This window comes from Rhizobium rosettiformans W3, assembly GCF_004912135.1.
GTDB classification, from domain to species: domain Bacteria; phylum Pseudomonadota; class Alphaproteobacteria; order Rhizobiales; family Rhizobiaceae; genus Allorhizobium; species Allorhizobium rosettiformans.
In genome coordinates, this window is record NZ_STGU01000006.1 from 168,871 (window position 1) to 279,108 (window position 110,238).

A 110,238-nucleotide genomic window follows, 5' to 3' on the forward strand; every position below is an offset into this window, starting at 1 on the left:
GATCTTCTGGGCGGCCTCGTAGCAGCGGCCCTCGATGAACTTCTCTTCCAGCTGATGCGGATAGAAACGGGCGTAATCGATCGAGGAATGGTCGATTTCCGTGCGGCCGTCGGTCATCCAGTCGGCAATCAGCTTGCCGTAGCCGGGGCCGTCCTTGACCCAGATGGCGACGCAATACCAGAGGCCGCGGACCTTCTGGCTTTCGCCGCAGGACGGGCCGCCGGCAGCGGACACCTGCAGCAGGCCGTTGAATGAATGGCTTTCGTTATAACCGAGTTCCCCGAGGATCGGGGTGAGCTCCATGGCGCGCTCGAGCGGCTCGAGGATCTGCTCCATGTCGAGATCGCGCTGCGAGGGCGAAAGGCGCGCCTCGTGCTTTTCGAGCAGGTCGCGCGGATGGCACATGCGCGGATTGTGCTGCTCGTAATAGCCCCATTCGATCTGGCCGCCCTCAGTGGTCTTCGGGTCGCCGGTGTCGCGCATATAGGCGGAATTGCCCTGGTCGCGCAGCAGCGGATAGCCGATTTCCTTGCCGGTGCCTTCGAACTCGTTATAAGGACCGAAGAAGGTCAGCGGATGGTCGACGGGCATGACCGGCAGGTCTTCGCCGACCATTTCGGCGATCAGGCGGCCCCACAGACCGGCGCAGACGATGACGTGATCGGCCATGATCGTGCCGCGATGGGTGACGACGCCCTTGATGCGGCCGCCCTCGACGATGAGGGACTTGGCCGGCGTATTGCCGAACATCCTGAGCTTGCCGGACTTTTCAGCGGCATCGACGAGCTTGCCGGCAACGGTCTGGGAGCGCGGGATAACAAGGCCGGCGTCGGGATCGAACATTCCGCCCATGACCTGGTCTTCCTCGATCAGCGGGAAGAGCTGCTTGATTTCGGCGGGCGAGACGTAATGGGCGCGGGTGCCGAAGGCGCGGGCAGAGGAGAGCTTGCGCTTGATCTCTTCCATCCAGGTGTCGTCGCCGGTGCGGGCGACTTCCAACCCGCCGATACGGGCGTAGTGGCCCATCTTCTCGTAGAAATCGATCGAATACTGGGTGGTCCAGACCGAGAGATAGTCGTGGGACGTGGTGTAGCAGAAGTCAGACGCATGCGCCGTGGAGCCGATGTCGGTCGGGATGCCCGACTTGTCGATGCCGACGATGTCGTCCCAGCCGCGCTCGATCAAATGATGGGCGATGGAGGCGCCGACGATGCCGCCGAGCCCGATGATGACGACTTTTGCCTTGGACGGAAACTCTGCCATGGTCTTCTCGATACCCCGATGTCTGGGAGTGGATGATGTGGCGCCGATCTTAAAAGCCCGGCGTGGGCATTTGCAGCCTGTCTGCGACATTCTGCAAGAGACCCACGACCACTGTCCACGCCCCGATCCGCCCGATCGCGCCGGGAGCCTGGGTGGAAGTGTCGCATCGAGAACGAGAAAGGGCGCCGGCAATGGCCGACGCCCTGATCTGTCAACGGTTGCGCGTCTCAGTCAGACGCGGATGACGCCGTTATCCTCGCCGTCCCAATACTGGATGGTGTCGGCATGGACCTTGATCAGCACGATGCCGGGCGTGTCGATGCCCTCGGGGAACCAGCGATCGAGATCCTTGGTCCAGTGGGCCTCGAAAACGGATTTGTCGGCAATCAGGCTGGCCCGACCTTCAACGGCGACGAAGATGCCCGGCTTGCCGAGTAGGCTGGGCGGTGCGGTGAAGGTGAGCGACACGGTCGGGTCGGCGGTCAGCTCGCGGACCTTGCGGGTGTCGGTATATGAGAAGAAGTAGCTGTCGCCGTCGTAGTCGACCTCGCCATTGTTGCTCATCGGGCGGCTGGCAATGGCGCCGAATTCCGATTTGGTGATCATCATGCAGAAATCGATCTTCTGCATTTTCTTGGCGAATTCGGGAAGCGTGAGTGTCATGGGAGGTCTCCGGCTGGGGTGTCCGAGACAAGCGCCGGGGCTCGGATTTGTTCCGGGCGATGGAGAGGCTCGGCGTGGCATTGGCGCGACGGGGCGGATGAAGCGGTGGATCGCCATTTTGCCGCCTATCTTCAGCCTCAGTTGGATCAATCTTTGCCGATAGGCGTTGTTCCATGCTGCCTGAGAAGCCGAAAACGGCCATCCCGCACCTGGCAGCCGAACATGGAAGGAGAATCGCCATGAAAAAACTGCTCACTCTGAGCCTCGCCGCCCTGCCCGTTCTGACCTCGGCCGGCATCACCGCCGCCGCCGACATGACCGCCGCAGCGCCTGCTCCCGCCGTGATCGAAAGTGACCGCGTTGGCGGTGTCCGCATCGGTTATCTGGATTGCCAGATCGGCGGTGGCTTCGGCTACGTCCTCGGCTCTGCCAAGACGGCCGACTGCGCCTTTACCTCCGTCATCGACGGTGAGCCGCTCGACACCTATTCCGGCTCGATCAAGAAGTTCGGCGTCGACCTCGGCTTCACGACCCGTAGCCGCGTGATCTGGGCCGTATTTGCCCCGACCGCCGGTTACCACAAGGGCTCGCTCGGCGGCCTTTATGGTGGCGCAACCGCAGAAGCGACCGTCGGCGCCGGCGTTGGTGCCAATGTCCTCTTCGGCGGCACCTCCGGTTCGATCCATCTGCAGCCGGTCAGCGTGTCCGGCCAGATCGGCCTGAACATCGCGGCAACCGGCACGTCGATGACGCTGCAGCCGTCGATCTGATCGGAAAGACTTGATCGAATAAGAAAAGGCGCCTCGCAAGGGGCGCCTTTTTCTGTTGCACCATCAGGCGCTTTCCAGCACCCGCTGGCGGATCTGTTCGGCCACGGCGGGATCGACCGGTGTATAGATTATCAGGTTCAGATCGACGCGGCCATCGACGGCGAAGGAGGAAAACTCCAAATCGATGGTGCCGAAGACCGGATGCACCAGCCGCTTTTGCCCCTCGCCCGGCACGCTGATCTCGTTGTCGTTCCAGATCCGGCGGAAATCCGCGCTTGTTTCGCTGAGCTCCTCCACCAGGGCACCGATCTGCGACACCGCCCCGGCACGCGCGGCATCGGCCCGGAAGGCGGCGATGGAAAAGCGGGCGATCGTCTCCCAGTCATGCTGCTTGGCGCGCACCTCCGGATTGCAGAAGACGAAGCGCAGCATGTTGCGCTCGCCGGGCGGCAGCTTGCCATAGTCGGAGAGGACGAGCGTGGCAGCCCGGTTCCAGGCAACCACCTCCCAGGTGGCGGTCTTGATGACGGCAGGACAGGTCTCCAGCCGGTCGATGAAGCGCTGTAACCGCGGGCTGACACCATCGACCGAGGTGTAGCGCGCCTCGGGCGGACGGCCGAGCCCCAGCATGAACATGTGCTCCCGCTCGGCCTCGGTCAGCAGCATGGCACGCGCGATGCGGTTCAGCACGTCGGCGGAGGGCGCACCGCCGCGGCCCTGTTCGAGCCAGGTATACCAGGTCGGGCTGATATTGGCGCGCTGCGCCACCTCCTCGCGCCGAAGCCCGGGCGTGCGCCGCCGGCCGGCAAGGCCGAAGGTGGCGGGGTCAAGGCGCGTGCGGCGATCTCTGAGGAAGGTGGCGAGTGTGGTGGTGGCCATGAGCGGGTCGCGATCCGGGAAGCAATTATACCATGATAAAGTCACTTCTTTAACAGGATAACAGATCTGGCATTGCTTGTCGCGACACAACTGCAAAGGACAAGCACATGCGTATCTTCGTCACCGGCGCGACCGGCTTCATCGGCTCGGCCGTCATCCCCGAACTCCAGGCCGCCGGCCATCAGGTTATCGGCCTCACCCGTTCTGCCGAGGGTGCCGACAAACTCAGAGCCCAAGGGGTCGAAGTGCATCACGGCACGCTCGAGGACCCCGAGACCCTGACGCGCGGCGCGGAAAAGGCCGATGCTGTCATCCACCTCGCCTTCGACCATGACTTCTCGGATTTCCCCGACAATTGCCGGAAGGATGCGGTAGCGATCGCGGCGCTCGGCGCAGCGCTGAAGGGATCCGACCGCCCGCTTCTGATCACCTCGGCCGTGGGAATGGGCACCCCTGCCCCCGGCGAGATGGCCCGGGAAGATGTGCTGAACCTCGAGCAGCGCAATCCGCGCACGGCCTCCGAGCGCGCCGGACAGGATCTGCTGCATGAGGGCGTCAACGTCACGGCGATCCGCCTGTCGCAGATCCATGACACGCGGCGCCAGGGCCTCGTCAGCTACCTCATCGACATCGCCCGCGCCAAGGGAGAGGCCGTCTATGTCGGCGACGGAGAGGCTCGCTGGTCGGCCTGCCATATCGACGATGCCGCCCGCCTCTATCGCCTGGCGGCGGAGAAGGCGACGCCCGGCGCGCGCTATAATGCGGTGGATGAAGAAGGCATCCGCATCCGCGACATCACCCAAGCCATCGGCGAGAGCCTCAAGCTGCCGGTGAGATCCATCGCGGCCGCTGCGGCCGGCGAAGAACTCGGGGCGATGGCGCATTTCGCTGTTCTCGACATGAAGGCATCATCGGCATGGACACGCGCAGAGCTGGGCTGGACCGCATCGGGGCCTTCGCTGCTCGACGACCTCGCGGCCATGCGCCACAGCTGACCCCTCATGCGGCGCTTACGTGCCGCAAAAGGTCCGCGTGACCCGCTGATCCGGCGTCGGCGGGACACGCAGATCTGCCGTCTCGGGATCCTCGACATAAGGCGTGGCAAGCGCGTCTACGAGGCGATGGAAAAAGGAGTAGTCGCCGTAGATTGCTGCGGCGATGGCCTCTTCGATCCTGTGGTTGCGGGCGATCAGTGCCGGATTGACCGCTTCCATCGCAGCCTGCCGCTCGGCGGGTGTCCGATCGTCGCCGATACGGGCACGCCAGCGAGTGAGCCAGTCGGACAGACCGGGCGGCGGCACCTGGAAGAGATCGATCAGTGTCTCGACCGCAGCACCGCCGGCAACCTTGGAGAGGGTGCGGAAGGTGAGGGTAAAATCCGCCTCGCCCTGATGCATGAGCTCCAGAAAATCGCTCACCAACTGCCGGTCGTCGGCGCCCTCCCCGCTGACGCCGAGCTTGGCCTTGAAGAGATCGAGCCAGGCCTCCTGGAAGACATCGCCGAAGGCCTTCAGCACGCCGTTGGCCGCTTCGATCGCCTTTTCTTCCGCCTCGTCGAGCAGCGGCAGCAGGCATTCCGCAAGCCGCGCGATATTCCACTGACCGATGCCGGGCTGGTTGGCATAGGCATAGCGGCCGCGCTGGTCGATCGATGAGAAGACCTTGCGCGGATCATATTCATCGAGGAAGGCGCAGGGGCCGAAATCAATGGTTTCGCCTGAGATCGCCATGTTGTCGGTGTTCATCACGCCATGGATGAAGCCGATCGAGAGCCAGCGGGCAATCAGCCGCGCCTGCCGTTCGGCAACCGCTGTGAGCATGGCGAGATAAGGGTTCGTCGCGTTGCGGGCCTCCGGGTAGTGCCGGTCGATGACATGATCGGCAAGTGTCTTCACCGCCTCTTCGTCGCCCTGGGCGGCAAAGAATTGAAATGTGCCGACACGGATATGGCTCGACGCGACACGGGTGAAGACGGCACCCGGCAGCATGGTCTCGCGCACCACCTGTTCACCGGTCTCGACGGCCGCGAGCGCCCGCGTCGCCGGCACGCCGAGCGCGGCGAAGGCTTCAGAGACGATATATTCGCGCAGAACCGGCCCAAGGGCCGCCATGCCATCGCCATTGCGGGAGAAGGCTGTCGGGCCGGAGCCTTTGAGCTGGATGTCCCGGCGCCGCCCCTCCCGATCGATGACCTCCCCGAGCAGAAGCGCACGGCCATCGCCGAGCTGCGGATTGAAATGTCCGAACTGGTGGCCGGCATAGGCCTGCGCCAAGGGTTCGGCACCGACCGGGATCACCTGTCCACCGAAGACCTGGGCGAGCCGCGCCTCATCCGCATCGGCCACATCAAGGCCGAGCTCATCGGCCAGGTCCTTGTTGAAGCGGATCAGCTTCGGCGCGGAGGCGGCAGCGGGTCTCGCCGGCCGGTGGAAGGTCTGCGGCAGGCGGGCATAGCTATTGTCGAAGGAAAACAAGATGGCACTCCTGGTCCGCGGCGGGGCGGACATGTCTTGGGCTTTTCTCTGATATGGGACCCACCCGGTCACGAGACAAGCCGAACCTGGGTTCAGACCGGCGGTTCCGCCGCTGCCTTTTCCTGTCGCTCCGCGGCGCTTGCGACCTTAGGCAGGTCGGGCGCATCGAGACCGCTGAACGGATCTCCCCAGCCGCGCAATGCCTCCAGCTGACGATACCACGCGGCAACAGCGGGGTAGTCGCCAAGCGGCAGGCCGGCCACGTCGTTATAGGGCAGAAAGCTCGCCATGCGGAAATCGGCATAGGAGAGGCCGCTCTCGAGCAGGAAGGGCCGGCCCGACAGCTCCTTCTCCAGGATGGCAGCCGACTGCCGGAAGGCCCCAAGCCCCTCTATGACCTTCGCCTGATCGACAGGTCCGATGCCGTACCGTTGCTTGGTGCCGAATTCGAAATGCACCATGTCGCAGGCGCTGACGAAATTCGCCTTGCCCCAGCTCAGCCAGCGGATCATGTCCGGCTCGTCCTCGTCGTCTGTCCGCCAGAAATTCTCACCGGAGAGCCGCGAAAGGCGGCAGGCGATGGCATCCGCCTCCCAAAGGCTGCGCCGCCCCTGCTCTTCCAGGATCGGGATGGAGAGGCTCGGATTGAGGTGCCGGTAGCGCTCCGTCTCGCTTGGCGAAAAAGGCGCGGCGAAGACGAAGTCGACCGGTGATCCCAGGTGGCGCGCCACGGCCACGGCAAGCCGGGGATTGGGATTGCGACTGTAATGCAGCTTCATGACGACCCTCCCACGTCCGCCTGCCGGAAACAGGGCGACGACGCTGGCAGAGCCTAGCAGATGTGCGCCCCTTCAATCCACGCTCCCCGCATCCAAGGAAAGCGCAGAGTAACTGTCACGCATCTTCGGATCGAAGCAAACGATTGTCACCGCGGCTCCCTCTCTTCTCCATGGCGATGGTCCGCGCGGCGGGCGCGGATCGCCGCGGCGATGAAGTTGCGCGACAGGCCATGATAGAGCGGTTCTGGCGACAGGAGGCGGGAGGTGACGTATCCGATCATTGAAACCGCCATGATCGGCAGGATGGCATGGTCGTTGCCGGTCATTTCGATGATGATGACGAAGGCCGTCATCGGGGCCTGCACGACACCGGCGAAATAGCCGGCCATGCCGAGTACGGCGCCGAGCGCGACGCTGGTGCCCATGACCTGCCCGATGGTGCTGCCGAAGCCTGCTCCGATCGACAGCGACGGCGCGAAGATGCCACCGGGAATGCCCGAAATCATCGACAGGAAGCTGGCGAGGAATTTCTCGATGAAGAAGATCATGGAGGTGGGCTCGCCGGCCAGCGCCCCGCGCGCCTGCTCATAGCTGGTGCCGAAGGTCGTGCCGCCGGAGATGACGCCGATGAAGGCCACGCCGAGCCCGCAGGCGCCGGCAAACAGCACCATGCGCTTGACCGGCGCCGGCTGTGCCCAGCGGCGGATCCGTATGCCGAGATGCAGCGCCAAACCGCTGAACACCGCCCCCAACGCGCCGCCCCCGATGCCGCAGACCGGCACGAGCGCCCAGTCGCGCACCGAGACGGGAATGGCGGATGTGGAGCCGAAATAATGATAGCTGCCGGCAAGGCCGAGCGCGGCCAGCCCCGACAGGATGACGGCCGTCAGCACGATGCCGTTGGCGCGGCTTTCATAGGCGCGGCTCATTTCCTCGATGGCAAAGACGATGCCGGCAAGCGGCGTGTTGAAGGCAGCCGCAATGCCCGCAGCCGAGCCCGCAAGGATCAGCCCCCGCGCCTGCGCCATGCCGCCGAAGCGCGCAGCCGCCAGCATGAAGGAGGCGCCGACCTGCACCGTCGGCCCCTCGCGCCCGATGGAGGCGCCAGTAAACAGGCCAAGCGTGGTGAGCGCGATCTTGCCGAAGGCGACCTTGAGCGACAAAAGCCGCGACCGGTCCTCGTTGTCGTTCAGGTGACGGGCGGCAATCGCCTGGGGTATGCCGCTGCCTTGGGAGTTCGGAAAATAGGTGATGGCGAGCCAGGCGCAGGCAATGAAGCCGAGCGGCGTGACCAGGAGAGGCAGCAGGAATGTCCACTCGCCGGCCATGGTCGCGTGATGAAAGGTCTCCTGCGCGAAATCGGCCATCCAGGCAAAGCCGACGCTGGTGACGCCAATGGCGAGCGCCCCGGTCCAGAACACCAGCCGCGGGCGCCAGAGCCCGAGCGAACCCCGAAAGACCCGCGACCGCCGGACGAGCTTCGACTTGCTGTAGGATTTTTGCATTCTCTCCACCGGTGCCAATCCGATTGCGGCGGGTTATCGACCCCGAGACTTCGAGAATCAAGTCGCAAGCCGTGCTTTTGCCCGAGACCGGCCCTGCGGCCCGGTGATCACGAGCACAGTTTTGGACGGAGGAATTGCGCTGAAGACACGCGTGGCCTGCTTGCGAGAGCGCCGCACGGCAGTCTAGGATCAATCACCAAATTTCCGAGGAAAGCCATGCGAATTCAAAGCGCCCTCACCGCCGTCCTGATCCTTGGCGGCAGCCTTCTTGCCGGCTGCACGACGACCGAAGACGCCAATCGGGCGCTGCAGTCCCGCTGGATCGGACAGCCGGTGGAACGCTTTTTTGCCGCCTATGGACCACCGATCAGCGAATATCCGCTGTCGACGGGCAAGATCTACACCTGGCGCGGCGGCGACAAGACCCGCTACATTCCGCCGACCTATTCGAGCCCCGAGCCGGCGCGCACGATCGTTCGCACGCAAACCAGGACCGATGGCGCCGGCAAGACGGTGGTGACCCAGACCCGCGTGGTGACCCGCGATCCCTTCTGGGAACCCGAGATGATCAGCCCGCCGCAATACCAGCAGCTCTTCTGCGAGCTGCAGATCAACACCGACACAGCCGGTGTCATCGCAACAATCAGGGCGAGCAACGACACCGACGGCGACGGCTTCAGCCTGTCACGCTGCGCGGAAGTGCTGGGTGTGGAGAAATAGGGCTACGGTCATAGCGTCAATAAGGAATGATGGACGCTTGAGGCGTTGAGGGCCGGCGGGAAATGGTCTCCCCCGCCGCGTAAATGCCGGCGCAAATCTGTGCCCTGAGAGCCTCAATTGACGGAAGCGACCTCGGCGACCGGTGCGCGGTCATCCTGGGAAGCCTGCGGCAGAAGGGCGTCACAGGAGCCCTTGTGGCCGGTCAATTCCTTGACGAGATCATAGGTCGCATCCGCCAGCGTCCAGCGCACGGCAGCCTGCAGACCTTCCTGCGACTTGCTGCCGATCTTGATGTCGAACAGCTCGTCGGAGAAGAAGCGGAACACCGACGCGAAGACCTCGCGCCCGACCGCCTGCTTCGAATAGGACTTGGCCATGAGAATGCGCGTGGACTTCGTGTCGGTGACGCGGATGTCGACGGCCGCCGTGACGGCGAACCGACGGGCACCGCCGCCGCCGCCACCCACGGTTGCTTCGAGACCACCGGAATAGGTGTTGAAATCGAGCTGGGTGATCACACCATCGATGACATAATCGGAGCCGCGCAAGGCACCCTTGACGAGCGGGCGGAATGGCAGACTTTCATCGCCGACGACGACATTGCCGCCGTCGCCCAGGATCTGCTCACGGGCACGGGCAATTTCCCATTCCGGAACGGCTGTATTCGACCGATTGACCTGCTTCACACCGGCCTTTTGCAGAAGCGAAACCATCATGCCGGCGCTGTCACGCGGCAGATAATTGCCTGTTTCCTCAGAGGAATAGCGGCCGGTCTGGTCCGTGATGACATGAACTGCAAACATCCGCGGATAGCGCTGAACTTCAGGTTGCTTGCTCAGGCATTCCAGCGCGGCATCAACCGGCGTGCGCGTTGCGATGGGAACCGGTCCCAGGAACGGCTCCTTCGGAGCCTTCTCGGCGGTCTGCGATTGGCAGGCGGCGAGCAACAACACGGGAGCGAGCAGCAGGCTGCGGAATTTTCCAGATGTCATGCCTCAGACCTCAATTGTTCAAGATCGAGTTGTTGCTGTCTGTCTGGGTGATCGTCTGCGCACCCGAATTGGTCTGGGTGACCGTGACCGTGTTGCCGGAGCCATTAATGTTGATCGTCGTTGCGTTACCGGTCTGCTGCGTGCCCAGTCCAGAGCCGGATCCGACGCCGGTGGCCGGGAATTCGCCCTGCAGTTCCAGCCGGGTCCGCTCGAGATTGAGCAGCACCTGACGCTCGTTGGCGGACCGGAACTGATAGGGGCGATCTTCACCGAGACCATTTGCAAAAGCGACTGAAGGGAACACCCCGGCCATCATGACGATGCAGATGAAGTTTCGAGCAACGATCATAATACCCCCTCAAAATCCATGAGCTTTTGGCGCATTTTCCACCCTTAGATGACCATGGGATAGCACTAAAGCCCACCTGGCACAGCGGAAATCTACTGTAAAAACAAACGAAGCGAGAAGACGCGCAGAGCTCGTTGCCGAAAGACAACACCTATACACAACAACGGCGATACAAATCGCGAGACTGGACAATAGAGAAGGGATGACGCAAGAATCCGGGAACGACAAGTGAATGTATAGGCTCATTACATGCGCGGATTTCTATCTTTGACACTTGCCATAAGCCTGGGCGCATCGGCGGCATACGCAGAGACGAACACGGTCGAAGACTTCGTGCGGGCCATGGTCGAACTGAAGCGGGCCGGCGCAACCTGCGAGACATTTGTCCAGGGCTCGCCGCTGACGGTCATGTCCGGAATCGACGCTTATTTCCTGGCGCTGAAACAGCCTGTTCCCAACAGCATCGACCAACGGGCGAAGGACAGCATCGGCAAACTGATCAAGCAGCATGCCGCCTATATCTGCTCGACGAAACTCGTGAAGGCGCAGAACAATTACATCCGGGCGGCGGCCACTTATATGGAAAGCAAGCCGGCAGAATGGCCGGACGCGCCGTGGATCGACTTCCCGCAATGGTGTCAGGATCCGGCCTGCGCGGAATACTGAAACTGAAATCTGTATGAGACTGGAAACGCGAGCTCGCCCGCTGTGCGGGCATGTGCTCACCGATCGATGACGACAGCGTTGCCGGTCTGCGAGACAGTGCCGGCATTGGCACCCTGGACCGTCTGTCCGTAATCGGTGGCCTGAAGCACGTCGACGATCTTGGTCGACCCGTCATCGGCTGGCGCCTTCAACACGATCATGTTGACGAAGTTGTTCGAGTTCTGCGTGATGTTCGGCGAGGTGATCTCGGTCAGGCCTTCGAGCGTCACCACCTGCACCTTGTTGTTGACGATCTGCTCCCCATTGCTGGAGGTCTGCTTCAGATAGCCGATGTTCTCAGCCTCGATATAGTTGGCGATGTTCGTGCCGTTCTGGCTGATCGAACCCCAGCGCGCACCGTCCTTCAAGGTCACCACATTGTTGATGATCTGATCGCCGGAGAAGTCACGGACGACCTCGTCGACGTCGCGGGCGACAATGATATTGCCGAGATTGGTGCCCTCCTGCACGATCGCCCCCTCGCCACCGGCCCCGGTCACCACGACACGGTTGTCGATCAACTGCTTGGCCTGCTTAGTGAAGTTCTGCGAGCTCAGGGCCACCGACTGCTCGGAATAGACGAGGTTCATCGTATTGGCGCCGGTCTGACGCAGCGTGCCCGGCAGATCGGGCAGGACAAGATTGTTCTTGGCATGTTGCACGGAGCCGTCGGCGAAATACTGCTCGACATTGCCGATGTCGCCGCCGATGACCGCGTTACCGGTATTCGCGGCGTCCTGCTCGATGCTCTCGAGCGCCGAGACGGCATTCAGCACGATATCGTTGATGGAGAACTGCTTGCCGTCGAAATCCTGCCGCACGCTGTCCAGAGAGCGGTCGTCGACATCGACGACATTGCCGGCATTGGCCGCGTTCTGCCGCGCGGACTTGGCGACGGACACATTCTTCCAGCCGAGCGACTGAACGGCGTCCTGTCGACCATTGAGAATCTGTACGATCTGGGCCGAGTCGAGGACCTCATGCGACGGCGTCAGGTCAAGCGACTCCGCGGTCGAAAAACCGGGGGAGACGACCAGAACCGCGCATGTGACGGCCAAGGAGACTCGATAACTCCGGGGCATAAGACATCTAACCGTGGCTCGTCATGAGCCAGGCCTCCCAACATTCAGCAAAAGAGAGAAGAGGCCAGGCTGATGAAACAGCCTGGCCAAGCTCCAGTTAGTTCAGGTCGCCGACGGAGTTGGCAACGTTGGTTGCGCTCTGGACCACCTTGTCAACCATGCCGTTGGCATCGATCAGGTTGGATGCGTTCTGCGAGACATACGCCACCTGGTCGAGTTCCAGATCTCCACCGATGGTGCCGATCGAGACCAGGTTGGCAGCGTTGACGGCCGTCTGGTTGAGGTCCCAGACCTCGGAGTAACCGCTGACGGAATCCGCTACGTTCTCTGCTTTCTGGTCGACGTCGGAGTACTGGGACAGGGTCTTGCTGATGACTGCAGCGGAGACGCTGTTGATGACGTTTGTCGCGTCCTGCGTTGCCGGGATCAAAACGCCTGCCAGTGTCGTGGCATTGCCGTCGATCTTGTATTTGAACTTGATCGTGTTGAGCGCATCCTGGTCGCCGTATGCGACCTGGTAGACCTCACCCAGACCGACTTTTTCGGACGAGATGAGGTTTGCGGCATTCACAGCCTCCTGGGAACATCCTCAACAATGTTGCCGACCTCGATCTTGTTCTCGGCATACTGGTCGACACGAACTTCCTGTTCAACATCGTCGAGCATCTTGTTGATGTTGCTGGCAACATCCTCAACGTCGATTTCGCCGAGCGAAATGGAGTTTGCCACGTTGGTCGCGCTCTGCTTGACCGTGTGCAGATCAGCCGTGTCAAACCATCCGGTGTAGATCTTGTTCAGCGCGGTCTGATCACCCTTCGACTTCTGCGAGATGTCATCGATCACGCCGCCGTCGACTTCAAGCGTCACCAGATTGGCGGCGTTCACTGCCGTCTGACCGATGTTCTTGCCGAAATCGAGCTCCTCGATCTTGTTCATCGAGAACTGGTCGCCGTAAGAGCGCTGCTTGATCTTTTCCAGCTGCTCAGCTTCACCCAGTGCGGCACCATCCGTGACTTCGCCGATGGAAATCGAGTTTGCGACGTTGGTCGCATCCTGCGTGACGTCTTCGACGGTCAGACTATAGTATTTGTAGGATTGAATTTTGTTTTCTGCCGTCTGACCGACCTTCGAGGTCTGATAGACGGCTGTCAGATCGCCGGCATTGACCTTGGATACGAGGTTGGCCGCATTGACGGCCTCCTGGCCGGTGATGGTGACCTTCTTGGCATCATCGATCTTGTTCAAGGCCTCCTGGACGCCCATGGCGAACTGACCGATGTCCGCGTCGATGCTTGTCGCATACGCCGAAGCGGACGTCATCAGCGCCAATACTGATGCTGCGATAACGCTTTTCATGTTCTCTCTCCTCTGTATTACCCATCGCCCCGATTTCAATCCGTACTCAACCACCTCAGACAGAGATTAGGCCGTACAAGACAACAGAGCTTCCCTATTCGCCAGACTATTCTGGAGAATTCTTGCATAACCAAGTATGTCAGATCAGACGTAGGCCCTCCCCACGCCGAAGCACAGCCAGCATCAACTGACTGCGCGAATCTCTTACGGTTGCAATCGCCAGAACACGAAACAATACATCTATTTATTTATATAGACGCATCGCAATACTAACGAGATGCACACACTTCGACCTGATGAATACAAACACCCCGCACTTGCTTCGTCAATACTGAATTAACAGAAAATTAGTGATGATTAATGACAGGATTTTTACGATAGATTTCCGTTGCGAATCAGCGATTTGGGCATCGGTCGTTGCACCGGCGACTGAATGTTCCGCTAAAACTCCCCAAATTTGGCCTGGCGAGCTTCGCTGGAATCGACTTTTCGGCGCTCTCCAGCGGTTCGCGCCGCAACCGGTCGTGAAGTATTCCGCGGCTTTACTGTCGGTCCTGCGCAAGCCCCTGACGCAGACGCCAACATCTCATCCCCGGCATTCGACATAGGTTCGGGCATCCTTTGTCGTGGACATCCGCGAATGGGTTACGCTAGGCTGAGCAATGGTTTAAGGGGACGATCGGCGGGACCGAATTCCGGCCGCCATGAGTCGACCAAATAGAGGGACGAAAAAGACATGTTGAAGCGCCTTTCATTCACTGCTGCCTTGATGACGCTGGCCGCAAGCCCGGCCTTTGCCCATCTCGATCCGGAAACCCATGGCTCCCTGATGGCCGGCATCTCCCACCCGCTTTTCGGCGCCGACCACATCCTGGCCATGGTCGCCGTGGGTATCTGGGCAAGCCAGATCGGTGGCCGCGCCCTGTGGGCCGTTCCGGCTGCCTTTGTCACGATGATGGCCGTGGGCTTTGGCCTCGCCGTCGCAGGTGTCGAGCTGCCCTTCGTCGAGCCGGCAATCCTTGCTTCCGTCATCGGTCTCGGCCTGCTGGTGGCGGCTGCCGTCCGTCTTCCGGTTGCCGCGTCTGCTGCTGTCGTTGGTCTCTTCGCCCTGTTCCACGGCCACGCCCATGGCGGTGAGCTCGGTGCGGCCGGCGCCCTCCAGTTCGGCCTCGGCTTCCTGATCGCAACAGCAGCCCTGCATGGCGCAGGCGTTGCCCTCGGCCTCGGCGTCACCCGCCTTGGTCCGGCCGTCGCCCGCATTCTCGGCCTTGCCACCGTCGTCGGTGGCGCCGCGATCGCCTTCGGCTGATCGCAAACACCGGACGGCGCAACCGCCATAATCATGAGCCGCCGCGAGGCCCGGTTATAACCGGAACCCTCGCGGCGGCTTTGTCGTTTCAGGTCGTCAGCAGAACAGCGTTCGGGAAGGTGGCGTGGGGTGAATTGAGTAATTTTTTCTCAACTGCCCAAATTTTTCGCGTTTTTCTCTCACTCCAACTCTCTCGTGATCTGCGATGAAGACGCTCCCAAGACGAGGCCCGCCCCTGGGCCGACCGCATGAAAGGAATACCCATGAGCTGGCTCAAGACACTGGCTGCCGCTGCAGCCCTCCAGACGCTCGTTCTCGCCCCCGCAATCGCCGGTGAAAACCTCGACCAGATCAAGTCCGCCGGCGTCATCAAAATCGGCACCGAAGGCACCTATGCCCCCTTCACCTATCATGATGCCGACAACAAGCTCGTCGGCTTCGATGTCGAGATCGGTCAGGCCGTGGCCGAGAAGCTCGGCGTCAAGGCAGAGTTCGTCGAAGGCAAATGGGACGGCCTGATCGCCGGCCTCGATGCCAACCGCTACGATGCCGTGATCAACCAGGTCGGCATCACCGAGGCGCGCAAGCAAAAGTATGACTTCTCCGATCCTTACATCGTGTCCAAGGCGGTTCTGGTGGTCAAGGACGGCAATGAGGACATCAAGAGCTTCGAGGATCTGAAGGGCAAGAAGTCGGCCCAGTCGCTCTCCAGCAACTTCGGCAAGATCGCCGAGGAAGCAGGCGCAGAACTCGTCGGTACCGACGGCTTCGACCAGTCGATCCAGCTCGTCCTCACCGGCCGCGCCGATGCGACGATCAACGACAGCCTTTCCTTCCTCGACTTCAAGAAGCAGAAGCCCGATGCCCCGGTGAAGATCGCCGCTGAAAAGGCCGAGGCCGACGCCTCGGGCATTATCGTGCGCAAGGGCGATCCGGAGCTGGTCGCGGCCATCAACCAGGCGCTTGCCGACATCAAGGCTGACGGCACCTACCAGACGATCGCCGACAAGTATTTCGGCCAGGACGTTTCGAAGTAACAGACAAAAACACCCCTCCCCAACCCCTCCCCACGAGGGGGAGGGGCTTTCCGCGAATGCCTCGCCTAGTGATAGTGTGAGGCTCTGCCGCGTGCAGTCTCCCCCCTTGTGGGGGAGATGGCCGGCAGGCCAGAGGGGGTCTTTGTCACCCACCTGCAAGTGAGAGAACATCCCAATGCCGCACTGGCTCGACCTGATGCTGACTTCGCTGCCGACGCTCCTCTGGGCCGGCGTGAAGTTCACCATTCCGCTGACTCTTCTCTCCTTCGCCTTCGGGCTTGCGCTTGGCCTGATCACGGCGGTGACGCGGCTGTTCGGGCCAACCCCGCTGGTTCTGATTGCCCGCTTCTATGTCTGGGTGATCCGCGGCACGCCGCTTCTCGTGCAGCTCTTTGTCATCTTCTACGGCCTGCCGAGCATCGGCATCCTGCTTGACGCCTTCCCGGCCGCCCTGATCGGCTTCACGCTGAACATCGGCGCCTACTCCTCCGAGATCGTGCGTGCGGCCATTGCCTCGGTGCCCAAGGGCCAGTGGGAGGCCGCCTATTCGACCGGCATGACCTGGGGCCAGGCCATGCGCCGGACGATCCTGCCGCAGGCGGCTCGGGTGGCAGTCCCGCCTTTGTCGAACACCTTCATCTCGCTGGTGAAGGACACGTCGCTCGCGGCAGCCATCACGGTGCCGGAGCTCTTCCAGTCGGCCCAGCGCATCGTCGCCACAACCTATGAGCCGCTGATCCTTTATATCGAAGCCGCCCTGATCTATCTCGCTCTGAGTTCGGTGCTTTCCAATCTGCAGGCCCGGCTCGAGCTGCGTTTCAGCCGCTATGGCGGCATGCTGGAGGCCAACCGATGATTACGCTGTCCAACATCGTCAAGCGCTTCGGCGAGGCGACGATCCTCAACGACATCTCGCTGAGCTTCCCGGAAGGCAGCGTCACCGCACTCGTCGGCCCCTCGGGCGGCGGCAAGAGCACGCTTCTGCGCTCGATCAACCTGCTGGAACTGCCGAACTCGGGCGCAGTCCAGATCGGCGACACCAGGGTGGAGTTCTCCCCCGGCCGCAAGGTGCCCTTCTCTGAGGTCCAGAAGATCCGCTGCCAGACCGGCATGGTCTTCCAGAACTTTCAGCTCTTTCCCCATCGCACGGCGATCGAGAATGTCATGGAAGGCCTGATCACCGTGCAGAAGTGGTCGCGCGATAAGGCCAGAGCCCGTGCCGCAGAACTGCTCGACAAGGTCGGCATGGCACACAAGGAAGATGCCTGGCCGGCAAACCTCTCCGGCGGTCAGCAGCAGCGCGTGGCAATTGCACGCGCGCTCGCGCCCTCGCCCAAGGTTCTGCTCTGCGACGAGCCGACATCGGCGCTCGATCCGGAGCTTGCGGGCGAAGTGGTCGATGTGCTCGGCCAGCTTGCCTCGGAAGGCACGACCATGGTGATGGCCACGCATGACCTGCGTCTCGCCTCGAAGATCGCCAATCAGGTGGTCTTTCTGGAAGCCGGCCAGGTGGTGGAGACCGGCAGCGCCGACGAGATCTTCCGCACGCCGCAGCGCGATCGCACCCGGCGTTTCGTCTCCTCGATCAGTGCCGCACAGACGGTTTAGTGGCGCCAGCGGCGAGCAGCGCGGCTCACGGAACCTGCAGCAGTTCCTAAAGGTCGGGATCGGTCACGAAGGGCATGATGTCGACGCCGTCTCCGGGAAAGACGGTGATATGCGGGTGATCCTGGAACAGCCGGGCGGCAGCCTCTGCCGTCGGCGCTTCCACGATGAGATAGCCGCAGATCGGATTGGACGCGGCGGCGATACCGTCACGCGTCACCCGCGTGGTCTTGCCCACCATGCCGCCGCGATTGAGGATATGCGCGGCATTGCGCTCCTCCCATTCGACCCATTTCGGAATACCTTCGGCATCGATGGCATCCTGCTCGGCCTTGGACAGGTTGCGAAAGCGCGCGAAATCCTCGGCTTTCATCGTGTAGACGGCGAGAAACTTCGGCATGCAGCACCCCTGGTTGTTGTTGATCATCTGGGAAACTAGGGCAGCGGAGGAGCGAAGTCACCCGCGGCCGGGTCATTACCCGCGGCCGCGATAGGTTGCCACCCCCTGATCCGGCAGCCAGACGCCCTTTGGCGGCTCGCCGGTCTGCCAGAAGACGTCGATCGGGATGCCGCCCCGCGGATACCAATAGGCACCGATCCTGAGCCATTTGGGATCGAGCAGCTCGACGATCCGCTTGGCGATATAGACCGAGCAATCCTCGTGGAAGGCGCCGTGATTGCGGAAGGAAAAGAGGAAGAGCTTCAAGGACTTCGATTCCACCAGCCAGTCGCCCGGAATGTAGTCGATGACGATATGGGCGAAATCCGGCTGGCCGGTCATCGGGCAGAGCGAGGTGAATTCGGGCGCGGTGAAACGCACGACATAGTCCGTGCCGGCATTGCCGTTCGGCACACGCTCCATCACGGCGGTTTCCGGGCTGGTGGGGGCTTCCACGCTCTGGCCGAGCTGGGTGAGCCCGGAGGTATCGGTCTTGCTCATGATCTGTTCCTTAGAGTTCAACGGCCAAGCTCGACGCCGGCGCCATGCGCCATCTCGTTTTCGGGCTCGACATGGATGGTGACGCGGGTGCCGGGCACTGCCTTGTGCACGGCCATTTCCAGCCGGTCGCAGATGACATGGGCGTCCCTGACGGTCATCTTGGAGGGAACCACCAGATCGAAAGCTACGAAGGTGGCGGCCCCGGCGCGCCGCGAGCGCAGATAATGCACGCCGAGCGAGCCTTCGGAGTTTTCCTTGATCGCTTCGCGGATGGCCTCCGCCTCGTCCGGCGAGACCGCGACATCCATCAGGCCGGCGACCGACTGGGCGATCACCTTCCAGCCCTGCCAGATGATGTTGAGCGCCACGAGGATGGCGAGGATCGGATCGAGGATCGCATAGCCGGTGGCGAGCACCAGAACGAGGCCGATGATCACGCCGACGGAGGTCACCACGTCGGACATGATGTGCTGGCCATCGGCCGAGAGCGCCGGCGAGCGATGGCTGCGCCCGACGCGGATCAGGAGCGTTGCCCAGGCGGCATTGATCACCGCGGCGGCGCCATTGATCGCCAGCCCGAGGAAAGGCGCATCCGGCAGCGTCGGGGCCTGCAGCGCCGGGATCGCCTCGCGGATGATCAGGAGCGCCGCGACCACGATCAGCACACCTTCGAGAACGGCGGAAAGATACTCCGCCTTGTGGTGGCCGTAAGGATGGTCGTCATCGGCCGGCTTCTGTGCATAGCGAATCACGAAATAGGCAAGGAAGGCGGCGATCACGTTGACGGTCGATTCCAGGCCGTCGGAGAGCAGCGCGACGGAGCCGGTGACCCACCAGGCAAGCAGTTTCAGCCCCATGACCCCGAAGGCAAGCGGTATGCCCCAGAACGCGATGCGCCGGACGAGCGTATTGTCTTCAGCCACCATGGCCTCTTCCCTGCAGATGCGAGTGAATTGCAGACGCAATTCCAAAAACGACAAAACCGCCCGGCAAGAGCGGGCGGTTCGGTTGGATGGGAGGGTAATGCCGAAGGGTTGAGGAAAGGTCAAGGCTGGAGGTGGGGGATGCACAGCGGGCTGCGTTGCCTTTTATAACGCGACGCGTTATACCTAGCCATGATCCAGAGTTTCGCAGATGCCGAAACCGAGCGCATCTGGTCCGGCCAGCGAAGCCGAAAGCTTCCGCCGGATATACAGGCTGTGGCACTCAGGAAGCTTCGCTTGATGAACAGTGCTCGCCAGCTGACTGACCTGCGCGTACCGCCTGGAAATCGGCTGGAAGCTTTGAAGGGTAATGGGCTCGGGCAGCACAGTATCCGGATCAACGACCAGTGGCGCATCTGCTTTACCTGGAATGATGGAGGACCAAGCGATGTCGGGATCGTCGACTACCATGACTGACCTCATACCCAATCCCCATCCGGGCGACATCCTGCTCGAAGATTTTCTGAAGCCGATGGGACTGAGCCAGAATGCTCTGGCTCGGGCGCTCCATGTCCCGCCCCGCAGGATCAATGAGATCGTGCTCGGCAAGCGGTCGCTGACCGCCGATACCGACCTGCGTCTCTCACGCTACTTCGGCGTGTCGGAGGGCTTTTTTCTCGGCCTGCAGGCTGATTACGATCTGATGCAGCGGCGGCGGGAGATCGAGGACGAGTTGAAGCGGATTGAGCCTAGGGCGGCGTGAATGCCACACTAAATAATGCGGCACGAGAACCTCAAAATATCAGATAGTGGAACACTGTGCCGTTCTGACGGATACCGGCATATTTCCCGGATTCGCGATCGCGCAGAGTCCCAGTCTCATCCACATAGGTATTTGCTTCCAGAAACTCGTCTAGCCCCCGCGTATCGAACCGATCAATGCTGCCACGCTCGGACCCATCCTGATTGTACATGACCGTGCGCGTCAGTGTGGAAGTAACACCTCGTCTTGAAAGGTCAACCGTTTGCAGAGTGCCTTGGTTGATTGCCTCCAGATAGGCTCTAGCTCGAACCCCCTCAATCCCCGGTTCCCGGGCCTTTTCCATGGTGGCTTCAAGGTCTCGGCGCGCATAATCGGATTCAGAGATCGTGCGGCCTTCACCAACCTTCGTATATGAGTAGGTGCCATCCGCATTGTCGGTCCTGACTGCACCGTCCATGGTAAACATGCCAATCGAGGAACTCATGCTGCTGGCGATTTCGATAATCTTGCCAATGGCGTCGCCAGCCTTGAAGACATCGTCGGTATAGCCAGTCGCAGTCGTCGCTCCAGGATTTGCAGATGCCGGGACTTCCGCCACCCCGCCCTGAGATCTGAACAGCACGGCAATCGAGCTGGCACTGAGCGAAGACACGGGAGTAAACATAAGGTGCACCCATAAATCGCGAAACCGCCGGCATGGCGCTTCATTGTATTCCGGCCTCATGCCTACAAAACAGTAGGATTAAGAAACTAATAATTCGTTATTTTGAAATCCATAGTAGATATTCGCGATTTGCCGCAACCAAGAGCAGGTTCGGTATTCAAATCGCAAATCAGGTAAGCGCGGCCATGTTCAGCCGCGCCCCCTATCCATTTCCTCAAGCCGCCTTCACCTTCGCGCGTTTCGCCAGATGCGCCACCACGTTCTCGATCATCCGCATGCCAGCGTCGCCGCCGAGCGTCATGATCGATTCCGGGTGGAACTGGACGGCAGCGACCGGTTCCTTGGCGTGTTCGATGCCCATGATCGTGCCGTCTTCGCTTTCGGCCGTGATCATGAACTCGCGCGGCAGCGACGAGGGATCGGCGAAGATCGAGTGGTAGCGGCCGACGGTGACTTCGCGGCCCAGCCCCGAGAAGACAAGGCCCGGTTCGAGCACGCGGATGCGCGACGGCTTGCCATGCATGGGAACGGCGAGCTGGCGCAGTTCCCCGCCATAGGCTTCGGCCAGCGCCTGCAGGCCGAGGCAGACGCCGAAGATCGGCAGTTCGCGCGCGCGCGCCTTCTTGATCGTCGCCTTGCAGTCGAAATCCGTCGGCGAGCCCGGACCGGGCGACAGGACGACGAGGTCGGGATTGAGGCGATCGAAGATCTCTTCCGGCACCGGCGTGCGAACCGTGTTCACGGTGGCACCCGTCTGGCGGAAATAGTTGGCGAGCGTGTGGACGAAACTGTCCTCATGGTCGACGAGCAGGATGTTGACCCCCTCGCCCACGCGCGCCACACCGCGCTTGGAAGACGCATCATTGCCGCTCTTGGCATCACGGATCGCTGCAATCATGGCGGAGGCCTTCAGTTCGGTTTCGGCTTCTTCTTCCTGCGGGTCGCTGTCATTCAGAAGCGTCGCACCGGCGCGCACTTCCGCAATGCCGTCCTTGATACGGACTGTGCGAAGCGTCAAACCGGTGTTCATGTCGCCGTTGAAGCCGACCATGCCGATGGCGCCGCCATACCAGGCGCGCGGGCTCTTCTCATGCGCCTCGATGAAACGCATGGCCCAGAGTTTCGGTGCGCCTGTCACGGTGACCGCCCATGCATGGCTGAGGAAGCCGTCGAAGGCGTCCATGCCGTCACGCAGGCGACCTTCGATGTGGTCGACGGTGTGGATGAGGCGCGAATACATCTCGATCTGACGGCGGCCGATGACCTTGACGGAGCCCGGCTCGCAGACGCGGCTCTTGTCGTTGCGGTCGACGTCGGAGCACATGGTGAGCTCGCTCTCGTCCTTTTTGGAGTTGAGGAGCTTCAGAATCTGGGCCGAATCCTCGATCGGATCGGCACCGCGGCGGATCGTGCCGGAGATCGGGCAGGTCTCGATGCGCCGGCCATTGACCCGCACGAACATCTCCGGCGATGCGCCGACGAGATATTCCTGGTTGCCGAGATTGATGAAGAAGGAATAGGGCGAGGGATTGATTTCCTTCAGCCGCTTGGAGATCTGCGACGGCTTCGAATCGCAGCGCTCCATGAACTTCTGCCCCGGCACGACTTCGAAAAGATCACCCTTGCGGAAGCTCTCCTTGGCCTTGGTGACGAGTTCGGCATATTCGCCCGGGCGATGATCGCCGCGCGGCGGGATGGTGTCCGTATGCTGGAAGGGTTCGGGCGCAATCTCTTCCGCCTGACCGATCGTGGTCAGGTCACCCTTGGTGAAGTCGTAACGGTCGATCCAGGCCTTGGCGGAATAGTGGTCGACGACGAGGATCTCGTCCGGCAGGAAGAGCACCATGTCACGCTGATCGTCGGGGCGGACAAGCTTCAGATCGATCGCGTCGAACTGGAAGGCGAGATCATAGCCGAAGGCGCCGAAAAGGCCGATGGCGCTGTCTTCCTCGGAGTAGAAGAGCTCGGTGACGGCACGCAGCACGGTAAACACCGTCGGCATCTTGGAGCGTTCTTCCTCGGTGAAGACGCGCGACGGCGGCTTGACGTCGAGATCGAGCCGGGTGGCCGTGCGGGCGCCGAGCGCCAGATCCTCGACGGTCGCAAGCTTGTTCGCGATCATCGACAGCAGCGCTTCTCCGCGGCCGTTATAGGCCTCGATCCAGACCTTGCGGCCGAAGGAGGATATGCCAAGCGGCGGATCGACGATGGCCGTGTCCCAGCGGGTATAGCGGCCCGGATATTCGTAGTTCGACGAGAAGACCGCGCCGCGCCGTTCGTCGAGCTTGTCGACATAGGTGGAGATGGCATCGCCATAAGGCGTCGGCCGGCGCTTGCGCGTGACGGTCACACCGCCGCGCGTCTGATAGGCTTCCGAGCCGTCTTCCTGCAAAATCGTCGACATATCTGTCCTTCTCCACTCTTCAGGGCCCGTCTCCTGCAGGCCTTGAATACGAAAAAGCCGCCTCAGGAGTGTTTCCGGGCGGCTTTGGGGTCAATCGTCTAAAGACATGACTGGTCAAGGCCGCGTCAGCGTGCCCACCACCAAGCAATGTTCTTCGAAACGATCTTCATGGCGACAGGAATACCGTGGAGCCCGCGCCTTAGCAAGGGCGTTTTGCAGTGCTCGTATCATGAACTTTTCGGCGGCTCGCGCCTTATCGACCCGGTGGCTGGGGAGACGGAGACGAGATGACGAAGACCAAACTGCCGGCCCGGTTCGGCTTGCTGCCCGCCTTGCTGTTCGCCTTGCCGATCGCAACGGGGCTGACGCTTCCCGCCCGCGGCCCGCAACCGGCCCCTCGCCCCGAAGCGGCGGCCCCTGCTCCAGACACCGGCGCGGACGCGGCAAGCGACGAGGCCAAACCCGCTGACAAGGCGACGGTGCCGACACCGGATCCCAAGCCGGCACCGCCTGTGGCAGACGAGACGAAGGCCGACGGCAAAACACAGGCTTCGGAGAAAACCAGGAACGAAGAGCCACAAGCCGGCAATCCATCCGAGGCAGCGGACGAGACGCCGAACACGGAGAAGACGGAAGGCACAGGCACATCCGGGGCGGAGCCGGAGGAAAAGGCAGAACCTGCAGACCCGCCGCCAGCAGCCGAAGACCCGAAGGCGCTGGCCGCCTGCCTGGCCGATCTCCGGGCGATTGGTGCCCGTTTCGAACCCGCCTCCCCCATCTACGACGACGGCGGCTGCGGTATCGCAGCCCCGGTCACGCTCACGAAGATCCTGCCCGATGTGGCGCTCGAGCCGGAGGCTACACTTCGCTGCGAAACGGCGCTGCAGCTTGCAAGAATGACCCGCGACATGCTGAAGCCCGCGGCCCAAGCCGCCTTCCCTGACAAGCCAAAGCTTACCGCCATCCGCCAGGCATCCGGCTATGTCTGCCGCAACCGCAACAGCGCCGAAAATGGCAAGGTATCGGAGCATGCCTATGGCAATGCGATCGACATCGCCGCCTTGCGTTTCGGAGAGAGGCAAGAGCCGGTGATGATCGCGAAGCAGGATGACGGCACGGCCGAGGCCGCCTTCCAGCGCGCCTTCAACGCCATCGCCTGCCTCTACTTCACCACGGTGCTATCCCCCGGCAGCGACCCGACACACCAGGATCACATGCATCTCGACGTGATCGAGCGGAAGAGCGGGTACCGGTATTGCCGGTAAAGCGGAACGCGAAAGGCGGCGCATCTCTGCGCCGCCTGCCGCAATCGTGTTGCTCCACTCAGAACTTCTGGGTGAGCGAGATTTTGAAGGTCCGGCCGGGTTCGGAGTAATACTCGATCGGCTGATTGGTGTTGCTATTCGCCGGCACGGTGGTGGGATTGAAGTCCTTCATTTCCACCGCGTCGTAATAGGTCTTGTTGAACACATTGTAGACGCCGGCCTGAATGCGCAGGCCCTTGAACTGCTCTGGCTCCCACCATGCTGCCAGGTCGACGATGCCATAACCGGGCGCATCGAAAGTGGTGTCAAGGCCATCGTCCCGCATTCCGGATGCGCCGATCAGGCTCAGGTCTGCGCCCCAATTGACCTGCTCGTATCCGATACCGACCACGCCCTTGAACGGCAGGACGGAGCGGAGATATTCACCGGTCTCCTTGTCCTCGCCATAGGCATAGGCGCCGCCCCCATGGACGAAGAAGCCGTTGGCGAAGTCCTTGCGCAGGCTGAACTCGAAACCGGAAATATGGACGCGGTCAAGATTCTCGTATTGCGTTAGGAAACCGTAGACCGGATCGGTGGTGCTTGTCTGATCGATGAAGTTCTTGTACCGGCTGTGATAGGCGGCAACGCGGCCGCTGATGTCGTCGAATTCAAAGTTGGCCCCAACTTCAAACGAATTCGAGGTTTCGGCCTCCAGGTCAGGATTGCCACGCACGGCATAGCCAGTGTTGACGAAATCGAGGTAGAGTTCGTTGACGCTCGGGGCACGATAGGCCATCGACCACTGGGCGAAGAGCTGGATCTCTGGCGTGAGCTGGTATTCCGCAAGCAGCTTCGGGCTGAAGCGATTGCCGTCACTCGCCTCAGGCAGTCCCCCGACCGTATAGGCATTGCTCTCCATGAAGCCGTCAGTGAGGACAGGTTCGTATTCATACCAGTCGAAGCGGACGCCCGGCGTGACTGACAGAGCGCTGTTCTCCATCGTGATCTTGTCCTCAATATAGATGCCAAAGCGCTTTCCATCGACATCCGGCATGTCGGACTGGTTGGACTTGAGGTTTCCGCAAAGGGCGGCATTCGTGACGGTACCCAGCGTACACGCATCAATGCCAGTAACGTACTGGCTGGTATCGGAGATCGACCCGTCGATCCCGACTGTCACCTCATGATTGAGCGGTCCTGTGGAGAACTCGCTCACTACATTGCCCGTTACGCCATACGAGCCTTCGGACAGCTCGTTGTCGCGCAACCAAGGGCCGGCGAATGTGCCGACGCGGCGACCCGTCGCCCCCGCATTCTTGACGGTTTTCTGCCAGTAGAGCGACAGACGTGCCGACTGGATGACCTCGTTTTCGGCTGGATTGAGGAAGGAGTAGTCGACCGAGACACGATCGCGTGCCGTGTCGTCAAATCCGTCATACTCCCCAACGGCCCAGATGCGGCTAGAGCCGGAAGTCGCTCCCTGCAGTGTCTTGAGATCGGTATCAGTGTTGCGGCGGAAGCGCTCCGCCGTCAGCCCGACCGTATGCCCCCCCTCAAGCTGCTGGCGCAGTTTGAAGAGGAGGTTGTACTGGTCGTATTCGGACGGATTGGCCTCTGTACGGGTCGGCCCAATGGCGTCAACATCACCCTGCGTAGCCGTCTCCTGGCCCTTTTTGTAGGTGCCCTGCAATAGTACGGAGGTGTTCTCGACCTTCTTGGCCACGGCAGCTGAGCCGCTCACGCTCTTGTCTTCACTGTCATAGCTAGTCTTGGCAATGCCACCCCAATCCTTGCCTTCGCCGATCAGGTCTTCCGGCTCCAGGGTGCGTAAGGCGATACCGCCGGCCAGTGCGCCGGACCCCAGCCGGGACGAATCCGCGCCGCGAAGGACATCCAGGGTCGAGATGGCACTGAAATCGACGCTATCGCTGCCACCGTTGGCATTGGTGGTGCTAGACGGCCCTCCGCGCCGGGCGAAATTGTCCAGATAGGGAAGCGGGATCCCGTCGATCGTCGTCACCACACGCGGCCCACCGAGACCACGAATGGTCACGCCACCGAGCGACTTGCTGAAATCGACGCCGGGCTCAAGAACACGCCCAAGATCCTGGAAACTGTCGACATCCCTCTCCCGCAAATCCTCCGCCGTCGTCTCGGTCGCCAGTGGCGTATCGGCCACGGATCCCGCCGACACGCGTTTGCCCTTCACCACGATCGTCTGCAATTGCGTTTCGCCTTCGGCCGTTGTGGTCGCCGTGCTGGCGTCCTGGGCCTGGGCGGGGAGGATGGCGGAGACGGCCACCAGTGCGGTGCATGCGAGCAAAAGGGGGCGGAGAGGCCGGGAGCCCATGCGGATGTCCTTTCGAAAGGCCAGCAGATAACGGTCCCGCACCCCGTGTCTGCGGGGGCAGGCTGGCCGAATGTGATTGCGTCAAAACCTTGGCGGCGTCTGAATTTTCGCCGCAATCACGCCCTATAAAACATGATTATCGGAGTCAACATATAAAACATGATTCTTTTTATCATGATTTGTGATCGCCATCACCGTGACGAAAATATCACGCGATGGCGATAGGTATTGGGACTTAGAACAGCCCTTCGATGGCACCGGAGCGGTCGAGGCGGATCTTCTCCGAGGACGGCACGCGCGGCAGTCCCGGCATGGTCATGATCTCGCCGGTGATCGCGACGACAAAGCCGGCGCCCGCAGACAGGCGCACCTCCCGGACATGCACGGTGTGGCCCTCCGGCGCGCCTCTCAGCGTGGGGTCGGTGGAGAAGGAATACTGCGTCTTCGCCATGCAGACCGGGAGATGGCCATAGCCCTGGCGTTCCCACTCGAGGAGCTGGTCCCGCACCGCCTTTTCTGCCGTAACCTCCCCTGCCCGGTAGATCTCGGCAGCGACGCGCTCGATCTTGGAAAAGAGCGGCATGGCATCAGGATAAAGCGGACGGAATTCAGAGGGGGTATCGGCAAGCCTGACCACCGCCTCGGCGAGTTCGGTGATCCCAGCCGAGCCATCGGCCCAGTGGCGGCAGAGCACGGCTTCTGCCCCCAGTCCTCTGGCCACCGCCTTGACGGCTGAAACTTCAGCCTCGGTGTCCGTGGTGAAATGGTTGATGGCAACGACCGCCGGCACGCCGAACTTGGCGAGGTTTTCGAGATGCCGGGCAAGATTGACGGCACCCCGCTCGACGGCGGCCACATCCTCGCGGGAGAGATCCTCCTTGGCCACCCCGCCATTCATCTTGAGCGCCCGGACCGTTGCGACGATCACGACGGCGGAGGGGGCAAGCCCCGCCTTGCGGCACTTGATGTCGAAGAATTTCTCCGCACCCAGATCGGCCCCGAAACCCGCTTCCGTCACCACGTAATCACCAAGCTTCAGCGCCGTCTTCGTCGCCACGACAGAATTGCAGCCATGGGCAATGTTGGCGAAGGGGCCGCCATGAACGAGCGCGGGATTGTTTTCGAGCGTCTGCACGAGGTTCGGCTGCATCGCTTCCTTGAGCAGCACGGCCATGGCACCGTCGGCATTGAGGTCGCGGGCATAGACGGGGCTCTTGTCGCGGCGATAGCCGATGATGATCGCGCCGAGGCGCTTTTCGAGGTCTTCGAGATCGGTGGCGAGGCAGAGGATCGCCATGACCTCGGAGGCCACCGTGATGTCAAAGCCGGCCTCGCGCGGAAAGCCGTTGGAGGCGCCGCCGAGCGAGGTCACGATCTGGCGCAGGGCCCGGTCGTTCATATCCATCACCCGCCGCCAGGTGATGCGGCGCGTGTCGATACCGAGTTCGTTGCCCCAGTAGATGTGATTGTCGATCAGCGCCGAAAGCAGGTTATGGGCCGAGGTGATCGCGTGGAAATCGCCGGTGAAATGGAGGTTGATGTCCTCCATCGGCACGACCTGCGCATGACCACCGCCGGCCGCACCGCCCTTCACCCCGAAACAGGGCCCGAGCGAAGGCTCGCGGATGCAGATCACGGCCTTCTTGCCGATCCGGTTCAAGCCGTCACCGAGCCCGACGGTCGTCGTCGTCTTGCCCTCGCCTGCCGGTGTCGGATTGATCGCGGTTACCAGGATCAGCTTGCCATCGGAGCGGTCGGCAAGCCCCTTGATGAAGGAGGCCGAGATCTTCGCCTTGTCGTGGCCATAGGGGATCAGGCTTTCGGAGGGAATGCCGAGCTTGCAGCCGATCTCCTGGATGGGCCGCTTGGACGCCGCGCGGGCGATATCGATGTCGGATGCCACGGTCATGTTTCCCCCTTGTTTTCCATTGACCGGAGGATCTGACGGCGCGGCCCAGGGTGCAAGCCGGTGACAGGACTTTTTTCACAGCGAAGTTAAGCGGCCTGAGAGGGACATGACACCCTCTCCTCGAGGGGAGGGTCGGAGCGCAGCTTCGGGGTGGGGTGGCGGCAGCTACGCTCGCCCAGCAACGTGGGCCTAACTCGCGGCGTTGTTCACCCCCACCCGCCGCGTTGCGGCGACCTCCCCCCTCAAGGGGGAGGTGGGTGCTCACCCTTCCCCGATCGCAATCAGGCTGGCATTGCCGCCGGCGGCGGCCGTGTTGACCGAGATCACCTGCTCCAGTGCAAAGCGGCTGAGGTAAGCCGGGCCGCCCGCCTTGAAGCCGGTGCCGGACATGCCGGAGCCACCGAAGGGCTGGGTGCCGACAACAGCACCGATCATGTTGCGGTTGACGTAGATGTTCCCGGTGTCGAGCGCTTCGGTGACGGTGCGGATCGTCGCCTCGATGCGGCTGTGCACGCCAAGCGTCAACCCGTAGCCGGTGGCGGCGATCGAGTTGATCACCTGGTGCAGCGACTTCGCCTTCCAGCGCACGACATGCAGCACGGGACCGAAGATCTCCTTGGTCAGCGCCTCGGGACGGTCGAGCTCGATGATATGCGGAGCAAAGAAGTTGCCGGTCGCGGGCACCTGACCGGCATAACGCAGCTTCTGGGTCCGCTTCATCTCGGCGACATGGCCCTCCAGCATCGCCCTCTGCTTCTCGTCGATGACGGGGCCGATATCGGTGGTGATCTCGAGCGGATTGCCGAGGTTCAGCTCGCGGGCCGCCCCCTCGATCATCTCCAGCATGCCGTCGGCGATGTCCTCCTGCAGATAAAGAATGCGGAGCGCCGAGCAGCGCTGGCCGGCCGAGCGGAAGGCGGACATGACGACATCGTCGGCCACCTGTTCGGCAAGCGCGGTCGCATCGACGATCATGGCATTCATGCCGCCGGTCTCGGCAATCAGCGGCACGATCGGGCCGTTCTTGGCGGCAAGCGTGCGGTTGATCGCCTGGGCCGTCGCGGTGGAGCCGGTAAACGCGATGCCGGCAAGCTGCGGATGGGCGGCGATCGCCGCACCAACGTCGCCGGCGCCCGGCAGCAGCATCAACACGTCTTCCGGCACGCCGGCCTTGTGGAAGAGTTTGACTGCTTCGAAGGCGATCAGCGGCGTCTGGGGTGCCGGCTTGGCTATGACGGCATTGCCGGCAACCAGGGCGGCCGAGACCTGGCCGAGGAAGATCGCCAGCGGGAAATTCCAGGGAGAGATACAGGCAAAGACACCGCGCCCACGCCAGGACAAGCGGTTGAGCTCGCCGGTCGGGCCGGGCATGACCTCGGCCTCGCCGAACTGCTTGCGCGCCTGAACGGCATAGTAGCGGCAGAAATCGACGGCCTCGCGGATTTCGGCAACGCCGTCATCTAGCGTCTTGCCGGCTTCGAGCGCGAGCAGGGTCAGGAGACGGTCACGATCGGCTTCCAGAAGGTCTGCGAGCTTCTCCAGCGTTACCGCACGCTCCTCAACGGAGACGCGCGACCAGCGGGCAAAGCCCTGGCGTCCCGCAGCAAAGGCGCGGTCGACATCCGCCGGGGTTGCGTTGCGCACGGTGCCGACCTTGTGGGCGCGGTCCGCCGGCGACAGCACGGCCTCGTCACTCGTCGCACCCGTTGCACCCGGCACCAGCGGACGGGCGGCGATCTCGCCGAGCGACTGCGAAATGCGCACCATCAGCCGCTCCAGATTGTCGCGATGGCCGAATTCGAAGCCGGCGCTGTTTTTCCGGTCGCCATAGAGGCCAAGCGGCATTGGAATCTGGCTGTGGCGGGCGCTCTGGCCATTGCCGATGCCGAGCTTTTCGGAGGGGCGCTCAAGCAGCGCCTTGACCGGGATATTCTTGTCGCCGGCAACGGCGACGAAGGAGGAGTTCGCGCCGTTTTCGAGCAGGCGGCGAACGAGATAGGCGAGCAGGTCGCGATAGCCGCCGACGGGCGCATAGATGCGGCAGGCGATGCGGTCATTGCCCGAGAGCAGCGTGTCGTAGAGCGCCTCGCCCATGCCATGCAGGCGCTGGAATTCAAAGCCGGAGCGATCGGCACCGGCAAGCTCGATGATCGTCGAGACGGTGAGCGCATTGTGGGTGGCAAACTGCGGGAAGATGCGAGCGCGCTTTTCCATGAGTTTGGCCGCGCAATGCAGATAGGAAAGGTCGGTTGCCGGCTTGCGGGTCCAGACCGGGTAGTCGTCGAGCCCGCGCTCCTGGGCGCGCTTCACTTCGGTGTCCCAGTAAGCGCCCTTGACGAGACGCACCATCATCCGGCGGCCATACTGCTGGCAGAGGTTGTCGATATAGTCGATCACCTGCGGCGCGCGCTTCTGATAGGCCTGGATGGCAAGGCCAAAACCGTCCCAGCCAGCCAGCGACGAATCGGCAAAGACGGCAGCGATCACGTCGAGCGAGAGCTCGAGACGATCGGCCTCTTCGGCATCGACGGTGAAGTTCAGCTGATGGGCCTTGGCCATCTGGGCGAGCTTCAGGAGATCCGGCACCAGTTCGCGCATAACGCGGTCACGATGGGTCGCGAGATAACGCGGATGGAGCGCCGAGAGCTTGACCGAAATGCCCATGCGGTTCGGCAGCTGCTGGCTCTTGCCATGCTTGGCCATGAAGGCGCCGATCGCCTCGATGGCGCTCGCATAGGACTGGAAGTAGCGCTTGGCATCCTCGGCCGTGCGGGCGCCCTCGCCCAGCATGTCGAAGGAATGGCGATAGCCGCGCTCCTCGCTCTTGGCCGCACGCGAGAGCGCGTCCTTGATGGTTTCGCCGAGCACGAAGTGATGGCCGAGGAAACGCATGGCCTGTTTGGTGGCGGAGCGGACGGTCGGCAGGCCCAGCCGCTTGACGAGACCGCGCATGACACCTTCGGGCGTTTCGCCCGGACGGATGACACGGGCCGAGAGGCCGAGCGCCCAGGCTGACGCCGAGACGAACCAGCTCTCGCCATGCGCCTCGTGTTCGCTCCAGCCGCCCTCTTTCAGCTTGTCCTCGATCAGGCGGTCCTGGGTAAGTGCATCCGGCACGCGCAAGAGCGCTTCGGCGAGCACCATCAGCGCCAGACCTTCGCGGGTCGACAGACCATATTCGCGCAGGAAGTCTTCGACGCCGCCGACCGAACCGGAATTGCTGCGGATCGCCTCGATATAGGTCGTGGCGCGCCGGTCGATGGCCCCGTTCTGGCTTTCCGACAGGGAAAGGCGCGAAGCGAAATGGCGGATGAGCTGGTCGTCATCGCCCGCATAGGGGGCTTCGAAACGCGGGAAATCGGTCGTGGCTGGCTTGATCATGATCACCTCCGTGGTATCGCATACATATCTGCGGATTTGCCGCGTTTCCCACTATTCTTAAGCCACATATCTGCGATATTCTCTACAAAAGTGACGAAAGGTAGAGAATGAGCAAAGAACTGGATCGTCTCGATCGAAAGATCCTCCGCGCGCTGCAGGCGGAGGGTCGATTGACCAACATCGAACTTGCCGAACGGGTCAATCTGTCGCCGACCGCGACGGCGGAGCGGGTACGTCGCTTGACGCGTGAAGGCTACATCACCGGCTACATGGCGATGCTGTCACCGCAGAAGCTCGGACGCAACCTGCTGGTCTTCATCGAGGTAAAACTCGACCGGACGACGGCGGATGTCTTCGACACCTTTGCAGCGGCCGTAAAACGATCGGACGACGTCATGGAATGTCATATGGTCGCAGGCGGGTTCGACTATCTCGTCAAGGCGCGCGTGGCCGGCATGGAAGCCTACCGGCAATTCCTGTCGGAGGTGATTCTGCCTCTGCCCGGCGTCAGGGAAACACACACCTACGCGGTCATGGAAGAGGTGAAGGCAGGGTCGGCCTTGCCCGTATGAAGGTCACGCTAACAGGCGAATGCCATTTTGATCGCCAGCGGTCAGACATTAGTCATATTAATAGTGACAACCCCTGAAAAACTGCTAGCTTTTCGACCGGACTGATATATTGATCATAAACTTCAGAATGATTGTCAACTTTCGAAATTGATAAAATGTTGTCAGAACGCCAGACGCTCTTGAGCCAGGACATCGGGGGCTGTCAGAACCGCGCCGAGTTGATGGATTGCTGGTCACGGGCGACGCGTGAATACGGCCTGGACTATGTGAGCCTCGCCGCGGCCCCGACTTCGCATGACAGACTGGTCGCTCCCCTTGTTCGGGAGACGACTTTGCCGCTGGAATATTGCCGCGAATTTGACCGCCTGGAATTTTTGAAACATTGCCCGACCGTGCCGCATGTCAGCCGGTCGATCATGCACAATCAATGGACGATCGGCCCTGACGGCAGGGACCCGACCTTCGACTGCCCGCCGGAATTTGTCGCCCTGATGCTGAGATTCCGGCTGATCACCGGCATCATCTTCTCCGTGCACTCCGTCGACGGCAGCCGCTATGTCGTTCGCTACGACGGCGACCGCGGACCGCTTGCCATGCCGGAAATCAACGAACTGTCCATGTTGAGCATCCAGGCTTTCGACGTCTTCGACCGGCTGCGTCGGACGGCCAGCAACACCAACGTGCTCTCGGCCCGCGAACTGGAAGTCGTCCGCTGGACAGCACAAGGCAAGACATCGCTGGAGATCGGCCAGATCCTCTCGCTCTCCGATCACACGGTGAACGCCTACATGACCAATGCGATCCGCAAGCTGGACTGCGTCAACCGCACCCAGCTGGTCGCCAAGGCCATCCGGATGAAGATCATCAGCTAAGGCTTCGACACTCAGTAGAGTGTCTGGCGATAGGCGGTCTCGAGATCGTCGTCCATCTTCCTCATCACGGCCTGATCAGAGGGCGCGCCGGTCGTATCGTCAAGGATCATCTTGACCAGAGACGGCATCTCGCTCCTGTCCTGCCGATGGGCGGGATCCCAGAGATGCGAGCGGCGGAATGCCTTCGCACAATGCAGGAAGACCTCATCGATCTCCACGACGATTGCGAGCCTCGGGCGTCGGCCGTCCACGGCCATGCTCTCGAGGAGGTCCGGCTGCGTGCTGAGCCTTGCACGACCGTTGACGCGCAGGGTCTCGTCGTAACCCGGGATCATGAACAGCAGGCCGACCACCGGATTGGCCATGATATTCTCGAGCGTATCGAGCCGGTTGTTGCCGGGTCGGTCGGGGATCGCCAGAGTGCCGGCATCGAGGATCTGCACGAAACCCTGCGCATCGCCCCGCGGGCTGACATCGGCCCTGCCCTCCGCCCCCTGCGTCCCGATACACAGAAACGGCGACCGCCGGATGAAGGTTTCGGCATGGGGGCCGAGCGTCTGGCGCTGCTTCGTTACCGCAAGCGCATGTACCGGCTCATAGAGGCGCCGCAATGCGGCCACGTCCTGCACCATGAATTCCGGCTTCACTCCAACACTGCTCATCGTCTGGCCCTCCCTTGCACAACGAATCTGAGGTACGTACCTCATTTCCGACCATACGACATCTCGGGAGTATGAACAAGCAGAGATGCGCTGAGGTATCAGTGCGCAAAAAGGCGGCCCGCACAACCGCGAACCGCCTCCCGATAATGCGATTGCCCGGATGTCAGCGATCAAGGATCGACTGGATCTCCACCATGTTGGAGCGCACACGCAGGATGTAGAAGCCCATGGTGGCGAGATGCGTCGGCATGATCCAGCCATCCTCGCTGCCGTTCGAAATGATCGCCGGCTGGATTCTGAGCGCGGCCTGCAGCTGACGCTCCATCTCCGTCCAGATGGTCGTCAGGTTGCGCTCGCGGATAACGCCGCTGAAGTCTGCACGGGTTGCCTGCAGCAGGGCATACTGCGCATAGAGCTGGCCATAGGCGAACCAGAATCGGTCATCGGCACGGGTGTCGAACCAGCCGGCATTGAATTCCTCCGAGCGGCGGCGAAGGATGTCAGACGTGTTGCCGAGATCGCTCGCCATGCCGTCGAGGACCTGCAGCAGGTTGTCGGAGCGCGTATCGAAGACGGCGTCGCAGCTGACGAGAGAGGTATTGAACTTGTTCCAGCTTTCGACCGCGGCGCGGTAGTAGCTCGGTGTCGGCGTCTTGAAGCCGAAGGGATCGGTGCCGAAATACCAGGTGCTTTCGTCGAACTGGATATTGCCGCGCGCATTCTGCAGGTCATTGTTGATGCCGGACGTTCCGCGGACGCGGCCGAGATTGTCGGCGAGCTGGATGGCGGTCCGGCGCACGACCTGGTTCACGCCGCGCTGGAACGAGGCCTTGTTGTCCATGAAGGGCGTGTTGTCCCAATCGAGACCGAAAAGCCCGAGCTTGTAGAGAAGGGTCGATGAGACCCAGGCGTTCTGGTTGACATTCTGGTCCGTCAGCGCCGCGCTGATCGCGACGACGGCGGAATCCTGGCAGCGATTGGCCTCGCCGGGCAGCGGATTGCCGGCCGGGACCGTGCGCTCATCGAACTTGTAGGCCTGGACGAAGGCGGGATCGAAGCCATGCCAGAGCTGGGTCCGATAGATGAACTGGCCGTAGAAGATCACGAGCAGGACGAGGATGGCGAGGATCGGGCCGCGGATGATCCAGCTGCGCTCGCGATACCAGCCATGGGCGGCAAGGAACGGCCAGAGCAGCCACGCGACCACCATGCCGATGCCGCGACCGATCGCGGCAAAGACGCGCTGGAAAAACGCGATGATCGGGTCAAGCATGGTCATCTCCTAGTCCGTAGAGGCGTTTGCGAAAGGCAGCCTTGTCTTTCAGATAAGTGTCGGACAGGCGGGATACAACATAATCACGATAGGCTTCTGGGTAGCGGTCATAGGCGCGGTAGAAGCCCTGCTTGTCAAAGACGAAACGCGAGACGAAGTCCTCCGGCGTCAGATGCGAAATGAGCCGGTTCGTCAGCCACTGGTCGGGATGGCGGGGCTCGGCGCGCACCAGCCAGAGCCTGAGCTTCGGATCGATATCGGCCATGCGCAGATTGCCCGTGCGCGACAGCGTCCGCAGCGCCTCCTGCAGCAGCGGATAGACACCCCGCTCGTTGATCGCCTTGGCGTGGCGATGCAGGAAGGTCTGCATCCATACGGCGTCGATGCGGGTGAGATCGGGCACCGGATCAAGCGTGGCGGCAACCGAGAGCAGCGCCATTTCCAGCCGATGGGCGAAAAGGCCCGAGCTTTCCACCCAGCTCGCCCGCGGCAATTCCAGCCGGCCGGTGCGCGCGAGGAAATCGCCGACCTGTGCCCTGTCCTCGATCGAGATGTAGCTGACCTGCCAGGGCCGCGACCGCCGGAAGCCCGGCGCCTGCGGATCACAGATGACCGTTGTGATCTTCTCGTCGACGAAGACGAAGACACCGCCGAAGTGATCGGCCCAGAAGGCATCATGGCGGAAGACGAGTTTATCAGGCACCAGGGTGTTTTGGCGGATGTCGCCGGTCTCCTTGGCGAGCGCCACCATCTGCTCCAGCATGGCGTTGTCGCGCCAGGCATCCGGGCTCGTCACCAGCGCGTCGCAGAGCTGGCGCAACTGCCCTGCCTTGCCGAGCAGGTCCTCTGCCGACAAGACCTTGAACTTCACCTCGTTGATGGACAGCAGATCCTCGAGCGTCTTGACCTCGGAGACACTGTCCTCGATCTCGCCATAGAGCGTGTCCTTCAGCGTGATCGCGTGGATCGCCCGCGCATTGGCGGCGAAGAACTCGTGCATTAGGCCGGCGGTGTTGGAGAAGCTCGTATGCACCACCGGCAGGCTGTCCTGCTCCGGCGTCAGGATGATGAAGCGCCTGTTGACCTTCAGCGGGTCGAGATAATCAGGGTCCCCAATTTCCTCCGCCACCTGCGGCGAAAAGCCGGTGATGTCGATGTCGAAGGCGGCAAGCTTCGTTTCGGGCAGGCCGAAGGCGACGAGCGCCTTGTTGTAGCGGGCAATCAGATGCGGCTCACGGATGGGCAGGAGACGGCCATAGATGAGCTCGGCTTGGAGGAGGCGGTTCATGCGTTGTCTGCGACCTTCCTGTCCTCTTGGCGCCAATAGAGGTCGTCGAGGTCGATCTTGAGGGCGTCGGCAATGGCTTTCAGCGTGGCAATGCTACCGTCCTTCTTGCCAGTCTCGATTTCTGACAAGAAGGCAGTGCTGATCCCGGCAGCAGCGGCAAGATCCTTGGCCGACATGCCCCGAAAATCGCGCCACACGCGGATCGGGCTTTCACCTTCGCTCATCCGGTTGACATATTCGGCAGGGACCAGTTCCTCCTCGCCGGCAGCAAGCTTGCGCTCGAAATCCGCAATCGAGAGGCTGTCTTCCAGATCCTCGATGCGCTGGATCAGCGTCTCATAGTCCTTGCGGCTCAGAACGATCATCTCTTCGCCGTTTGGCGTCGTGAATGATGATGCAATCGTCATCAGAGCTCTCCCTCATAGGCTTCTCCGCGTGCTGCCACGCGTATCACATCAACGACGGTTCCATCTTCCCCGAAGATCACGCGCCAATCGCCAATTCGGAGACGGTGGTAACGGCTGTCCTTTCAACTTCTTGACATTGTTAGCCAAGGATGCCGGATCCTCGGCATATTGAAGGACCTTCGACCGGATGCGCCGAGCCTCGTTGGCCGGCATCCGGTTAAGTGTCCGGATCGCATGTTTGCTATACACGACCTCCCGCACATCCTAGCCCTCGACACCTGAACAGACAAGAAAATTCGCTGATAGCGAATTCACCACATCCCCTCCCCCTTCATCTTCTCGATCTCACCGATTGCGCGCTCGCGCTGCCGCTCCCTTCGAATGATCTCGCTGACCGCTGCATCATCAGACTTGTCGGCATAGCGGAATTCGCTGTCAGCGTAGCGATTGATCTCTTGGCAGATCATCTCCATCGTCACCGGACCGCGCAGTTCCGAAATCATCGCCTTCTTCTCGTCATAGCTCTTGTGGACGAAAGCCTCGGGGCTTTCGAACCAGGCGTCGGGCAGCTCGACATCCATCGCCCGCATCTTGATCGCATCGGTGATGTTCTTGATGGCGCGGCCGGTGAAGCGCGGTTCGGCGAGCTTGATCGCATGCAGATAGGCGCCGACATCGGCGAGCGTCTCGATTTTACCCTCACTCTTCTCGAAGCGTTCCCAGACGGCCACGAGCCCATCTTCCTTGGGTCGGTCATGCTCGCCATAGGAGCGGCTGACGGCCTTCTGGATCTCCTGGCCGGCAAACAGCTGGTGGTCGCCGAGCGGGATCTGATGGTTCTTGCCGACGAGCAGCGAGAAGATGTCGATATAGTCCTCGCGCGTCTGCGGCCCGTCGACCAGCCAGCGGGCACCGGCGCGCTGGCGCAGCGCATCGTCAACATTCTCAGGGTAGTTGGAGAACATGCCGAAGGTGGCATTGCCCCGCACCACGGTCGAGGCGCCGGCGAAACTCTCCATCAAGACGGCGGTCACCTCGTGCTGGCCGGCCGAGGCCCGGTCGTCGGAGCGCTTGGCGGTGACCTGGTCGATATCGTCGATCGTGCCGAAGCCGATGACGCGCGGGTTGAGCACGTTGTTGACGAAGGCTTTGCAGTTCTGGCCCGACTTGCCCTGATAGGACGAGATCTGGTCGACGCCGAAATTCTCGTAATGGAACGCGTAGCCCGCCATCTTGCAGTAGTCGTTCAGGAGACCCGCCAGCATCTGGATCAGGATCGTCTTGCCCGTGCCCGGCATGCCATCGCCGATGAAGGTGAAGAGGAAGCCGCCGAGCTCGACGAAGGGGTTCATCTGCCGGTCGAAATCATAGGCCATCAGCATCTTGGCGAGCTTCAGCGCCTGGTACTTGGCGATGTGGTTGCCGATGATCTCTTCCGGCTTCTTGAAGGTCATCGTGAGCGGCTTCGACTTGGCGCCCGGCACGCCATCGAAACCATCGAGTGTGAAATCGTCCTGATCGACGCGGATATGGGCGTTTTCGAAGATGCCGAGATGTTCGAAACGTGCCTTGCGGGCGAGAAGCCCGTCGAGCGCGAGATCGGCGAGACCACGCACACGCCCGATCAGCGTCGCATCGTCGCCGGCACCCTGCACGGCGGTATCAATACCGGCGACCATGCTCTTCAAGGCATCCTGGGCCGTATCGAACAGGAAGTCGGGCTCACGGATACCGTCGAGCTGCTCGCCCTCTCCCGCCACGGTGGACTTGAGGTAGGCAGCAAAGGCAAAGGCCGCGACATAGGCCTGGGAGGCAAGCAAGGCCTTGAAGCGGGCGGCCTCCTCGCCCTGAAGGGGTGCCGAGATGTTGCGCGCCTGCAGCGGCTCAAGTTCGCTCTGCCGGGCAAAGACGTCCGCTATGGCAAGCGCTACCTGCGCGCCACGCCGGACACGGTAGAGCACGGTGTGCTGGGCCGGTGTCAGCAGCGGATCGGCCGTGCCGGTCGACTGGATGGTCTTGGCAAGCTCGATCTCGCGCGTGCGGCGAACCGAAGCTGTCGAAACCGTCGAGACGAAGCGCCGTCCCGTGCCGGCAATCGGCGCACCCGAGGTGCCCTCGCCTTGGTCAAGCACCACGACCCGCGTCACCAGCCCCTGGGCGACCGCGAGATGTTTGGCGATATCGTCTTCGCGAAGTGTGGTCAGTCCCGCCGTCAATTCGCTCATGCTTAGACCTCACTCACAATCTGATGTCCTGAAATCACATGCACCTTGAAATTGCCGAAGATCGCCTTGACCTCGTTGGCCGCGTAGAGGGCCTGATAGGCGTCATGCGGCACCAGCGCGTGTTTCTCGTACGTCGAAACACCCATGCGCGCCGCTTCCAGATCATGCGTCTCGATATGGAATTCCTGGGAGGCCGGGGTCGAGGAGAAGAAGCCTTTCACCGCCGGCTGCTCGCGCTTGGAGAAGACCTCCTGCACCGTCCAGGTCATAACCCAGGCATTTTCCGGCTTGCGCACCCGATCGAGGATCTCGGTGACCCGGCCGGAATTCTCGGTGAGCCCCGTCGAGTAGAGCGGGCCGAGCACGACGCGCCGCACCGATTTCGGATGAAGATTCGGGAAATCGCGGTCCATATTGGTCGCGATCGTTGCCGGCGTCAGAGAATAGGCGGAATTCTTCGCGCAGAAATCATCGAAGCTGCGGGCAAGCTCCGGATTGAGCAGACCGCCGACCGGCAGCGGGATCTCGACTTCCTCGTTCAGCCTGCCGTCCTCGGTCACGAGGATCTTCGTGACGTTTTCAGAGGAATCCTCGACCGTCGCCAGATAGATCATCGGCAGCGTGCTGACGCCGTCGAAGGCGGCCCAGCTCACGAGATATGACGGACGGCGCGACTGCGGGTTGACCGTTACGGCAACGGTGGTCGGCAGGACGAAGGGCGAGAAGATCTCGCCAGCGCCGACCTGTTCGAGATAAAGCCGTTCGGCGATCTGTTGCTGCAGGGCTGCCGGAAACTCCTTCTGCCGCAGGATGAAATCGACTATCTCTTCCCGCAGCTTGTCAACCGCTGGAATGGTCGAGAGCCGCGTCTGCGCCCCCGCCCGGTCGTTTTCGAGTTCCAGCACGTTCTGAAAGATCGGAAAGCCGCTTTCCGCCTGGGCGATCTTGAACTGGCCCGTGAAGCCGATCCGGTTCTGCCAGGATGTGAAGGAATTCCGCAGCCGGTCCAGATAGGGCAGCATATGCAGCGTCGGCGGGCCCTTCTCGCCAAAGCGGCGATCGGTCTGCCCGAAGAACTGTTCGAGACCGGCCAGTGCCGCAGCCATGGTAGCAAAGTAGTGCGACACAGCACTGTTGCGATCGACGACGTTCATGCCCCTCCCCCGCTCAAACAGTCTGTCCATCCGGGAAGCGGCACGCGGCTAAATCGCCGCGCCCACATTTCCAGCATGATCAGGGCTTCACGTAGTTGGCAGCGTCATGCTTGTCGAGAACCGCCTGGAAGCGCCGGGCGAAAGCCTCGTCGGCGAGCTTCTTGCGGCGCTGGATATCCTGCGTCGAGAGCATGTTCTTCTCGTGCAGCTCCAGCAGATCGCCGATATGCCGCTGGGCGGCCGCACCGATGCCGGCCATGGTTTCCTCCGCCGCCGTATCGACCTGGCTGCCGAGCGTGTTGATCCGGTGCGCCACATCCTGCTGGGCGGCGGTCTTCAACGAGTCCTCGAGCGCCTTGTAGAGAACGATGCGCTGTTCGGTGTCGATCGTCAGCTTGTTGATCAGCGTGTTCTGCGCGGCGATCTGGTTGTTCAGGCTGTCGACGAAGGTCTGGAACATCGAGGTGTAGCGTTCCAGCGTCTGGCTCTCGGCGAGCAGCTCCTGTTCGCGCGCCTGGGCCTGATTGTAGTCGGTCGCAAGCTTCGAACGCTCGGCTTCCAGCGCCGTGCGCTCCGAGGTGTCGGTGGAAGCTGCAATCTTGTTTTCGATGTCGAGCAGCGCCGGGTTCAGCGTCTCGATCTTCTTCTGGGTCTCTTCGAGATTGGCAATCGTCTGCTTGCGGCGCTCGATGACCTGCACGAGGCTCGCCTCGGAGGTCTTGTAACGCTCTTCGAGAACCGTCTTCTGCTCCTTCAGGATGCCGACGATGCTGTCGGACTTCGCGAGCAGCTCCTGCAGATTGCCGGCAAGCGACATGTTGCGCACGCGCTCGGTGCGCATGCGCTGCGCCTTCTGCTTGGAGAAGATGCCGACGAACTTTTCCATGCCGGAAAAGCTCTTCATGCTTTCGAACTCGGCGCCGAACACATTGGTTGCGTCTTCGAGCCCGATGATCAGGTCGGCGATGTTCGATTCCATCACCTTCTGCTGCTTCAGGACGTCTTCGATCCGCGCGTTCTCGATGTCGAAGTCCTGCCCCGTCAGCTTGGAATCGCTCTTGGCGAGCGTATCCAGAACCACGCCGGACTGTTCGATCTTGCCGCGCATTTCGGAGACGATCTTGCGCGTTTTCTCGATCTCGCTGTCGAAGGATTGCAAAGTCGCCATGTTCTCTCCCTGTCGCCACTCCGGCGGCGCGCCGGATTCGTGTGATGCCACCATAGCGCGTTTCCGGGCGCGGGAAAGTACCGCAGCGCACAGGACAGAACGCCCCTCATCGATATGGATGGTCGAAGCCCCCACACAAGAGGCGCTAGCAGAGAAATGCGACAGCCGCGAAACAGCTGTCGCATCCAGGACGCATGCAGGGGTTGAGAGGAATCACTGGCCGCCGGCGGCGGGATCCTTGAGATAGGCGATGATATTGGCCAGATCCTCGTCCTTCTTGACGCCGGCATAGGCCATCTTGGTGCCCTTCACGACCGCCTTCGGCGCCTTCAGATATTCCGACAGAAGCGCTTCGTCCCAGACCTTGCCGGCCCCGAATTCCGTCATCGCAGGCGAATACTTGTAGTCGGCAATCGAAGCGACCGGGCGCCCGACAACGCCCTGCAGATGCGGCCCGACCTTGTTCTTCGCTTCGGTCGCGATGTGACAGGCCTGGCAGGCTTTGAAGGCCTTGGCACCGGCAACGGGATCACCGTCGGCGAATGCGGGAAGCGGCGCTGCGGCCAGGGCAAGCAGCACGATCAGGGAAGACGTCTTCATCGAAACTCCTATCTCCAAACAATGGGCGCCGAAGCGCTGCAACCATCGCATCACCTGTTGGCACGAGACTCAAGGCGGCGCTTTGACGCCCATCAAGATCCCGAACTTTTTTTTGCAGCGCCACATTTCCCGGCTCAAAGGGGATGAAGGTCGCAAACAGCGCCGGTCGAGCGACGCAAACGCGCGGGCATCCTTGCATTTCTCCGGTATTGAATGTTGACTTGGGAACATCAATAAAAAAACCGGGAGCCTGACAATGCCGTATCTTTCCACCCATCGCCGCACCCTCGTGGCCGCCGTTTCGCTCTTCGCCGTCATGGCGACGCCACTTGCTGCACAGGAAGCCGAGAGCTGCTCCACCGTGCGCTTCTCGGATGTCGGCTGGACCGACATCACTGCGACCACCGCCACTGCCTCCGTCATCCTGAAGGCGCTGGGCTATGAGCCGACGACCACAGTTCTTTCCGTGCCGGTTACCTATTCGTCGCTGAAGAACAAGGACATCGACGTCTTCCTCGGCAACTGGATGCCGACCATGGAAGCCGACATCGCGCCGTATCGCGAAGACAAGTCGGTCGAAATCTTCGGACCGAACCTCGAAGGCGCGAAATACACGCTTGCAACCAATGCCAAGGGCGCCGAGCTCGGCATCAAGGACTTCGCCGACATCGCCAAGAACAAGGACGCGCTGGACGGCAAGATCTACGGCATCGAGCCGGGCAATGACGGCAACCGCCTGATCCTCGACATGATCGACGGCAACAAGTTCGAACTCGGCGACTTCGAAGTGGTCGAATCCTCCGAACAGGGCATGCTGGCGCAGGTTGCCCGCGCTGAGAAGGATGGCACGCCGGTTGTCTTCCTCGGCTGGGAACCGCATCCGATGAATGCCAACTTCAAGCTGACCTATCTGTCGGGCGGCGATGACGTCTTCGGCCCGAACTTCGGCGGCGCGACGATCTACACCAACACCCGCGCCGGTTATACGACCGAGTGCCCGAATGTCGGCAAGTTCGTCACCAACCTCAAGTTCTCGCTCCAGATGGAGAACGAGATCATGGGCAAGATCCTCAACGACGGCCAGGACGCCGAAGCGGCCGCTTCCGACTGGCTGAAGGCCAATCCGACGGCGATCGAGCCCTGGCTCGCCGGCGTCACCACCAAGGACGGTGGCGAAGGCCTTGCAGCAGTGAAGACGGCACTGGGCCTCTGAGCCCTGTCCATCGATCGTGGAACCGCGCGACCGGAAGGGGGATCCGGCCGCGCGGCCTCCCAGGCATTGAACCTGTGGCCAATCGGGGACGAACATGGAATTTCTGACAGACAACAAACTGCCCATCGGGCCCTGGTCGAAGAGTGTCGTCGACTGGCTGACCGATAACGTCGACTTTGTCTTCGACTTCATTGCAAACATCTTGAGCGCGTCGATCGACGCCCTGCTATTCGTTTTGCAGGCACCCTTTCTCGACAACACCCCGGCTGAAAGCTTCTATCCGCTTTTCATAATCCTGCTGTTCTCGGTGATCGCCTGGGTGATGCGCCGCTCGCTCGGTGTCACCGCCTTTACCTTTCTCGGCCTGCTGCTGATCTATAACCAGGGCTACTGGGAAGAGACGATGGAGACGCTGGCGCTTGTGCTGGCCGCGACCTGCGTCTGTATGGTCATCGGCGTGCCGATCGGCATCGCCTGCGCCCGGCGCCCCTGGCTATACGCCGCGGTACGACCGGTGCTCGATCTGATGCAGACGATCCCGACCTTCGTGTATCTCATTCCGGCGCTCATTCTCTTCGGCCTTGGTATGGTCCCCGGCCTGATCGCGACCGTGATCTTCGCCATCGCCGCACCGATCCGGCTCACGCGTCTCGGCATCATCTCGACGCCGCCGTCGCTGGTCGAGGCTGCGGTCGCCTTCGGCGCGACACCTATGCAGGTGCTGCGCAAGGTCGAGCTGCCCTTCGCCATGCCGCAGATCATGGCCGGCCTCACCCAGACCATCATGCTGTCCTTGTCGATGGTCGTCATCGCAGCGCTGGTCGGCGCGAGCGGTCTCGGGGTTCCGGTTGTGCGCGCGCTGAACACCGTCAACATCGCCCGGGGTTTCGAGGCAGGCCTCTGCATCGTCATCCTCGCCATCATCCTGGACCGGATCTTCCGCATGCCTGGAGAAGACGCATGACCGACGCAGTGATCTTCGAGAATGTCGACATCGTCTTTGGCGACAACCCTGAACGCGCCCTGGAAATGGTCGACCAGGGCAAGACCCGCGACCAGATCGGGGCCGAGACCGGCCTGGTTCTCGGCGTCGCCCATGCTTCGCTGACCGTCAAGGAGGGCGAGATCCTCGTCCTGATGGGCCTGTCGGGCTCGGGCAAGTCGACGCTTCTGCGCGCCGTCAACGCGCTCGCCCCCGTCGTGCGCGGCAATGTCCGGGTGCGGACCGAGAACGGCTATGTCGAGCCCTACAAGGCCTCGGCGCAGAAGCTGCGCGATCTGCGCACGCACACCGTGTCCATGGTCTTCCAGCAGTTCGGCCTTCTGCCCTGGCGGACGGTGGCCGAGAATGTCGGTTTCGGTCTTGAGCTCGCCGGCGTGCCGGAAGCCGAGCGAAGGGATCGGGTCGCCACGCAGCTGGAACTGGTCAACCTGTCGCAATGGGCTGACCGCAAGGTGAACGAGCTTTCCGGCGGCATGCAGCAGCGCGTCGGCCTTGCCCGCGCCTTTGCCACCGGCGCACCGATCCTGCTGATGGACGAGCCCTTCTCGGCACTCGACCCGCTGATCCGCACCCGCTTGCAGGACGAGCTCCTCGAATTTCAGGCGCGCCTGAAGAAGACCATTCTCTTCGTCAGCCACGACCTCGACGAGGCCTTCCGCATCGGCAACCGCATCGCCATCATGGAAGGCGGCCACATCATCCAGTGCGGCACGCCGCAGGAGATCGTCCAGAACCCGACCAACCAGTATGTCGCGGACTTCGTGCAGAACATGAACCCGATCAACATGCTGACGGCCTCGGACGTCATGCGCAACGGCGTCAGCGGCGAGCAGGGCCAGGTGACCGGCACGACCGGGCCGACCACGCCGCTCGTCGACGTGCTCGATGCCCTCTCGCGTCAGCCCGGGACGATCGGCGTCGTTGACAACGGCGCCGTCATCGGCACGATCGATGCTCAGGATGTGGTGAGCGGACTGACGAAGCACCGCCGGAAGGCCTGAACCGGCCCTGCCCCGCATCGCTTGAAGGCTGCATGTGGGAGACAGAGATGAACGACAAGCCCCAGGTGATTCGCGACACCGACGACGATGCGCGCCGACAGGCGCGCATTCTCTTGCGCGGGGCACGCTTCGCAGCCATCGGGGTGCTTGATCCGGAGACGGGCTTCCCCTTCGTCAGCCGCGTTCTGCTCGGCATGGACAGTGACGGCGCGGCCGTGATCCTCGTCTCCAATCTCTCCGCCCACACGACGGCGCTGCTCGCCGATCCGCGCGCTTCCCTCCTGACGGGCGAGCCCGGCAAGGGCGACCCGCTCGCCCACCCACGCCTGACGCTGCAATGCACGGCCGAAAGCGTCGATCGGGACAGCGACAGCCATCAAAGGCTGCGCGCCCGCTTCCTCGCCCGCCACCCGAAGGCGCAGCTCTATATCGACTTTCCCGACTTCCGTTTCTTCCGCTTGAGGCCCGAACGCGCGAGCCTGAACGGCGGCTTCGGCCGTGCCTACCATTTGAGCAGCGCCGACTTTTTTATACCGAAAATAGACGATGATTTGTTCCAGACCGAGGAGGCCCTACTGCGAGATTTGGGGGGTCGCCATCCCGATCTCGCCACCCGCCTTGCCACCGGATTGAATGGCGCCCCGGACGGAGATTGGCGTATCGCGGCCATTGATTCGCATGGATTGGATATTGTTTTCAAAGACTTGCTGATCCGGCACGAGTTTGTGACGCCGATCACAACAGTAGAACATCTGCTATTAGAGTTACCTAAATCAGTATACGCAGTACCTTAAATTTAGGCATATACAATTTTGGTGGTACTGCTAAGGTTTGGCCTCCAGTTAAGTCATGGATTTTTCAACGACTGCCACTCCCCCCAAGGGCACTCGACCAAGGAAAGTTGAACTGAGATGAAAACAAAAGCATTGTCCGAACAATCGACTGTCGCAGCCGGTTTGTTGTCCGCCATGGCAAACCCGAAGCGTCTGATGATCCTCTGCAGCCTCGTCGAGGGCGAGGTTCCGGTCGGTGTTCTGGCGACCCAGGTTGGCCTCAGCCAGTCGGCCCTTTCGCAGCACCTGTCAAAGCTGCGCGCACAGAAGCTCGTGAAGACCCGTCGCGATGCTCAGACCATCTACTATTCCTCGACATCCGAGTCGGTGATCAAGATACTCTCCACCCTGGAAAGCATCTACTGCACCCCGGCAGCGAGCAAGACTGCCGCCTGATGACAGCGCTGCCAGCGCAGCGCTGATCGAGGATGGGAGGGATCGGCGCAGCACTCGCGCGAGCGGGTGAACCCCCTGGCGAGCTGATGTTTCTGAAGCCCCGGTCGCATTGGCGATCAGGGCTTTTTCGTGCCCCGACACCGGGTGTCAGCTGCCCGTCTGCCCTTACGCGCTGCAGGGCTTTTCCATCACCTAAATTCAGTGATCCATGACCTTTGTTGATGCGGCCGGGCGCATGGCTTGACCGTGCTTCGCGCCCTGCTAACGTGACGGCGCAATCAACGGATATCGGCCTTCGGAGCCGACATCAGGGACAATGGCCGCCCGCAACCAAAGGCCATGGAGAACACGATGTCTAACCGCCTGAATTCAACGCCGAACGACCTGCGCGCCTTCTGGATGCCGTTCACAGCGAACCGCCAGTACAAGAAGGAGCCGCGTCTCTTCGTCGGCGCCAAGGACATGCATTATACCACCCATGACGGCCGCCAGGTGCTCGACGGCACCGCCGGCCTCTGGTGTGTGAATGCCGGCCACTGCCGCCCGCTCATCACCGAAGCGATCCGCGAGCAGGCCGGCGAACTCGACTACGCGCCGGCCTTCCAGCTCGGCCATCCCAAGGCCTTCGAACTCGCCAACCGCCTGATCGACATCGCGCCCGACAACATGGCGCATGTGCTCTACACCAATTCTGGTTCGGAATCGGTCGAGACGGCACTCAAGGTCGCGCTTGCCTATCAGCGCGTGAAGGGACAGGGCTCCCGCACCCGCCTGATCGGTCGCGAACGCGGCTATCACGGCGTCAATTTCGGCGGCATCTCCGTCGGCGGCATCGTCTCCAACCGCAAGATGTTCGGCACGCTTTTGACCGGCGTCGACCACCTGCCGCACACCCACCAGCCGGCCAAGAACGCCTTCACCAAGGGCATGCCGGAACATGGAGGCGATCTCGCCGACGAGCTGGAGCGCATCGTCACCTTGCATGACGCCTCGACCATCGCAGCCGTCATCGTGGAACCGGTTTCGGGTTCGACCGGCGTACTGATCCCGCCGAAGGGCTACCTGCAGCGTCTGCGCGAGATCTGCACGAAGCACGGCATCCTGTTGATCTTCGATGAAGTCATCACCGGTTTCGGCCGCCTCGGCGCGCCTTTCGCCTCGCAGTATTTCGACGTGAAGCCCGACATCATGGTCACCGCCAAGGGACTGACCAATGGCGTCATCCCGATGGGTGCGGTCTTCGTGACGGCCGAAATCCACGACGCCTTCATGACCGGCCCCGATCATATGATCGAGTTCTTCCACGGCTACACCTATTCCGGCAACCCGATCGCGTCTGCTGCCGCACTGGGCACGCTCGACACTTACCGCGACGAGAACCTTCTGACGCGGGCGGCCGAGATCGCGCCCTACTGGGAAGAGAAGCTGCATTCGCTGCGCGACTGCCCGAACGTCATCGACATCCGAAATCTCGGCTTGATCGGTGCAATCGAGCTGAAGCCGATCGACGGCGAACCGACGAAGCGCGCCTTCAACGCCTTCCTCAACGCCTATAACGACGGGCTTCTGATCCGGACGACCGGCGACATCATCGCGCTCTCGCCGCCGCTGATCATCACCCACGAGCAGATCGACGAACTCTTCGACAAGCTGCGCAAGGTGCTGATGAACAACATCTGAGCTTCGTTTCGATCATCAGGAAAAGCGGCCCGCGTGGCCGCTTTTTTGTCGCTCAGGCGTAGTCCCGCAGCATGTCGGCAAGCGGCAGCCGCACCCGCAGCTTCAGAGCGAGAAACGCAAGTCCTGTGATCTTGCGCTGCAGGAACATCTTGTCGGGAGACGGCAGAGCCCAGAGCGCCCGATCGGCAAACACCGGCAGGGCACGTTCGCGGACCCTCGCGATGGGACTGTGGTCACCGAAATCGATCAGACCGTCCGGCGCGTTCTGGACCAGATCGACGACGATCGAGATCATCTCGACGAGCAAGCGCCCATGGCGGTCGACCTGCGCGCGGGAGAGATACTGCATCTCGATCAGCGCGCCACGCACATCCTCGACCCGTCCTGTGAGGCTCGCCCTGAGAAGCCGGCGATAGTCGTCGGCGCTCTCAGGCGCGACCGGGCGAACGGCGCCGAAATCAAGAAGCACAATCCGGCCATCGTCGGGCCGCCAGAGATAGTTGGCGAAGTTCGGATCCGTCTGCATGTGGGCAAAGACGAAGAGTTCACGCAAGGCGAGATCGGAGATCGCCGTGACCGCAGCGTCGCGCTTCGCCTGCGAAGCCGCAGCAAGCCGCTCGAGCGGAACGCCTTCGACGAAATCCATCGGCAAGACCGTCGGCCGCAACAGTGTATCCACTGGCGACGGCACAATGAAACGCGTGTCGTCGGCCAGCAGCCTGCCGAAGCGGCGCATCTCCTCGGCATCGCGCAGGTAGTCCGCCTCCTCGCGCAACTGCCTCTTCGCTTCCGCCAGATGCGGTGTGATGTCGAGGCCGGCTGGCAGAAGGCCGGAGAGGCGCAGGAAGGCCGCAACATTGTCGATGTCGGAATCGATGCTTCTGACGACACCCGGATACTGCACTTTGACCGCGATGGCTTGCCCTGATGTCAGCACCGCCCGGTGCACCTGGCCGATCGACGCCGCCGCAATCGGCACCATGTCGAAGCGGTCGAAATGGCGGCGCCAGTCAGGACCCCAGGCATCGGAGAGGCAGGCGGTCAGCTGGCTCGGCGGCATGAAATGCGCGGATGCCCTCAATTGCGAGAAAATCGCCTGCAGTTCGGGCGGCAGAAACTCGCCCGGTTCCAGGGAAATCATCTGGCCGAGCTTCATCGCAGCACCCCGCATCCGCGACAGCTGGTCGGCCGCCTTCATCGCGTTCGAAGGTGTCAGCAAGAGGTCTCGCAGATGCGGCCTTTCGCCCCGCGCCAGCCGTCCCAATCCTTCGGCGACCATGCCCGAGGCGACGCCACCGGCGATCTGGCCCAGGGCTGCTAGGCGGCTGAGGCGCCCCTGAGGCACCGGACGAAAACGATCCCGCTCGCTCATGGCGTCACCATCTCTTGCACAAGCGCCGGGATCTTCTCCTTGAGCGCAAAGAAGCCCCTCCGGCAATGGGGCCAGCTTCTGCGATCCCAGTCACGCAGCAATTCCGCGAACCGAAGCCCTTGTTCGGCAAAGGCTGCTCGCTGCGGCGCAATCGAGGCAGCAACCGGTCCGACCGGGAGAAACGCGGTGGCGATCTGGCTGCAGCCGTGCGCGTTCGCTGTCTCGGCAATGTCGGCAGGAGAGACATTGCCGACCAATGCCGCCTCCGGCCAGACCTGGGCGGCACGGGCAAGGCCGTCTGACAACGCGGTTTGGTCCCAGGCGTTGCGCCCTTCGAGGACGGCGAGCGCCTGGACGGGAAGTGAACGCATCGGCGCCAACTGCTCGACCGAGAGGTCTTCCACGGTCAGGAGGAGCAGCGTCGCAGCCGAAGGATCTGCCTGATGCGCCTGACGAACAGCTGCAGGCTGGGGCACAACGAGGCTATCGGCCGGAATGCGGGCCGTGCGCGCGAGGTCCCGCGGCGCAAAGCGCCCCTCGGTCATCGCCTGGATCCGCTCGGCATCGGCGAGATAGGCCTTGCCGACAGTGTGAAGCCCCGCCACCCAGCGCCAGGACAGAGTGTTCGAGGCCGGATCGGCATCGATCAGCTGGTCGAACATGAAGGCGGCCCCGAGCTCCCATGGCAGGCCGAGCGTAAAGATCCAGATCGAGGCAAACTGCATGCGGGCCCAATTGTGCAGATAACCGGTCTGCGTGAGCTCCAGCGCCCAGGCGTCGAAACAGTCGATCCCCGTCCGGGCCTCCATCGCCGCCGTGTAGCGCTGGCGAAGTTGGGCGGAGGCCTCCAACTGGAACGCAGTCCGTTCAACGGCCATAACGTAGCCGTCCCAGATCGACGGGCGTTGCTCGAGCCATCCTTTCCAGTAGGTGCGCCAGAAGACCTCGCTTACGAATTTTTCCGCCTTGGACAGACCGTGCCGCGCGACCACGGCACGGACCACCTCTTCTTCGCTGACCAGTCGTCGGCGCAGAGCGGCCGAGAGCCGGGAGACATGCACATGGCGGCCCGGCCCGTTCTCCTTGTTGCGCAACCGAGCATAGGCACCTGCCGCATCCGGCAGAAAGTCGTCAAGGCGACGCAAGGCGGCATCACGGGTCAAGGCTATTGCGGTATCAGCCATGGAAACTCCAGGTCATTGGTCGGCAGCAGACCTCGTTCGAGTGTCCGCGAGCGGAACCACGCTGTCTGCCGCCTCCTTTACGGATAACGGCGCCCGGCGGACCTCTGCTTGAGCCCGGAAACACGAGACCGCCCCGCTAGCTTGCACGAGGCTGACCACGCGCCCTGGCCGCGCTTGTCCACCGGCCTGCCCTCCCGTATCTTCTGAAGAATCGCACGATCGATCCCGGCGCAGATGACCGCGCGGGACACGACCGACGACTTTGGCAGCCCCGGCCGTTTCCGCTTCCGACATCAGGTCTGAGGCGATCTGTCCGGGTCAGGTCCCGGGAGGATATCCGTGGTCGACCTCTTCAAGCGCATGTTCGGTAACAACGCGTCTCTCGAAGCCTCACGGGACAAAGCCGCTCCGGAACCGGAAGCGCGATCGGCCGCCCGCGCCGATGAGGCAAGGCTTGCCGCCCGCCGCGCCCAGATCAGCAACGATCTCTTCGAGCTGCAGCAGATCGCCATGGCGGAACTGGCGCTGCGCCGTGAGCAGGACGCCGCCGCGGCGAAAGCCGGCTTCGAAGCGGACGATCAGACCTCCGCCGGACGCGTCCTCACCGTCTGAGCCGCACACACTTTTCATCTGGTCCGAGAAAGCTGTGGCGTGAAGGCGCAGCTGAGCTTCCGGTCTTTTGCTGCCGTTCGTTTTTGTCTAAAGCGATCGTGGGGAGCAACAAAAGAACCCGAATGGTGCCCAAACCGACAGAGATCGGTCGCGCCGACCCAAGGAGCAGGACATGAAATTTCAACTCTTCGCAAGCGCGGCCCTTGCCGCGCTGATCGCCAGCGCCCCCGCCGCCCGCGCCGAGATCGTGCTTGGCCTGATGGCGCCGCTGACCGGCCCGCTGGCAGCCGTTGGCGCGCAGATCAAGAACGGCGCGGAAACCGCCGTCGAGGAAATCAACAAGAAGGGTGGCGTGAATGGCGAACAGCTGACGCTGCAGATCGCCGACGACGCCGGCGAGCCGAAGCAGGGCGTTTCTGCTGCGAACCAGCTGGTGGGTGAAGGCGTTCGCTTTGTCGTCGGTCCGGTCACCTCGGGCGTTGCCGTGCCGGCTTCCAGCGTTCTCGCCGAAAACGGCGTGCTGATGGTCACCCCGACCGCAACCGCTCCCGACCTCACCGCCCGTGGCCTCACCACCGTGCTGCGCACCTGCGGGCGCGACGACCAGCAGGCCGATGTAGCCGCACAATATGTGCTGGGCGCCTACAAGGACAAGAAGATCGCCATCCTCGACGACAAGGGCCAGTACGGCAAGGGTCTGGCGGATGCCTTCCAGGCCGCGCTGAACGCCGGTGGCGTCACCGAAGTCTTCAAGGATTCGCTGACCGCTGGCGAAAAGGATTTCGGCGCGCTCATCACCCGTCTGAAGGCGGAAGGCGTCGAGGTCATCTACTTCGGCGGCTACCATCCGGAGGCGGGCCTCCTCGTGCGCCAGATGCAGGACGCCGGCCTGAAGGCACAGCTGATCGCCGGCGACGGCCTGTCGAACAACGAATTCGTCACGATCGGTGGCGAGGCAGCCGAAGGCACGATCTTCACCAATGCTGCCGACGCCCTGAAGAACGAAGACAGCAAGGCCGCCGTGGCTGCCCTTGAAGCCAAGAGCATCCCGGCCGAAGCGTTCACCCTGAACGCCTATGCCGCCGTCGAAGTCATCGCCGCCGGCATTGCCAAGGCCGAGAGCGCCGAAGACGCCGAAGCCGTTGCCGCAGCGCTGAAGGACGGCTCGGAAATCCCGACCGCCATCGGCAAGCTGACCTATGGCGAAAGCGGCGACCTGACCTCGCAGAGCTTCGCCGTCTACAAGTGGGAAGCCGGCAAGACCGTGGCCGCCGAATAAGCGCGTCATCATCTGGAAAAACGAAAGGCGGCCCCGCGAGGCCGCCTTTTTTTGTCGGAGAATACTTAAGGCCAGTCAACTCACCCGCATCGGTATTTGGCTCACCGCGATCTGCTCTGGCTTGGGCAAGGTCTCGGAAAGCTTCGCTCAATGTTCGGCTGCAAGGAGTGTTCAGCTCAACTGGTGGAACACTCATGGCGCCAATTATCCTGATTACCTTCGCAGGCCGACGCAACCGGATGGAAATCCTCACGAACTATGTCCAGGCGGCTCTGGCTGCCGGGATCATCGATGAATGGCATGTCTGGGATTTCACCCGTTCCGAAGAGGATCGGGTCTGGGTCAGCGAGAACTTTGGCCCTGCGCGATTCATGCACCCTGACACGCCTTATGTGAGCGCCGGCCAGGTGACGCCCATGGCGCCATTCCGAATGGATGCCGGCATCGCTGCCGATCTCCATCTCGCGCTTCTTCCCAAGAACGATCCCGACAACTTCTACGAATTCGTCATCGGAGGCTGGGACAATCAGTTGAGCGCGGTGCGCAAGATGCCGCGCGTCGAACTCGCGACCTTCGCTCGCGACCATGTCCCGCGCATGGCAGACTTCTCCACCCCAGGCATTTTGTCGCCGAGCCTGCCGAACTCGGTCGTGATGTCGATCGATCGCAACGGCCATCCGGTGCTGACCGCCAATGGAATGAAGATCGGCCCGATCGCCGATGTGGATGTCTCAAGCGGCGCCGACGTCATGGTCCGCGGCGGCTGGGGTGCGGACCTCGAAATCCTCAACGTGAACGACAAGATCCGCCGTTACATCGGACCGAGGAACGAGAAGTACCCCTACCACCACACCTATGCCTATTACTCGAAGTATGCGAACCGGTTCTCGGACGCCATCTTCCTGAAATGCGACGACGACATCGTCTACATGAACTTGGATCGGCTGGGTGATTTCATCAATTTCCGCCGCGACAACCCCACCCCCTTCCTTGTCTCCGCCAATGTCGTCAACAATGGCGTTTGCGCCCATTGGCAGCAGCGCTCGGGCTCGCTTCCGATCGAAGTCGGCCATTTCGAAATGCCGCCCGGCGGCCTGAACGGCAGCCTGTGGGAAAGCGGAAAGCGCGCCAATGCGCTGCACGACTACTTCCTGCAGACCCCGGACAAGCGTCTGCCCCTGCACCAGCCGTTCATCGAGGTGAAGGAACGCGTGTCCATCAACTTCATCTCCTGGCTCGGCCAGGACCTGAAGCACTTCGGTTTCAGACGTCTGGGCGACGAAAAGGCTCTGGCCGTCGACATGCCACGACTGCTCAATCGGCCGGTTGCGATCTATTCCGATTTCATCGTCAGCCATCTGAGCTTCGGCCCGCAGGAGGCCGAACTGCATGTCGACCGCCTGGTATCGGCTTATAGCGACCTGATGCGAGAGCAACTCGCGGCGTAAACCATGAAAGCCGCACGGGATCCTCGCTTTCCGTGCGGCCACTCGACCGGGCCATGCTGAGCTCGCCAGGGCCCTCGTCAGCGCTTGAAACGCAAGGCAGCCGTCGAAAGGCCTTCACTCCGCGTAGATCATCTTGCGCGTCATGCCGCCGTCGAGCGTCAGCACCTGACCGGTCATGAACCCGGCCTCCGCGAGATAGAGCACAGCCTTGGCCACATCGCTTGGCCGCCCGACCCGGCCGACCAGGTGCTGCTCGTGATCCTGGGCCCTGAGATCCTCGTCCTTGGTGATCCAGCCCGGTGCGATGCCGTTCACCCGGATCTTCGGGCCGAGACTGACGGCGAGCGCATGGGTCAGGCCGAACAAGCCGCCCTTGGAAGCCGCATAGGCTTCCGAGTTTTTCTCCGACATGAAGGCACGCGTGGAGAGCATGTTGACGATCGAGGCCCCCTCGCCCATCAGCGGCACGCAGGCGCGCGTCATCAGGAAGGCGGCGGTCAGGTGACTGTCGGTGACGTTGCGCCAGTCTTCGAGGGAGAGATCGGCGATCGGCCCGCGATGCGGATCTGCAATGCCGGAATTGTTGACAAGCAGGTCGAGGCTATCCCAGCCCAGTTCGGCAAAGGCCGACGCGACGGCCGCCTCATCGGAGACATCGCAGAGCACAGACCGGATACCGGCCGGTGCCTCCTTGAGATCGAAGGAAGCGACTTCGTAATCGGCCATCTGGAGGGCTGTGCAGAGTTCTGCGCCGATAAGGCCGGCGCCACCTGTGACGATCGCGTGTTTCATGCAGCCCTCAACGACGGTGGACAGGGAAAGTTTCCTGGAGCTTCCCAGGATCTACAGCAGCCGGTCGCGATAGTCAGGAGACGGCAGCCAGCAGCTCTTGCGCTTGCCGAAGATCCGGTAGCGATTGCGCGCGACGAAGAGATAGAGCGGATCACGGATGACGCGCGGAACGAGGCGAAAGAGGGCAAGCGCTTTCCATGGCCAGCTGAGGCCGGCATAGATGGCAAGTACCGCATCGCTGTCGCGCAGCATCTTGTCCCCATCCACCACGATGATGCTGTCGGGATTGGTGGGATCGATACCGAAACGGCGATAGAGACCAGAGCCCACCTCTCCTTGCATCGCGGCGAGGCGGAAGCGTTTCTTCCTGTCGTGGGTCAGCACGAATTGCGCATTGGCCGAACACAAGATGCATTCGGCATCGAAGAGGATGATCGGCCCTGCGATGTCAGCTTTGGCGTCCATAGTCTGAAGCTAGGTCATCGACCCGACCGGCTCAATGGGACAAAGCGTCTTTCGCAGGGCTCGCCGTCCGGCGGTAGGGCAACAGGAAGAGATAGATGCCGGTGCCCAACAGCGGCAGAAGTGGCACGAGCGCAACGAAGCCGATCCATTGCGGCGATCCTGGGATCATCATCGCGATCAAATTGGCGACGACGGCCAGCGTGAAGGCGAGCGATAGCCCGCGATGCCATTGGCGTATGCGGTGGCTGATGGACATGCGCAATCCTCTCTTGAAACAACAACGGTGAAAGCGGGTGGCAAAAGGCTTCAGACGGCGCGATCCAGCACCGCTTCAAGGCTGTCGAAGTAGCGCGGCCACCCCATCTTGGCGCCACCGTAATATTGCGGCTGGTCGCGGCGGAAACCGGTCTGCTCCATGCGAAGCAGCGTGCCCGCACCGCTCGGTGTCAGGGTCCAGGTGACAAGGCTCTTCAGCGGCCCCGCATCCCAGCTATAGGCAAGCCGCCGGGCCGGCTCCACCACCTGCACCTCGCATTCGACCCTTCCCCAGTCGGCGCTGAGCGTGAATCGGTGCCCGATATCGGGCGCGAACGCATTGTCCATCAGCCACTCGGCGATCAGCTCGGGCTGGGTCAGCGCCCGCCAGATCTTTTCCGGCGCATGGCGAAACTCGCGCTCGACGACGACGGAGAGGCTATCTGTCTTGAGGTCGGTCATTGGTCCATCCTGTTCAGGAGATCATCGAGCGCATCGAAACGAATCTGCCAGAAAGCTTCCATTTGACGCGCCCAGGCCACGAGCGGATCGAGCGCCTGTCGGCGCACGCTGTAATGGCTCTGGCGCCCGCTCACCCGATCTTCGACGAGGCCCGCGCGCTTCAGCACGGCGAGATGCTTTGAAACGGCGGGCTGCGACACGCCGGCCCCGGCAGTGAGACCGCCAACAGTCTGGCTGCCGTCGCGACAGAGCCGCTCGAAAAGCGCCCGACGCGTCGGATCGGCCAGTGCGGCAAAAAGGGTGTCAGTCGCGTTGTCCATGCAAGATCCATAACTTCCAGGCTATATATTTCCAATAACCACAGAGTTATACGATTGTCAAATGCAGCGCTGAAACGGCCCGTGACAGCGGCAGCCGGCATGCTACATTGGCGGTGGGATGGCGCACGGAGGAGTGCTGTGAAGAAGGGTTACAAGGACTTGCTAGCCGAGGCGAACGCTCTGGTGGAGGCCGTCGACAGCGCGGAAGCAGGACGTCTGCATGCAGCGAGCAACGTCGTTTTCGTCGATCTGCGCGATCCCCGTGAGCGGGAGCGCGAGGGCACGATCCCGAATGCCTTTTCCTCCCCGCGCGGCATGCTCGAATTCTGGATCGATCCGGAGAGCCCTTATCACAAGCCGGTTTTCGCCGAGGACAAGCTCTTCCTCTTTTTCTGCGCGAGCGGCTGGCGCTCGGCGCTCGCCACGAAAACGGCACTGGAAATGGGCCTTGAGAATGTCTGCCACCTCGAAGGCGGCTTTTCCGCCTGGCGGGAGGCGGGGCTTCCTGTGGAGGCTGTCGTGGTCAAGGCGAAGGGGTGATCGGCCGCATCCGGCATGGTCAGCCCGGCCCTTGAGGATCCATTTCCTCGTCGCGCTCCCGCGCCGGGGCCTCTAAGATGGGCCGAACCATCCAAGGGAGTGCTTATGCCAGAGACGATTCGTATCGCCAGTGAACAGCTTGCCGTCGAGGTCTCGACGCTGGGCGCAGAAATGCAGTCGCTGAGGACGGGCGATGGACGGGACTTCCTCTGGAATGGCGATGCCGCCTGGTGGACGGGTCGCTCGCCGATCCTCTTTCCGATCGTCGGCAAGGCACCGGACGACAGGCTGGCGGTGAACGGCAAGACCTACCCGATGGCACAGCATGGCATCGCTCGCCGGCGGGAGTTTGCGATCATCGAGCAGACGGCAACCTCCTGCCGCCACGAACTCGTCTCGTCGCCGGAGACGCGTGAAGTCTATCCCTTCGACTTCCGCCTCGTGCTGGAGCACGCACTCGACGGCAATAGGCTCTCGGTGAACGCGGCGGTGCGAAACACCGGCGAAGCGCTGCTGCCATTCGGCATCGGTTTTCACCCGGCCTTCCTCTGGCCGCTTCCGGGTGCGGACGGCAAGCCGCACGAGGTGATCCTCGACAATGGCGGAGAACCCGGCGTCATCCAGCTGGAAGGCGGCCTGATCGGCAGGACGCTGCCCACCTCCCCCTTCAAGGCGGGGCGGCTGACGCTCAAGCCTGACCTCTTTGCCAACGATGCGCTGATCTTCCCGGAAGATGCGGGGACCGGGCTTACCTTCCAGGCGGAAGACGGCCCCTCCCTGCATTTCGCCTTCGAGAACCTGCCCAACATCGCGCTCTGGCAAAAGCCCGGCGCCCCCTTCCTCTGCATCGAGCCTTGGCACGGCATGGCCGCCCATGCCGGTGGCACGGCGGAACTGGTCGAGCGCCCCTACACGGTGGCGCTGCCGGCGGGAGAGGAGATGCGGTTCGGGTTTACGGTGGAGATCAGGAACTGAGGAAATGCGATGGTGGTGAAGGCATCGCAACGGCTGATCGACATTGCGGACGCGCTGCCGCTCACCACAGGCATGCGGGTCCTGGAAATCGGCTGCGGGCCGGGCGTGTTGGCGCGCTTGATAGCGGAGCGCATGAAGGGCGATGTCCGCGTGCTTGGCATTGACCGCTCGGCGTCGGCGATCGCCGCAGCGACGGCGCAGATGACGGGGAGCGCCCATCCGACCGCCATCGCCTTCCGCCAGGTGGCCGCCGAGCACTTCATGCTGGCCGAAGAGGAAGAACCCTTCGACCTCGCCGTCGCCATCCGCGTTGGCGCCCTTGACGGCCGCCATCCGGAGGTCGGAAGGCTGGTACTTCCACGTATTCGCGCGGCACTTCGGCCCGGAGGGCGTATCTTCATCGACGGGGGCAATCCGCTTAGGGAAATCCCCCTGACGGGGCTCCCGGACCAGCAATGACGCAGCTCTTGCTCGTCGCCATCCTTCGGCTACTCTCAACCGGTTATCAACCGTGGAGAGGGCAGGCCAATGTGCAATCATTGCGTGATTGAGAATGTGAAGCAGAACATGCTGTCGCGGCGCTCGCTGTTCAAGGGCATGGCTTTTGCCGGCGCGGCCGTCGCCGCCGGCGGGGTCTCCAGCCCGGTTCTGGCGCAGCAGACCGCAGGCAAGGTCGTGGACCTCACCCATGCCTATGACGAGAGCTTCCCGACCTTCGACGGAAATCCGGGCATCGAATACGAATGGGCCGTGGAATTCGCCGGCAATGGCTACCAGCTCCACAAACTGACCATCTTCGAACACACGGGCACCCATATCGACGCGCCCTTCCATTTCAGCGCCGACGGCAAAAGCGTCGACCAGATCGAACCGCAGCAACTGGTCGCCCCGCTCGCGATCATCGACATCACAGACCGCGCCAAAGAAGACGCAAACGCGACCGTCGAGGCGGCGGACGTCGAGGCCTGGATCAGCGCCAATGGCGAAATCCCTGAGGGCGCGGTCGTGGCACTGCGCTCCGGCTGGGCGAAGAAGGTGAGTGAACCCGCCTTCCGCAACGACGGCGAAGGCAAGTTCGCCTTCCCCGGTTTCGGCAAGTCGGCAACCGACCTCCTGGCAACCCTGAACGTGGCCGCGATCGGTGTCGACACGCTCTCGCTCGATCCGGGCAATTCGGCCGACTTTGCCGTACACAACAGCTGGCTGCCGGGCGGGCGCTACGGGATCGAATGCCTGAACAACCTCGAAGAGCTGCCGGTGAGCGGCGCGACGATCATGGTCGGCGCACCGAAACACAAACGAGGCACCGGTGGTCCAGCCCGCGTTCTGGCACTGGTGTGAGGAGGCCCAGATGGCGGTCCTCCCTCTCCTGAGTGACGAGGAGGCGAGCGCAGAAGCGCTCGCCGTCTTCAACGACATCAGAGAAAAACGCGGCATCGACTACGTCAACAATTTCTGGCGGGCGCTCGCCCATGATCCCGACGAACTTAAATCCGTCTGGGACCGGCTCCAGACCGTGATGGCACCCGGCGCCCTCGACCCGCTGGTCAAGGAGCTGATCTATATCGCGGTGTGCGCCACCAATGGCTGCGCCTATTGCGTCCATAGCCACACCGCCTCGGCCAAGGCCAAGGGCATGACGCCGGACATGCATGCCGAACTGCTGCAGGTGATCGCCATGGCGAGCCGCACCAATGCACTGGCGGTGGCGCTGGGCGTGCCGGTGGATGATCGGTTCGAGGCGGAGGTCGCCAAGAAGGGTGAGTAGCGCCGTGCTTGTTTCGCCCAGTCGCGCCGCTATTCGCTTCGGGGCACGAAACCCGCTCTGCCAGCCCGGGCGAGTTGAACGAACCGGTCTCGCACGTCCAGGAAAAGCCTGCGCGGCAACAGCCCGTAGACGACACTGCTGCCCGCCTCGGTCTCGAAAGGTCGAAGATCCGGGCCCGGCCAGAAGAATCGATTGGCCTCTGTCAGCACGATGAAGGAAGGCAAGTCATCGAGACCAAGTCGCTGCTTGGTGGCGGCCGGAATCTCCACCGCATGCGCAGGATTTGAAGGCGGCGTGTGGGTGATCGGGAGCACCACCACCTGTGTTTCACCGTCATCCCGCGTCAAGGCCAGGATGACGGCACAAGGCCTGTCCTTGCGACCTTCCTCGAGCCCGCGGTGAAACTCGTGGTGCCACAGATAAGAGTAGCGAATGACCTGCCCCGGCTCCGGCGCGGGCCAAGACACGGGTCAGCGATCCAGTTCGCCGTCGAACGCATCCGCGCCCGATGGCGGCAGGCTTTCAGCGATGTCTTGCAACTCGGCGTCGGAGAAATCCGCAGCCGCTAAAACCTCCCGGTCGCGCCGCTTCAGCCGCTGATACTCCTCTGTCGAGATCATCACCGTACGGTCGCGGCCATTGCGCGTGATCACGACGGGTTGCGTGAGGGCAAGATCGAAGTAGCGTCCACTCTGCCGCTGAAACTCCGCAGCACTCACCTTCACCGGATCAGCCATCCATAAGCCTCCCATTTATACATAAGATCAGTATCATACATAGAACATTTAATTTCAAGATCGTTGGCCCCTTGTGATCAAGAGGCTACACTCGTGAGATCAACAGAATCGGAGAAGCCGCATGACCGACCTCGAACGCCGCATCGATCAGGGGACCGGCCGCGAGCCGGCGGACATCGTGTTGAAGGGCGGGCGTTACTTCGATCTGGTCAGCGGCGAACTTGTTGAATCCGATATTGCCATCTGCGGCGAGACCATCGTCGGGACGGTCGAAAGCTACGAAGGCCGGGAGGTCATCGACATCTCCGGCAAGATCGTCGTGCCCGGCTTCATCGACACGCATCTGCACATCGAAAGTTCGCTGGTCACGCCGCATGAGTTCGACCGCTGCGTGCTCCCCTATGGCGTGACGACCGTGATCTGCGATCCGCACGAGATCGCCAATGTGCTCGGCACCGAGGGCATCCAGTTCTTCCTCGATTCGGCCGAGCAAACGATCATGGACATCCGCGTCCAGCTCTCCTCCTGCGTGCCGGCGACGCATCTGGAGACGGCGGGCGCCGATCTGCCGATCGAGCGGCTCCTGCCTTTCCGCAACCACCCGAAGGTCATCGGCCTTGCCGAATTCATGAATTTCCCCGGCGTGATCCACAAGGATCCGATCTGCATGGCGAAGCTCGAAGCCTTTCAGGACGGCCATATCGACGGCCATTCGCCGCTGCTCTCGGGTCGCGACCTGAACGGCTATCTCTCCGCCCGCATCCGCACCGACCACGAATGCACCAGTGCCGCCGAGGCCATGGAGAAAATCCGCAAGGGCATGCACATCCTCGTCCGCGAAGGCTCGGTGTCGAAGGACCTGCATGCGCTGATGCCGATCCTGACCGAGCGGCTCTCGCCCTTCCTCGCGCTCTGCACCGACGACCGTAACCCGCTCGACATCGCCGAACAGGGCCATCTCGACTATCTGATCCGTGAGGCGATCAGGAACGGCGTGGAGCCGATCGCCGTCTATCGCGCCGCCTCGATTTCGGCCGCTCGCGCCTTCGGCCTGCGGGATCGCGGTCTGGTGGCGCCGGGTTGGCGCGCCGATCTGGTGGTCGTCGACAGCCTTGAAAACTGCAAGGCGGACATGGTGTTCGCAGCCGGCCGTCGTGTGACCGACGACCTCTTCGAAACCCGCAAGCCGGTCGCGCCCGTCGGCCTCGACAGCGTCAAGGCGCGCGAAGTGAAGGCCGCCGATTTCGGCGTGCCGGTGGCGGAGGGCGAAACGCCTGTCATCGGCGTCATGCCCGGAAAGATCATCACCGAACACCGCCGCTACCGCCTGCCGACCTCCGGCAACCAGACCGCCGTCGATCTCGCAAACGACGTAATCAAGGTCGCCGTCATCGAGCGGCACGGCAAGAATGGCAACCACGCCAACGGCTTCGTCCAGGGGTTCGGCCTGAAGAAGGGCGCGATTGCCTCGACCGTCGGCCATGACAGCCACAACATCTGCGTCGTCGGGGTCTCCGAGGAAGACATGGCGCTCGCCGCCAACCGGCTCGGCGAGATCAAGGGTGGCTTCGTCGTGGTCGAGGACGGCAAAGTCACCGGCGAGATCCCGCTGCCCGTCGCCGGCCTGATGAGCCTCGAACCCTACGAGAGCGTGCGCGATACGCTACACCACTTGAGAAAAGCGGCCTATGCTCTTGGAACGACGCTCGAAGAACCTTTCCTCCAGGTCGCCTTCCTGCCACTGCCGGTCATTCCGCATCTGAAGATTTCCGACAAGGGCATGGTAGACGTCGACCAGTTCCGGCTGATCGGGTGATCTAAGTTGCATCAACTCGTGAGTTGTACCATATTACGGACAACTCGGAGTTCGCCATCATGGACACCATCTTTTTCTCGAAGGCACGGGCCGAGCTTGCCGGCTTGCTCGACAAGGTCAACGACGACGCGGCACCGATCGAAATCGTCAGGCGTGACAAGCCCTCAGCCGTGTTGATGGGCAAGGATGAATATGACAGCCTCGTCGAGACCATTCACCTTCTGTCATCTCCTGCGAACGCCGCGCGATTGCTGAAGGCCAAGCAAGACCTGGAGGCCGGAAACTTCGCTGAGCCCCCCGCGACGTTCGATATTGGGCGCTGATCCATGCGGATTGCCTTCACGCCGGATGGCTGGGAGGACTACCTGTATTGGCAGGGGCAAGACCGGAAGACACTGGCACGGATCAACGAGCTCATCCGCGATATACGCCGCCACCCCTTCGAGGGGATCGGCAAACCCGAACCCCTGAAGGGCACGCTCAAGGGAATGTGGTCTCGTCGCATCACCCAGGAACACCGTATTGCGTACGCCGTTGTCGGTACAGGTGAGGACCAGACGCTGGTGATCCTGCAATGCCGCTACCACTACTGAAGAGGCCCTATGGCATTCGAGACTGCGAAATCCGCGACCCAATCCATACGCCAGCGCCTGACGCGCCTCTATTACGGCCGGGACACGGCAGCGATCCGTTTCCAGTTCGCATTGATGATCATCGACATTGCGATCATCGGATTTTTCCTGGCGGGCCCCTATCTGCGTGATCGGCCAAGCTATCTGATCCTGGACTACACGATTGCCGCCTGGATTGCGCTGGAGCTCATCGCCCAGTGGTCGGCGACCTATCCCGCCCGTCGTTATCTCATGCGGCCGATGACCTGGATCGATCTTTTCGTTCTCTGCACGCTGCTCTTTCCGCAATGGCTATTCAACTTCGCCTTCCTGCGCGTCGCGCGCATCTGGGCGGTTGCGCAGCGACCGGTCTTCACGCTGATGCTAAACAGGCTCGGCCTGAAAGAGCAGACGGATGTCGTGACAGCCTTCATCAACCTCTTCGTCTTTCTCTTCCTGGTGACGGGCTTCGTCTATACCTTCTTCTTCTACCGGGAAGATGCCGGGACCGGCTTTATCGATGCCCTCTATTTTACGGTCGCAACTGTCACCACGACGGGCTTCGGCGACATCACGCTGCCGGGCACGGCCGGCAAGCTAACCTCAATCGTGACGATGATCATCGGCATCTCGCTCTTCGTGCGGCTCGCCCAGGCAATCGTCCGGCCCTACAAGGTCACCTTCCCCTGCCCCGAATGCGGCCTGCAGCGACATGACGCGGACGCCGTCCACTGCAAGGCCTGTGGCCACACACTGAACATCCCCGACGACGGGCTTTGAGCTCAGAGCGTTTTGCGAAAATAGACGACGCGCTGCGTCTCCTCGAAGCCGAGAGCGCCATGCATCGCATGAGAGACGGTGTTGTTTAGCTCGGCATCGGAGCCGAGTTCGCTGAGGCCCTTGCTCCGCGCCCAAGCGCTCACGGCAGCGACCAGCAGAGCCGCAACGCCCTGCCGACGCGCGGCGGGATCGACGACGATCCCTTCGAGAAAGGCGACCGGCGAGGTCTCGCAGCCATTCACATAGTCGGAGCGGATGCTGGCTTCCGCCAGCCCCAGGGCACGCCCCTCAGTGTCGGAGCAAAGGAACGAGCAGAGCCGGTCCGGCTCTAACAGAGCCGCGACGATCTCGGCCCGATGGTCTTCCAGAGCAAGATGCGGCCAGAGCTGGTGGCGCAGCGCCGACCACGCGTTCAGGTCTTCCTCGCTCGCTTGATGAACCGAAAACTCCGTCACGAGAGCCTCGCGCAAATGCCATCAAGCGGCCCGAGCCGGATCTCGCCCTCGGCGGCCGTGCCGGTCAGTCCCGGCATGGCGAGCACCTCTTTCACCGCATGCCCCTTCGGCAGCGTGAATTCCTGCGGTCCGCGGCGAAGATTGAAGACGAAGAGCAGCCGCTCATCGCCCTTCGAGCGCGTGAAGACGAGCACGTCCTCATTCGTCGCCAGAAACTCCATGTCGCCGTCGATCAGCGCGGGGTGGGTCTTGCGGAAGGCGAGCGTCGCCCGATAATGAGCGAGGACGGACTGGGACGACTTCTCTTGGGCATCGACGGCCAGCGCCTGATGCTCGGCCGGCACCGGCAGCCAAGGCTTGGCGGAGGAGAAACCCGCCTGCTTCTTCCCCTTTTCCCAAACCATTGGCGTGCGGCATCCGTCGCGTCCCTTGAAGGCCGGCCAGAAGCGGATGCCATAGGGGTCGCGCAGATCCTCGAAAGCCAGATCCGCCTCGGGCAACCCCAGTTCCTCGCCCTGATAGAGGCAGATCGAGCCGCGCAGTGCTGAAAGCACGGACATGGCAAGCTTCGCGACCGCATCCCGCTCCTGCGGCTGCTGCACGAAGCGGCTGACATGGCGTGTCACGTCGTGATTGGAAAAGGCCCAGCACACCCAGCCGTCCCTCACCTGCCGCTGGAAGCTTTCGACGCAGTGGCGGATATGGCTCGGCGTGAAATCCGGTCCGAGCAGGTCGAAGGTGTAGCACATGTGCAGCTTGTCGCCGCCGGAGGTGTAGGCCGCCACCGTCTTCAGCGAGCGCGCCCCGTCGCCCACTTCACCGACCGTCGTACGATCCGGATACTGGTCGAGCAATGCCCGGAAGCGCTTGAGGAACTCGATATTCTCCGGCTGGGTCTTGTCGTAGAGATGACTTTGCATGCCGTAAGGGTTAACGTCGGGCGCATCGAGGCCGGCATCTTCGCTGTCGGGCACATGGGGCGGATTGTCCCGCAGCTCCTTGTCATGGAAGTAATAATTGACGGTATCGAGCCGGAAGCCGTCGACGCCGCGATCGAGCCAGAATTTCACCGCATCGAGCACCGCATCTTGAACCGCACGATTGTGGAAGTTGAGATCCGGCTGCGAAGCGAGGAAATTGTGCATGTAATACTGCTTGCGGATTCCGTCCCACTCCCAGGCTGGGCCGCCAAAGACCGAAAGCCAGTTGTTCGGCGCCGTTCCATCGGGCTTGGCCGCGGCCCAGACATACCAGTCGGCCTTGGGATTATCGCGACTCGTCCGGCTTTCCTTGAACCAGGGATGCTGGTCCGAGGTATGCGAGATCACCTGGTCGATGATGACCTTCAAGCCGAGCCGCTTCGCCTCCGCCATCATCGCATCGAAATCGGCAAGCGTACCGAACATCGGGTCGACATCGCAGTAATCGGAGACGTCGTAGCCCATGTCTGCCTGCGGCGAGGTGAAGAAGGGCGACAGCCAGATCGCATCGACGCCGAGCGAAGCGATGTAGGGCAGCCGCTGGATGATGCCCTTGATGTCGCCGATGCCGTCGCCGCTCGTATCCTGAAAGGAGCGCGGATAGACCTGGTAGATCACCGCACCGCGCCACCAGTCGGCGGAGTTCGAACGCGTGGATTTGGCAGGTGGCTTAGTCATCAGGGGATCCTCCGGCGGGAATCGTCAGGTGCCCTTAGGCAATCGACTTGCACGGCCGATGTCAAACGGCCCGTCGGTAGACTGACATCAAGCTGTAATGTTCCCCGCCCATAAGGCGCCAAGAGCTTGTGAGAGAATCGCCGCTGCGGCGGCCGTTCGGATGAGGGCGGACACGCCATGCCGAAACTGACCATCGTGACCGATGCCTGGCACCCGCAGGTGAACGGGGTCGTCCGCTCGATCGAGACCACCAACCGTGAACTGAAGGCGATGGGCGTCGAGGTCTCGATGATCACGCCCGAGCCCTTCCGCAGCATTCCGATGCCCACCTATCCCGAAATCCGGCTCTCGCTTGCCACGCCCGGCCGCATTGGACGGATGATCGAGGCGCAAAGACCTGACTACGTGCATATCGCGACCGAAGGGCCGCTTGGCCTGATGGCGCGCCACTGGTGCATCCGCAACAAGCGCCCCTTCTCGACGACCTACCACACCCGTTTCCCGGAATATGTGGCAGCCCGGCTGCCGGTGCCGCTCGCCTGGCTCTATGCCTTTGTCCGCTGGTTTCACAATCGCGGCGGCGCCTGCATGGTGGCGACCGAGAGCCTGCGCCGGGAACTGGCCGCCCGCGGCATCAACAATCTCTGCCTCTGGAGCCGCGGCATCGATACCGCCCATTTCCGGCCGCGCGAGAAATCGGAGAAACCCTTCGGCCTGCCACGCCCGATCTTCATGACGGTCGGCCGTGTGGCCGTGGAAAAGAACCTTCCCGCCTTCCTCGATCTCGATCTGCCGGGCTCGAAAGTGGTGGTCGGAGATGGCCCGGCCCGCGAGGAACTGCAGGCGCGCTATCCGGACGTGCTCTTTACCGGCGTCAAGCATGGCGAGGACCTCGCGCGTGCCTATGCCGAAGCTGATGTCTTCGTCTTCCCGTCAAAGACCGACACCTTCGGCAATACCATCCTGGAAGCGCTGGCGTCTGGCGTGCCCGTCGCCGCCTACCCCGTGACCGGTCCGGTCGACATCATCCCGGCAGGCTCGAATGCCGGCGCGCTCGACCACGACCTGCAGATCGCCTGCATCGCAGCCCTTCAGGCCTCGCCGGCGTCAGCCCGCAGGCTGGCCGAGACCTATTCCTGGGAAGCCGCCACGCAGCAATTCTTCGACAATGTTGTGGAGGCCAAGGAGCAGCGCCGCAAGCGCGGTCTGCGCCAGCGCTTCGGCGCCCGCCCGGCCGAGATCGACGCCCACGGACGCCCTGCCACCGAATAGCCGGCGTCGATTACCGCCGCCGCTTGCGGCCCTCGAACGGGTTCTCGCCCGCCTTGAAGTGGATGCGGATCGGCACGCCCGGCATGTCGAAATCGGCGCGCAGACCATTGGTCAGGTAACGCACATAGCTTTCCGGCAGCGCGTCAGGCCGCGTACAGGAAATCATGAAGGCCGGCGGACGCGCCTTCACCTGGGTCATGTATTTGAGCTTCAGGCGACGGCCGGAGACGGCCGGTGGCGGATGCTGGGTCGTGACCGCATCGAGCCAGCGGTTGAGCTTGGCCGTCGAGATACGCTTGTTCCACACCTTGTCGGTGTCGACGATGTTCTGCATCAGCTTGTCGAGGCCGTAACCGGTCTGGCCGGAAATCGGCACCGCGCGAATGCCGCGCGCTTGGGGCAGCAGACGCTCTGTCTTCTCGCGCAGGTCTGCAAGAACGGCCTGCGGGTCTTCGACCAAATCCCACTTGTTGAAGGCGAGAACGGCAGCGCGGCCTTCGCGGATGACGAAGTCGACGATCTGCAGATCCTGCTTTTCGAAGGGAATGGTCGCATCGAAGATGATGACCACGGTTTCGGCGAAACGCACGGCACGCAGCGTATCGGCAACCGACAGCTTTTCGAGCTTCTCCTGCACGCGCGCCTTGCGGCGCATGCCGGCCGTGTCGAACATCTTGATGGTGCGACCGCGCCAGTCCCATTCGACCGAGATGGAATCGCGGGTGATGCCGGCTTCCGGACCGGTCAGCAGGCGGTCTTCACCGAGGAAACGGTTGATCAGCGTCGACTTGCCGGCATTCGGACGACCGACGATCGCAACGCGCAGCGGCTTGCTGTCGTCGTATTCGGGCTCCGCCTCGTCATCCTCGTCGTCGAACTCGCCGTCCTGCGAGAGCACCACATCGGTCTCGGCTTCATCGTCCGGTTCCGGGAAGGCGCGCTCCTCGCCGATCGCCTCGACGATCGCGTCGCGCAGGTCGATCATGCCTTGGCCGTGTTCGGCCGAGATCGGCACCGGCTCGCCGAGGCCCAACGTATAGGCGTCGTAGAAGCCGGCGTCGGATCCGCGCGCTTCCGATTTGTTGGCAACGAGCACGACCGGCTTTCCACGCCGGCGCAGCATTTCGGCCAGCGTCTTGTCGAGCGGGGTCAGGCCGAACTTGGCGTCGACGACGAGAAGCGACAGATCCGCCTCATCGATCGCAGCTTCCGTCTGGGCGCGCATACGACCTTCAAGCGTATCGGCACCGGCCTCTTCGAGACCGGCGGTATCGATGATGGTGAAACGCAGGTCAACGAGTTTGGCCTCGCCCGGCCGGCGGTCGCGGGTAACCCCCGGCGTATCATCGACAAGCGCCAGCTTCTTTCCGACCAGACGGTTGAAAAGCGTGGACTTGCCGACATTCGGACGCCCGACGATGGCGACTGTGAAACTCATAGGAACGCTAGCTTTCCGGCCGTTCAGGCCTTGTCGTTGTTACGGGGCCTTGCCGGAGGCCTTGATGTTGTCGAGCAGCATCTGGGCGCGGTTGGCGACATTGCGCGGCGCTTCGGCATCTTCCACGATCTGCTCGAACCATTCGCGCGCACGGGTCATGTCACCCGCCTTGTAGGCGGCAAGACCCAGCGCTTCGCGGGCGGCATGGCGCATGGCATTGGTCGGCGTGGCCATGGCTTCGACCATCGCCGAAACGTCTTCGTAGCTTCCGGTGTCGACCAGCAGCCATGCGGCCCGCACCTTGGCAGTGTTGCGAACCGCTTCCGGGATCGAGGCGTCGTCGCCAATCGTCTTGAACGAGGCAACGGCGCCCGAAGGGTCACCCTTTTCGGCGAGAACCGACGCGGCACGGAAGCGGGCGAGAATGCCATAGGCACCGTAACCGTCCTGTTCCAGCGCCTGCAGGGCGGCTTCCGCCTCATCGCGCTTGCCCTGGTCGGCGAGCGTCAGCGCGGCAAGGAACTTGTCGCCGGCATCCGACGCCTGGGTCGAGTCCCAATGGGTCCAGAGGCGATGGCCAGCCGTGCCGAGAACGATCACCACGGCAGCACCGATGATGATGCGGCTGTAGCGCTTCCAGGCATTGCGCACCTGGTCGGAGCGGAGCTCCTCGTTCACTTCGCGGATAAAGCTGTCGTTCTGGTCAACCATTCATACCTCCGGGCAATGCCGGCCTTTCGATGTAGTCTCTCATGCGTGAGCGGCCTTCTAGCGGATTTTTGCCCGCTTGTAAGGGGAAAACCGCCAACAGCCTTAAGCCGTCACATGGCAAGCGGTGCAACCCCGATCAACAGTTCGTGCAGCCACATGAGGATGACGGCCCAGAGCACGATGCCGCCGACAACGGCGATCGCATCGTAGCGGGCCGAAACGAAGGGCTTGAGCACGAGCTCACCGGCCCGGACACGCCGCTTGTAGTTGATCCGCAGAATGACACCCCAGGCGAGCAGCGAAGCAAAGAGCAGGACGGAAGCAAGATCGCCATTGGCAAGAAGGTGGGCGGCGGCCCAGATCTTGATCGACAGCACGATCGGATGCTTGGTCTTGGTGGCGATATGCCCGGCCGGTAGGAAGCCGGCGACCAGACAGATCATCGCAAACAACATCAGCGTCGTCGTCAAATGGTTCATGCCCATGGGCGGGAACCAGAGATTGATGACCGGCGCCGATGCATAGCCCCAGATCAGCACGATCAGCGACACGAGGCTCATCACCGAATTGATCACCCGCCAGCCCTTATCCCCGAAGCGCTCGATCATCGACAGCCGGAAACCGGGGGCGACGACCCGGATCAGATGGGTGGCGACAAACAGGATGATGCCGAGAATGAGAAGCGTCATGAGTGAGAACCTTTCAGGTCGAGTTGCCCCAAGCCTTACTGGTCCGCAAAGCGAATTTCCAGTGCGTTCAAAGCTTCGCCGCATTTGGGTGGGAGGCACACGGCGTGTTGATTGCCGGATATTTGCTGATGTTTCATCGCCTGATTGCCTTGTCCCTTGCCCTCACGGCCTCCACCGCGCTGGCAACAGAGCCGCCCCCTGCGGCAAATGGCGCGGACGAAGCCCGCCCGAAACAGCTTCTGCTCATCTCCTTCGACGGTGCCCATGACAACAGGCTGTGGGCTCGCAGCCGGGCGCTTGCCGAACGGACTGGCGCCCATTTCACCTACTTCCTCTCCTGCACCACGTTGATCCCGCGCGCCCGCGCCGAAGACTACAAGGCACCGGGCATGAAATCCGGCCGCTCAAACATCGGCTTTGCACAGGATGCCGAGGAAGTCTCGGTTCGGCTTGATCACATCTGGAAGGCCCGGACCGAGGGCCACGAGATCGCCAGCCACACCTGCGGACATTTCGACGGCAAGGACTGGTCGAAGGCGGAATGGTTGAAGGAGTTCAAGGCCTTCGATCGGGTTCTTCTCAACGCCTGGAAGGACAACGGGCTTGCCGATCGCGAACCGGAGGGCTGGGCCGATTTCGTCGAGAACGACATCACCGGTTTCCGCGCCCCCTATCTCTCCGCCCCCGACAGCCTGTTTGAGGCCGAGCGCGAACACGGCTTTCGCTACGATGCGAGCATTGTGACCCATGATCCGGAGTTGCCCGCAGACGACAAGGGCCTCGCCCGCTTCGGTCTGCCGCTGATCCCCGAGGGGCCGAAGGAGCGGCGGATCATCGCCATGGACTACAATCTCTTCATCCGCCATTCGGCCGGCATCGATCATCCCTCGAAGGGCAACGAGTTTGCCGAGCGGAGCTACGAGGCGTTCCGCAAGGCCTTCGACAGACAATATGAGGGCGACCGGATCCCACTGCAGATCGGCCTGCACTTCGTCACCATGAATGGCAGCGCCTATTGGGCCGCCATGGAACGGCTGGTCGCGGAAGTCTGTCCTCGTCCCGACGTCGCCTGCGTGACCTATGCCGAGGCGCTCGACATGCTTGAGAACCGCAACGCTGGGAAGGCTGCACCCGGCGCCATGTGATCGCATGACGCATTTACTTGGGCAGGCTTTGCCCCGATATGAGCGAGCAAAACCTCAGGGGTAATCATGAAGATCCTGTTTCTCATCGCCTGCGCCTGCGTCATCGCCGCCACCATCGGCGCCGTCGCGATCGGCCTGTCGCTGTTCACCCAGCCGGAGGCCTATGCCGTGTTGGAGGCTCCGGCCCCAATTGAAACGACGGTTGCGTCTCCGCTGGCCTGACCTTTGATTGCCCCAAAAGAAAAAGGCCGCGCTGTTTTCCCGGCGCGGCCTTCTCGGTTTCGTGCAGTCGCTGACCCTTAGTAGGGACGGTCCGCCGCGATTTCACCTTCGGCTGCCTCGCGCAACAGATAGCGCTGATCGATTTCCGGCAGCGGTTCGCCATCGATGGCTGCCTCGAAGGCCGCAAGACGCTTGTGGATCGACAGGAGCTCGATGATCGTCGACCAGTAGCTGACGAGATACTGGAAGCTGTCCGTCACCTGACCGAAGGCGGTCGCGATCTGCTGCCACACGCCCATGGTGATGCGTCCGGCCACGACCGTCGGGATCAGGATGAAGGTGAGGAACAGGGCGTCGAGCTGGCCGTAGGTGTAGCGGGCGACGTTGAAGTAGGTGTAGTGCCAGTACATGCGGAAATAGTTGCGGCGGACGTTGGAGAAGAGCTCCCTGACCGTGACTGGCTGGGCACGTTCGGCATTATCTTCGCCATAGACCAGCTCCTTACGGAACGCAGCCTCGACGCGCTGGTTGCGGAACTGCAGACCCGGCAGCTTGATGCCGGCGACCATGAGAAGGATGGTGCCGAAGGCCGACCAGGCGATAGCCAGCCAGAACAGCGAATGGGGGATGGCGCCGAGGATCGGCAATTCGCTGACATTCTCCGACATGCGGAAGAGGATCGGCAGGAAGACCACGAGCGTCATCACCGAGTTGATCAGGGCAACGCCGAGACCTTCGAGAATGTTGGCAAACCGCATCGTATCTTCCTGGACACGCTGCGAGGCACCTTCGATGTGACGCAGCTTGTCCCACTTCGACATGTAGAAGTCGTTCATCGCGTTGCGCCAGCGGAAGACATAGTGGTTGGTGAAGAAGGCAGTGACGACCGAGAGCGTCACGCCGACCATGCCGATCTCGAGGAAGCGAAGCTGCAGCTCGTAAAGCTGGCCGGCGGTCACCGTGCCGTCACCATTCAGCGCCTTCTGGAAGAGGTCGAAGAACGGGCCGCGCCAGTTGTTGACGGCGACCGAGATCTGCACGCTGAAATAGGCGATGAAGATGATGAAGGCCGAGCCCCAGATCGACCAGTTGGTCCAGGGATGGTCGCGCGCGACCAACTGCCAGGCGACACCGAAGATCACCACGAAGATGGTGAAGTAGAGGTAGAACCAGAGATTATCCGGCGTGAAGAAGGAGGCGAGCCCGACGGGCGGCTGCTGTCCCTCTGCCAGTGGCGGCATTCCCAGAGCGGAACCGATCTCGGGTCCGACCGTGTACCAGACGATGATGCAGACGAGCGTCCAGAGGGCCGCCGAAGTGAAGAACAGCTTGGGCTGCGGAAAGAAGGAGTGAAACACGCGGAAAACCTTCGTGTAGGAGAAGTCCTGTAGAACCTGGCGGGAACCTAGGGCAGAAGGTTCCGCCCAGCAATGGCATCGCCAAATTGTGGCAGAATTACCCCCGCCAAAATTAAGGGTCGGTAAGGTTAGGTCGCGGCTGTTGATTTACGCCGTCCTTGCCTCCTCTTCAAAAATCGCTAGGGAAAGGTCAAAGCTTTTTCAGGAGTGCCCCATGAGCGACCTCAGCCTGCAGCAGGCCATCGACAACATCTACACCTCGATCAACAACGACAATGAAGAGATCGACGCACACATCGCGGCGCTGAAGGCGGCGATGGCGCGTGAGGGTGTGAAGGAAGCCGTGTTCGAGCCGTCGAAGCTCGCCCAGTCGAACCGCCAGGGCCGCAAGATCATGCAGTCCTATTTCAAGAAGAAGGGCGTCGCCGTCGCCTTCTCGAAGTCCGAGTAAGACGGAAGTGACGTCAGAGCGCTCGCCTCAGTCGGCGAGCGTCAGCACCAGCGGCCCGTTCCGGGTCACCACGATCGTGTGTTCGAATTGCACCGTCGGTGCCCGCGGCTCGCTGTAAAGCGTCCAGTCGTCCTTTTCACCGTCCTCGGCCCATTGGCCGCCGAGCGAGAGAAACGGTTCGATAGTGAACACCAGCCCCTCCTCCATCACCCGTGTCTCGTCTGGATCGGGCCAGGTGGAAAGCTCGGTCGGCTCTTCGTGCAACGAGCGACCGACGCCATGGCTCGCGAGATTGGTGATCAGCGTATAGCGGTTCTTCTTGGCAAAGGCCCCGATCGAATTGCCGATATCGGCGAGCGGCCTGCCGGTCTTGACCTGGTTGAGGCCCACCCAAAGCGCCCGCTTGCCATCCCGCAGAAGCCGTTCGAGCTTGGTCGTGCCCGGCGGCACGATGAAGGATTGCCCGGTGTCGCCGAAATAGCCGAGCTTCTCCGCCGACACATCGATATTGACGAGATCGCCCGCCTTGATCACCCGGTCGCCGGGAATGCCATGGGCGATCTCTTCGTTCACCGAGATGCAGGTGGCGCCCGGAAACTTGTAACAGAGCTCCGGCGCCGACTGTGCGCCGTTCTCCTCAAGCACCTTGCGCCCGATCTGGTCGAGCTCGCGGGTGGTGATGCCCGGCTCGAGTGCTGCCGCCATGGTCTTGACCGCCGTCGCGCAGATCCGTCCGATGTCTTTGAGACGCGTGAGGTCCTCTTCGGTTTCGACGATCATATCGGTCCTTCACTGCTCTCCGGTGGGGGTGACCGCTGCCTTAGGCGGCGGATGCCTTCTCCGTCAACGCCTTCCGAACCAGCGGCGCGACTTTTGTTCCGAAGAGCTCGATCCCGCGCATCAGTTCCTTGTGCGGCATCGGGCCGATCGCCATCTGCATCAGGAAGCGGTCATTCTTGAAGATCCCGTGCATGGCGACGATCTTTTCGGCCACGGCTTCCGGGTCGCCGACAAAGAGCGCCCCGCGAGGACCGCGCGAGGCATCAAACTGGGCACGGTTGGTCGGGCCCCATCCACGCTCACGACCGATGCGGTTCATCACCTCCGCCTGCGGCTCGTAGAAGATATCGGCCGCCGATTCCGTCGTGTCGTGGATAAAGCCGTGAACGTTGATGGAGGTCTTCAGCGTCTTCAGGTCGACACCGGCCTTGGCCGCACTCTGACGATAGAGATCGAAGAAGGGGGCAAACCGATGCGGCTCGCCGCCGATGATGGCAAGCGCCAGCGGCAGGCCGAGATAACCGGCACGCGCCGCCGACTGCGGCGTACCGCCGATCGCGATCCAGAGCGGCAGCAGATCCTGCAGCGGACGGGGATAGACGCCCCTGCCCTGGATCGGCTTGCGGGTCTGCCCTTCCCAGGTGACCACCTCGTTTTCGCGGATCTCCATGAGCAGCTGCAGCTTCTCGGCAAACAGCAGATCATAGTCTTCGAGGTCATAGCCGAAGAGCGGAAAACTCTCGATGAAGGAGCCGCGACCGACCATCATCTCGGTACGGCCGTTGGAGAGCAGGTCGACGGTGGCATATTGCTGGAAGACGCGCACCGGATCATCCGAGGAGAGGACCGAAACGGCACTCGTCAGCCGGATGTTCTTGGTCTGCACGGCAGCGGCCGCCAGGATCGTAGCGGGCGAGGACGCCATGTAGTCAGGGCGGTGATGCTCGCCGAGGCCGAAGACATCGAGCCCCACTTCATCGGCGAGCTTGATCTCGGCCAGCAACTCGTCGACCCGCCGCTTGGCGTCGGCCCCCTTGTTGGCAGCATTGGGATCGACATCGGCAAAGGTATAAAGCCCGAGTTCCATGGCGTGACTCCTGATCGCGTGTAGTGGCCCAAGACATAGAGATTTGCGGCTGCAGACAAAAGGCCCGGAGAGCGAACACTGTGTCTCGTTGAAACCGGGGCAAGAGCCGGGGCACGGGTGCTGCGGCAAAACGCCGTTGCACGGGAACTTCCTTTAGGACTAACCTTTGCCTTCGCGGGTGCAACAAGACACCCGTCATCCATCGGCATCCGTCGAGAAGGAACAATCAGATGAAGAAAACAGTCGTCGTCACCGGCTCCACCAGCGGCATCGGTCTGGGTATCGCCCGCGCCTTTGCGGCTGAAGGCGCCAATGTCGTGATCAATGGCTTTGGCGACAAAGCCGAGATCGAAGCCATCCGCAAGTCGCTCGAGGACAAGGGCGGCAAGGCGCTCTACCACGCCGCCGACATGACGAAGCCGGCGGAGATTGCCGACTTGATCGCCACGGCCGAGCGTGAATTCGGCGGCGTCGACGTGCTCGTCAACAATGCCGGTATCCAGCATGTCGCGCCGGTCGAGGATTTTCCGGTCGACAAATGGGACATGATCATCGCGATCAACATGTCGAGCGCCTTTCACACGATTCGCGCCGTCGTTCCCGGCATGAAGGCGAAGAAGATGGGCCGCATCATCAACATCGCCTCGGCCCATGGCCTCGTCGCCTCGCCCTTCAAGTCGGCCTATGTGACGGCCAAGCACGGCATCCTCGGGCTTACCAAGTCCGTGGCCCTCGAAGTCGCCGAATTCGGCATCACGATCAACGCGATCTGCCCGGGTTATGTGCTGACACCGCTGGTCGAGAAGCAGATCCCGGACACGGCCAAGGCCCGGGGCATTTCGGAGGAACAGGTGAAGACCGAGGTCATGCTGCGACTGCAGGCGACCAAGGAATTCGTCTCGATCGACGAAGTCGCCCAGACCGCGATCTTCCTCGCGAGCGACGCAGCCCGCCAGATCACCGGCACGTCGATCTCCATTGATGGGGGCTGGACAGCACAATAGACTTGAAAGATGACGCTGCGCCGCCCACCATCGACAAATCGGGCGACGCAGCCGCGTCCGGCAGCCGGACATCGAGGGGACAAGACCAGTTCATGGCAGACAGCATTCGTTTCATTCTGAACGGCGAGGATATCGCCCTTGCAAGCCTCGACCCGACCGAGACGCTGCTCGATTACCTGCGCCTGAAGCGCCGGCTGACGGGCTCCAAGGAGGGCTGCGCGGAAGGCGACTGTGGCGCCTGCACGGTGCTGGTCGGCCGCCTCGTCTCGGGACGTCTGGTCTATGAAACGGTCAATGCCTGCATCCGCTTCGTTGGCTCGTTGCATGCCACCCATGTCGTGACCGTCGAGCATCTGGCCGCCAAGGACGGCACGCTGCATCCGGTCCAGCAGGCCATGGTCGACTGTCACGGCTCGCAATGCGGCTTCTGCACCCCGGGCTTCGTCATGTCGCTTTACGGGTTGTGGCTGACCTCGGAGAACCCTGGCCGTGCCGAGATAGAACGGGCGCTGCAGGGCAATCTCTGTCGCTGCACGGGTTACGAGCCAATCGTCAAGGCAGCCGAGCAGGTTGCCCGCATCCGCCCCTCTGCTCTTTTCGACCCGCTGGAGCGCGAGCGCGCCGAAATCATCGCGCGGCTGGAGGACCTCTCCACCCGCGACACCATCCTGCTGAAGGGCACCGATGGCCGCAGCCTCGTGGTGCCTGGCAGTGTGGAAGCGCTTGCCAACACGCTCGCGGCCCATCCCAAGGCCACCGTGGTTGCCGGTGCCACCGATGTCGGGCTCTGGGTCACCAAGCAGATGCGCGTTCTGGATCCGGTGGTCTTCATCAACCACCTGGAAGACCTGCAGAAGACCACCGTCTCGCCTGACGGCATCACGCTCGGCGCCGGCGTCAGCTACACCAGGGCCTTCGCCGCACTCCGCCGTGAAATCCCCGCCTTCGGTCGCCTGATCGAGCGTATCGGCGGTCAGCAGGTGCGCAACATGGGCACGATCGGCGGCAATGTCGCCAACGGCTCGCCGATCGGCGACAGCCCGCCGGCCCTCATCGCCCTGGGTGCGACCGTCACCCTGCGCTCGGCTTCCGGCACCCGCACCCTGCCGCTCGAGGACTTCTTCATCGACTACGGCAAGCAGGACCGCCAGCCGGGCGAATTCGTCGAAAGCTTGTTCGTGCCCCGCCCGAAAGCGGAAAGCCACGTGGCGATCTACAAGATCTCCAAGCGTCGCGACGAAGACATCTCCGCACTCTGCGGCGCCTTCCATCTGGAGATGGATGCGGCTGGCATCGTCACCCATATCCGCATCGCCTTCGGTGGCATGGCGGCTACGCCCAAACGCGCCCGATCCGTGGAGGCAGCGCTCTACGGCAAGACCTTCACGCAAGCAACGGTCGAAGCCGCCCGTCACGCCTTCGACCTCGACTACAAGCCGCTGACCGACTGGCGCGCCACGGCGGAATACCGCCAGCTGACGGCAAAGAACCTGCTGACGCGGTTCTTCCTGGAAGTGTCGGGCATGCCGCAGGAACTGCAGCGCTTTGCGGTGGAGGAGGCGTGATGGGGAGCGTTTTGCATTGGGGTTGCCCCCCTCTGTCGGCTGCGCCGACATCTCCCCCACAAGGGGGGAGAGTGGCCGCTGGCCGACTGCCCACCTCCCCCTTGAGGGGGGAGGTCGCCGCGAAGCGGCGGGTGGGGGTGATCCGGGCCGCGAGTTCAATGCAACGGACCGGGGCAGATGTATCGTCCATCACCCCACCCCGGAGCTACGCTCCGACCCTCCCCCTCAAGGGGAGGGTGAGGCCGCGCCGCTTCCCCACCCCGCCCTCCCCCCTTGTGGGGGAGATGCCCGGCAGGGCAGAGGGGGGTACCTCGCGCGCGACATTTAGAGACGGAGGCCTTCATGGATAAGGCGACCTACGAGACGACGAAATATATCAAGGGACCGATGCACCAGTCGCTGCGGCATGACTCAGCGCACAAGCATGTCGCCGGAAGTGCCGAATATATCGACGATATTCCCGAACCCGCAGGCCTGTTGCATGGCGCACTCGGCATGGCGGATCGCGCCCATGCGGAGATCCTGTCGATCGATCTTTCGGCGGTGAAGGCCTATCCCGGCGTGATCGATGTGCTGACCGCAAACGACATCACCGGCGTCAACGATGTCTCCTCCGGCGGTCGCCACGACGAGCCGCTGATTGCGACGGACAGGATAGAATTCCACGGCCAGACCATCTTCGCCGTCATCGCCGAGACCCGGGATGCCGCCCGCAAGGCGGCGCGGCTTGCCAAGGTCGAATACCGAGACCTGCCCTTCTGGACCGATATCGACGGCGCGCTGGAGAATGGCGCACCGCTCGTCACGCCCGGCATGACGCTGAAGCGCGGCACGCCGGAGACCGAACTTGACAAGGCCAAACACCGCATCAAGAGCTCGATGCGCATCGGCGGCCAGGAGCATTTCTATCTCGAGAGCCATATCGCGCTCGCCATTCCAGGCGAAGACGACGATGTGACCGTCTGGTCGTCCACCCAGCATCCTTCCGAAATCCAGCACATTGTCGGCCATGTGCTCGACATTCCCTCCAATGCCGTGACCGTCAATATGCGGCGCATGGGCGGCGGCTTCGGCGGCAAGGAAACCCAAGGTAACCAGTTCGCGGCACTCGCCGCACTCGCAGCCAAGAAGCTGAAGCGCGCCGTCAAATTCCGCCCCGACCGCGACGAGGACATGGGCGTCACCGGCAAGCGCCACGACTTCAAGATGGATTTCGATGTCGCCTTTGATGACGACGGAAAGATCCACGCGATCGAGGCCAATTTCGCCGCCCGCTGCGGCTACTCCTCGGACCTTTCCGGTCCAGTTACAGACCGCGCCCTCTTCCATGCCGATTCCAGCTATTTCTATCCGCATGTGAAGCTGACCTCACAGCCCTTGAAGACCCATACCGTCTCCAACACCGCCTATCGCGGCTTCGGCGGGCCTCAAGGCATGCTGGGCGGCGAGCGGGTGATCGAGGAGATCGCCTATGCGCTGGGAAAGGACCCGCTGGAGATCCGAAAGGCCAATTTCTACGGCGAGAAGGGTTCGGGCCGCGATGTGACCCCCTACCACCAGCAGGTGGAAGACAACATCATCCTGAAGGTCGTCGAGGAACTCGAAACCTCCTGCGACTATCAGGCGCGCCGCCAGGCGATCATCGACTTCAACAGGACCAGCCAGGTCATCAGGAAGGGTATCGCCCTCACCCCGGTGAAATTCGGCATCTCCTTCACCATGACCGCCTTCAACCAGGCGGGCGCGCTCGTCCATATCTATCAGGACGGCTCGATCCACCTGAACCATGGCGGCACGGAGATGGGCCAGGGCCTCTACACCAAGGTCGCCCAGGTGGTTGCGGACTGTTTCCAGGTCGATGTCGACACGGTGAAGATCACGGCGACAACGACGGCCAAGGTGCCGAACACGTCTGCCACCGCCGCCTCCTCCGGCTCTGATCTCAACGGCATGGCCGCTTACGACGCCGCCCGCCAGATCAAGGAAAGGCTGGTCGCCTTTGCCGCCGAGAAATACGGCGTTCCCGCCTCGGAGGTCGAGTTCCTGCCGAACCGGGTGCGCGTCGGAGAGCAGATCTTCTCCTTCGGCGACTTCGTCAAACAGGCCTATTTCGGCCGCGTCCAGCTGTCTGCCGCCGGCTTCTACAAGACCCCGAAGATCCACTGGGACCGCGCTGCGGGCCGGGGCACGCCCTTCTACTACTACGCCTATGGGGCAGCCTGCTCGGAAGTCTCGATCGACACGCTGACGGGCGAATATCTGATGGAGCGCACCGACATTCTGCATGACGTCGGCAAGTCTCTGAACCCGGTCATCGACATCGGCCAGATCGAAGGCGGCTTCGTGCAGGGCATGGGCTGGCTGACCACGGAAGAGTTGTGGTGGGACGGCAAGGGACGGCTGCGTACGCACGCCCCCTCGACCTACAAGATCCCGCTCGCCTCGGACCGGCCGAAGATCTTCAACACCCGCCTGGTCACCTGGTCTGAGAACACCGAACCCACCATCGGCCGCTCCAAGGCCGTCGGCGAGCCGCCCTTCATGCTGGCGATCTCGGTTCTGGAGGCGCTCTCCATGGCGGTGGCCTCGGTGGCCGATTACCGCATCTGCCCGAGGCTCGATGCGCCGGCGACGCCGGAACGGGTGTTGATGGCGGTGGAGCGGCTGAAACGGGCGTGATGGCTCAGCGCGTCGCGGCCCGCAGCAGATAGAGGAAGGCTGCGAGGATCAACACCGGCAGGACCAGCAGCTTGACGAGATAGGCCGTCGCGATCCCGATCGAGGCGGTGAAGAGATCGGCCGAGATCGCCACCCCATCCTGGATCACCTGCGCATTCGCGGCTGCGGTTTCCGCCATGTCAGACGCGGCCTGCAGGGTGCCTGTAAAGGCGGAGCCGAGGCGATCGAACATGCCATCCTCCGCCGGCGGGATACGATCGGTGGGAGACAGGGTTTCCACAGGCGGCACCACGTCCACGTCGGCACCGGTTAGATCCTGCTGCCCGCGCATGCGGTCGAAAACCTCTGTCGCATTGGTCCAGGCACGGTCGGTGATCGCGTCACCGGCGTAAAAGGCAATCGTATAAGAGGCCGGCAGCAGAACGGCACCGAGCAGACCAAGAACCAAGACCGCCTTCGTCAGGCGAGACAGCAAGGGCGGCACCTGACGTGCGGTCAGGATCAGCCCCGCTGAAAACAGCGCGCAGGCGCCGAGTGCCACGGAAGCAACCTTGGCGACGGGCACCAGTACAAGCGACAGAATGCCGGAGACGATGGCGAGGCCGAAGAGGAGATCAACGAGCCGCTCGATGGTATTGATGACCGGCTGCAGCAATTGTCCGGGGCTGGCCGTCACCGAGGCAACGCCGACGCCGCCGGAGATATCGGCGTCGCGGGCAACACTCATCACCGAATTGGCCACCCGCAGTGTTCCATAGAGCGCGCCGCTGCCGACCATCACGTCACGGCTGAAGCGGGCGGCAATATCGGCGAGCGGATTGACGAGGAACAGCGCCACGGCAAAGCAGGCGACGAGCAACCAGATGATCAGGCCCTGCGTTCTGGTCATATGAACCCCCATGTCTTCGAGGCGAAACCATAACACGTCGGACATGTTACAGGCGCTGTGAAACCTTTGTCGGATAAACTGAAAGCCGCGCTGTCCAGTTCCCCCTTGAGAATGCTAGGATTGCCGCACCATGAGCCTGACCACCCTCCCCGCCTTCCTCAAAACCCACCCCAACGCCGTTCTCGTCGAAGTCGCCGAGACCAGGGGATCGACCCCGCGCGAGGCCGGCGCATTGATGCTGGTATCCGCTGAAGCGATCTGGGGCACGGTGGGTGGCGGCCATCTGGAATTCATGGCGATCGAACACGCGCGCAAGCAGCTGGCCGGCGAAACGGTGCCGGAGACGCTCGACGTGCCGCTCGGCCCCGAGATCGGCCAGTGCTGCGGTGGTCGCACGCTTCTGTCGTTCCGTGTCGTCGATCAGGCCCTTGTTGCCGAACTCACGCAACGCCTGGCAAGCGAACGCGCGGCATTCCCCGACGTTACGGTCTTCGGCGCCGGCCATGTCGGCCTGGCACTCGCCCAGGCGCTGGCACCCCTTCCCTTGAATGTCAGCCTGATTGACACGCGTGCGGAGATCGACGGCGACGTGCCCGCCGGCATCACCTTCCGCCGCGTCGCGATGCCGGAGGCCGAGGTGGCGAAGGTCAGGCCCGGCGGCGCCGTCGTCATCCTGACCCACGACCATGCATTGGATTTCCTGATCGGGAGGGAAGCCCTTGCCCGAACCGACCTCGCCTATGTCGGTATGATCGGCTCGAAGACGAAGCGCGCCACCTTCGCCTCCTTCCTTGACCGCGAGGGCGCCCAGCGCTCGGCGATGGAGCGCCTAACGCTGCCGATCGGCGGCAATGCGGTGAAGGACAAGCGCCCGGCGGTGATTGCGGCCATGGTCGCGGCGGAATTGCTTGGCGTGCTGCTCGGCTCCCAAAGCTGAATCAGTCTCTCAAGGGCTGGAATCACATTGCCAGCACATGTCGACAAACGACTGATCCCGAACTCGTTTTTCAAAAGGGACCGGGACGGAGATAGTCCGTCAAACCACGGCGATACCGCCAGAGATCGCTGCGCCGATCGGATGATGACGTCCGCTTCTCGATGCCGATATCCTTCAGGAGCTCCTCGGGAATGTCATCGATATGGGGCAGCCGCTGGCGTCGATGCGACCGGGTTACTCCGGACCACAGGATCGACACCAGCCTGTCGAATGGCAAGAGTCTACGGATCGCGGACACCATGTCTGCCTCCACGCGGTTTCAATCATCAGGTTTCTGATGCTCTTCTTGTGCCTGCAGTTGCGGCGGCAATCCAATTCAATTACGCTGCCCATGCATAAAGAGACCTTATCCATGAAACTGTCGAAACAGCTTCCCCTCAACGCCTTGCGCGTCTTCGAAGCCGTTGCGCGACTTGAGAGTTTCACCCGCGCCGGCGAAGAACTGGGCATGAGCCAGACGGCGGTAAGCTATCAGATCAAGCTTTTGGAAGCGCATGTCGGCGAGGCGCTTTTCCTGCGCAGGCCGCGACGCATTTCCCTGAGCGAATCCGGAGAGCGGCTCTTGCCGAAGGTCACCGAAGGTTTCGAACTGCTGCGCGAGGCGCTGGCCGATCTGCGCAATACGGCCGACGGCACGCTGATCATCCACGCCACCGCCACCTTCGCCTCGCAATGGCTGGCCCGCCACCTCGGCCTTTTCCAACTCAATAATCCTGGCATTGCCGTCCGGCTCGAGACCTCGCAGGAGGTGATCGATTTCAGCCGGACGGAGGCCGATCTCGCCATCCGCAGCGGCAAGGGCTTGTGGCCGGGGCTGCGGGCGCATTTCGTCATGCACAACCATTTCACGCCGATGCTGAGCCCAAAGCTCGCCGACAGCATTGGCGGCGTTCGCGAACCGCTCGACCTTTTGAAGCTGCGCATCATCGATCCGTCCGACCCCTGGTGGCGCATCTGGTTCACCGCGGCCGGCTATCCGGATGTCGAACTCGACTCGCACCAGCGCACCCGGCTCGGCGCGCAGTCGTTCGAGGCCGCAGCGGCTGTTGCAGGCCATGGCATCGCCATACTGCGGCCCGAATTCTATCCGGAAGAGATCGCCTCGGGCGCACTGATCCAGCCATTCGAACTCACCTGCGAAGATGGATCGCATTATTGGCTGGTGTATCCGGAAGCACGGCGCAATGCCGGCAAGATTCGAGCTTTCCGCGAATTCCTGCGCAGCACTCTGCCGAGCTTCGAGGCAATGCCGGCAGGCGCAAAAAGCTGAGGCACATCCGCCCGGCGCTGCCGAGACGCTGGTCAAAATCCGTGTCGAGGCCGAACGCAAAAAACTTCCCGTGCAGCTTTTGCTGCAGTGCGTCCTTTCCGCTTTCCTTCCCGCGGAATTTTTCGCAATGTCGATCCAACAGGGGAACATGAAAGACTTATCAGATGTATGAATACGCGATCGCCTGGGAATGGCTGTCCTTCGCCGTCCGCTGGCTGCATGTGATCACGGCCATCGCCTGGATCGGCTCGTCCTTCTATTTCATCGCACTGGATCTCGGGCTGGTAAAACGGCCGGGGCTTCCCGTCGGCGCTTATGGCGAGGAATGGCAGGTCCATGGCGGCGGCTTCTATCATATCCAGAAATATCTGGTCGCGCCGGCCTCGATGCCGGAGCATCTGACCTGGTTCAAATGGGAAAGTTATGCCACCTGGCTCTCGGGCTTCGCCCTGCTCTGTGTGGTCTATTATGGCGGCGCCGATCTCTTCCTCATTGACCGCACGGTATTGGACATCGAACCATGGCAGGCAATCGGCCTGTCGCTCGCGTCGCTCGCCGTTGGCTGGATCCTCTACGATCTCCTCTGCAAATCGCCGCTTGGCCGCAACACCTGGGGCCTGATGGCCTTTCTCTATGTCGTGCTGATCGCCATGGCCTGGGGCTATACACAAGTGTTCACCGGCCGCGCCGCCTTCCTGCATCTGGGCGCGTTTACCGCCACCATCATGTCGGCCAACGTCTTCTTCATCATCATCCCCAACCAGAAGATCGTCGTTGCCGACCTGATCGCCGGCCGCACGCCAGACCCGAAATACGGCGTGATCGCCAAGCAGCGCTCGCTGCACAACAATTATCTGACGCTGCCCGTCATCTTCTTCATGCTGTCGAACCACTACCCGCTGGCCTTTGCCACGGAGTTCAACTGGATCATCGCAGCCCTTGTCTTCCTGATGGGCGTCACCATCCGCCACTGGTTCAACACGACGCATGCCCGCAAGGGCAAACCGACCTGGACCTGGCTGGTCACGGTGCTGATCTTCATCGTCATCATGTGGCTTTCGACCGTGCCGAAGGTGCTGACCGGCGAGGAAGAGCAAGTGAGCCTCTCGCCGCGTGAACAGACCTTTGTTGCAAACGGCCATTTCGAAGCGGTGCGCGATGTCGTACAGGGCCGCTGTTCGATGTGTCACGCAGCCGAGCCCGTCTGGGAAGGCATTGCGCGGGCACCGAAGAACGTAAAGCTGGAAACGGACGGCGAGATTGCCGCCCATGCCCGTGAAATCTATCTCCAGGCCGGCCGCAGCCATGCCATGCCGCCTGGAAACATAACCGATCTCTCGCCCGAAGAGCGCCAGTTGCTCGTCGCCTGGTACGAGACGACGGTTCAAGGCAGATAAGAATGACAGAAACCCTGATCCGCGGCCGCCTCCTTTCCTTCCGTCGCGCCCCCGGGCACGCCGGCGACCGCGAGAGCTATCTCTATGAGGAAGACGGCGCGCTGCTGGTCCGCGATGGCAAGATTGCTGCGGTCGGCCCTTATGCGGAGGTAAAGCCGAAGGCCGGTGCTGACACGGCGGAGATCGACCACCGCCCGCATCTGATCCTGCCCGGCCTGATCGACTGCCACGTGCATTTCCCGCAAATGCAGGTGATTGCGTCTTACGCCGCCAACCTGCTGGAATGGCTCAACACCTATACCTTCCCGGAGGAATGCCGCTTCGTCGAAACGGCGCATGCCGAGCGGATCGCCACACAGTTCTTCGATGAATTCCTGCGCCAGGGCACGACGACGGCGGTTGCCTATTGCTCCGTGCACAAGGCCTCTGCCGATGCCTTCTTTGCCGAGAGCCTCCGTCGCGGCACGCTGATGATCGGCGGCAAGGTGATGATGGACCGCAACGCCCCGCAGGGCCTGCTCGACACGCCACAGCTCGGTTACGACGAGACCCGCGCCGTCATTGAGCAATGGCACGGCAAAGGCCGCAACCACGTCGCCATCACACCCCGCTTCGCCATCACCTCGACGCCTGAACAGATGGCGATGACGCAGACGCTGGCGGAAGAATTCCCCGACCTGCATATCCAGACGCATCTGTCTGAGAACCACGACGAGATCCGCTACACATGCGAGCTCTATCCGGACGCCACCGACTATACCGACATCTACGCCCGCTACGGCCTGCTCAGGAAGAAGGCGCTGTTCGGCCACGCGATCCATCTCTCGGATCGCGAGGCAGATGCCATGGCCGAAAGCGGTGCGGTCGCGGTGCACTGCCCGACCTCCAACCTCTTCCTCGGCTCTGGCCTCTTTCCGCTGAAGGCGATCCAACGGCGGGAGAAACCGGTGACCGTCGCGGTCGCCACCGATATCGGCGGCGGCTCCAGCTATTCCATGTTCAAGACCATGGACGAGGCCTACAAGATCCAGCAGATGCTCGGCGAACGTCTGAACCCGCTCGAAAGCTTCTATCACATGACGCTCGGCAATGCCGTGGCGCTCGACCTTGCCGACCGGATCGGCACGCTGGACGAAGGCACGGACGCCGATATCGTGGTTCTCAACGCTGCTGCGACCCCGGCCATGCGACTGCGCATGGAAACCGTGACGTCTCTGTCCGAAGAGCTTTTCCTCTTGCAGACGCTAGGCGACGATCGGTCGGTCGTTGAGACCTATGTGGCAGGCAAGGCCTCCAAGCCGGGAGCGGAGGCATAAGACGGTCATGAGCGAAAGCGGCTATTCCGGCACCCCTCTTCCGAAGAAACTCGGATTGAAGCCGGAATTTGCCGCTCTCTTCGTCGCTCTTTCGCCGGACCTTGACCATCTGACGGCTGATCTGCCCAAGGCATCACAGGCACCGACCCTTGAGGGCGCACAGGGCGCAAACCTCGACTACATCCATGTCTTCGCAACGGAGCGCGCACGCCTCGAAGACCATGCGCTTTGCCTGAAAGCCATGTTGAAGCCGGCGGGCATGCTGTGGATCTCCTGGCCGAAGAAAGCCTCGAAAGTCCCGACCACGATCACCGAGGATGTGCTGCGCACGATCTTCCTTCCGACGGGTCTCGTCGACGTCAAAGTCTGCGCCGTCACCGAGATCTGGTCGGGCCTCAAGTTCATGATCCGCAAGGACCTGCGTTGAACCACAGTCATCCGGAGGAGGATGCGTCGTGCTGATCACCAACCTCGCCTTGGGCACCTTGATGATCTCTCTCACGGTCGTCATCCACACCTTCGGCCTGATGGGCGTGACCCATGTGATGAGCTTCGTGACCGATCGCATCCGCCTGCACGGTCATCGCAGTCGCATGCTCGCCATGAACACCGTCGTCATCGGCGTTTTCGCGGTGCTGACGGCCGAAGTCTGGCTCTGGGCGAGCTGCTACTGGCTGATTGGCTTTCTCGATGATTTCGAAACCGCCCTCTACTTCGCCACCATCACCTTCTCCACCGTCGGCTATGGCGACGTCATCCCGCATCCGGAATGGCGCATGCTGGCGGCACTGCAGGGCGTGAACGGCTTTCTGCTGATCGGCTGGTCCACCGCTTATCTGGTCGCGGCGGGCATCCGCGTCGGGCCATTCCGATCCGGTGAGCACTTCTGAAAGGGACAAGAGGTAAAATTATCTTACCTCTGTCGCGTCTCCCCTGTTCACAGTCGGCTCCGTGGCATGATATGCCGATTGCAAGATATTGGCGGAGAGAGAGACATGGGGCCGATCCTTGAAATTTCCGATCTGAAGAAGCTCGCACGCAAACGCGTGCCGAAACTCTTCTTCGATTATGCCGACAGCGGCTCCTATACCGAGAGCACCTACCGGGCGAACGAGAGCGATTTCGCCAAGATCAAGCTCCGTCAACGTGTCCTGGTCGACATGAGCGGTCGCACGCTGGAAACGACGATGATCGGCGAAAAGGTGAAGATGCCCGTGGCGCTGTCGCCGACCGGCCTGACCGGCATGCAGCACGCCGATGGCGAGATGCTGGCGGCGAAGGCGGCGGAAGAATTCGGCGTGCCCTTCACGCTCTCGACCATGAGCATCTGCTCGATCGAGGATGTCGCGTCTGTCACCAAGCGGCCCTTCTGGTTCCAGCTTTACGTGATGCGGGACCGCGATTTCGTCGTGAACCTGATCGAGCGCGCCCGCGCCGCTGGCTGCTCGGCGCTCGTGCTGACGGCCGATCTTCAACTGCTCGGCCAGCGCCACAAGGATATCCGCAACAGCCTCGCCGCTCCGCCGAAGCTGACGCCGAAGCATCTCTACCAGATGGCGATCCGGCCGCGCTGGTGCTGGAACATGCTGCAAACCAACCGCCGCACCTTCCGTAACATCCACGGGCACGCGAAGAACGTCACCGACCTCTCCTCGCTGCATTCCTGGACGGCCGAACAGTTCGACCCGAAGCTCTCCTGGGCCGATGTCGAATGGATCAAGAAGCAATGGGGCGGCAAGCTCATCATCAAGGGCATTCTCGACGTCGAGGACGCGAAGATGGCCGCAGAAACCGGCGCCGACGCCATCATCGTCTCCAACCATGGCGGCCGCCAGCTGGATGGCGCCCATTCGTCGATCGCCATGCTGCCGAGGATCGTCGACGCCGTCGGCGACAGGATCGAAGTACATCTCGATGGCGGCATCCGCTCGGGCCAGGATGTGCTGAAGGCCGTCGCGCTCGGCGCCAAGGGCACCTATATCGGGCGCCCCTTCCTTTATGGCCTCGGCGCCATGGGCCAGGCAGGCGTGACCAAGGCGCTCGAGATCATCGCCAAGGAGATGGACATCACCATGGCGCTCTGCGGCAAGCGCCAGCTGGCGGATGTCGACAAGTCGATCATCGCGGAATACCCGTTCTGAGCCTGACCGGGCGCGGCTGCACAACCGGAAGCAACCGGCAATACGCAAGTCGCGCCTCATCGCTCGGTGGACGCGTGGCGAGCAGAAGATACTCTTTTCCCGCGAAATGACTTCGCGGGGGAGTTCATCATGACACGTACCATCATAGACACGCCCTACAGCGTGAAGGCGCGGGCGCACTCTCTGGCATCACAAGGCGTTCGCTGCGTGATCCGTTATTACAACCGTCAGAACAGCCAGACTTTCCCGGACAAGCGACTGACCAAGGCCGAAGCCGAGGCCATCGTCGAGGCCGGCATGTCGATTGCGGTGGTCTTTCAGCAGAACCACCGTCTGATCGGCGACTTCTCGAAGGACTGGGCCGCCAAGGATGCCGACGCTGCCTTGCGCTGCGCAGCGGATGTGGGACAGCCGGCAGGCAGTACCATCTATCTCGCCGTCGATCATGACTTCCTGGCAAACGAGGATCTGGCCACCATCGCCGCCTATGTCGAACACATGGCAGGAGCATTGCGCTCGGAAGGGTTCAAGATCGGCATCTACAGCTCCGGCCGGGTAGCGCGATTTCTGCAGTCGGCAAACCTCGTTGATCACGTATGGCTTGCTCGCCCCTTGGGCTGGTCGGGCAGCCGTGACTATCTGAAAGCGGATGCATGGAGCCTTTACCAGGATGCCGTCGGCCTGAAGATCGACGGGCTGGACTGCGACAGCAACATCACCCAGCCGAGCCGGCCGGATTTCGGCCAGTTCACCTTCGGCAACGCGCCCGCCATGGCCCTGGCACGCACGCTCGACACCGGCGGATCCCGCAGCCTCTACGAAATCGATGCCCGCGGCAGCCTCAATCTTCGCGGCGGACCATCGCTCGATTATCCCGTCATCCGCACACTCGCACCCGGAACCCGGCTGTATGGGCTGCAGCGCAGCGGGAACTGGATCCAGGTGGATGTCGAAGGCGATGGCCGACCCGACGGTTATGTGGCCTTGGACTATCTCGTTGCGCTGGCCGGCGACACGCGCGATCTCCCCGTCACAGGATTGCAGGCGATCGACATCGCCTATCGCGAACTGGAGCTTCAGGTGCGCGAGGTGCCGGGTGGCGCGAGCAATCCACGGATCGCGCTCTACTACCAGCGCATGGACGGCCGAGCCGCGACGCCGGATGATGGCGAGGTCGCCTGGTGCTCCTACTTCGTCAACTTCTGCTTCTCCGAAGTCGGGCAAATGGGGTCGGGCCGCGCCAATGCACGCTCCTGGATTACCTGGGAGCGACCTGTCGTCGGCGCTCCGCAACGCGGCGACGTCGTCGTTCTGTGGCGGGAATCGCCCGACAGCTGGAAGGGCCATGTCGGCTTCTTCGTCGGCTATGACGGAGACGACTGGCTCCTGCTCGGCGGCAACCAGGACGACGCGGTCTCGATCCGGCCCTACGACCCGAGCCGGGTTCTCGCCGTCAGGCGGCTGTGACCGGCTTCAGTCGAGGCGGCCGGTGGCAAGCCCGGCCGCCCAGGTGGGACGACGGTTGCGCCCGGCAAGCTGCGACTGTGTCATGTGATCATAAGGCACGAGGCGAAACGAGACGGACCAGCCGACAGGCGTCTCTTCCAGGATCGCATAGGAAGCTAGCGGGCTGCCGGCCTCCACCTTGTGATAGACCGGCGTATCATCGTCATAGGCCGGGCAGCCGACGCTGCCCGGATTGACGATCAGGCGTCCATCGGCGAGCCGGGCGGCGCGCGGCAGGTGTGTATGGCCGCAGAGGATGAGCGGCTGTTCGATACCCTCCGCCCAGGCCTCGATCTCCTGCCTGTCGCGCAGGACGACATTCCCCTCAGGAGTAACCTGATCGAGCCAGTAGGTGCCGTCGTCCTGGGGGCGGGCATGGCAGAGATAGGCGACATCCCGGAAGACGGCATCGAAGGGTAAGGTCCGCAGCCAGTCGAGATGCTGAGGGCTGAGCTGGCCGAACGCATCCGCTTCCCATTCATGCATGTCGCCGGCCGCATGTTCGATGAGATAGCGATCGTGATTGCCGCGGACGGTCAGGAGCCCGAGCGGCACGAGGATGTCGGCGGTTCCTCCGGCTTCGAGCGGCCCGGACAGGCAGTCACCGAGATTGACGATGTCGGAGGTCGCGATCCCCTGCGCCGCGATATCCGCGAGCACCGCCTTAAGGGCAGCAGCATTGCCATGAATGTCGGCGATCGCTGCAAACCGCATCAGCTGCCCCGATAGGTCGAATAGCCGTAGGGCGAGAGAAGCAGCGGCACATGGTAATGCGCCGTGGTGTCGGAGATGCCGAAGCGGATCGGGATCACGTCGAGGAATGGCGGCTCCGTCAGCGCGGAGCCTTTGCCTTTCAGATAGTCACCGGCATGGAAAAGCAATTCGTATTGTCCGACCTGGAACTCGTCGCCGATCAGCATCGGCCCACCATCGACACGACCGTCGTCATTGGTGAAGACCGTCTTGATCAGTTCCGCCTCCTCGCCCGTCATCCGCATCAACTGGATGCGCAGACCCTGGGCGGGTTTGCCGAGCGCTGTGTCGAGCACATGGGTGGTGAGGCCGGTCATATCTGGGGCTCCCGAATCATGAAGGGGGTCTCGAAGAAGAATTCCTCGAGATTGTTGCCGGGACCGTCGCGATCGACAACCAGGAAATCGCTGACTTCACCGATCGCCATCAGGGGATGGTGCCAGGTGTTGCGCCGATAGTTCACGCCCTGATGTGCACCGGCCAGAAACACCTGCGGCGCGCCGGGCTTGCCGCCCTTGTCGAGCGACACCGCCACCAGGAACGGCCGTCCCGACAGCGGGGAAAAGCTCTGGCTGCCGAAAGGGTGCCGTTCCATCATGCCGATCTCGTAGGGGAAGGCACGCGGCTGGCCCCGGAAGATGTTGACGATCACCTTAGCCCCCTCGCCCGTCACCTCGGGCGAAAACAGCGCATGAAAGCGTTCGGTCGTGCCGCCATTGATCAGCCGCATGGTCGAGGGATCGGCCTCGATCACCTCGCCGAAAGGCGCAAATGTTTCAGCCGTCAGCGGACGGATCGTCAGGTCGATGGGCAAAGGGGTCATTCTCCCTCGGGATAAATGTGGATTAGGGAGTCGACGATCCGAACCAGATCAAGCGCTTCATGCTTCGCAGTCTGGTACACATAATCGAGATTGATGTCGAAATACCCGTGCGCCATCCGGTTACGCATGCCACGGATCGTCACCCAATCGATTTCAGGATGCTCTGCAACGAAGTCCGGCGAAAACGCTTCGAGTTGGACAACGCTCTCGCTTGCCATCAAAAGGCTCATCCCGACGCCGCGTTGAACAAGAAGATTCGTGCGGAACTCTTGCAGACCGAGCGCACCCAACAGCTCATGGGCATCCAAGGATGCACTTCGGATCCGTTCGAGAAGCGAGCGAATACGATGTTCACGCTTCATATTGGCAGCGCTTCCGCCAGGATACGTCCCCGATGCTTCTGCGGTATCTCGCTAGTCGTCACCAGATGCACCGGCACTCCCTCTGCAAGATCTTCGAGGGCAGACTGCAACCCGCCAAGCGTCATCAGGGAAGAACCCGGAAGCGCATCGACGAGAATATCGAGATCACTGTCTGAGCGGTCTTCTCCGCGCGCAACGGAACCGAAGACACGAGGATTCGTCGCGTTGTGACGTGCTGTCACCTCGCGGATCAAAGCTCTCTTTCGTTCCAGTATATCTGACGGTCGCATCACCGGGCTCCTTGACGACAATATATGTCACAGCGGCCGCAAACAAAAGACGCCCGGCTGTTGCCTAGACGCCAGAAACGAAAACAGCGCCGGCGTTTCCACCGGCGCTGCAATCATTGTCGCTCAACCTGAAATCAGGCGGCAGACTTGGCGTAGTCGGCCGTCGGGACTTCGGAGATCGTCTTCAGGACGATGGAAGCGATCGCATAGGGGTCGCCCTGCGAGTTCGGGCGGCGATCTTCCAGGTAGCCCTTGTAGCCGTTGTTGACGAAGGAGTGCGGAACGCGGATCGAGGCGCCACGGTCGGCAACGCCGTAGGAGAACTTGTTCCACGGAGCCGTTTCGTGCTTGCCGGTCAGGCGCAGGTGGTTGTCCGGACCGTAGACGTCGATGTGCTCCTGCCAGTTCTTGGCAAAGGCCGCCATGAGGGCTTCGAAATATTCCTTGCCGCCCACTTCGCGCATGAAGGTGGTCGAGAAGTTGCAGTGCATGCCCGAGCCGTTCCAGTCGGTGTCGCCGAGCGGCTTGCAGTGGAATTCGACGTCGATGCCGTACTTTTCGCAGAGGCGGAGCAGCAGGTAGCGAGCGATCCAGATCTGGTCGGCAGCCTTCTTGGAGCCCTTGCCGAACACCTGGAATTCCCACTGACCCTTGGCCACTTCGGCGTTGATGCCTTCGTGGTTGATGCCGGCTTCCAGGCAGAGGTCGAGATGCTCTTCGACGATTTCACGCGCAATCGAGCCGACATTCTTGTAGCCGACGCCCGTGTAGTACGGACCCTGCGGAGCCGGGTAGCCCTGCTCGGGGAAGCCGAGCGGACGGCCGTTTTCGTAGAAGAAGTATTCCTGCTCGAAGCCGAACCATGCACCCTCGTCGTCGAGGATCGTCGCACGGCTGTTCGACGGATGCGGGGTGACGCCATCGGGCATCATGACTTCGCACATGACGAGAGCGCCGTTGGTGCGGGCCGGGTCGGGATAGATGGCGACCGGCTTCAGCACGCAATCAGACGAGTGGCCTTCGGCCTGCATCGTCGAGGAGCCGTCGAAGCCCCAGAGCGGCAGCTGTTCCAGGGTCGGGAAGCTGTCGAATTCCTTGATCTGCGTCTTGCCACGCAGGTTCGCTACCGGCTTGTAGCCATCGAGCCAGATATACTCGAGCTTAAACTTGGTCATGGTGCTCTCTCTTCAGTCTCGCGCCACTCATCGGCGCAACAGAGGGGTGATTCTCCGGCTTGCCCGGGAGTCGCATCCTAAAATGCAGGAAGCGTGCCAGTTTGCTCCGAGCCCTCGAATCCTGGCCATTTTGTCGCAGCCAGGCCGCGAAATTCCCGCGAAGCATGGGCTTTCTTTAACAGATACCGCTCATATTCAAGGAACCGCAGAGCCCAGCTGCGTGTTGTTGGAACACGACAGATCACGGAAGCACCGTGATGATTTTAAATTCATCACTTTTTCTTCGTGAACAATGCACACAAAATAGGCAATCTGCACTTTTCGTGTGCATATCAGTTTTGAATGTGATAGGGATGAAACATCGAAGAACTCGGTGAGACGAGAGGTAGTAGCATGACAACGAACATTGTTCGGGAATCGGCGAAGATCTACGAATTCCCGGTGCGTGATGCCGCAAGGCTGAATGCGATGCGCGAGCGCATGGCGCCCAAGCCCGTGATCTATGAAAGCGGCTCGGCCAGCTGGTATCACGAAGAGGCGATCCGCGAAGCCGAACAGGCCCGCAAGCAGTAATCGCCGTCACGGCAAACAGAAAAGCCGCCCGCATTGCGGACGGCTTTCAGCATGCGATGAGCGGGCCTTGAGCCCGCTCTTTTCGTTTCCACCCTGCTTTTCAGGCCTTGGTGCCGAAGAGACGCAGGCGCATCACGCCGCCATCGGGATGGACGCCAATGCGCACATGCGTGACCGGCCCGATCTTCTGGGCCTGATCCCCTTCATAAAGGTGCTCCGCATCCATCTGCATCTTCTGCCGCGTCAGGATCGGCTGCCACTGCTCGGAGGCCGCAATCTCGGCCTCGCTGAACGTGTCGCCGGCCTCGGGCAGATAGGCACCGAGCAGCTCGCAGGTATCGGGATAGTTGCCCTTGTAGAAATGCGTGTCGATCAGCACCCGGTTGATCACGCCGGCATGCCCGAGCCGGATGATCGCCCAGTCGTGACCGGGACCGCGGCGGCGCTTGGTTTCCCAGCCATCACCCATATTGGTGCCACGGCCGGGAGACAGGATCTTGTCGGGGCGGCCGTAATGCGCATCCGACCAGGCCAGCGCCTTGGCGCCATGGAAGATATAAGCGAGATCGATCTCTTCCGTCGCCCCGACCTTCGACCAGTCGAAATGGGCAGCGCCATAGACGCGCAGACGCGCAATGCCGCCATCGGGATAGATGTGCAGGCGCAGATGCGTCCAGACCTTGGAACTGTCGGCATTCGCAAAGAAATGCTGTGCGGAGGGTCCCAGCGGCGACTTGACCACCAGCTCCGTCCAGACCGTCGCGTCGGTCGGATCACCGTTCTCGACGAAAGCCGCCTCGATCGAGCAATGGGGCGGGTAGTTGCCGGTGAAGAAGCGGGTATCGACATCGAAGCCGAAGATGCGGCCCGGCATGGCCAGACGGATGATGGCGTGATCATGGCCCGGCACGCGCTTGCGACGGCTTTCCCAGCCATCCATGTACTTGCCGTTATCGTCATACAGATCCGGATCGAAGGCAGCCGGATCGTCATTGAGCATACGCGACAGCGGCGCAAAGAACTCGTCCGTCGAGGAGATGCCGACGGCACCCAAGCGGGCCGACGCGAGATTGACGGCACCGGCAGCAAACTCCGGCAGGGCGACGGTCGAGGTCTCAAGCATGTCAGTGTGTCTCCGGCAACAGAGCTTCGAGACGAAGCCTGGCGATTTTTTCCACCTGCTGGCAGGCGGTGTCGAATTCCTGGTCTCTGGCGTTGGTGATGCGCGTCTCGAAGGCGGCGAGAATGTCGTCCTTGGTCAGTCCCTTCACCGCGATGATGAAGGGAAAGCCGAACTTCTCGACATAATCAGTGTTGAGTTCGGTGAAACGGGCATGTTCCGCAGCGGAGAGCCGGTCCAGCCCCGCACCCGCCTGTTCGCGTTTGCTGTCTTCCGTCAGTTCGCCAGCGATTGCGAGCTTGCCCGCGAGATCCGGATGGGCGCGCAGCACGCCGAGGCGTTCGTCCGGGCTCGAGGTCCGGAAAATCATCGCCATCGCATCATGCACGTCGAGCGCATTCAGCGGCTCCTCGATCATGCCGGCATCGAAGGCCCGTTCCGCAATAAAGGGCGAATGTTCGAACACCCCGCCGAAACGCTGAACGAAGTCCGCTCTGTCCATGCCCTGATCCATCTGTCATGAGGCCGCGGCTGAAAAAGCGCGGCGAAGGGAAGCGCTTCGCTGATCGACGCGAAGCAGTCGACGGAAGGATTAGCCGAGGCTCAGACGCTTGTCGAGTTCCCCCTCGCGACTGGATCAGACCTGCAGCTGATAGCCGTTCCGCTCCGGAAACGGCCAGTCTGCAAGCAGGCTCATGTCGGGCCGGTAGATCTCCACCTTGAGCGGATAGCATTTGGCCGCATCGCTCGAATGGCTGGTGCTGCAATCGCCACCCGGGCAGGCTGAGAGGGCGCCGAGAAGGTCGATCTCGGCGAACATCTCGAGGAAATCGCCGGGACGCACCGGGCTTGCCTTCATGAAATACTGCTGCGTGTCGCGAGTGAAGCCGGTGCACATGAAGACATTCAACACATCATGCACATGCGGCTCGGCGGCCTTGATGTCGATACCCTTGTATTGCGACAGCGCCCGGCAAAGGTTCGAATGGCAGCAGTGGTGGTAGTCGCCGCCGGAGAGCAGCCGGTTGGTGTAGGGATCGCAGCGCGTGCCGATCACGTCATGCACCCCGCCGCCGAATTCGTCGAAGCCGTACCAGCCGAGCGTATCATGGCTGATCGTCGCCATGGGGCGCAGCGACGGCAGATTGCTCCAGAGGCGGTTGCCTGTGGTTACATGAGTGGCATGCAGTGCCCGCGTCTTGCCGGAAAAGAAGCGTTCGGAAAGGTCGTTGGCGTTCCAGAGGTTCAGGTCGCCGACCTGCGGCCCCTCGACGCTGACGATGCGGAAGAAATGCCCCTTCGGCACCTCGAATGTGCTGCCCTCGCGCGGCGGCACGATCACCTCGCCGACCTTCTCCATCGTCGCTCGCGCGCGCTCCAGGATGCCCATGTCGGGCGCTTTCAACGACTCCACCGGATAGCAGACGACAGGCTTGACCGCCCGGCGGGCAGCCGCATCGGCAGGAACGGGGACGTTGGCGTTGAAGGGGGACATGAAAGGCTCCGGGATCGGTATGAGACGTGGGCCAAAAACTGCCCCACCTCCCCTCGGCTGACAACTGTCCCTCTTCTTGCCCCATGGGCAAGTCTGGCTTAGTCATGCGGTGATGAAGCTCCCACCACCAGCCACCCTTCGGGCCTTCGAGGCCGCCGCCCGCCGCGAAAGCTTTCTCCAAGCTGCAACCGAGCTCGGCATGACGGCCGCGGCCGTCAGTCAGCATGTGAAAGCATTGGAAGACTGGCTGGGTGTCGCTCTTTTCGAACGTCGTCCGCGCGGTGTGCGGCTGACTACCGACGGTCGCGAGTTCGGGGCTGCCTGCTCGGAAGGTCTCGGCCATATCGCCCGCGCGGTCGAGCGCTTGACGGCCCGCCGCGGCGGGTCGCGCGTCAGCCTCGCCTGCAAACCCTCCGTCGTGAACCACTGGCTCGGGCCCCGACTGCCCCGCTTTCGGGCAGCACATCCCGAGATCCAGGTCTCGGTCGTCTATCCGCTTGGCGCATTGACGCCGGATGAGGCAGGCACCGATCTGCTGATCCGCCACGGCACGCGACAGCCAGCCCGGGCGGAGCGCATCCTGGATGCCGCCACCCGCCCGACCTGTTCGCCGTCCTATCTGGAAAAATACGGACCGATCACCAAGCCAGCCGACCTTCTGACACAGCATCTGCTGCATGATGCGACGGAAGCCGCTTGGCAAACCTGGCTCGCCGCACAGGGCATCAATGGCCCGACCCCGTCAGGTCCACTCTATGCCGATTTCAACCTGCTGGTCAGCTCGGTGCTCTCGGGCCTCGGCATTGGTCTCTGCCCGACAGCTCTGATATCAGACCATCTGGCGGCGGGCACGCTGACAGTCCTGTTCGACGAAGCCGCCGATCAGGACAAGGCTTATTGGCTGCTGTCAGGCCCGGATCTGTCAGACCCCGCCGCGACCTTGCGGGACTGGTTGTTGGAGGAGGCGAAGGTATCGCCTGTAAACATCACTCTGCCGGGACCAAATTGATCTCGAGCTTCAGGCCGGCCGCCGCCGCATACCGTCGTAGAGTCGTCAAAGATGGGGAAACACCGCCGCCTTCGAGCCGCGCAATAGCCGACTGCGTTGTCCCCATACGCTTGGCAAGTTCAGCCTGAGAGATATTGCCTTCTGTACGAGCACGAACCAGGGCCTCGACGATCTGGAATTCGGCATCGGCCTTCTCATACTCAGCCCGAAATTCTTCGCTCTGCATGAGCGTCTTTTTCAGATCAGCAAGCTTCGTCATCTTTGTATCTCCTGCAATCTCGCTCTCGCAAGTTCGAGCGCGCGCTGCGGTGTCTTCTGCGTCTTCTTCTGAAAGACGTGCAAGACAACCACTCTTCTGCCTGTCATGGTCACATAAATACCGCGAGCAATCCCCTCAGCGGACTTCGCCCTCAGCTCCCAGAGCTTCCCTTCGAGATGCTTGACGTGGGGCTCGCGGAGCTGTTCCAGCCCCAGACGCTCGACAGCTTCCAGCAACCGAACGACGCGGGCCTGGAGTCCTGGCGGCAAAGCCAGGATCTCGGCATCTGCTTCACGGTGGGTTTCCACGTGCCATAACATGCACGCTATATAGCATGCGCGCTATAATCCTTCAAGAAGATCTCACCACGCCGGCTTGTGATGCTTGTGCCAGTGCTCGGCAATCTCGATGCGCTTCGGCACCCAGACCTTTTCGTGGCTGGTCACATAATCGATGAACCGCGCCAGCGCCGCAGCGCGCCCCGGCCGGCCGACGAGGCGGCAGTGCAAACCGACGGACATCATCTTCGGGCTGCCGTTCTTTCCCTCCTCGTAGAGCACGTCGAAGGCGTCCTTGAGATAGGTGAAGAACTGGTCGCCGGAATTGAAGCCCTGTGGTGTGGCAAAGCGCATGTCGTTCGTTTCGAGCGTATAGGGAATGATCAGGAAGGGCTTGCCATCGAGATCCGGCACCCAGAACGGCAGGTCGTCTGAATAATTGTCGGAGGAATATATGAAGCCGCCCTCCTCCATGACGAGGCGCAGCGTATTCATGGACGGCTTGCCCTGATACATGCCGAGCGGATGCGAGCCGGTCAGCTCTTTGTGCAGGCGGACCGCCTCCTGAATGTGCTGCCGCTCGACCTCCTCGGGAAAGTCCTTGTATTCGAGCCAGCGATAGCCGTGGCTGGCGATTTCCCAATCCGCTTCCTTCATCGCCGCGACCGCTTCCGGATTGCGCGCCATGGCAAGCGTCACGCCATAGACGGTAACCGGCACCTTGCGCTCGGTAAACATCCGCCAGAGCCGCCAGAAGCCGGCGCGCGAGCCATATTCGTAGATCGATTCCATGTTGAGATTGCGCTGGCCGGCCCAAGGCTGGGCGCCGACGATTTCGGACAGCAGGCATTCGGACGCCGGGTCGCCATCGAGAATGCAGCTTTCGCCGCCCTCTTCGTAATTCACCACGAACTGCACCGCGATCCGCGCATCTCCGGGCCATTTCGGATCGGGGATATCACGGCCATAGCCGATCAGGTCGCGGGGATAAGGAGCAGTCGTCATCGGTTCACCTCTCGTGTTTTGACGCGAGGCTATTGGCGACGGCGGCACCTGTCGAGATGGCAAGACACAGATTTTGCTGCAGCGCGAAGCGTCAGGCGATCTTGCGGCTCGAAACCCGCCCCAGCGGATGCAGGGAATGCACGGTGAAGGGCGCGCCACGCTCCGGTTCGACGAAGAGCGCGAGATTGGTCACGACGACCGGTTCGGCCAGCACCGGATCGAAATGCGCCTTCAGCCCCTGCTCGATACGGGGAAAGTCCCGCGCCAGCAGCGGACCGGTCAAGGTCATGTGGAAACGGAACTCGTCCATCACATAAGGATGGCCCCAGCGGCTCAGATTGCTGAATTGCGGAGCCGAAAGCCGCTCCGGATGTCGCCGCTCAATTTCCGCTTCGGTGAGCGGCGCGCGGAACCCGTCGAAGGCTTGAACGACGGAGGCGGCGAGATGATCGACCTCCGGACAAGGGCGTTCCAGGATCAAGCCGAAAACGTCACCGATGCGGCCAACCGAAAGCCCGTCCAGCACCACGGGCTCCATGCGGCCGGCAAAATGCATGAGTTCGCGCAGGAGAGCGCTTTCGCTCGATCCCTCGCTCAAACGAAACGGTGCCTTGAAGGTCGCATGAAAGCCGAAGCGGCGGGGCAGCGCCGTGTGGAAGGCGATCTCGTGCACACCGATGCCCTTGAGACCCGGATGCTCCTCCGCCTCACCCGAAAAAACGTTGCGACCAAGCCAGCGCGCCGCTGCATCGGCGAGCGGTTCACGGGCAGGCGGCGTAAAGCAGATGGCATAGCGCATGTCGAGCACCTCGCACTGGCTCGGGTCGGAACTTTAGCAGTTGCCGTTACAAGCCGGTGGATAGGTGATTTGCATGACAGTATCACGAAGCGGCCTGCGCTAATTTCCTGCGCAGACGCCCGCAGAACCCTAGCATTTCAGGGTATTTCGGCAATTTCCTCATCATTTGCACGACGAGCAGCCACCGAAACGTGATGCGTGAGGCTGAAGCTGTGAGGAAGCGCGAGACGTTTACCCGCAATCGAATCAAGCACTGCATCGGCCAGGAGATGCGCGATGCCGAAGCTCACCTTGAACCCGCCCGTCAGCGCATGCACATGCGGGTGGTCGGGATGCGGCCCGACCATGGGATCACGATCGATGGCCTTGGGCCGCAGCCCCGCCCAGCGCTCCAAGACCTCGGCCTCTCGCAGAACCGGAGCCAGCTCGCGCGCCTCGGCGATCAAGGCGTCGAGCTGCGTATCGGTCGAAAAGGGATCGTCATACCGGTTCTCGCTGGTGCTGCCGATCGCCACACGTCCGCCCTCATGCGGGACGACATAGAGGCCATCGAGATAAAGAAGCGGCAGATCATCTGGCAGATCGGCCTTCAGCAGCGCCGCCTGCCCTTTCACGCCCCGACCGAGCGATTTCCCGAGCTCTGGCCCCACCATCTCGAGCAGAGGAAAGGAGCCGACACCGGCCGCGACCAGGAGATCACCGAATCCGATGGCCGACCCGTCTTCCAAGGCCACACTCCTGGCAGCCGCATCGATTGATCGGACGGCCTGGCCTTCAATGACACGCACATGCCGTGATCGGGCCAACAACTGCCTGATGCTTGCCATCAAGCCGCGCGGCGAAACCCGCCCGGCAAAACTGTCGAGGACGATACCCGCCTCGGAAAACTGTCGTGACGGCCAGTCGGTGAAAGGGCTCTCATCCGTCACGGACCAGTCGAAGCGGCGGCCGGACTGGTCCCAATTCGTCTGAGCCTCATCCGAATGGCGTTCCGCCAGCGGCCGCAGATGCGGTTTCGGCAAAGGGATGAGCCGGCCGCATCGGCGATAGCCGGTGGAGAGCCCGCTCTCGGCCTCGACGGCAGCGATCTCGGCCTCCAGCGTGAGCAGCCCCTCGAATTGCAACTGCTTCTTCTCGTTCCAGCGGTCCGGCATATGCGCCATCAGCGCGCCGAGCAGGCCGCCGCTGGCACCGCTGGCGATGCCGGCCCCGTCGATGAGAATGGTGTCGATGCCGCGCCGGTCTGCTTTCAGCGCAGCCCAGAGGCCCATGATGCCGCCGCCAACGATCACGAGTTCTGCCCGCAATTGACCTGACACCGCAGCCGTCTTATCGGACATGGCCATGACCCATTCGAATTCCACGCCGGACAATCCCGACACTGCACCGCTCACCTGGCATGACGGCGATATGCCCTTTTCGACCGCCTTTGGCGACCATTTTTATTGCCAGACCGATGGGCGGCTGGAATGCGGCCACGTTTTCCTTGCCGGTAACGGTTTGCCAGAGCGCTGGCGTGAGGCCGAGCAGTTCACCATTGGAGAACTCGGCTTCGGCACCGGCCTCAACGCCTGTGAAACCTGGCGCCAGTGGAAGGAGCATCGTCAGGCGGGTGCTTACCTGCATTTCGTCTCCTTCGAGCTCTTCCCCATGCAGGCTGCCGAAATCGACCGGGCACTGTCCCGCTGGCCGGAAATCGATGCCGAGCGCAAGGCCCTGGTCGCGCTCTGGCCGTCATCGCCTGCAGGCGTAGTGACGATTGAACTCGACGGTCAGACCCGGCTTTCCGTCGTCTGCGGAGACGCCTTCGAGAACCTGACGGCAAGCGACCTCCGCTTCGACGCCTGGTATCTCGATGGCTTCGCGCCGTCTCGCAACAGCGCCATGTGGTCGGCGGAACTAATGCAGAGGGTTCATGACACGACGGTCGAGGGCGGCACGTTCGCGACCTACGCCGCCGCAGGCTTCGTCCGCCGCAACCTGATTGCCGCGGGTTATGCCGTGGAAAGACGTGTGGGCTTCGCCGGCAAGCGGGAAATGCTGTGCGGGGTCAGGCAGGCGGCCTGATCAGCCCTCGGACCCGGCGGCGGCCAGGATCGGCCGGCCGCTCCACTGCTCGATCTTGCGCATCAAGAGCTCCGGCGAAATCGGCTTGGAGAGATAGTCGTCCATGCCGGCGGCGAGGCAAGCCTCCCGGTCGCTGTCGAGCGCATGGGCCGTGACCCCGATGATCGGGATGCGGTCGCCCGGCCCGAGACCTTCTTCGCTGCGGATGACGCCGGTTGCCTGATGGCCGTTCATCACCGGCATCGAAACATCCATGAGGATCAGATCCGGCGGTTCGCTGCGCCAGGCCTCCACCGCCTCCTCGCCATTGCCGACGATGCGATAGGCAATGCCACTGCCGGTCAGGATCTGCCGGAAAACGATCTGGTTGACCGGATTGTCCTCTGCGATCAGCACCCGAAGCGCGCTGTCATCGCGTGGAGCGACCGGTGCTGGCCTCGGCTCGACCGGCAGGGGCGCGCGTGGCGCAAGCGGAGCCGGTGTGGCCATCTGACGCAAGCGAGGTCCGTTCACCCCATGGACGCGTGCGGTCCGGACCACATCGATGATCGCGCCGCGCAGGACATTCGCGCGGGCAGGCTTCATCAGATGCGCCTGGATCTTCAGGCTCTCGAAGAGACGGTCATCCCCCACCATATCCATCGAGGTGAGGAAGACGAGGGAAATATCGTCGAATCGGCTGTCGCTGCGGATCGCCTTTGCGACATCGATGCCGTTCATGTCGGGCATCTGGTAGTCGATCACGACCACGTCGATCGCAAGCCCTTCCCTATGGGCTGCGCTGAGGATCTGCAGGCCGGTTTCTCCGTCCGGAACGGCAAGGCCGTCGAAGCCCCACATCTGCAATTGTTCAGTAATGATGCGCCGATTGACAGCGTTATCGTCAATGACGAGAACCCGCGCATCCTTGACGGTCGCCGGCAATTCTTTCTGCCGGCGCCGCTCCGCGACGATGGCGAGCGGCAATTCGACGGTGAAGGCAGAGCCCCGCCCGACTTCCGATTCGACATGAAGCTTGCCGCCGAAGAGCCTGACCAGCCCTGCGGTGATCGCAAGCCCGAGGCCCGTCCCCTCGTGGCGGCGTGTCGAGGAGGTGTCGACCTGCGAGAACTTCTCGAAGATCTTCGCCTGCATCTCCTCGGGGATCCCAATGCCGGTGTCTTCGATGCGGAGCTTCAGGACCGCCTGGCCGTCCGCCTGCGGCTCGGCCGAAACCTCGAGATGCACATGGCCCTTCTCGGTGAACTTGATCGCATTGCCGAGCAGGTTCGTCACAATCTGCCGGAAACGGCCGGGATCGCCCATGAAGGTGTGGTTGACCTTCTGGTCGCCAGAGACAACGAGCTCGATATCCTTCTCCGCAGCCGCGGCCGACAGGAGCGTGGCGACATCTTCAATCGCCTCGACCGGATCGAAGGGCGACTTACGCAGCTTCAGCTGGCCGGCATCGATCTTTGAGAAGTCGAGGATGTCGTTGATGATGGTGAGCAGCGCATTGCCCGATTTCACCATGATGTCGACAAAGGTCTTCTGCCGGCTGTCGAGTTCGGATTTGGACAGGAGTTCCGCCATGCCGAGCACACCGTTCATCGGTGTGCGAATTTCATGGCTCATATTGGCAAGGAAGTCGGACTTTGCCTTGTCGGCGGCTTCGCTGCGGGCCAGCAGCACCTCGAGCTCTGCTTCTCGCGCCTTCAGCTCGGTAAAGTCGGTAAGCACGACCACGCAGCTGCGCTCACGCCCGAAAGTCGCCTCCAGCTTGACCCAGGTCTTGCCATTGGCGAGGAAACTCGTGGAAACGGCGTTCGCGCTGTGCAAGGCCGATTGCCACTGCTGAAGGATGCTCGAGGCTTCCGCACCGAAATCGCCACGCGCCGCGCAGTATTCGAAAATCGGCCGCCAGCTTGCGCCGGGCGCGATGAGGTCGTCGGGAAGGCCAAGGATGTGCGAGAAGGACGGATTGACCTCAGCAATTCGCCCCTGCTCGATCATCATCAGGCCCTGTGTCATCATCCGCATGGATTCCTGAACGAATCTGCCGAGCCGCTCCAGCTGCTGCTGGGCCTGGTCGATCTCCCGTTCCCGCGCCCGCATCTCGGTCAGATCGGAATAGGTGAGCAGGATCTTGCGGTCGTGCAGGCGCGTGATGGTCGCCAGCACGAACTTGCCATCGTCGTAAGCAAGCTCGGTCACATGCGAGCCTTCGAGCGCATCGAACTGCGCGATCCGGGCGCGGTACCCCTCTTCGAAATCCACACCCGGCCAGGCATAGCCGAGCTTGTAATTCTGTTCGCAATAGGAGCGGAAACTCGAGCCACTCAGCTTGATGTCGGCCGGCCAACGCCAGATTTCGCGGCACTTCTCGTTGGCGAACTCCACCACGTAGTCGGAATCGATGATCACAACGCCGACCGGCATCACCTGCAGCATCGACACGATGTCGGCATAAAGCGACTCGGCCCGGGCCTGAGCCGCCATCAGCGCTTCTTGCCCCTTCTTGAGCATGGAGATGTCGTTGACCGAGCCGACGAGATAATGCTTCTTCTGCGCGGTGGTGATCCGGCTCAGGCGCGTAATGACCGAGATCTCCTCGCCGTCACGAACGACAACTTCCCTGTTCTTCTCGATCATCTCACCGGTGGCAAAGATGCGAAGGTTCTCTTCCTTCATGATCTTGCCATGCTCGGGCCATAGCTCTTCCTCTGTCAGCCCGTAAATGTCTTCCCGGCGCTGGCCATGCAGGTCTTCATAGGCCTTGTTCACGTAGATCATCCGGCGATCGGGATCGCGAATGAACACCGGCACCGGCATCTGCTCGAGTGCTGCGCGATAAAGGAGCGTTTCTTCCTCGCGCTGGATGACATCCGAGACATCCGAATAGGTGAGCAGGATCCGACCGCCATCCAGCCGACGGCTGCCGCCGGCCAGCGCCCGGCCCGACGGTGTCTTCACGTCGATCAGCGGGCCCTCCTCAAGGCTCACCACTTGCTTGATGCGATAATCCACACGCTCATCAAGCTCTTCGCGCGAAACGCCGGTACCGCTGCGTCCCATGGTCCGCAGCAGGAACTCCCGATATCCCATGCCGATCAGCGACAGGGGCGGGTCGAACTCGGTCATCTCCACGGCCGCCGGATTGGCGAACGAGATCCTGAGATCCGGGTCGAGCACGATGATCCCGACTGGAAGCGAGCCCATCAGGCTGTGCAGGTGCGCCTGGAGCGCTTCCGACTCCTGCCGCACCGCTTCCAGCTTCCTCTGTTCCTCCCGCAGCGGAGAAAGGTCGGTGATGGACCCGACGATGTAGCGCGCTCCATCCGGACCCGTCACCGCGCCGGTTCGGGTCAGCACAGGAACCCGCGTTCCGTCCGCCTGGATGAAGGTATCCTGAACTTCCTCGGTTATGCCCGTTGCGAGCACATGGCTGTTGCCTTCGAAATAGGCCTGCCCCAGCTCCGGAAACATCTCCTGCTCGGTCAGCCCGACCAGTTCTTCGATCGGCCGGCCGACGATTTCGGCATAGGCACGATTGGCAAACAGCAGCCGGTGGTCTTCCCCGCGGAAATAGGTGGCGATGGGATATTGTTCGAGCACAGCCTGAAAGACAGCAGTCGACGGAAGCGTCTCGGAAGCGGCACCCGCGTTTACAGGCGCCGACGAACGTTCTTCCATGAAACCAAAGAGATAAATCCGGTCGTCATCGTCGAAGAAGCGCTCGATATGCAGGATGCGCGCGGGCCCAGACGGCTCCGGCCGCAGATGCAATTCTTCCTCTTCGCCGAAGACGAGCACGCGCCGCTCGCGGTCATCCCGATGGTCATCGAGATTGGCGCCGAGGATTTCCCGATCGCTGCGGCCGATAAAGCTTTCAGGCGCGAGATTGTGAAGCAGCGCGAAAGCAGCATTGACCGCGACATAGCGCAGTTCGCTGTCCTTGACATACGCAGGCAGGTCAAGCGCGGCAATCTTGTCGCGGACTAGCTCGAGCAAGGCGCTTCCCCGGGTCAAATCTCTGTTCACCATGAGATCAATGACTTGTTTTGGTAAACAGCGAGTAAGCAGAGAACAATCTGATACTTAAAAAGCGAATACAGATAGACCTTCTGCCTCGCGACAAACAGCTGACCATGCCACTGTTCCAGATGAGCCGGTTTTTCGTCGCAAACGGCAATGCCTTTTGCGGCCCGAACCTGCGAGACTTGATGTCGAATTTGACACAATGGATCGACCATGAGCGACATTAGCATCTCCGCCTTGTCCGAGACTGAAACCCCGTCGGCCGGTGGCGAACGCCGCAGACGCACCGGCGGCCGCGGCGGCGAGCGCAGCCGCGCAGGTGCTGCGGGCAAGTATCGCAACCTCGTCAATCGCCTCGCCAAGACCGAGCTGCTCGATCCGGAAGCACTCGACGCCATTCACGATGCGTCACTGACCATCCTCGAAGAAATCGGCATGGACATCATGCTGCCGGAGGCCCGCGCCATCATGAAGGCGCATGGCGCAGAGGTGACAGAAGGCTCCGATCGCGTCCGCTTCGATCGCCACCTGATCATGGACATGATCGCGTCCGCTCCGCGCGAGTTCCAGATGTTCGCCCGCAATCCCGAGCGCAACGTCAAGATGGGCGGCAACAACCTGGTCTTCGCCCAGATCGCCTCCGCCCCCTTCGTCGCCGACCGCGAAGGCGGCCGCCGCGCCGGCAACCAGGAAGACTTCCGCAAGCTGGTGAAGCTTGCCCAGTGCTATGACGTGATCCACACGACCGGCGGTTATCCGGTTGAGCCGATCGACATTCATGCCTCAGTGCGCCACCTCGACTGCCTCTCCGACATGGTGAAGCTGACCGACAAGGTCTTCCACTGCTACTCGCTCGGCAAGCAGCGCAATCTCGATGCGATCGAGATCGCCCGCATCGGCCGTGGCATCTCCATGGAGCAGATGGAGATCGAGCCTTCGCTCTTCACCATCATCAATTCGTCCTCGCCGCTCCGCCTCGACGGCCCGATGCTGCAGGGCATCATCGAAATGTCCTCGCGCGGCCAGGTCGTCGTGATGACGCCCTTCACGCTGGCCGGCGCCATGGCGCCCGTCACCATCGCCGGCGCCGTCGTCCAGCAGAATGCCGAAGCCCTCTGCGGCATCGCCTTCACCCAGATGGTCAAACGCGGCGCCCCGGCCGTCTATGGCGGCTTCACTTCGAATGTCGACATGAAGAGCGGCGCTCCGGCCTTCGGCACGCCCGAATACATGAAGGCGGTCATCGTCGGTGGCCAACTCGCCCGCCGCTACGGCATCCCCTACCGCACCTCCAACACCAATGCCGCCAACACGCTCGATGCCCAGGCGGCCTACGAGAGCGTCTTCTCTCTCTGGGCCCTGACGCAAGGCGGCGGCAATTTCATCATGCATTCGGCCGGCTGGACCGAAGGCGGCCTGACGGCGTCCTTCGAGAAGTTCATCCTAGACGTCGACATGCTGCAGATGGTGGCAGAATTCCTCACCCCCCTCGATGTCAGCCAGGACGCGCTGGCGCTCGATGCGGTCCGCGAAGTCGGCCCCGGCGGCCACTTCTTCGGCACCGCCCATACCCTCGCCCGTTACGAGAGTGCCTTCTATTCGCCGATCCTCTCCGACTGGCGCAATTTCGAGACCTGGACCGAAGCCGGCCGCCCGACCACTTACGACCACGCCAACCGGATCTTCAAGGAGAAGCTCGCCACCTACGAGCGTCCGGCAATCGATCCCGCTGTCGAGGAAGAACTCGACGCCTTCGTCGCCAAACGCAAGGCCGAAGGCGGGGTTGCGACGGATTTTTGAGGCGCCGGATCCGGCCCATCGAAGCAGATTCGAGCGAGAAAGCAAAACGCCTCGACCCGTAAAGTCGAGGCGTTTGAGTTTTACGGCTTTGAAAAGGCTTGCGGACAGTACCGCGCCTTATGCCGATCGGCGCATGGCAGCCGCATAGCCTCTCTCTGCCTGACCAGCGGCTTTCGCAGCGCTGATCTCGAAACGCTGGACCAATTGCCGAAGGCGCGTGCTTTCAGTTGCAAGTCCCGCACTTGCCGCATTCGTCTCTTCGACCATCGCCGCGTTCTGCTGGGTGAACTGATCCATTTGATTGACCGCGGTGTTGACTTCGGCAAGCCCAGTCGCCTGCTCTTTCGCCGCCGTGGCGATTGCGTTCATCTGGACATTTACCGTCGTAATGAAGCTTTCGATCGTCTTCAGCGCAGCGCCGGTGTCACTCACCAGCTTTACGCCGTTTGCGACTTCTTCGGTCGAGACCCTGATGAGGTCCTTGATCTCCTTTGCAGCCTGGGCCGACCGCTGTGCGAGTTCACGGACCTCCTGGGCGACGACCGCAAAGCCCTTGCCCGCTTCCCCGGCACGCGCGGCTTCCACGCCAGCATTGAGCGCAAGCAGATTGGTCTGAAATGCGATTTCGTCGATCACGCCGATGATGTTGGAAATCGACTGGGATGACTGCTCGATACGGCCCATGGCCGCAACTGCGCTCGCGACGACGGTGCCGGAAGTCTCGGCACTGTGCGCAGCATCCGATGCTGCGGCACGGGCCTCATCGACGCGGTTCGAGGCGTGTCGAACGTTGACGGTGATTTCGTCCAGTGCTGCCGCCGTTTCTTCAAGAGAGGCAGCCTGCTGTTCGGTACGACGCGAGAGATCATCCGTGCTGCCGCTGATCTCACGGCAGCCGTTGTCGATCGACGTCGTGGCATGCGCGACGGCCGAGAGCGTTTCGGCAAGTTGGGCGACAGCTTCGTTGAAGTCATTCCGGAGGGTTTCGAACTCCTCGGCAAACGGCTGTCCGAGGCGAATTGTGAGATTACCCTTTGCAAGTTCTGCCAAGCCACCGGCAAGCGTTGCGGTTGCCTGCGTCATCGCTTCGGAACGAGCTTCGTCGAGTTTCGCACGAGCAGCCCTTTCGGCCTCCGTCGTCGATTGCTGCAGCTTCGCATCAGCCTCCAACTTCACCGCAGCAATCGCATTTGCCCGGAACACTTCGACAGCGCCGGCCATCGAGCCAAGTTCGTCACGACGCTCCATAGCCGGAATGTCGATGGACGTGTCCCCTTCCGCCAGCTTTCGCATAGCCAAGGTCATGCCTCTGAGGGGCGCCGCAAGGCTGCGTGTCAGCAGGATACCCATGGCAACCGCAATGAGGGCGGCCATGATCCCACCGACGATGAGGGTCATAGTCCCTGTCTGGAAGGCGGCGTTTAGAGATGCAGTTCGCTTATCGGCAAGTTTCTGATTTGCCTCGTCGAGCGCAGTAAGCGCCTTACGGATATCACTCAGCCGTGCCGTCGTTGCGATATTGCTCCGCGTTTCCTCGATCTTCGCGGGATCACGCGCACTGGCGACGGTCGCATCGAGCTGCGAATAGAATGTCTGAATCGCTTGACGGACAGGCGGCAGATAGGCGTCCGCATCGGACTTTTCGAGCTTCTGTTCGAGCTGCGCCATCAAGGGCGGAACGGCGTCGCCGTACTTGGCCATTCGCTCAATAAATTCATCGTTCAGGCTCGCGACAAAGCCGCGCATGGCGTTCTGATGTTCAACAAGCGTCGCGAGGATCTGACCAGACAGTTTAAGCACCGACTGCGTCTGCTGATTGGCAATCGTGGCTTCGTGGATCCGCTGCATGGACACAAATGCAACGGAACAGAAGGCGATAACAACGAACAGCACCGAGGCGAAAGCCAGGGCCAGCTTGCGGGAAACTCTCAGATTTTTCATAGGCGTCTTTCAGAAGTTGCTTTCGTACCTCCACCTATCGGTTCGAACCCCTTAATTTTTAGGGAAATTAGGAGGCCCGCATAAAAAGAATTTTGCTGCGCAGCAAAAAAACTCAGCTGAGCTGCTTCAGATACGCCTGATAGGTCTGATGCGGCTGAGGCTCGAACCGATCCTGTATCACCTTCCAGTCCTCGACGCGATCGAGACGGAAATCGCGAAAACCCTGGCGCATCTCGCACCAGGCGGTCATCACCCAGATCGCGCCGAAGGCGGCCAAGCCCAGCGGCCAGACGACGCGCTGGCTGCGCTCGCCCGGAAGCGAGTGATAGGCGATCCAGACCTTGCGCTTGACCGACAGTGCCGAGCGGACATCGCCGAGACAATCCGGCACCATCGGCTGGGCAGACGAACGGAAGGCATGGATAGGGGCTGAAACAAGCCGCTCCGCGTGGTCAGCCGGCAGCATGCCCAGCATCTTCTCCTTCGCCTCGCGCGCCGCCTGGCCGAGTCTGGGATCACCCAGCATCTCGACTGCCCGAAGCCCGAAGGCGAGCGCCTCCAGTTGCTCGAACGTGAAGGTCAGCGGCGGGGCATCGAAGGCCTCGCGCAG

At 62.1% G+C, this 110,238-nt stretch carries 114 protein-coding genes (2 of these 114 cut by a window edge); 50 read left to right on the forward strand and 64 right to left on the reverse strand.

Features of this window, described 5'->3' with window-relative positions; genetic code table 11:
• Together FAA86_RS12930 and FAA86_RS12935 are read right to left on the reverse strand one after the other, a co-directional pair.
• Positions 1-1,263, reverse strand: the 5' portion of a protein-coding gene (locus FAA86_RS12930) for a GcvT family protein (protein WP_136541157.1). It extends 1,299 nt beyond the left edge of the window; 1,263 of the gene's 2,562 nt are visible here — the first part of the coding sequence; it begins with the start codon at positions 1,261-1,263; the stop codon falls past the left edge of the window.
• A 231-nt stretch (positions 1,264-1,494) separates the two neighbouring features.
• A complete protein-coding gene (locus tag FAA86_RS12935) occupies positions 1,495-1,926 on the reverse strand; it encodes a pyridoxamine 5'-phosphate oxidase family protein (protein ID WP_136541159.1) in 432 nt (143 codons plus the stop codon).
• A 239-nt stretch (positions 1,927-2,165) separates the two neighbouring features.
• On the opposite strand from FAA86_RS12935, the gene FAA86_RS12940 reads away from it, so the two are divergent.
• Positions 2,166-2,696: a DUF992 domain-containing protein gene (locus FAA86_RS12940; RefSeq protein ID WP_113461832.1), complete on the forward strand. Its 531-nt coding sequence runs from the start codon at positions 2,166-2,168 to the stop codon at positions 2,694-2,696.
• Positions 2,697-2,759: 63 nt separating this feature from the next.
• Here the strand turns inward: FAA86_RS12940 and FAA86_RS12945 are convergent, their stop codons facing one another.
• Entirely contained in the window at positions 2,760-3,575 is an 816-nt protein-coding gene (locus tag FAA86_RS12945) for a helix-turn-helix transcriptional regulator (protein ID WP_136541161.1), read from the reverse strand.
• Between the two features lie 107 nt (positions 3,576-3,682).
• Here FAA86_RS12945 and FAA86_RS12950 point away from each other — a divergent pair, with 107 nt between their 5' ends.
• The gene (locus FAA86_RS12950; RefSeq protein ID WP_136541163.1) at positions 3,683-4,570 is read left to right on the forward strand and encodes an SDR family oxidoreductase; all 888 of its coding nucleotides are present in this window, start codon (positions 3,683-3,685) and stop codon (positions 4,568-4,570) included.
• Positions 4,571-4,585: 15 nt separating this feature from the next.
• Here FAA86_RS12950 and FAA86_RS12955 read toward each other — a convergent pair whose 3' ends face one another.
• From FAA86_RS12955 to FAA86_RS12965, 3 genes are all read right to left on the reverse strand, one after another.
• On the reverse strand, positions 4,586-6,049 hold the full coding sequence (locus FAA86_RS12955; protein ID WP_136541165.1) for a protein adenylyltransferase SelO: 1,464 nt from the start codon (positions 6,047-6,049) through the stop codon (positions 4,586-4,588).
• A 92-nt stretch (positions 6,050-6,141) separates the two neighbouring features.
• On the reverse strand, positions 6,142-6,828 hold the full coding sequence (locus FAA86_RS12960) for a glutathione S-transferase family protein (RefSeq protein WP_136541167.1): 687 nt from the start codon (positions 6,826-6,828) through the stop codon (positions 6,142-6,144).
• 146 nt (positions 6,829-6,974) lie between these two features.
• Positions 6,975-8,333 (reverse strand): chloride channel protein, encoded by a 1,359-nt coding sequence (locus FAA86_RS12965; protein WP_136541169.1) that lies wholly within the window; start codon positions 8,331-8,333, stop codon positions 6,975-6,977.
• A gap of 216 nt (positions 8,334-8,549) precedes the next feature.
• Here FAA86_RS12965 and FAA86_RS12970 point away from each other — a divergent pair, with 216 nt between their 5' ends.
• A complete protein-coding gene (locus FAA86_RS12970; protein ID WP_136541171.1) occupies positions 8,550-9,053 on the forward strand; it encodes a hypothetical protein in 504 nt (167 codons plus the stop codon).
• A 113-nt stretch (positions 9,054-9,166) separates the two neighbouring features.
• Here FAA86_RS12970 and FAA86_RS12975 read toward each other — a convergent pair whose 3' ends face one another.
• Complete coding sequence (locus FAA86_RS12975) at positions 9,167-10,045, reverse strand: CsgG/HfaB family protein (protein WP_136541173.1); 879 nt, start codon at positions 10,043-10,045, stop codon at positions 9,167-9,169.
• 10 nt (positions 10,046-10,055) lie between these two features.
• A complete protein-coding gene (locus FAA86_RS12980) occupies positions 10,056-10,394 on the reverse strand; it encodes a hypothetical protein (protein WP_136541175.1) in 339 nt (112 codons plus the stop codon).
• 342 nt (positions 10,395-10,736) lie between these two features.
• On the opposite strand from FAA86_RS12980, the gene FAA86_RS12985 reads away from it, so the two are divergent.
• Positions 10,737-11,060: a hypothetical protein gene (locus tag FAA86_RS12985; protein WP_167494972.1), complete on the forward strand. Its 324-nt coding sequence runs from the start codon at positions 10,737-10,739 to the stop codon at positions 11,058-11,060.
• A 56-nt stretch (positions 11,061-11,116) separates the two neighbouring features.
• Here the strand turns inward: FAA86_RS12985 and FAA86_RS12990 are convergent, their stop codons facing one another.
• The 3 genes from FAA86_RS12990 to FAA86_RS13000 all read right to left on the reverse strand — a co-directional run bounded on the left by FAA86_RS12990 (position 11,117) and on the right by FAA86_RS13000 (position 13,537).
• Positions 11,117-12,157 (reverse strand): hypothetical protein, encoded by a 1,041-nt coding sequence (locus FAA86_RS12990; protein WP_136541179.1) that lies wholly within the window; start codon positions 12,155-12,157, stop codon positions 11,117-11,119.
• A 121-nt stretch (positions 12,158-12,278) separates the two neighbouring features.
• A complete protein-coding gene (locus FAA86_RS12995; protein WP_136541181.1) occupies positions 12,279-12,752 on the reverse strand; it encodes a hypothetical protein in 474 nt (157 codons plus the stop codon).
• Positions 12,749-13,537 (reverse strand): hypothetical protein, encoded by a 789-nt coding sequence (locus FAA86_RS13000; RefSeq protein ID WP_136541183.1) that lies wholly within the window; start codon positions 13,535-13,537, stop codon positions 12,749-12,751. The genes FAA86_RS12995 and FAA86_RS13000 overlap by 4 nt, the downstream gene beginning before the upstream one ends.
• A 736-nt stretch (positions 13,538-14,273) precedes the next feature.
• On the opposite strand from FAA86_RS13000, the gene FAA86_RS13005 reads away from it, so the two are divergent.
• From FAA86_RS13005 to FAA86_RS13020, 4 genes are all read left to right on the forward strand, one after another.
• Positions 14,274-14,846 (forward strand): HupE/UreJ family protein, encoded by a 573-nt coding sequence (locus FAA86_RS13005; protein WP_136541185.1) that lies wholly within the window; start codon positions 14,274-14,276, stop codon positions 14,844-14,846.
• Between the two features lie 263 nt (positions 14,847-15,109).
• A complete protein-coding gene (locus tag FAA86_RS13010) occupies positions 15,110-15,883 on the forward strand; it encodes an amino acid ABC transporter substrate-binding protein (RefSeq protein WP_136541187.1) in 774 nt (257 codons plus the stop codon).
• A gap of 175 nt (positions 15,884-16,058) precedes the next feature.
• Entirely contained in the window at positions 16,059-16,739 is a 681-nt protein-coding gene (locus FAA86_RS13015) for an amino acid ABC transporter permease (RefSeq protein WP_136541189.1), read from the forward strand.
• Positions 16,736-17,491 carry an amino acid ABC transporter ATP-binding protein gene (locus FAA86_RS13020; RefSeq protein ID WP_136541191.1) on the forward strand — a complete coding sequence of 252 codons (756 nt, stop codon included), beginning with the start codon at positions 16,736-16,738 and terminating at the stop codon, positions 17,489-17,491. The genes FAA86_RS13015 and FAA86_RS13020 overlap by 4 nt, the downstream gene beginning before the upstream one ends.
• Positions 17,492-17,537: 46 nt before the next feature.
• Here FAA86_RS13020 and FAA86_RS13025 read toward each other — a convergent pair whose 3' ends face one another.
• The 3 genes from FAA86_RS13025 to FAA86_RS13035 all read right to left on the reverse strand — a co-directional run bounded on the left by FAA86_RS13025 (position 17,538) and on the right by FAA86_RS13035 (position 19,354).
• On the reverse strand, positions 17,538-17,888 hold the full coding sequence (locus tag FAA86_RS13025) for a hypothetical protein (RefSeq protein WP_113462456.1): 351 nt from the start codon (positions 17,886-17,888) through the stop codon (positions 17,538-17,540).
• Positions 17,889-17,963: 75 nt separating this feature from the next.
• Complete coding sequence (gene queF, locus FAA86_RS13030; protein WP_113462455.1) at positions 17,964-18,428, reverse strand: preQ(1) synthase; 465 nt, start codon at positions 18,426-18,428, stop codon at positions 17,964-17,966.
• A gap of 17 nt (positions 18,429-18,445) precedes the next feature.
• The gene (locus FAA86_RS13035) at positions 18,446-19,354 is read right to left on the reverse strand and encodes a cation diffusion facilitator family transporter (RefSeq protein ID WP_136541193.1); all 909 of its coding nucleotides are present in this window, start codon (positions 19,352-19,354) and stop codon (positions 18,446-18,448) included.
• 189 nt (positions 19,355-19,543) lie between these two features.
• On the opposite strand from FAA86_RS13035, the gene FAA86_RS13040 reads away from it, so the two are divergent.
• Together FAA86_RS13040 and FAA86_RS13045 are read left to right on the forward strand one after the other, a co-directional pair.
• Positions 19,544-19,828, forward strand: coding sequence for a type II toxin-antitoxin system RelE/ParE family toxin (locus FAA86_RS13040; protein ID WP_136541195.1), 285 nt, complete (start codon positions 19,544-19,546; stop codon positions 19,826-19,828).
• Positions 19,800-20,114 (forward strand): HigA family addiction module antitoxin, encoded by a 315-nt coding sequence (locus FAA86_RS13045; protein ID WP_136541197.1) that lies wholly within the window; start codon positions 19,800-19,802, stop codon positions 20,112-20,114. Before FAA86_RS13040 ends, FAA86_RS13045 begins: the two co-directional genes overlap by 29 nt.
• Positions 20,115-20,145: 31 nt before the next feature.
• Here FAA86_RS13045 and FAA86_RS13050 read toward each other — a convergent pair whose 3' ends face one another.
• Both FAA86_RS13050 and FAA86_RS13055 read right to left on the reverse strand, forming a co-directional pair.
• A complete protein-coding gene (locus tag FAA86_RS13050) occupies positions 20,146-20,778 on the reverse strand; it encodes a hypothetical protein (RefSeq protein ID WP_136541199.1) in 633 nt (210 codons plus the stop codon).
• 214 nt (positions 20,779-20,992) lie between these two features.
• Positions 20,993-23,182 (reverse strand): anthranilate synthase, encoded by a 2,190-nt coding sequence (locus FAA86_RS13055; protein WP_136541201.1) that lies wholly within the window; start codon positions 23,180-23,182, stop codon positions 20,993-20,995.
• 287 nt (positions 23,183-23,469) lie between these two features.
• On the opposite strand from FAA86_RS13055, the gene FAA86_RS13060 reads away from it, so the two are divergent.
• A complete protein-coding gene (locus FAA86_RS13060) occupies positions 23,470-24,447 on the forward strand; it encodes an extensin-like domain-containing protein (protein ID WP_136541203.1) in 978 nt (325 codons plus the stop codon).
• Between the two features lie 58 nt (positions 24,448-24,505).
• Here the strand turns inward: FAA86_RS13060 and FAA86_RS13065 are convergent, their stop codons facing one another.
• The 3 genes from FAA86_RS13065 to putA form a co-directional block, all read right to left on the reverse strand.
• Positions 24,506-26,779 carry a TonB-dependent hemoglobin/transferrin/lactoferrin family receptor gene (locus tag FAA86_RS13065; RefSeq protein ID WP_136541205.1) on the reverse strand — a complete coding sequence of 758 codons (2,274 nt, stop codon included), beginning with the start codon at positions 26,777-26,779 and terminating at the stop codon, positions 24,506-24,508.
• A 235-nt stretch (positions 26,780-27,014) separates the two neighbouring features.
• Positions 27,015-28,688: a formate--tetrahydrofolate ligase gene (locus tag FAA86_RS13070; protein ID WP_136541207.1), complete on the reverse strand. Its 1,674-nt coding sequence runs from the start codon at positions 28,686-28,688 to the stop codon at positions 27,015-27,017.
• A 261-nt stretch (positions 28,689-28,949) separates the two neighbouring features.
• Entirely contained in the window at positions 28,950-32,069 is a 3,120-nt protein-coding gene (gene putA / locus FAA86_RS13075) for a bifunctional proline dehydrogenase/L-glutamate gamma-semialdehyde dehydrogenase PutA (protein WP_136541209.1), read from the reverse strand.
• A gap of 107 nt (positions 32,070-32,176) precedes the next feature.
• Here putA and FAA86_RS13080 point away from each other — a divergent pair, with 107 nt between their 5' ends.
• Both FAA86_RS13080 and FAA86_RS13085 read left to right on the forward strand, forming a co-directional pair.
• A complete protein-coding gene (locus tag FAA86_RS13080) occupies positions 32,177-32,641 on the forward strand; it encodes an Lrp/AsnC ligand binding domain-containing protein (protein WP_113458635.1) in 465 nt (154 codons plus the stop codon).
• 155 nt (positions 32,642-32,796) lie between these two features.
• A complete protein-coding gene (locus FAA86_RS13085; protein WP_246035066.1) occupies positions 32,797-33,513 on the forward strand; it encodes a helix-turn-helix transcriptional regulator in 717 nt (238 codons plus the stop codon).
• A gap of 11 nt (positions 33,514-33,524) precedes the next feature.
• Here the strand turns inward: FAA86_RS13085 and FAA86_RS13090 are convergent, their stop codons facing one another.
• The 8 genes from FAA86_RS13090 to FAA86_RS13130 form a co-directional block, all read right to left on the reverse strand.
• Complete coding sequence (locus FAA86_RS13090; RefSeq protein WP_136541211.1) at positions 33,525-34,175, reverse strand: pyridoxamine 5'-phosphate oxidase family protein; 651 nt, start codon at positions 34,173-34,175, stop codon at positions 33,525-33,527.
• A 163-nt stretch (positions 34,176-34,338) separates the two neighbouring features.
• Entirely contained in the window at positions 34,339-35,448 is a 1,110-nt protein-coding gene (locus FAA86_RS13095; protein ID WP_136541213.1) for a DUF2333 family protein, read from the reverse strand.
• Positions 35,441-36,736 (reverse strand): DUF6638 family protein, encoded by a 1,296-nt coding sequence (locus FAA86_RS13100; RefSeq protein ID WP_136541215.1) that lies wholly within the window; start codon positions 36,734-36,736, stop codon positions 35,441-35,443. Before FAA86_RS13100 ends, FAA86_RS13095 begins: the two co-directional genes overlap by 8 nt.
• A complete protein-coding gene (locus FAA86_RS13105; RefSeq protein WP_136541217.1) occupies positions 36,733-37,143 on the reverse strand; it encodes a helix-turn-helix domain-containing protein in 411 nt (136 codons plus the stop codon). Before FAA86_RS13105 ends, FAA86_RS13100 begins: the two co-directional genes overlap by 4 nt.
• Positions 37,144-37,454: 311 nt before the next feature.
• A complete protein-coding gene (locus FAA86_RS13115) occupies positions 37,455-39,368 on the reverse strand; it encodes an AAA family ATPase (protein WP_136541219.1) in 1,914 nt (637 codons plus the stop codon).
• Between the two features lie 2 nt (positions 39,369-39,370).
• The gene (locus tag FAA86_RS13120; protein ID WP_136541221.1) at positions 39,371-40,522 is read right to left on the reverse strand and encodes a hypothetical protein; all 1,152 of its coding nucleotides are present in this window, start codon (positions 40,520-40,522) and stop codon (positions 39,371-39,373) included.
• 79 nt (positions 40,523-40,601) lie between these two features.
• Positions 40,602-41,690, reverse strand: coding sequence for a coiled-coil domain-containing protein (locus FAA86_RS13125; RefSeq protein ID WP_113458642.1), 1,089 nt, complete (start codon positions 41,688-41,690; stop codon positions 40,602-40,604).
• Positions 41,691-41,903: 213 nt separating this feature from the next.
• Positions 41,904-42,290, reverse strand: coding sequence for a c-type cytochrome (locus tag FAA86_RS13130; RefSeq protein ID WP_136541223.1), 387 nt, complete (start codon positions 42,288-42,290; stop codon positions 41,904-41,906).
• 256 nt (positions 42,291-42,546) lie between these two features.
• Here FAA86_RS13130 and FAA86_RS13135 point away from each other — a divergent pair, with 256 nt between their 5' ends.
• From FAA86_RS13135 to aptA, 6 genes are all read left to right on the forward strand, one after another.
• Complete coding sequence (locus FAA86_RS13135; RefSeq protein ID WP_136541224.1) at positions 42,547-43,503, forward strand: choline ABC transporter substrate-binding protein; 957 nt, start codon at positions 42,547-42,549, stop codon at positions 43,501-43,503.
• A gap of 94 nt (positions 43,504-43,597) precedes the next feature.
• Entirely contained in the window at positions 43,598-44,467 is an 870-nt protein-coding gene (gene choW / locus FAA86_RS13140; protein ID WP_136541226.1) for a choline ABC transporter permease subunit, read from the forward strand.
• Positions 44,464-45,507, forward strand: a complete 1,044-nt coding sequence (gene choV / locus FAA86_RS13145) for a choline ABC transporter ATP-binding protein (RefSeq protein WP_136541228.1) — start codon at positions 44,464-44,466, stop codon at positions 45,505-45,507. Before choW ends, choV begins: the two co-directional genes overlap by 4 nt.
• 47 nt (positions 45,508-45,554) lie before the next feature.
• Positions 45,555-46,301, forward strand: coding sequence for a HugZ family pyridoxamine 5'-phosphate oxidase (locus FAA86_RS13150; RefSeq protein ID WP_136541230.1), 747 nt, complete (start codon positions 45,555-45,557; stop codon positions 46,299-46,301).
• A gap of 117 nt (positions 46,302-46,418) precedes the next feature.
• On the forward strand, positions 46,419-46,736 hold the full coding sequence (locus tag FAA86_RS13155; RefSeq protein WP_113458648.1) for an ArsR/SmtB family transcription factor: 318 nt from the start codon (positions 46,419-46,421) through the stop codon (positions 46,734-46,736).
• Positions 46,737-47,087: 351 nt separating this feature from the next.
• Positions 47,088-48,416, forward strand: coding sequence for an omega-aminotransferase AptA (aptA, locus tag FAA86_RS13160; RefSeq protein WP_113458649.1), 1,329 nt, complete (start codon positions 47,088-47,090; stop codon positions 48,414-48,416).
• Between the two features lie 52 nt (positions 48,417-48,468).
• Here the strand turns inward: aptA and FAA86_RS13165 are convergent, their stop codons facing one another.
• Positions 48,469-49,788 (reverse strand): ABC1 kinase family protein, encoded by a 1,320-nt coding sequence (locus tag FAA86_RS13165; RefSeq protein WP_136541232.1) that lies wholly within the window; start codon positions 49,786-49,788, stop codon positions 48,469-48,471.
• Complete coding sequence (locus tag FAA86_RS13170; protein WP_136541234.1) at positions 49,785-50,972, reverse strand: FAD-binding domain-containing protein; 1,188 nt, start codon at positions 50,970-50,972, stop codon at positions 49,785-49,787. Before FAA86_RS13170 ends, FAA86_RS13165 begins: the two co-directional genes overlap by 4 nt.
• Positions 50,973-51,311: 339 nt before the next feature.
• On the opposite strand from FAA86_RS13170, the gene FAA86_RS13175 reads away from it, so the two are divergent.
• From FAA86_RS13175 to FAA86_RS13185, 3 genes are all read left to right on the forward strand, one after another.
• Positions 51,312-51,584 carry a hypothetical protein gene (locus FAA86_RS13175; protein ID WP_136541236.1) on the forward strand — a complete coding sequence of 91 codons (273 nt, stop codon included), beginning with the start codon at positions 51,312-51,314 and terminating at the stop codon, positions 51,582-51,584.
• Positions 51,585-51,756: 172 nt separating this feature from the next.
• Positions 51,757-52,863 carry a branched-chain amino acid ABC transporter substrate-binding protein gene (locus FAA86_RS13180; protein WP_136541238.1) on the forward strand — a complete coding sequence of 369 codons (1,107 nt, stop codon included), beginning with the start codon at positions 51,757-51,759 and terminating at the stop codon, positions 52,861-52,863.
• A gap of 194 nt (positions 52,864-53,057) precedes the next feature.
• Positions 53,058-54,311 (forward strand): DUF6250 domain-containing protein, encoded by a 1,254-nt coding sequence (locus FAA86_RS13185; RefSeq protein ID WP_167494973.1) that lies wholly within the window; start codon positions 53,058-53,060, stop codon positions 54,309-54,311.
• Between the two features lie 114 nt (positions 54,312-54,425).
• On the opposite strand, the gene FAA86_RS13190 is transcribed toward FAA86_RS13185, so the two are convergent.
• The 5 genes from FAA86_RS13190 to FAA86_RS13210 are packed head-to-tail and all read right to left on the reverse strand — an operon-like array spanning position 54,426 to position 56,605.
• Positions 54,426-55,103 carry an SDR family NAD(P)-dependent oxidoreductase gene (locus FAA86_RS13190; RefSeq protein WP_136541240.1) on the reverse strand — a complete coding sequence of 226 codons (678 nt, stop codon included), beginning with the start codon at positions 55,101-55,103 and terminating at the stop codon, positions 54,426-54,428.
• Positions 55,104-55,154: 51 nt separating this feature from the next.
• The gene (locus FAA86_RS13195; RefSeq protein WP_136541242.1) at positions 55,155-55,568 is read right to left on the reverse strand and encodes a thiol-disulfide oxidoreductase DCC family protein; all 414 of its coding nucleotides are present in this window, start codon (positions 55,566-55,568) and stop codon (positions 55,155-55,157) included.
• 31 nt (positions 55,569-55,599) lie between these two features.
• A complete protein-coding gene (locus tag FAA86_RS13200; RefSeq protein ID WP_136541244.1) occupies positions 55,600-55,824 on the reverse strand; it encodes a hypothetical protein in 225 nt (74 codons plus the stop codon).
• A 50-nt stretch (positions 55,825-55,874) separates the two neighbouring features.
• Positions 55,875-56,285, reverse strand: a complete 411-nt coding sequence (locus FAA86_RS13205) for an SRPBCC family protein (protein ID WP_136541246.1) — start codon at positions 56,283-56,285, stop codon at positions 55,875-55,877.
• Entirely contained in the window at positions 56,282-56,605 is a 324-nt protein-coding gene (locus tag FAA86_RS13210; RefSeq protein WP_113458658.1) for an ArsR/SmtB family transcription factor, read from the reverse strand. The genes FAA86_RS13205 and FAA86_RS13210 overlap by 4 nt, the downstream gene beginning before the upstream one ends.
• Before the next feature lie 138 nt (positions 56,606-56,743).
• Between FAA86_RS13210 and FAA86_RS13215 the strand changes: the two genes are divergently transcribed.
• The 5 genes from FAA86_RS13215 (at position 56,744) to FAA86_RS13235 (ending at position 59,888) form a co-directional block, all read left to right on the forward strand.
• Positions 56,744-57,145, forward strand: coding sequence for a rhodanese-like domain-containing protein (locus FAA86_RS13215; RefSeq protein ID WP_136541248.1), 402 nt, complete (start codon positions 56,744-56,746; stop codon positions 57,143-57,145).
• A 105-nt stretch (positions 57,146-57,250) separates the two neighbouring features.
• Positions 57,251-58,120, forward strand: coding sequence for an aldose 1-epimerase family protein (locus FAA86_RS13220; RefSeq protein WP_136541250.1), 870 nt, complete (start codon positions 57,251-57,253; stop codon positions 58,118-58,120).
• Positions 58,121-58,129: 9 nt separating this feature from the next.
• Positions 58,130-58,579, forward strand: coding sequence for an SAM-dependent methyltransferase (locus FAA86_RS13225; RefSeq protein ID WP_136541252.1), 450 nt, complete (start codon positions 58,130-58,132; stop codon positions 58,577-58,579).
• Between the two features lie 69 nt (positions 58,580-58,648).
• On the forward strand, positions 58,649-59,461 hold the full coding sequence (locus FAA86_RS13230; RefSeq protein WP_136541254.1) for a cyclase family protein: 813 nt from the start codon (positions 58,649-58,651) through the stop codon (positions 59,459-59,461).
• Positions 59,462-59,471: 10 nt separating this feature from the next.
• Positions 59,472-59,888, forward strand: coding sequence for a carboxymuconolactone decarboxylase family protein (locus tag FAA86_RS13235; protein WP_136541256.1), 417 nt, complete (start codon positions 59,472-59,474; stop codon positions 59,886-59,888).
• A gap of 29 nt (positions 59,889-59,917) precedes the next feature.
• On the opposite strand, the gene FAA86_RS13240 is transcribed toward FAA86_RS13235, so the two are convergent.
• Positions 59,918-60,355, reverse strand: a complete 438-nt coding sequence (locus tag FAA86_RS13240) for a hypothetical protein (protein WP_136541258.1) — start codon at positions 60,353-60,355, stop codon at positions 59,918-59,920.
• A gap of 3 nt (positions 60,356-60,358) precedes the next feature.
• A complete protein-coding gene (locus tag FAA86_RS13245; protein ID WP_136541260.1) occupies positions 60,359-60,625 on the reverse strand; it encodes a type II toxin-antitoxin system Phd/YefM family antitoxin in 267 nt (88 codons plus the stop codon).
• 121 nt (positions 60,626-60,746) lie between these two features.
• On the opposite strand from FAA86_RS13245, the gene ade reads away from it, so the two are divergent.
• Genes ade through FAA86_RS13265 form a run of 4 tightly spaced genes read left to right on the forward strand, consistent with a single transcriptional unit; the run spans position 60,747 to position 63,832 of the window.
• Positions 60,747-62,441 (forward strand): adenine deaminase, encoded by a 1,695-nt coding sequence (ade, locus tag FAA86_RS13250; RefSeq protein ID WP_136541262.1) that lies wholly within the window; start codon positions 60,747-60,749, stop codon positions 62,439-62,441.
• A gap of 59 nt (positions 62,442-62,500) precedes the next feature.
• Positions 62,501-62,764 carry a type II toxin-antitoxin system Phd/YefM family antitoxin gene (locus tag FAA86_RS13255; protein WP_136541264.1) on the forward strand — a complete coding sequence of 88 codons (264 nt, stop codon included), beginning with the start codon at positions 62,501-62,503 and terminating at the stop codon, positions 62,762-62,764.
• A 3-nt stretch (positions 62,765-62,767) separates the two neighbouring features.
• A complete protein-coding gene (locus tag FAA86_RS13260) occupies positions 62,768-63,034 on the forward strand; it encodes a Txe/YoeB family addiction module toxin (RefSeq protein WP_136541266.1) in 267 nt (88 codons plus the stop codon).
• Positions 63,035-63,043: 9 nt separating this feature from the next.
• Positions 63,044-63,832, forward strand: a complete 789-nt coding sequence (locus tag FAA86_RS13265; RefSeq protein WP_113458666.1) for a potassium channel family protein — start codon at positions 63,044-63,046, stop codon at positions 63,830-63,832.
• A gap of 2 nt (positions 63,833-63,834) precedes the next feature.
• On the opposite strand, the gene aac(6') is transcribed toward FAA86_RS13265, so the two are convergent.
• Positions 63,835-64,287 (reverse strand): aminoglycoside 6'-N-acetyltransferase, encoded by a 453-nt coding sequence (aac(6'), locus tag FAA86_RS13270; protein ID WP_246035067.1) that lies wholly within the window; start codon positions 64,285-64,287, stop codon positions 63,835-63,837.
• Complete coding sequence (gene bglA, locus FAA86_RS13275; protein WP_136541270.1) at positions 64,284-65,945, reverse strand: beta-galactosidase BglA; 1,662 nt, start codon at positions 65,943-65,945, stop codon at positions 64,284-64,286. Before bglA ends, aac(6') begins: the two co-directional genes overlap by 4 nt.
• Before the next feature lie 177 nt (positions 65,946-66,122).
• Here bglA and FAA86_RS13280 point away from each other — a divergent pair, with 177 nt between their 5' ends.
• Entirely contained in the window at positions 66,123-67,217 is a 1,095-nt protein-coding gene (locus FAA86_RS13280; protein ID WP_136541272.1) for a glycosyltransferase family 4 protein, read from the forward strand.
• 10 nt (positions 67,218-67,227) lie between these two features.
• On the opposite strand, the gene der is transcribed toward FAA86_RS13280, so the two are convergent.
• The 3 genes from der to FAA86_RS13295 all read right to left on the reverse strand — a co-directional run bounded on the left by der (position 67,228) and on the right by FAA86_RS13295 (position 70,055).
• Positions 67,228-68,655, reverse strand: coding sequence for a ribosome biogenesis GTPase Der (gene der / locus FAA86_RS13285; RefSeq protein WP_136541274.1), 1,428 nt, complete (start codon positions 68,653-68,655; stop codon positions 67,228-67,230).
• Between the two features lie 39 nt (positions 68,656-68,694).
• Positions 68,695-69,366, reverse strand: coding sequence for a tetratricopeptide repeat protein (locus tag FAA86_RS13290; RefSeq protein ID WP_136541276.1), 672 nt, complete (start codon positions 69,364-69,366; stop codon positions 68,695-68,697).
• Positions 69,367-69,476: 110 nt separating this feature from the next.
• Positions 69,477-70,055 carry an NnrU family protein gene (locus FAA86_RS13295; protein ID WP_136541278.1) on the reverse strand — a complete coding sequence of 193 codons (579 nt, stop codon included), beginning with the start codon at positions 70,053-70,055 and terminating at the stop codon, positions 69,477-69,479.
• 128 nt (positions 70,056-70,183) lie between these two features.
• On the opposite strand from FAA86_RS13295, the gene FAA86_RS13300 reads away from it, so the two are divergent.
• Positions 70,184-71,200 carry a polysaccharide deacetylase family protein gene (locus FAA86_RS13300; protein WP_136541280.1) on the forward strand — a complete coding sequence of 339 codons (1,017 nt, stop codon included), beginning with the start codon at positions 70,184-70,186 and terminating at the stop codon, positions 71,198-71,200.
• 66 nt (positions 71,201-71,266) lie between these two features.
• The gene (locus FAA86_RS24615) at positions 71,267-71,422 is read left to right on the forward strand and encodes a hypothetical protein (RefSeq protein ID WP_167494974.1); all 156 of its coding nucleotides are present in this window, start codon (positions 71,267-71,269) and stop codon (positions 71,420-71,422) included.
• 77 nt (positions 71,423-71,499) lie between these two features.
• Here the strand turns inward: FAA86_RS24615 and sbmA are convergent, their stop codons facing one another.
• A complete protein-coding gene (gene sbmA, locus FAA86_RS13305; RefSeq protein WP_136541282.1) occupies positions 71,500-72,780 on the reverse strand; it encodes a peptide antibiotic transporter SbmA in 1,281 nt (426 codons plus the stop codon).
• Between the two features lie 214 nt (positions 72,781-72,994).
• On the opposite strand from sbmA, the gene FAA86_RS13310 reads away from it, so the two are divergent.
• Positions 72,995-73,231 carry a hypothetical protein gene (locus FAA86_RS13310; RefSeq protein ID WP_113458673.1) on the forward strand — a complete coding sequence of 79 codons (237 nt, stop codon included), beginning with the start codon at positions 72,995-72,997 and terminating at the stop codon, positions 73,229-73,231.
• A gap of 27 nt (positions 73,232-73,258) precedes the next feature.
• Here FAA86_RS13310 and map read toward each other — a convergent pair whose 3' ends face one another.
• Positions 73,259-74,011 (reverse strand): type I methionyl aminopeptidase, encoded by a 753-nt coding sequence (gene map, locus FAA86_RS13315; protein ID WP_136541284.1) that lies wholly within the window; start codon positions 74,009-74,011, stop codon positions 73,259-73,261.
• Positions 74,012-74,051: 40 nt separating this feature from the next.
• Entirely contained in the window at positions 74,052-75,098 is a 1,047-nt protein-coding gene (locus tag FAA86_RS13320) for an LLM class flavin-dependent oxidoreductase (protein WP_136541286.1), read from the reverse strand.
• A gap of 230 nt (positions 75,099-75,328) precedes the next feature.
• Here FAA86_RS13320 and FAA86_RS13325 point away from each other — a divergent pair, with 230 nt between their 5' ends.
• From FAA86_RS13325 to xdhB, 3 genes are all read left to right on the forward strand, one after another.
• Positions 75,329-76,102, forward strand: a complete 774-nt coding sequence (locus tag FAA86_RS13325) for a 3-hydroxybutyrate dehydrogenase (protein WP_136541288.1) — start codon at positions 75,329-75,331, stop codon at positions 76,100-76,102.
• A 92-nt stretch (positions 76,103-76,194) separates the two neighbouring features.
• Positions 76,195-77,667 carry a xanthine dehydrogenase small subunit gene (xdhA, locus tag FAA86_RS13330; RefSeq protein ID WP_136541290.1) on the forward strand — a complete coding sequence of 491 codons (1,473 nt, stop codon included), beginning with the start codon at positions 76,195-76,197 and terminating at the stop codon, positions 77,665-77,667.
• A gap of 342 nt (positions 77,668-78,009) precedes the next feature.
• Positions 78,010-80,346, forward strand: coding sequence for a xanthine dehydrogenase molybdopterin binding subunit (gene xdhB, locus FAA86_RS13340; RefSeq protein WP_136541294.1), 2,337 nt, complete (start codon positions 78,010-78,012; stop codon positions 80,344-80,346).
• 4 nt (positions 80,347-80,350) lie between these two features.
• Here xdhB and FAA86_RS13345 read toward each other — a convergent pair whose 3' ends face one another.
• Positions 80,351-81,235, reverse strand: coding sequence for a hypothetical protein (locus tag FAA86_RS13345; RefSeq protein WP_136541296.1), 885 nt, complete (start codon positions 81,233-81,235; stop codon positions 80,351-80,353).
• Positions 81,236-81,371: 136 nt separating this feature from the next.
• On the opposite strand from FAA86_RS13345, the gene xdhC reads away from it, so the two are divergent.
• Positions 81,372-82,172, forward strand: a complete 801-nt coding sequence (gene xdhC / locus FAA86_RS13350; RefSeq protein ID WP_136541380.1) for a xanthine dehydrogenase accessory protein XdhC — start codon at positions 81,372-81,374, stop codon at positions 82,170-82,172.
• A 70-nt stretch (positions 82,173-82,242) separates the two neighbouring features.
• Here xdhC and FAA86_RS13355 read toward each other — a convergent pair whose 3' ends face one another.
• Complete coding sequence (locus FAA86_RS13355) at positions 82,243-82,473, reverse strand: hypothetical protein (RefSeq protein ID WP_136541298.1); 231 nt, start codon at positions 82,471-82,473, stop codon at positions 82,243-82,245.
• 90 nt (positions 82,474-82,563) lie between these two features.
• Between FAA86_RS13355 and FAA86_RS13360 the strand changes: the two genes are divergently transcribed.
• The 7 genes from FAA86_RS13360 to FAA86_RS13390 all read left to right on the forward strand — a co-directional run bounded on the left by FAA86_RS13360 (position 82,564) and on the right by FAA86_RS13390 (position 89,823).
• Entirely contained in the window at positions 82,564-83,502 is a 939-nt protein-coding gene (locus tag FAA86_RS13360) for a LysR substrate-binding domain-containing protein (protein WP_136541300.1), read from the forward strand.
• 164 nt (positions 83,503-83,666) lie between these two features.
• On the forward strand, positions 83,667-84,899 hold the full coding sequence (gene puuD / locus FAA86_RS13365) for a urate hydroxylase PuuD (protein ID WP_136541302.1): 1,233 nt from the start codon (positions 83,667-83,669) through the stop codon (positions 84,897-84,899).
• 2 nt (positions 84,900-84,901) lie between these two features.
• A complete protein-coding gene (guaD, locus tag FAA86_RS13370; protein ID WP_136541304.1) occupies positions 84,902-86,215 on the forward strand; it encodes a guanine deaminase in 1,314 nt (437 codons plus the stop codon).
• A 7-nt stretch (positions 86,216-86,222) separates the two neighbouring features.
• Positions 86,223-86,642 carry a hypothetical protein gene (locus tag FAA86_RS13375; RefSeq protein ID WP_136541306.1) on the forward strand — a complete coding sequence of 140 codons (420 nt, stop codon included), beginning with the start codon at positions 86,223-86,225 and terminating at the stop codon, positions 86,640-86,642.
• Between the two features lie 28 nt (positions 86,643-86,670).
• Positions 86,671-87,105: a potassium channel family protein gene (locus tag FAA86_RS13380; RefSeq protein ID WP_136541308.1), complete on the forward strand. Its 435-nt coding sequence runs from the start codon at positions 86,671-86,673 to the stop codon at positions 87,103-87,105.
• A 105-nt stretch (positions 87,106-87,210) separates the two neighbouring features.
• The gene (locus tag FAA86_RS13385; protein WP_136541309.1) at positions 87,211-88,356 is read left to right on the forward strand and encodes an alpha-hydroxy acid oxidase; all 1,146 of its coding nucleotides are present in this window, start codon (positions 87,211-87,213) and stop codon (positions 88,354-88,356) included.
• 129 nt (positions 88,357-88,485) lie between these two features.
• Positions 88,486-89,823: a TIGR02594 family protein gene (locus FAA86_RS13390; protein ID WP_136541311.1), complete on the forward strand. Its 1,338-nt coding sequence runs from the start codon at positions 88,486-88,488 to the stop codon at positions 89,821-89,823.
• A gap of 6 nt (positions 89,824-89,829) precedes the next feature.
• Here the strand turns inward: FAA86_RS13390 and FAA86_RS13395 are convergent, their stop codons facing one another.
• The 6 genes from FAA86_RS13395 to FAA86_RS13420 all read right to left on the reverse strand — a co-directional run bounded on the left by FAA86_RS13395 (position 89,830) and on the right by FAA86_RS13420 (position 93,265).
• Positions 89,830-90,576 (reverse strand): metallophosphoesterase family protein, encoded by a 747-nt coding sequence (locus tag FAA86_RS13395; RefSeq protein WP_136541313.1) that lies wholly within the window; start codon positions 90,574-90,576, stop codon positions 89,830-89,832.
• The gene (gene uraH / locus FAA86_RS13400) at positions 90,576-90,932 is read right to left on the reverse strand and encodes a hydroxyisourate hydrolase (protein WP_113459705.1); all 357 of its coding nucleotides are present in this window, start codon (positions 90,930-90,932) and stop codon (positions 90,576-90,578) included. The genes FAA86_RS13395 and uraH overlap by 1 nt, the downstream gene beginning before the upstream one ends.
• Entirely contained in the window at positions 90,929-91,429 is a 501-nt protein-coding gene (locus FAA86_RS13405; RefSeq protein WP_136541382.1) for an ureidoglycolate lyase, read from the reverse strand. Before FAA86_RS13405 ends, uraH begins: the two co-directional genes overlap by 4 nt.
• Positions 91,430-91,434: 5 nt before the next feature.
• Positions 91,435-91,800, reverse strand: a complete 366-nt coding sequence (locus tag FAA86_RS13410; protein ID WP_102018186.1) for a HepT-like ribonuclease domain-containing protein — start codon at positions 91,798-91,800, stop codon at positions 91,435-91,437.
• Complete coding sequence (locus tag FAA86_RS13415) at positions 91,797-92,090, reverse strand: nucleotidyltransferase family protein (RefSeq protein ID WP_136541315.1); 294 nt, start codon at positions 92,088-92,090, stop codon at positions 91,797-91,799. The genes FAA86_RS13410 and FAA86_RS13415 overlap by 4 nt, the downstream gene beginning before the upstream one ends.
• Before the next feature lie 134 nt (positions 92,091-92,224).
• Positions 92,225-93,265, reverse strand: coding sequence for a glutamine synthetase beta-grasp domain-containing protein (locus FAA86_RS13420; RefSeq protein WP_113459710.1), 1,041 nt, complete (start codon positions 93,263-93,265; stop codon positions 92,225-92,227).
• A 393-nt stretch (positions 93,266-93,658) separates the two neighbouring features.
• On the opposite strand from FAA86_RS13420, the gene FAA86_RS13425 reads away from it, so the two are divergent.
• Positions 93,659-93,838: a DUF2735 domain-containing protein gene (locus tag FAA86_RS13425; RefSeq protein ID WP_113459711.1), complete on the forward strand. Its 180-nt coding sequence runs from the start codon at positions 93,659-93,661 to the stop codon at positions 93,836-93,838.
• 100 nt (positions 93,839-93,938) lie between these two features.
• Here the strand turns inward: FAA86_RS13425 and alc are convergent, their stop codons facing one another.
• The 3 genes from alc to FAA86_RS13440 form a co-directional block, all read right to left on the reverse strand.
• Positions 93,939-94,961 (reverse strand): allantoicase, encoded by a 1,023-nt coding sequence (alc, locus tag FAA86_RS13430; RefSeq protein WP_136541317.1) that lies wholly within the window; start codon positions 94,959-94,961, stop codon positions 93,939-93,941.
• Between the two features lies 1 nt (position 94,962).
• Positions 94,963-95,460: a 2-oxo-4-hydroxy-4-carboxy-5-ureidoimidazoline decarboxylase gene (gene uraD, locus FAA86_RS13435; RefSeq protein ID WP_136541319.1), complete on the reverse strand. Its 498-nt coding sequence runs from the start codon at positions 95,458-95,460 to the stop codon at positions 94,963-94,965.
• Positions 95,461-95,595: 135 nt separating this feature from the next.
• Positions 95,596-96,453, reverse strand: a complete 858-nt coding sequence (locus FAA86_RS13440) for an urea carboxylase-associated family protein (RefSeq protein ID WP_136541321.1) — start codon at positions 96,451-96,453, stop codon at positions 95,596-95,598.
• A 112-nt stretch (positions 96,454-96,565) separates the two neighbouring features.
• Here FAA86_RS13440 and FAA86_RS13445 point away from each other — a divergent pair, with 112 nt between their 5' ends.
• On the forward strand, positions 96,566-97,462 hold the full coding sequence (locus tag FAA86_RS13445; RefSeq protein ID WP_136541323.1) for a LysR substrate-binding domain-containing protein: 897 nt from the start codon (positions 96,566-96,568) through the stop codon (positions 97,460-97,462).
• Here FAA86_RS13445 and FAA86_RS13450 read toward each other — a convergent pair.
• The 5 genes from FAA86_RS13450 to FAA86_RS13470 form a co-directional block, all read right to left on the reverse strand.
• Positions 97,440-97,721 (reverse strand): helix-turn-helix domain-containing protein, encoded by a 282-nt coding sequence (locus tag FAA86_RS13450; protein WP_136541325.1) that lies wholly within the window; start codon positions 97,719-97,721, stop codon positions 97,440-97,442. The two genes, FAA86_RS13445 and FAA86_RS13450, sit on opposite strands and share 23 nt — an antisense overlap.
• Positions 97,718-98,029 (reverse strand): type II toxin-antitoxin system RelE/ParE family toxin, encoded by a 312-nt coding sequence (locus FAA86_RS13455; protein ID WP_246035068.1) that lies wholly within the window; start codon positions 98,027-98,029, stop codon positions 97,718-97,720. Before FAA86_RS13455 ends, FAA86_RS13450 begins: the two co-directional genes overlap by 4 nt.
• A gap of 54 nt (positions 98,030-98,083) precedes the next feature.
• Positions 98,084-99,004, reverse strand: a complete 921-nt coding sequence (gene puuE, locus FAA86_RS13460) for an allantoinase PuuE (protein WP_136541329.1) — start codon at positions 99,002-99,004, stop codon at positions 98,084-98,086.
• Between the two features lie 91 nt (positions 99,005-99,095).
• Complete coding sequence (locus FAA86_RS13465) at positions 99,096-99,803, reverse strand: DUF1045 domain-containing protein (RefSeq protein WP_136541330.1); 708 nt, start codon at positions 99,801-99,803, stop codon at positions 99,096-99,098.
• Between the two features lie 137 nt (positions 99,804-99,940).
• The gene (locus FAA86_RS13470; protein ID WP_136541332.1) at positions 99,941-101,149 is read right to left on the reverse strand and encodes an NAD(P)/FAD-dependent oxidoreductase; all 1,209 of its coding nucleotides are present in this window, start codon (positions 101,147-101,149) and stop codon (positions 99,941-99,943) included.
• Here FAA86_RS13470 and mnmC2 point away from each other — a divergent pair.
• Positions 101,148-101,870 carry a tRNA (5-methylaminomethyl-2-thiouridine)(34)-methyltransferase MnmC2 gene (gene mnmC2 / locus FAA86_RS13475; protein WP_136541334.1) on the forward strand — a complete coding sequence of 241 codons (723 nt, stop codon included), beginning with the start codon at positions 101,148-101,150 and terminating at the stop codon, positions 101,868-101,870. The genes FAA86_RS13470 and mnmC2 overlap by 2 nt on opposite strands.
• Here the strand turns inward: mnmC2 and FAA86_RS13480 are convergent, their stop codons facing one another.
• Together FAA86_RS13480 and FAA86_RS13485 are read right to left on the reverse strand one after the other, a co-directional pair.
• Positions 101,871-105,860 (reverse strand): PAS domain-containing protein, encoded by a 3,990-nt coding sequence (locus FAA86_RS13480; RefSeq protein WP_167494975.1) that lies wholly within the window; start codon positions 105,858-105,860, stop codon positions 101,871-101,873.
• 26 nt (positions 105,861-105,886) lie between these two features.
• Positions 105,887-106,111, reverse strand: coding sequence for a hypothetical protein (locus FAA86_RS13485; protein WP_113465484.1), 225 nt, complete (start codon positions 106,109-106,111; stop codon positions 105,887-105,889).
• Here FAA86_RS13485 and FAA86_RS13490 point away from each other — a divergent pair.
• Complete coding sequence (locus FAA86_RS13490) at positions 106,101-107,687, forward strand: trimethylamine methyltransferase family protein (RefSeq protein ID WP_136541338.1); 1,587 nt, start codon at positions 106,101-106,103, stop codon at positions 107,685-107,687. The two genes, FAA86_RS13485 and FAA86_RS13490, sit on opposite strands and share 11 nt — an antisense overlap.
• Positions 107,688-107,804: 117 nt before the next feature.
• Here the strand turns inward: FAA86_RS13490 and FAA86_RS13495 are convergent, their stop codons facing one another.
• Both FAA86_RS13495 and FAA86_RS13500 read right to left on the reverse strand, forming a co-directional pair.
• Entirely contained in the window at positions 107,805-109,628 is a 1,824-nt protein-coding gene (locus FAA86_RS13495; protein WP_136541340.1) for a HAMP domain-containing methyl-accepting chemotaxis protein, read from the reverse strand.
• A 112-nt stretch (positions 109,629-109,740) separates the two neighbouring features.
• Positions 109,741-110,238 carry the 3' portion of a helix-turn-helix transcriptional regulator gene (locus FAA86_RS13500; protein WP_136541342.1) on the reverse strand. Its footprint extends 180 nt past the window's final position, so only the last 498 of its 678 coding nucleotides appear in the window; its start codon lies off the right edge, out of view; the stop codon is at positions 109,741-109,743.

Excerpts from the sequence above, each read along its gene's own strand:
- FAA86_RS12935 (WP_136541159.1), bottom strand. The coding sequence starts at position 1,926 with ATGACACTCACGCTTCCCGAATTCGCCAAGAAAATGCAGAAGATCGAT.
- FAA86_RS12940 (WP_113461832.1), top strand. The coding sequence starts at position 2,166 with ATGAAAAAACTGCTCACTCTGAGCCTCGCCGCCCTGCCCGTTCTGACC.
- FAA86_RS12945 (WP_136541161.1), bottom strand. The coding sequence starts at position 3,575 with ATGGCCACCACCACACTCGCCACCTTCCTCAGAGATCGCCGCACGCGC.
- FAA86_RS12950 (WP_136541163.1), top strand. The coding sequence starts at position 3,683 with ATGCGTATCTTCGTCACCGGCGCGACCGGCTTCATCGGCTCGGCCGTC.
- FAA86_RS12960 (WP_136541167.1), bottom strand. The coding sequence starts at position 6,828 with ATGAAGCTGCATTACAGTCGCAATCCCAATCCCCGGCTTGCCGTGGCC.
- FAA86_RS12965 (WP_136541169.1), bottom strand. The coding sequence starts at position 8,333 with ATGCAAAAATCCTACAGCAAGTCGAAGCTCGTCCGGCGGTCGCGGGTC.
- FAA86_RS12970 (WP_136541171.1), top strand. The coding sequence starts at position 8,550 with ATGCGAATTCAAAGCGCCCTCACCGCCGTCCTGATCCTTGGCGGCAGC.
- FAA86_RS12975 (WP_136541173.1), bottom strand. The coding sequence starts at position 10,045 with ATGACATCTGGAAAATTCCGCAGCCTGCTGCTCGCTCCCGTGTTGTTG.
- FAA86_RS12980 (WP_136541175.1), bottom strand. The coding sequence starts at position 10,394 with ATGATCGTTGCTCGAAACTTCATCTGCATCGTCATGATGGCCGGGGTG.
- FAA86_RS12985 (WP_167494972.1), top strand. The coding sequence starts at position 10,737 with ATGGTCGAACTGAAGCGGGCCGGCGCAACCTGCGAGACATTTGTCCAG.
- FAA86_RS13000 (WP_136541183.1), bottom strand. The coding sequence starts at position 13,537 with ATGAAAAGCGTTATCGCAGCATCAGTATTGGCGCTGATGACGTCCGCT.
- FAA86_RS13005 (WP_136541185.1), top strand. The coding sequence starts at position 14,274 with ATGTTGAAGCGCCTTTCATTCACTGCTGCCTTGATGACGCTGGCCGCA.
- FAA86_RS13010 (WP_136541187.1), top strand. The coding sequence starts at position 15,110 with ATGAGCTGGCTCAAGACACTGGCTGCCGCTGCAGCCCTCCAGACGCTC.
- FAA86_RS13015 (WP_136541189.1), top strand. The coding sequence starts at position 16,059 with ATGCCGCACTGGCTCGACCTGATGCTGACTTCGCTGCCGACGCTCCTC.
- FAA86_RS13020 (WP_136541191.1), top strand. The coding sequence starts at position 16,736 with ATGATTACGCTGTCCAACATCGTCAAGCGCTTCGGCGAGGCGACGATC.
- FAA86_RS13025 (WP_113462456.1), bottom strand. The coding sequence starts at position 17,888 with ATGCCGAAGTTTCTCGCCGTCTACACGATGAAAGCCGAGGATTTCGCG.
- queF (WP_113462455.1), bottom strand. The coding sequence starts at position 18,428 with ATGAGCAAGACCGATACCTCCGGGCTCACCCAGCTCGGCCAGAGCGTG.
- FAA86_RS13035 (WP_136541193.1), bottom strand. The coding sequence starts at position 19,354 with ATGGTGGCTGAAGACAATACGCTCGTCCGGCGCATCGCGTTCTGGGGC.
- FAA86_RS13040 (WP_136541195.1), top strand. The coding sequence starts at position 19,544 with ATGATCCAGAGTTTCGCAGATGCCGAAACCGAGCGCATCTGGTCCGGC.
- FAA86_RS13045 (WP_136541197.1), top strand. The coding sequence starts at position 19,800 with ATGTCGGGATCGTCGACTACCATGACTGACCTCATACCCAATCCCCAT.
- FAA86_RS13050 (WP_136541199.1), bottom strand. The coding sequence starts at position 20,778 with ATGTTTACTCCCGTGTCTTCGCTCAGTGCCAGCTCGATTGCCGTGCTG.
- FAA86_RS13055 (WP_136541201.1), bottom strand. The coding sequence starts at position 23,182 with ATGTCGACGATTTTGCAGGAAGACGGCTCGGAAGCCTATCAGACGCGC.
- FAA86_RS13060 (WP_136541203.1), top strand. The coding sequence starts at position 23,470 with ATGACGAAGACCAAACTGCCGGCCCGGTTCGGCTTGCTGCCCGCCTTG.
- FAA86_RS13065 (WP_136541205.1), bottom strand. The coding sequence starts at position 26,779 with ATGGGCTCCCGGCCTCTCCGCCCCCTTTTGCTCGCATGCACCGCACTG.
- FAA86_RS13070 (WP_136541207.1), bottom strand. The coding sequence starts at position 28,688 with ATGACCGTGGCATCCGACATCGATATCGCCCGCGCGGCGTCCAAGCGG.
- putA (WP_136541209.1), bottom strand. The coding sequence starts at position 32,069 with ATGATCAAGCCAGCCACGACCGATTTCCCGCGTTTCGAAGCCCCCTAT.
- FAA86_RS13080 (WP_113458635.1), top strand. The coding sequence starts at position 32,177 with ATGAGCAAAGAACTGGATCGTCTCGATCGAAAGATCCTCCGCGCGCTG.
- FAA86_RS13085 (WP_246035066.1), top strand. The coding sequence starts at position 32,797 with ATGTTGTCAGAACGCCAGACGCTCTTGAGCCAGGACATCGGGGGCTGT.
- FAA86_RS13090 (WP_136541211.1), bottom strand. The coding sequence starts at position 34,175 with ATGAGCAGTGTTGGAGTGAAGCCGGAATTCATGGTGCAGGACGTGGCC.
- FAA86_RS13095 (WP_136541213.1), bottom strand. The coding sequence starts at position 35,448 with ATGCTTGACCCGATCATCGCGTTTTTCCAGCGCGTCTTTGCCGCGATC.
- FAA86_RS13100 (WP_136541215.1), bottom strand. The coding sequence starts at position 36,736 with ATGAACCGCCTCCTCCAAGCCGAGCTCATCTATGGCCGTCTCCTGCCC.
- FAA86_RS13105 (WP_136541217.1), bottom strand. The coding sequence starts at position 37,143 with ATGACGATTGCATCATCATTCACGACGCCAAACGGCGAAGAGATGATC.
- FAA86_RS13115 (WP_136541219.1), bottom strand. The coding sequence starts at position 39,368 with ATGAGCGAATTGACGGCGGGACTGACCACACTTCGCGAAGACGATATC.
- FAA86_RS13120 (WP_136541221.1), bottom strand. The coding sequence starts at position 40,522 with ATGAACGTCGTCGATCGCAACAGTGCTGTGTCGCACTACTTTGCTACC.
- FAA86_RS13125 (WP_113458642.1), bottom strand. The coding sequence starts at position 41,690 with ATGGCGACTTTGCAATCCTTCGACAGCGAGATCGAGAAAACGCGCAAG.
- FAA86_RS13130 (WP_136541223.1), bottom strand. The coding sequence starts at position 42,290 with ATGAAGACGTCTTCCCTGATCGTGCTGCTTGCCCTGGCCGCAGCGCCG.
- FAA86_RS13135 (WP_136541224.1), top strand. The coding sequence starts at position 42,547 with ATGCCGTATCTTTCCACCCATCGCCGCACCCTCGTGGCCGCCGTTTCG.
- choW (WP_136541226.1), top strand. The coding sequence starts at position 43,598 with ATGGAATTTCTGACAGACAACAAACTGCCCATCGGGCCCTGGTCGAAG.
- choV (WP_136541228.1), top strand. The coding sequence starts at position 44,464 with ATGACCGACGCAGTGATCTTCGAGAATGTCGACATCGTCTTTGGCGAC.
- FAA86_RS13150 (WP_136541230.1), top strand. The coding sequence starts at position 45,555 with ATGAACGACAAGCCCCAGGTGATTCGCGACACCGACGACGATGCGCGC.
- FAA86_RS13155 (WP_113458648.1), top strand. The coding sequence starts at position 46,419 with ATGAAAACAAAAGCATTGTCCGAACAATCGACTGTCGCAGCCGGTTTG.
- aptA (WP_113458649.1), top strand. The coding sequence starts at position 47,088 with ATGTCTAACCGCCTGAATTCAACGCCGAACGACCTGCGCGCCTTCTGG.
- FAA86_RS13165 (WP_136541232.1), bottom strand. The coding sequence starts at position 49,788 with ATGAGCGAGCGGGATCGTTTTCGTCCGGTGCCTCAGGGGCGCCTCAGC.
- FAA86_RS13170 (WP_136541234.1), bottom strand. The coding sequence starts at position 50,972 with ATGGCTGATACCGCAATAGCCTTGACCCGTGATGCCGCCTTGCGTCGC.
- FAA86_RS13180 (WP_136541238.1), top strand. The coding sequence starts at position 51,757 with ATGAAATTTCAACTCTTCGCAAGCGCGGCCCTTGCCGCGCTGATCGCC.
- FAA86_RS13185 (WP_167494973.1), top strand. The coding sequence starts at position 53,058 with ATGGCGCCAATTATCCTGATTACCTTCGCAGGCCGACGCAACCGGATG.
- FAA86_RS13190 (WP_136541240.1), bottom strand. The coding sequence starts at position 55,103 with ATGAAACACGCGATCGTCACAGGTGGCGCCGGCCTTATCGGCGCAGAA.
- FAA86_RS13195 (WP_136541242.1), bottom strand. The coding sequence starts at position 55,568 with ATGGACGCCAAAGCTGACATCGCAGGGCCGATCATCCTCTTCGATGCC.
- FAA86_RS13200 (WP_136541244.1), bottom strand. The coding sequence starts at position 55,824 with ATGTCCATCAGCCACCGCATACGCCAATGGCATCGCGGGCTATCGCTC.
- FAA86_RS13205 (WP_136541246.1), bottom strand. The coding sequence starts at position 56,285 with ATGACCGACCTCAAGACAGATAGCCTCTCCGTCGTCGTCGAGCGCGAG.
- FAA86_RS13210 (WP_113458658.1), bottom strand. The coding sequence starts at position 56,605 with ATGGACAACGCGACTGACACCCTTTTTGCCGCACTGGCCGATCCGACG.
- FAA86_RS13220 (WP_136541250.1), top strand. The coding sequence starts at position 57,251 with ATGCCAGAGACGATTCGTATCGCCAGTGAACAGCTTGCCGTCGAGGTC.
- FAA86_RS13225 (WP_136541252.1), top strand. The coding sequence starts at position 58,130 with ATGGTGGTGAAGGCATCGCAACGGCTGATCGACATTGCGGACGCGCTG.
- FAA86_RS13230 (WP_136541254.1), top strand. The coding sequence starts at position 58,649 with ATGTGCAATCATTGCGTGATTGAGAATGTGAAGCAGAACATGCTGTCG.
- FAA86_RS13235 (WP_136541256.1), top strand. The coding sequence starts at position 59,472 with ATGGCGGTCCTCCCTCTCCTGAGTGACGAGGAGGCGAGCGCAGAAGCG.
- FAA86_RS13245 (WP_136541260.1), bottom strand. The coding sequence starts at position 60,625 with ATGGCTGATCCGGTGAAGGTGAGTGCTGCGGAGTTTCAGCGGCAGAGT.
- ade (WP_136541262.1), top strand. The coding sequence starts at position 60,747 with ATGACCGACCTCGAACGCCGCATCGATCAGGGGACCGGCCGCGAGCCG.
- FAA86_RS13255 (WP_136541264.1), top strand. The coding sequence starts at position 62,501 with ATGGACACCATCTTTTTCTCGAAGGCACGGGCCGAGCTTGCCGGCTTG.
- FAA86_RS13260 (WP_136541266.1), top strand. The coding sequence starts at position 62,768 with ATGCGGATTGCCTTCACGCCGGATGGCTGGGAGGACTACCTGTATTGG.
- FAA86_RS13265 (WP_113458666.1), top strand. The coding sequence starts at position 63,044 with ATGGCATTCGAGACTGCGAAATCCGCGACCCAATCCATACGCCAGCGC.
- bglA (WP_136541270.1), bottom strand. The coding sequence starts at position 65,945 with ATGACTAAGCCACCTGCCAAATCCACGCGTTCGAACTCCGCCGACTGG.
- FAA86_RS13280 (WP_136541272.1), top strand. The coding sequence starts at position 66,123 with ATGCCGAAACTGACCATCGTGACCGATGCCTGGCACCCGCAGGTGAAC.
- der (WP_136541274.1), bottom strand. The coding sequence starts at position 68,655 with ATGAGTTTCACAGTCGCCATCGTCGGGCGTCCGAATGTCGGCAAGTCC.
- FAA86_RS13290 (WP_136541276.1), bottom strand. The coding sequence starts at position 69,366 with ATGGTTGACCAGAACGACAGCTTTATCCGCGAAGTGAACGAGGAGCTC.
- FAA86_RS13295 (WP_136541278.1), bottom strand. The coding sequence starts at position 70,055 with ATGACGCTTCTCATTCTCGGCATCATCCTGTTTGTCGCCACCCATCTG.
- FAA86_RS13300 (WP_136541280.1), top strand. The coding sequence starts at position 70,184 with ATGTTTCATCGCCTGATTGCCTTGTCCCTTGCCCTCACGGCCTCCACC.
- FAA86_RS24615 (WP_167494974.1), top strand. The coding sequence starts at position 71,267 with ATGAAGATCCTGTTTCTCATCGCCTGCGCCTGCGTCATCGCCGCCACC.
- FAA86_RS13310 (WP_113458673.1), top strand. The coding sequence starts at position 72,995 with ATGAGCGACCTCAGCCTGCAGCAGGCCATCGACAACATCTACACCTCG.
- map (WP_136541284.1), bottom strand. The coding sequence starts at position 74,011 with ATGATCGTCGAAACCGAAGAGGACCTCACGCGTCTCAAAGACATCGGA.
- FAA86_RS13320 (WP_136541286.1), bottom strand. The coding sequence starts at position 75,098 with ATGGAACTCGGGCTTTATACCTTTGCCGATGTCGATCCCAATGCTGCC.
- FAA86_RS13325 (WP_136541288.1), top strand. The coding sequence starts at position 75,329 with ATGAAGAAAACAGTCGTCGTCACCGGCTCCACCAGCGGCATCGGTCTG.
- xdhA (WP_136541290.1), top strand. The coding sequence starts at position 76,195 with ATGGCAGACAGCATTCGTTTCATTCTGAACGGCGAGGATATCGCCCTT.
- xdhB (WP_136541294.1), top strand. The coding sequence starts at position 78,010 with ATGGATAAGGCGACCTACGAGACGACGAAATATATCAAGGGACCGATG.
- FAA86_RS13345 (WP_136541296.1), bottom strand. The coding sequence starts at position 81,235 with ATGACCAGAACGCAGGGCCTGATCATCTGGTTGCTCGTCGCCTGCTTT.
- FAA86_RS13355 (WP_136541298.1), bottom strand. The coding sequence starts at position 82,473 with ATGGTGTCCGCGATCCGTAGACTCTTGCCATTCGACAGGCTGGTGTCG.
- FAA86_RS13360 (WP_136541300.1), top strand. The coding sequence starts at position 82,564 with ATGCATAAAGAGACCTTATCCATGAAACTGTCGAAACAGCTTCCCCTC.
- puuD (WP_136541302.1), top strand. The coding sequence starts at position 83,667 with ATGTATGAATACGCGATCGCCTGGGAATGGCTGTCCTTCGCCGTCCGC.
- guaD (WP_136541304.1), top strand. The coding sequence starts at position 84,902 with ATGACAGAAACCCTGATCCGCGGCCGCCTCCTTTCCTTCCGTCGCGCC.
- FAA86_RS13375 (WP_136541306.1), top strand. The coding sequence starts at position 86,223 with ATGAGCGAAAGCGGCTATTCCGGCACCCCTCTTCCGAAGAAACTCGGA.
- FAA86_RS13385 (WP_136541309.1), top strand. The coding sequence starts at position 87,211 with ATGGGGCCGATCCTTGAAATTTCCGATCTGAAGAAGCTCGCACGCAAA.
- FAA86_RS13390 (WP_136541311.1), top strand. The coding sequence starts at position 88,486 with ATGACACGTACCATCATAGACACGCCCTACAGCGTGAAGGCGCGGGCG.
- FAA86_RS13395 (WP_136541313.1), bottom strand. The coding sequence starts at position 90,576 with ATGCGGTTTGCAGCGATCGCCGACATTCATGGCAATGCTGCTGCCCTT.
- uraH (WP_113459705.1), bottom strand. The coding sequence starts at position 90,932 with ATGACCGGCCTCACCACCCATGTGCTCGACACAGCGCTCGGCAAACCC.
- FAA86_RS13410 (WP_102018186.1), bottom strand. The coding sequence starts at position 91,800 with ATGAAGCGTGAACATCGTATTCGCTCGCTTCTCGAACGGATCCGAAGT.
- FAA86_RS13415 (WP_136541315.1), bottom strand. The coding sequence starts at position 92,090 with ATGCGACCGTCAGATATACTGGAACGAAAGAGAGCTTTGATCCGCGAG.
- FAA86_RS13420 (WP_113459710.1), bottom strand. The coding sequence starts at position 93,265 with ATGACCAAGTTTAAGCTCGAGTATATCTGGCTCGATGGCTACAAGCCG.
- FAA86_RS13425 (WP_113459711.1), top strand. The coding sequence starts at position 93,659 with ATGACAACGAACATTGTTCGGGAATCGGCGAAGATCTACGAATTCCCG.
- alc (WP_136541317.1), bottom strand. The coding sequence starts at position 94,961 with ATGCTTGAGACCTCGACCGTCGCCCTGCCGGAGTTTGCTGCCGGTGCC.
- uraD (WP_136541319.1), bottom strand. The coding sequence starts at position 95,460 with ATGGACAGAGCGGACTTCGTTCAGCGTTTCGGCGGGGTGTTCGAACAT.
- FAA86_RS13440 (WP_136541321.1), bottom strand. The coding sequence starts at position 96,453 with ATGTCCCCCTTCAACGCCAACGTCCCCGTTCCTGCCGATGCGGCTGCC.
- FAA86_RS13445 (WP_136541323.1), top strand. The coding sequence starts at position 96,566 with ATGAAGCTCCCACCACCAGCCACCCTTCGGGCCTTCGAGGCCGCCGCC.
- FAA86_RS13450 (WP_136541325.1), bottom strand. The coding sequence starts at position 97,721 with ATGACGAAGCTTGCTGATCTGAAAAAGACGCTCATGCAGAGCGAAGAA.
- puuE (WP_136541329.1), bottom strand. The coding sequence starts at position 99,004 with ATGACGACTGCTCCTTATCCCCGCGACCTGATCGGCTATGGCCGTGAT.
- FAA86_RS13465 (WP_136541330.1), bottom strand. The coding sequence starts at position 99,803 with ATGCGCTATGCCATCTGCTTTACGCCGCCTGCCCGTGAACCGCTCGCC.
- mnmC2 (WP_136541334.1), top strand. The coding sequence starts at position 101,148 with ATGACCCATTCGAATTCCACGCCGGACAATCCCGACACTGCACCGCTC.
- FAA86_RS13470 (WP_136541332.1), bottom strand. The coding sequence starts at position 101,149 with ATGGCCATGTCCGATAAGACGGCTGCGGTGTCAGGTCAATTGCGGGCA.
- FAA86_RS13490 (WP_136541338.1), top strand. The coding sequence starts at position 106,101 with ATGAGCGACATTAGCATCTCCGCCTTGTCCGAGACTGAAACCCCGTCG.
- FAA86_RS13485 (WP_113465484.1), bottom strand. The coding sequence starts at position 106,111 with ATGTCGCTCATGGTCGATCCATTGTGTCAAATTCGACATCAAGTCTCG.
- FAA86_RS13495 (WP_136541340.1), bottom strand. The coding sequence starts at position 109,628 with ATGAAAAATCTGAGAGTTTCCCGCAAGCTGGCCCTGGCTTTCGCCTCG.